At 60.7% G+C, this 115,343-nt stretch carries 93 protein-coding genes, 1 pseudogene and 1 riboswitch (1 of these 95 running past the window's edge); of the genes and pseudogenes, 36 read left to right on the forward strand and 58 right to left on the reverse strand.

All coding sequences use genetic code 11. The features are described 5' to 3' along the window. Together RHSP_RS06630 and RHSP_RS06635 are read left to right on the forward strand one after the other, a co-directional pair. On the forward strand, window positions 1-2,136 hold a 2,136-nt coding region (locus tag RHSP_RS06630; RefSeq protein ID WP_037150120.1), incomplete at its 5' end, for a marine proteobacterial sortase target protein. Beyond that, window positions 2,133-2,786 carry a class GN sortase gene (locus RHSP_RS06635; RefSeq protein ID WP_004111107.1) on the forward strand — a complete coding sequence of 218 codons (654 nt, stop codon included), beginning with the start codon at window positions 2,133-2,135 and terminating at the stop codon, window positions 2,784-2,786. The genes RHSP_RS06630 and RHSP_RS06635, both read left to right, overlap by 4 nt. Window positions 2,787-2,840: 54 nt before the next feature. On the opposite strand, the gene RHSP_RS06640 is transcribed toward RHSP_RS06635, so the two are convergent. Continuing rightward, on the reverse strand, window positions 2,841-11,012 hold the full coding sequence (locus tag RHSP_RS06640) for a beta strand repeat-containing protein (protein ID WP_004111114.1): 8,172 nt from the start codon (window positions 11,010-11,012) through the stop codon (window positions 2,841-2,843). 259 nt (window positions 11,013-11,271) lie between these two features. Between RHSP_RS06640 and RHSP_RS06645 the strand changes: the two genes are divergently transcribed. Further along, on the forward strand, window positions 11,272-12,930 hold the full coding sequence (locus RHSP_RS06645) for a winged helix-turn-helix domain-containing protein (RefSeq protein ID WP_004111115.1): 1,659 nt from the start codon (window positions 11,272-11,274) through the stop codon (window positions 12,928-12,930). Window positions 12,931-13,652: 722 nt separating this feature from the next. Here RHSP_RS06645 and RHSP_RS06655 read toward each other — a convergent pair. Both RHSP_RS06655 and RHSP_RS06660 read right to left on the reverse strand, forming a co-directional pair. Next, complete coding sequence (locus RHSP_RS06655) at window positions 13,653-13,961, reverse strand: I78 family peptidase inhibitor (RefSeq protein WP_004111116.1); 309 nt, start codon at window positions 13,959-13,961, stop codon at window positions 13,653-13,655. Window positions 13,962-14,073: 112 nt separating this feature from the next. Next, window positions 14,074-14,628 carry a TetR/AcrR family transcriptional regulator gene (locus RHSP_RS06660; protein WP_004111118.1) on the reverse strand — a complete coding sequence of 185 codons (555 nt, stop codon included), beginning with the start codon at window positions 14,626-14,628 and terminating at the stop codon, window positions 14,074-14,076. 47 nt (window positions 14,629-14,675) lie between these two features. On the opposite strand from RHSP_RS06660, the gene RHSP_RS06665 reads away from it, so the two are divergent. Further along, complete coding sequence (locus RHSP_RS06665) at window positions 14,676-15,257, forward strand: dihydrofolate reductase family protein (protein ID WP_004111120.1); 582 nt, start codon at window positions 14,676-14,678, stop codon at window positions 15,255-15,257. Window positions 15,258-15,335: 78 nt separating this feature from the next. On the opposite strand, the gene RHSP_RS06670 is transcribed toward RHSP_RS06665, so the two are convergent. After that, window positions 15,336-16,328 (reverse strand): GlxA family transcriptional regulator, encoded by a 993-nt coding sequence (locus RHSP_RS06670; RefSeq protein WP_037150125.1) that lies wholly within the window; start codon window positions 16,326-16,328, stop codon window positions 15,336-15,338. Between the two features lie 106 nt (window positions 16,329-16,434). Here RHSP_RS06670 and bcoG point away from each other — a divergent pair, with 106 nt between their 5' ends. The 10 genes from bcoG (at window position 16,435) to RHSP_RS06720 (ending at window position 30,199) form a co-directional block, all read left to right on the forward strand. Beyond that, a complete protein-coding gene (gene bcoG, locus RHSP_RS06675; RefSeq protein WP_037150128.1) occupies window positions 16,435-17,337 on the forward strand; it encodes a 3-dehydrocarnitine:acetyl-CoA trimethylamine transferase BcoG in 903 nt (300 codons plus the stop codon). 7 nt (window positions 17,338-17,344) lie between these two features. Beyond that, window positions 17,345-18,835: a carnitine 3-dehydrogenase gene (locus RHSP_RS06680; protein WP_004111124.1), complete on the forward strand. Its 1,491-nt coding sequence runs from the start codon at window positions 17,345-17,347 to the stop codon at window positions 18,833-18,835. Window positions 18,836-18,847: 12 nt separating this feature from the next. Next, complete coding sequence (locus RHSP_RS06685) at window positions 18,848-20,008, forward strand: acyl-CoA dehydrogenase family protein (protein ID WP_004111126.1); 1,161 nt, start codon at window positions 18,848-18,850, stop codon at window positions 20,006-20,008. 4 nt (window positions 20,009-20,012) lie between these two features. Next, a complete protein-coding gene (locus RHSP_RS06690; RefSeq protein WP_004111128.1) occupies window positions 20,013-22,070 on the forward strand; it encodes an acetate--CoA ligase family protein in 2,058 nt (685 codons plus the stop codon). A 6-nt stretch (window positions 22,071-22,076) separates the two neighbouring features. Beyond that, the gene (locus RHSP_RS06695) at window positions 22,077-22,859 is read left to right on the forward strand and encodes a carnitinyl-CoA dehydratase (protein WP_004111147.1); all 783 of its coding nucleotides are present in this window, start codon (window positions 22,077-22,079) and stop codon (window positions 22,857-22,859) included. 130 nt (window positions 22,860-22,989) lie between these two features. Continuing rightward, window positions 22,990-24,579 carry an ABC transporter substrate-binding protein gene (locus tag RHSP_RS06700; RefSeq protein ID WP_037150130.1) on the forward strand — a complete coding sequence of 530 codons (1,590 nt, stop codon included), beginning with the start codon at window positions 22,990-22,992 and terminating at the stop codon, window positions 24,577-24,579. A 96-nt stretch (window positions 24,580-24,675) separates the two neighbouring features. Further along, window positions 24,676-25,683, forward strand: a complete 1,008-nt coding sequence (locus RHSP_RS06705; protein WP_037150194.1) for an ABC transporter permease — start codon at window positions 24,676-24,678, stop codon at window positions 25,681-25,683. After that, window positions 25,680-26,507: an ABC transporter permease gene (locus RHSP_RS06710; RefSeq protein WP_004111153.1), complete on the forward strand. Its 828-nt coding sequence runs from the start codon at window positions 25,680-25,682 to the stop codon at window positions 26,505-26,507. Before RHSP_RS06705 ends, RHSP_RS06710 begins: the two co-directional genes overlap by 4 nt. Continuing rightward, window positions 26,500-28,131, forward strand: coding sequence for an ABC transporter ATP-binding protein (locus tag RHSP_RS06715; protein WP_004111155.1), 1,632 nt, complete (start codon window positions 26,500-26,502; stop codon window positions 28,129-28,131). Before RHSP_RS06710 ends, RHSP_RS06715 begins: the two co-directional genes overlap by 8 nt. A 64-nt stretch (window positions 28,132-28,195) precedes the next feature. Then, entirely contained in the window at window positions 28,196-30,199 is a 2,004-nt protein-coding gene (locus RHSP_RS06720) for a CocE/NonD family hydrolase (RefSeq protein WP_004111157.1), read from the forward strand. A gap of 1 nt (window position 30,200) precedes the next feature. On the opposite strand, the gene RHSP_RS06725 is transcribed toward RHSP_RS06720, so the two are convergent. Continuing rightward, window positions 30,201-31,121: an alpha/beta hydrolase gene (locus RHSP_RS06725; RefSeq protein WP_004111158.1), complete on the reverse strand. Its 921-nt coding sequence runs from the start codon at window positions 31,119-31,121 to the stop codon at window positions 30,201-30,203. Between the two features lie 305 nt (window positions 31,122-31,426). Next, window positions 31,427-32,323 carry a LysR family transcriptional regulator gene (locus tag RHSP_RS06730; protein ID WP_004111160.1) on the reverse strand — a complete coding sequence of 299 codons (897 nt, stop codon included), beginning with the start codon at window positions 32,321-32,323 and terminating at the stop codon, window positions 31,427-31,429. Window positions 32,324-32,480: 157 nt separating this feature from the next. Between RHSP_RS06730 and RHSP_RS06735 the strand changes: the two genes are divergently transcribed. Next, window positions 32,481-33,329 carry an alpha/beta fold hydrolase gene (locus RHSP_RS06735; RefSeq protein ID WP_004111162.1) on the forward strand — a complete coding sequence of 283 codons (849 nt, stop codon included), beginning with the start codon at window positions 32,481-32,483 and terminating at the stop codon, window positions 33,327-33,329. Between the two features lie 134 nt (window positions 33,330-33,463). Here RHSP_RS06735 and RHSP_RS06740 read toward each other — a convergent pair whose 3' ends face one another. The 3 genes from RHSP_RS06740 to RHSP_RS06750 form a co-directional block, all read right to left on the reverse strand. Further along, entirely contained in the window at window positions 33,464-34,048 is a 585-nt protein-coding gene (locus tag RHSP_RS06740; RefSeq protein ID WP_004111164.1) for a DUF4337 domain-containing protein, read from the reverse strand. A 279-nt stretch (window positions 34,049-34,327) separates the two neighbouring features. Then, window positions 34,328-34,636: a PepSY domain-containing protein gene (locus RHSP_RS06745; protein WP_004111168.1), complete on the reverse strand. Its 309-nt coding sequence runs from the start codon at window positions 34,634-34,636 to the stop codon at window positions 34,328-34,330. Window positions 34,637-34,763: 127 nt separating this feature from the next. Next, a complete protein-coding gene (locus RHSP_RS06750) occupies window positions 34,764-35,045 on the reverse strand; it encodes a hypothetical protein (RefSeq protein ID WP_004111171.1) in 282 nt (93 codons plus the stop codon). A gap of 712 nt (window positions 35,046-35,757) precedes the next feature. Here RHSP_RS06750 and RHSP_RS34510 point away from each other — a divergent pair. Both RHSP_RS34510 and RHSP_RS06755 read left to right on the forward strand, forming a co-directional pair. Then, window positions 35,758-35,907, forward strand: coding sequence for a hypothetical protein (locus tag RHSP_RS34510; RefSeq protein ID WP_157385308.1), 150 nt, complete (start codon window positions 35,758-35,760; stop codon window positions 35,905-35,907). Then, window positions 35,904-36,242 carry a hypothetical protein gene (locus RHSP_RS06755; protein WP_004111173.1) on the forward strand — a complete coding sequence of 113 codons (339 nt, stop codon included), beginning with the start codon at window positions 35,904-35,906 and terminating at the stop codon, window positions 36,240-36,242. The genes RHSP_RS34510 and RHSP_RS06755 overlap by 4 nt, the downstream gene beginning before the upstream one ends. A gap of 110 nt (window positions 36,243-36,352) precedes the next feature. Here RHSP_RS06755 and RHSP_RS06760 read toward each other — a convergent pair whose 3' ends face one another. The 3 genes from RHSP_RS06760 to RHSP_RS06770 form a co-directional block, all read right to left on the reverse strand. Further along, entirely contained in the window at window positions 36,353-36,769 is a 417-nt protein-coding gene (locus tag RHSP_RS06760) for a hypothetical protein (protein WP_004111176.1), read from the reverse strand. Window positions 36,770-37,031: 262 nt separating this feature from the next. After that, window positions 37,032-37,436, reverse strand: coding sequence for a curli-like amyloid fiber formation chaperone CsgH (gene csgH / locus RHSP_RS06765; RefSeq protein WP_004111186.1), 405 nt, complete (start codon window positions 37,434-37,436; stop codon window positions 37,032-37,034). A 68-nt stretch (window positions 37,437-37,504) separates the two neighbouring features. Continuing rightward, window positions 37,505-37,942, reverse strand: a complete 438-nt coding sequence (locus RHSP_RS06770) for a hypothetical protein (protein WP_004111189.1) — start codon at window positions 37,940-37,942, stop codon at window positions 37,505-37,507. Window positions 37,943-38,545: 603 nt separating this feature from the next. On the opposite strand from RHSP_RS06770, the gene RHSP_RS06775 reads away from it, so the two are divergent. Further along, complete coding sequence (locus RHSP_RS06775; protein WP_004111196.1) at window positions 38,546-40,591, forward strand: SPFH domain-containing protein; 2,046 nt, start codon at window positions 38,546-38,548, stop codon at window positions 40,589-40,591. Window positions 40,592-40,923: 332 nt separating this feature from the next. On the opposite strand, the gene RHSP_RS06780 is transcribed toward RHSP_RS06775, so the two are convergent. Then, complete coding sequence (locus RHSP_RS06780) at window positions 40,924-42,912, reverse strand: DUF4139 domain-containing protein (RefSeq protein ID WP_004111199.1); 1,989 nt, start codon at window positions 42,910-42,912, stop codon at window positions 40,924-40,926. Window positions 42,913-42,952: 40 nt separating this feature from the next. Between RHSP_RS06780 and RHSP_RS35945 the strand changes: the two genes are divergently transcribed. After that, on the forward strand, window positions 42,953-43,735 hold the full coding sequence (locus RHSP_RS35945; protein ID WP_157385309.1) for a hypothetical protein: 783 nt from the start codon (window positions 42,953-42,955) through the stop codon (window positions 43,733-43,735). Window positions 43,736-43,818: 83 nt separating this feature from the next. Here RHSP_RS35945 and RHSP_RS06790 read toward each other — a convergent pair whose 3' ends face one another. From RHSP_RS06790 to RHSP_RS06820, 7 genes are all read right to left on the reverse strand, one after another. Continuing rightward, window positions 43,819-44,178 (reverse strand): hypothetical protein, encoded by a 360-nt coding sequence (locus tag RHSP_RS06790; RefSeq protein WP_004111205.1) that lies wholly within the window; start codon window positions 44,176-44,178, stop codon window positions 43,819-43,821. Window positions 44,179-44,578: 400 nt separating this feature from the next. Next, the gene (locus RHSP_RS06795; protein ID WP_004111208.1) at window positions 44,579-46,033 is read right to left on the reverse strand and encodes an NCS1 family nucleobase:cation symporter-1; all 1,455 of its coding nucleotides are present in this window, start codon (window positions 46,031-46,033) and stop codon (window positions 44,579-44,581) included. A 451-nt stretch (window positions 46,034-46,484) separates the two neighbouring features. Then, the gene (locus RHSP_RS06800) at window positions 46,485-47,276 is read right to left on the reverse strand and encodes a sulfite exporter TauE/SafE family protein (RefSeq protein ID WP_004111211.1); all 792 of its coding nucleotides are present in this window, start codon (window positions 47,274-47,276) and stop codon (window positions 46,485-46,487) included. A 21-nt stretch (window positions 47,277-47,297) separates the two neighbouring features. Next, window positions 47,298-48,974, reverse strand: coding sequence for a bifunctional protein tyrosine phosphatase family protein/NAD(P)/FAD-dependent oxidoreductase (locus RHSP_RS06805; protein WP_004111214.1), 1,677 nt, complete (start codon window positions 48,972-48,974; stop codon window positions 47,298-47,300). Between the two features lie 14 nt (window positions 48,975-48,988). After that, window positions 48,989-49,429: a YeeE/YedE family protein gene (locus tag RHSP_RS06810; RefSeq protein ID WP_004111217.1), complete on the reverse strand. Its 441-nt coding sequence runs from the start codon at window positions 49,427-49,429 to the stop codon at window positions 48,989-48,991. After that, the gene (locus tag RHSP_RS06815; protein WP_004111225.1) at window positions 49,426-49,857 is read right to left on the reverse strand and encodes a YeeE/YedE family protein; all 432 of its coding nucleotides are present in this window, start codon (window positions 49,855-49,857) and stop codon (window positions 49,426-49,428) included. The genes RHSP_RS06810 and RHSP_RS06815 overlap by 4 nt, the downstream gene beginning before the upstream one ends. A gap of 5 nt (window positions 49,858-49,862) precedes the next feature. Next, entirely contained in the window at window positions 49,863-50,801 is a 939-nt protein-coding gene (locus RHSP_RS06820; protein ID WP_004111227.1) for an MBL fold metallo-hydrolase, read from the reverse strand. 126 nt (window positions 50,802-50,927) lie between these two features. Between RHSP_RS06820 and RHSP_RS06825 the strand changes: the two genes are divergently transcribed. Together RHSP_RS06825 and RHSP_RS06830 are read left to right on the forward strand one after the other, a co-directional pair. Continuing rightward, window positions 50,928-51,575, forward strand: a complete 648-nt coding sequence (locus tag RHSP_RS06825) for a peroxiredoxin (protein ID WP_004111229.1) — start codon at window positions 50,928-50,930, stop codon at window positions 51,573-51,575. After that, complete coding sequence (locus RHSP_RS06830) at window positions 51,572-52,003, forward strand: ArsR/SmtB family transcription factor (RefSeq protein WP_004111231.1); 432 nt, start codon at window positions 51,572-51,574, stop codon at window positions 52,001-52,003. Before RHSP_RS06825 ends, RHSP_RS06830 begins: the two co-directional genes overlap by 4 nt. A gap of 122 nt (window positions 52,004-52,125) precedes the next feature. On the opposite strand, the gene RHSP_RS06835 is transcribed toward RHSP_RS06830, so the two are convergent. Continuing rightward, window positions 52,126-53,022, reverse strand: a complete 897-nt coding sequence (locus RHSP_RS06835) for a sensor domain-containing diguanylate cyclase (protein ID WP_004111233.1) — start codon at window positions 53,020-53,022, stop codon at window positions 52,126-52,128. Between the two features lie 481 nt (window positions 53,023-53,503). On the opposite strand from RHSP_RS06835, the gene RHSP_RS06840 reads away from it, so the two are divergent. Then, window positions 53,504-54,490, forward strand: coding sequence for a GlxA family transcriptional regulator (locus RHSP_RS06840; protein WP_004111236.1), 987 nt, complete (start codon window positions 53,504-53,506; stop codon window positions 54,488-54,490). Window positions 54,491-54,897: 407 nt separating this feature from the next. Here the strand turns inward: RHSP_RS06840 and RHSP_RS06850 are convergent, their stop codons facing one another. Then, a complete protein-coding gene (locus RHSP_RS06850) occupies window positions 54,898-55,794 on the reverse strand; it encodes a fructose bisphosphate aldolase (RefSeq protein ID WP_004111239.1) in 897 nt (298 codons plus the stop codon). Between the two features lie 1,557 nt (window positions 55,795-57,351). On the opposite strand from RHSP_RS06850, the gene RHSP_RS06855 reads away from it, so the two are divergent. Continuing rightward, window positions 57,352-58,062 carry a gamma-glutamyl-gamma-aminobutyrate hydrolase family protein gene (locus RHSP_RS06855; protein ID WP_004111241.1) on the forward strand — a complete coding sequence of 237 codons (711 nt, stop codon included), beginning with the start codon at window positions 57,352-57,354 and terminating at the stop codon, window positions 58,060-58,062. 220 nt (window positions 58,063-58,282) lie between these two features. Here the strand turns inward: RHSP_RS06855 and RHSP_RS06860 are convergent, their stop codons facing one another. Next, window positions 58,283-59,539, reverse strand: a complete 1,257-nt coding sequence (locus RHSP_RS06860) for a dihydrolipoamide acetyltransferase family protein (protein WP_004111251.1) — start codon at window positions 59,537-59,539, stop codon at window positions 58,283-58,285. Between the two features lie 2 nt (window positions 59,540-59,541). Continuing rightward, window positions 59,542-61,620, reverse strand: coding sequence for a transketolase C-terminal domain-containing protein (locus tag RHSP_RS06865; protein ID WP_004111253.1), 2,079 nt, complete (start codon window positions 61,618-61,620; stop codon window positions 59,542-59,544). Window positions 61,621-61,706: 86 nt separating this feature from the next. Here RHSP_RS06865 and RHSP_RS06870 point away from each other — a divergent pair, with 86 nt between their 5' ends. Then, window positions 61,707-62,210 carry an Lrp/AsnC family transcriptional regulator gene (locus RHSP_RS06870; RefSeq protein ID WP_004111254.1) on the forward strand — a complete coding sequence of 168 codons (504 nt, stop codon included), beginning with the start codon at window positions 61,707-61,709 and terminating at the stop codon, window positions 62,208-62,210. A gap of 201 nt (window positions 62,211-62,411) precedes the next feature. Here the strand turns inward: RHSP_RS06870 and RHSP_RS06875 are convergent, their stop codons facing one another. The 5 genes from RHSP_RS06875 to paaN all read right to left on the reverse strand — a co-directional run bounded on the left by RHSP_RS06875 (window position 62,412) and on the right by paaN (window position 70,650). Further along, entirely contained in the window at window positions 62,412-64,394 is a 1,983-nt protein-coding gene (locus tag RHSP_RS06875; protein WP_004111255.1) for a copper amine oxidase, read from the reverse strand. A 30-nt stretch (window positions 64,395-64,424) separates the two neighbouring features. Next, on the reverse strand, window positions 64,425-65,834 hold the full coding sequence (locus tag RHSP_RS06880) for an aldehyde dehydrogenase family protein (RefSeq protein ID WP_004111256.1): 1,410 nt from the start codon (window positions 65,832-65,834) through the stop codon (window positions 64,425-64,427). Between the two features lie 114 nt (window positions 65,835-65,948). Next, entirely contained in the window at window positions 65,949-66,869 is a 921-nt protein-coding gene (locus RHSP_RS06885; protein WP_037150149.1) for a helix-turn-helix domain-containing protein, read from the reverse strand. Window positions 66,870-66,927: 58 nt separating this feature from the next. Further along, entirely contained in the window at window positions 66,928-68,982 is a 2,055-nt protein-coding gene (locus RHSP_RS06890) for a 3-hydroxyacyl-CoA dehydrogenase NAD-binding domain-containing protein (protein WP_004111259.1), read from the reverse strand. A gap of 3 nt (window positions 68,983-68,985) precedes the next feature. After that, a complete protein-coding gene (paaN, locus tag RHSP_RS06895) occupies window positions 68,986-70,650 on the reverse strand; it encodes a phenylacetic acid degradation protein PaaN (protein ID WP_037150153.1) in 1,665 nt (554 codons plus the stop codon). A 104-nt stretch (window positions 70,651-70,754) separates the two neighbouring features. Between paaN and paaG the strand changes: the two genes are divergently transcribed. From paaG to RHSP_RS06915, 4 genes are all read left to right on the forward strand, one after another. Further along, a complete protein-coding gene (paaG, locus tag RHSP_RS06900; RefSeq protein ID WP_004111264.1) occupies window positions 70,755-71,543 on the forward strand; it encodes a 2-(1,2-epoxy-1,2-dihydrophenyl)acetyl-CoA isomerase PaaG in 789 nt (262 codons plus the stop codon). After that, the gene (gene paaI, locus RHSP_RS06905; RefSeq protein ID WP_004111266.1) at window positions 71,540-71,989 is read left to right on the forward strand and encodes a hydroxyphenylacetyl-CoA thioesterase PaaI; all 450 of its coding nucleotides are present in this window, start codon (window positions 71,540-71,542) and stop codon (window positions 71,987-71,989) included. The genes paaG and paaI overlap by 4 nt, the downstream gene beginning before the upstream one ends. Window positions 71,990-72,056: 67 nt before the next feature. Further along, a complete protein-coding gene (gene paaK / locus RHSP_RS06910) occupies window positions 72,057-73,367 on the forward strand; it encodes a phenylacetate--CoA ligase PaaK (RefSeq protein ID WP_004111268.1) in 1,311 nt (436 codons plus the stop codon). A gap of 192 nt (window positions 73,368-73,559) precedes the next feature. Further along, window positions 73,560-74,156 (forward strand): TetR/AcrR family transcriptional regulator, encoded by a 597-nt coding sequence (locus RHSP_RS06915; RefSeq protein WP_004111270.1) that lies wholly within the window; start codon window positions 73,560-73,562, stop codon window positions 74,154-74,156. A gap of 52 nt (window positions 74,157-74,208) precedes the next feature. On the opposite strand, the gene RHSP_RS06920 is transcribed toward RHSP_RS06915, so the two are convergent. The 10 genes from RHSP_RS06920 to RHSP_RS06965 form a co-directional block, all read right to left on the reverse strand. Then, window positions 74,209-74,823 carry an acyltransferase gene (locus RHSP_RS06920; RefSeq protein WP_004111273.1) on the reverse strand — a complete coding sequence of 205 codons (615 nt, stop codon included), beginning with the start codon at window positions 74,821-74,823 and terminating at the stop codon, window positions 74,209-74,211. A gap of 60 nt (window positions 74,824-74,883) precedes the next feature. Further along, the gene (gene paaZ / locus RHSP_RS06925; RefSeq protein ID WP_004111274.1) at window positions 74,884-76,941 is read right to left on the reverse strand and encodes a phenylacetic acid degradation bifunctional protein PaaZ; all 2,058 of its coding nucleotides are present in this window, start codon (window positions 76,939-76,941) and stop codon (window positions 74,884-74,886) included. A gap of 18 nt (window positions 76,942-76,959) precedes the next feature. Continuing rightward, complete coding sequence (locus RHSP_RS06930) at window positions 76,960-77,718, reverse strand: Phenylacetic acid catabolic protein (RefSeq protein WP_037150158.1); 759 nt, start codon at window positions 77,716-77,718, stop codon at window positions 76,960-76,962. 55 nt (window positions 77,719-77,773) lie between these two features. Further along, a complete protein-coding gene (paaE, locus tag RHSP_RS06935; protein WP_004111279.1) occupies window positions 77,774-78,850 on the reverse strand; it encodes a 1,2-phenylacetyl-CoA epoxidase subunit PaaE in 1,077 nt (358 codons plus the stop codon). Between the two features lie 30 nt (window positions 78,851-78,880). Beyond that, window positions 78,881-79,396, reverse strand: a complete 516-nt coding sequence (gene paaD / locus RHSP_RS06940; RefSeq protein ID WP_004111281.1) for a 1,2-phenylacetyl-CoA epoxidase subunit PaaD — start codon at window positions 79,394-79,396, stop codon at window positions 78,881-78,883. A gap of 13 nt (window positions 79,397-79,409) precedes the next feature. Further along, on the reverse strand, window positions 79,410-80,189 hold the full coding sequence (gene paaC, locus RHSP_RS06945; RefSeq protein ID WP_004111282.1) for a 1,2-phenylacetyl-CoA epoxidase subunit PaaC: 780 nt from the start codon (window positions 80,187-80,189) through the stop codon (window positions 79,410-79,412). Next, window positions 80,189-80,473, reverse strand: coding sequence for a 1,2-phenylacetyl-CoA epoxidase subunit PaaB (paaB, locus tag RHSP_RS06950; RefSeq protein ID WP_004111284.1), 285 nt, complete (start codon window positions 80,471-80,473; stop codon window positions 80,189-80,191). Before paaB ends, paaC begins: the two co-directional genes overlap by 1 nt. 38 nt (window positions 80,474-80,511) lie before the next feature. After that, window positions 80,512-81,513 carry a 1,2-phenylacetyl-CoA epoxidase subunit PaaA gene (paaA, locus tag RHSP_RS06955; protein ID WP_004111286.1) on the reverse strand — a complete coding sequence of 334 codons (1,002 nt, stop codon included), beginning with the start codon at window positions 81,511-81,513 and terminating at the stop codon, window positions 80,512-80,514. A gap of 26 nt (window positions 81,514-81,539) precedes the next feature. Continuing rightward, a complete protein-coding gene (gene pcaF / locus RHSP_RS06960; protein WP_037150162.1) occupies window positions 81,540-82,745 on the reverse strand; it encodes a 3-oxoadipyl-CoA thiolase in 1,206 nt (401 codons plus the stop codon). A gap of 494 nt (window positions 82,746-83,239) precedes the next feature. Further along, entirely contained in the window at window positions 83,240-84,127 is an 888-nt protein-coding gene (locus RHSP_RS06965; RefSeq protein WP_004111290.1) for a PaaX family transcriptional regulator C-terminal domain-containing protein, read from the reverse strand. 614 nt (window positions 84,128-84,741) lie between these two features. Here RHSP_RS06965 and RHSP_RS06970 point away from each other — a divergent pair. Beyond that, window positions 84,742-85,629, forward strand: a complete 888-nt coding sequence (locus RHSP_RS06970) for a cation diffusion facilitator family transporter (protein ID WP_004111291.1) — start codon at window positions 84,742-84,744, stop codon at window positions 85,627-85,629. A gap of 310 nt (window positions 85,630-85,939) precedes the next feature. Here RHSP_RS06970 and RHSP_RS06975 read toward each other — a convergent pair whose 3' ends face one another. The 3 genes from RHSP_RS06975 to RHSP_RS06985 are packed head-to-tail and all read right to left on the reverse strand — an operon-like array spanning window position 85,940 to window position 88,860. Then, the gene (locus RHSP_RS06975) at window positions 85,940-86,692 is read right to left on the reverse strand and encodes an ABC transporter ATP-binding protein (RefSeq protein ID WP_004111296.1); all 753 of its coding nucleotides are present in this window, start codon (window positions 86,690-86,692) and stop codon (window positions 85,940-85,942) included. Further along, window positions 86,686-87,750, reverse strand: a complete 1,065-nt coding sequence (locus tag RHSP_RS06980) for a FecCD family ABC transporter permease (protein WP_004111303.1) — start codon at window positions 87,748-87,750, stop codon at window positions 86,686-86,688. The genes RHSP_RS06975 and RHSP_RS06980 overlap by 7 nt, the downstream gene beginning before the upstream one ends. Before the next feature lie 3 nt (window positions 87,751-87,753). Further along, entirely contained in the window at window positions 87,754-88,860 is a 1,107-nt protein-coding gene (locus RHSP_RS06985; protein ID WP_240535375.1) for an ABC transporter substrate-binding protein, read from the reverse strand. A 128-nt stretch (window positions 88,861-88,988) separates the two neighbouring features. On the opposite strand from RHSP_RS06985, the gene RHSP_RS06990 reads away from it, so the two are divergent. Both RHSP_RS06990 and RHSP_RS06995 read left to right on the forward strand, forming a co-directional pair. Continuing rightward, a complete protein-coding gene (locus RHSP_RS06990) occupies window positions 88,989-89,795 on the forward strand; it encodes a class I SAM-dependent methyltransferase (protein ID WP_004111308.1) in 807 nt (268 codons plus the stop codon). 170 nt (window positions 89,796-89,965) lie between these two features. Beyond that, a pseudogene (locus RHSP_RS06995) lies at window positions 89,966-90,364 on the forward strand (SDR family oxidoreductase); the annotation flags it as partial. A gap of 202 nt (window positions 90,365-90,566) precedes the next feature. Here RHSP_RS06995 and RHSP_RS07000 read toward each other — a convergent pair. Both RHSP_RS07000 and RHSP_RS07005 read right to left on the reverse strand, forming a co-directional pair. After that, complete coding sequence (locus RHSP_RS07000) at window positions 90,567-92,027, reverse strand: multicopper oxidase family protein (protein WP_240535373.1); 1,461 nt, start codon at window positions 92,025-92,027, stop codon at window positions 90,567-90,569. Between the two features lie 263 nt (window positions 92,028-92,290). Continuing rightward, the gene (locus tag RHSP_RS07005; RefSeq protein ID WP_004111314.1) at window positions 92,291-92,485 is read right to left on the reverse strand and encodes a heavy-metal-associated domain-containing protein; all 195 of its coding nucleotides are present in this window, start codon (window positions 92,483-92,485) and stop codon (window positions 92,291-92,293) included. A 161-nt stretch (window positions 92,486-92,646) separates the two neighbouring features. Between RHSP_RS07005 and RHSP_RS07010 the strand changes: the two genes are divergently transcribed. Beyond that, the gene (locus tag RHSP_RS07010; RefSeq protein ID WP_004111316.1) at window positions 92,647-95,148 is read left to right on the forward strand and encodes a heavy metal translocating P-type ATPase; all 2,502 of its coding nucleotides are present in this window, start codon (window positions 92,647-92,649) and stop codon (window positions 95,146-95,148) included. Window positions 95,149-95,549: 401 nt separating this feature from the next. Here the strand turns inward: RHSP_RS07010 and ribB are convergent, their stop codons facing one another. The 7 genes from ribB to RHSP_RS07045 all read right to left on the reverse strand — a co-directional run bounded on the left by ribB (window position 95,550) and on the right by RHSP_RS07045 (window position 102,485). Continuing rightward, window positions 95,550-96,176 (reverse strand): 3,4-dihydroxy-2-butanone-4-phosphate synthase, encoded by a 627-nt coding sequence (gene ribB, locus RHSP_RS07015; protein ID WP_004111318.1) that lies wholly within the window; start codon window positions 96,174-96,176, stop codon window positions 95,550-95,552. 112 nt (window positions 96,177-96,288) lie between these two features. Continuing rightward, a riboswitch (FMN riboswitch) is annotated at window positions 96,289-96,434 on the reverse strand. A gap of 106 nt (window positions 96,435-96,540) precedes the next feature. After that, window positions 96,541-97,323, reverse strand: a complete 783-nt coding sequence (locus tag RHSP_RS07020) for a glucose 1-dehydrogenase (RefSeq protein WP_004111321.1) — start codon at window positions 97,321-97,323, stop codon at window positions 96,541-96,543. A gap of 75 nt (window positions 97,324-97,398) precedes the next feature. Next, on the reverse strand, window positions 97,399-98,136 hold the full coding sequence (tpiA, locus tag RHSP_RS07025; RefSeq protein WP_004111324.1) for a triose-phosphate isomerase: 738 nt from the start codon (window positions 98,134-98,136) through the stop codon (window positions 97,399-97,401). 4 nt (window positions 98,137-98,140) lie between these two features. After that, on the reverse strand, window positions 98,141-98,929 hold the full coding sequence (locus RHSP_RS07030; RefSeq protein WP_004111327.1) for an SDR family oxidoreductase: 789 nt from the start codon (window positions 98,927-98,929) through the stop codon (window positions 98,141-98,143). Between the two features lie 20 nt (window positions 98,930-98,949). Then, entirely contained in the window at window positions 98,950-100,428 is a 1,479-nt protein-coding gene (locus tag RHSP_RS07035) for a sugar ABC transporter ATP-binding protein (protein WP_037150168.1), read from the reverse strand. Window positions 100,429-100,456: 28 nt separating this feature from the next. Next, the gene (locus RHSP_RS07040; RefSeq protein ID WP_004111332.1) at window positions 100,457-101,386 is read right to left on the reverse strand and encodes a sugar ABC transporter substrate-binding protein; all 930 of its coding nucleotides are present in this window, start codon (window positions 101,384-101,386) and stop codon (window positions 100,457-100,459) included. A 118-nt stretch (window positions 101,387-101,504) separates the two neighbouring features. Then, on the reverse strand, window positions 101,505-102,485 hold the full coding sequence (locus tag RHSP_RS07045) for an ABC transporter permease (protein ID WP_004111334.1): 981 nt from the start codon (window positions 102,483-102,485) through the stop codon (window positions 101,505-101,507). A 223-nt stretch (window positions 102,486-102,708) separates the two neighbouring features. Here RHSP_RS07045 and RHSP_RS07050 point away from each other — a divergent pair, with 223 nt between their 5' ends. The 4 genes from RHSP_RS07050 to RHSP_RS07065 all read left to right on the forward strand — a co-directional run bounded on the left by RHSP_RS07050 (window position 102,709) and on the right by RHSP_RS07065 (window position 106,980). Continuing rightward, the gene (locus tag RHSP_RS07050; protein ID WP_037150172.1) at window positions 102,709-103,518 is read left to right on the forward strand and encodes a transketolase; all 810 of its coding nucleotides are present in this window, start codon (window positions 102,709-102,711) and stop codon (window positions 103,516-103,518) included. Beyond that, the gene (locus tag RHSP_RS07055; RefSeq protein ID WP_037150175.1) at window positions 103,518-104,474 is read left to right on the forward strand and encodes a transketolase family protein; all 957 of its coding nucleotides are present in this window, start codon (window positions 103,518-103,520) and stop codon (window positions 104,472-104,474) included. The genes RHSP_RS07050 and RHSP_RS07055 overlap by 1 nt, the downstream gene beginning before the upstream one ends. A 64-nt stretch (window positions 104,475-104,538) precedes the next feature. Continuing rightward, entirely contained in the window at window positions 104,539-106,005 is a 1,467-nt protein-coding gene (locus RHSP_RS07060; protein WP_004111339.1) for an FGGY family carbohydrate kinase, read from the forward strand. A 21-nt stretch (window positions 106,006-106,026) separates the two neighbouring features. After that, window positions 106,027-106,980: a sugar-binding transcriptional regulator gene (locus tag RHSP_RS07065; protein ID WP_037150179.1), complete on the forward strand. Its 954-nt coding sequence runs from the start codon at window positions 106,027-106,029 to the stop codon at window positions 106,978-106,980. A gap of 285 nt (window positions 106,981-107,265) precedes the next feature. Here RHSP_RS07065 and RHSP_RS07070 read toward each other — a convergent pair whose 3' ends face one another. From RHSP_RS07070 to RHSP_RS07100, 7 genes are all read right to left on the reverse strand, one after another. After that, window positions 107,266-108,135: a shikimate dehydrogenase gene (locus RHSP_RS07070; protein ID WP_004111343.1), complete on the reverse strand. Its 870-nt coding sequence runs from the start codon at window positions 108,133-108,135 to the stop codon at window positions 107,266-107,268. Window positions 108,136-108,275: 140 nt separating this feature from the next. Then, window positions 108,276-108,947 carry a TetR/AcrR family transcriptional regulator gene (locus RHSP_RS07075; protein WP_004111345.1) on the reverse strand — a complete coding sequence of 224 codons (672 nt, stop codon included), beginning with the start codon at window positions 108,945-108,947 and terminating at the stop codon, window positions 108,276-108,278. A gap of 84 nt (window positions 108,948-109,031) precedes the next feature. Continuing rightward, on the reverse strand, window positions 109,032-110,918 hold the full coding sequence (locus RHSP_RS07080) for a bifunctional sugar phosphate isomerase/epimerase/4-hydroxyphenylpyruvate dioxygenase family protein (protein WP_004111346.1): 1,887 nt from the start codon (window positions 110,916-110,918) through the stop codon (window positions 109,032-109,034). Window positions 110,919-111,024: 106 nt separating this feature from the next. Continuing rightward, window positions 111,025-112,365, reverse strand: coding sequence for an MFS transporter (locus RHSP_RS07085; protein ID WP_037150182.1), 1,341 nt, complete (start codon window positions 112,363-112,365; stop codon window positions 111,025-111,027). A gap of 291 nt (window positions 112,366-112,656) precedes the next feature. After that, a complete protein-coding gene (locus RHSP_RS07090) occupies window positions 112,657-112,947 on the reverse strand; it encodes a hypothetical protein (RefSeq protein WP_004111349.1) in 291 nt (96 codons plus the stop codon). 84 nt (window positions 112,948-113,031) lie between these two features. Next, window positions 113,032-114,189: a UDP-galactopyranose mutase gene (gene glf, locus RHSP_RS07095; protein ID WP_004111350.1), complete on the reverse strand. Its 1,158-nt coding sequence runs from the start codon at window positions 114,187-114,189 to the stop codon at window positions 113,032-113,034. 53 nt (window positions 114,190-114,242) lie between these two features. Then, window positions 114,243-115,343, reverse strand: partial view of a DUF6250 domain-containing protein gene (locus RHSP_RS07100; protein WP_037150185.1) — the 3' portion only. 153 nt of this gene lie beyond the right edge of the window; only the last 1,101 of its 1,254 coding nucleotides appear in the window; its start codon lies off the right edge, out of view; the stop codon is at window positions 114,243-114,245.

The following is a 115,343-nucleotide window of genomic DNA, read 5'->3' on the forward strand; positions in this document are numbered from 1 at the left end:
CCCCTGGAATCTCATGCTCAGCCGGCGGCCTTCGTCACGCCGAACGAGATGGGTGTCGGCAGCCTTCTCCTGCAGACGACGCAGGACGGCAGATATATCGAGGCACCACGCCTTGCGACCGATGTCGACATCGACATCAACGGCCCGACGGCACGCGCGGTTCTCACTCAGGCCTTCGAGAACTCGACCGACAAATGGGTCGAAGCCCTCTATGTTTTCCCTCTGCCGGAAGACAGTGCCGTCTACTCCCTGAAGATGATCGTCGGCAATCGGGTCGTCATCGCCGACATCAAGGAGAAGCAGGCCGCACGCGCCATCTACGAGCAGGCTCGCAAACAAGGAAAGAAAGCCGCTCTCGTGGAACAGCAGCGGCCGAACGTCTTTACCAATGCCGTCGCCAATATCGGCCCGCACGAAAAGATCGTCGTCCAGATCGAATATCAGCAGGCGATACGCCTGGCGGATGGCCGCTTTTCCCTGCGAGTTCCATTGGTCGTCGCACCGCGCTACACCCCGCAGGATGCATCGCCGATCAGCCAGCAAGCCGAGCTGAAGGCCGGCTGGGGACGGACCCAGGACAGCAAGTATCGGAAAGCCGGCGACAAGCCCGTCTCCGTGCCCCTGATGGCGCCGGGCAGTGATCGCACCAACCCTGTTACGCTGAAAGTCAATCTCAATGCCGGCTTTCCGCTCGACGAGATCAAAAGCCTCTACCATACGGTCAAGATCGACCGGCTGAACGATAGCGCACGGCGGATCGTTCTGGACGGCGATGTGGCGGCCGACCGCGATTTCGTTCTCGAATGGAACGCAATCGCCAGCAATGTGCCAAGCGTCGGCCTGTTCCGCGAGCATGTCGGCAAGGATGATTACGTGCTTGCCTATGTGACGCCGCCGGCGGTAGCGACGCCGCAAAAGGCCGGCCGCGAAATTGTCTTCGTCATCGACAATTCCGGCTCCATGGGCGGCACGTCGATCCAACAGGCAAGGGCTAGCCTCGATTATGCTCTCTCCCGGCTCGAACCGAGCGATCGCTTCAACGTTATTCGCTTCGACAACACGATGACCAAATTCTTCCCGGATTCGGTCTTGGCGACTGCTGACAATATCACTTCGGCCCGCCGCTTCGTCATCGGTCTGGAGGCTGCCGGTGGAACGGAAATGCTGCCGCCGCTCAACGCCGCGCTCGACGACAGCCATCAGGCCAATGGATTGCGTCAGGTCGTTTTCCTCACCGACGGCGAAGTCAGCAATGAGCAGCAACTTCTCGATGCGATCGCAAAGTCACGCGGACGCTCGCGCATCTTCATGGTCGGCATCGGTTCCGCGCCGAACACCTATCTGATGACCCATGCCGCCGAACTCGGCCGCGGCAGCTTCACCCATATCGGTTCGGTTGCCGAGGTGAACGAGCGCATGCGCGCCCTCTTCGACAAGCTGGAAAACCCAGCCGTCACCGATGTCGCGGCGGTCTTTTCGGAAAAGAATGTCAGCCTGTCCCCCAACCTTCTGCCCGACATCTATCATGGCGAACCGCTGGTCCTGGCTGCCCGCATGGGCAAAGCCACCGGCACCCTGACCGTCAGCGGAATGGTCGGCGACCGGCCGTGGACGATCTCGCTGCCGCTCGATCAGGCAAGCAGCGCCAAGGGCATTTCCAAGATCTGGGCGCGCCGCCAGATCGACGATGCCGAGGTCAATCGCTCCCTGGGCAAGATCACGCAGGCGGAAGCGGACAAGCGCATTCTTCAGCTGGCGCTCGATCACCATCTGGTCACGCGCCTGACCAGCCTTGTCGCCGTCGATACCAAGCGCCTGCGCCCTCTGAACACGCCGCTGACCGAGGCCGATATCCCCCTGCAGCTGCCGGCCGGCTGGGACTACAGGACGCTCCTTGGCATCGGCACCGCCCGCGATGCAACGGCCGACAGTAAGCGTCATCAGACGGTCGACACGATACAAAATGTGGACGGCAACGCGGAGATGCAGGTCGAACCGATCTCCGCACCGCCTGCGGCGAACCTTCCCCTGCCGCAGACCGCAACGCCTGGGCAGCTCCTCATTCTGCAGGGATTGCTTGCTCTCTTGCTCGGGGCTTCGCTTCTGGCCTGCGCATCGCGGAGGAGCAAGGCATGATCGCCGCCGATCGCATCCAAAGCATGGGGAGCGCGCCAGCGCGCTCCCTTATTACAGTCACTGCCGGCATTTTGATTGCGATCGGCCTGTTCCTTGCCGCACAGGGAGGGTGGATTTATGCCAAGGCGGCCATTGCGCAGGTTCTGCTCGAGCGCGCCTTCGCGCAGAGCATGACCTCCGGCTTGCCGGTCAAGCCCTGGAGCTGGGCCGACACCTGGCCGGTGGCGCGCATCGAAGCGCCGCGTCTCGGCGCTTCCGCCATAGCGCTCAAGGGCGCAAGCGGCCAGGCTCTCGCCTTCGGTCCGGGACATCTCGACAATACGCCGCAGGCGGGCGAGGAAGGCATGGCGGTCTATGCCGCACACCGCGACACTCACTTCACTTTCCTCAAAGATATCAAAGAGAACGATCAGATCCGCATCACGCGCCGCGATGGCCAGGCCTTCACCTTCCGCGTGACACATATGGCCGTTGCCCGCTGGGACGAGGCCGAGATCGATCCGAACGCGCGGGGTGTTCATCTCGTTCTGGCGACATGCTTTCCCTTCGACGCCGTGACATCGGGTCCGCTTCGCTATCTGGTCTACGCCGATCTGGAAGAGAGCGCCGCGCCGCGACGAAGCAAGAACCCATTACCTGCACGCCGATGAGAACAGTTTGAAGGTGGTTCGAAATGTCCAGGCCCTCGTTGCGGCAATTCAGTCTCACGGCGCCGGCTGCACGACACAGCCTGCCCCATCACCAAGGCAGACGACAGTACCATCGAAACGCGGATCGACGATGTAAGGGCTGCCTGTCCCACCGCTGGCGAAGGTCGGGGGGCCGGATTGCCCCTCGACCGGCGGTAGCGACGGCGTGTCGGGGGCGAAGCTGCGCGGCGTGTTGACGCTGGCCAGCTCCATGGTCGGGTTCGCAGGCGCGGCGGTCACCGTCAGCACGCCGCCGACGAAGCTGAGATCGTAGTTGACCGAGGCGGCGAGCGTCCCTTGCGTGATGGCATAGCTACCAGGGGCGGAGCTCCGGTCCGCCGTTGTTGCCAAAACTCCCGACAGGCCGTCGCCATTGACGAGGCCGGCACCGCCGATCGTGTAGGTGAAGAGCGGATTGGCAACACCGCTGAACCGGCTGGCGTTGTTGGCGGTCACCGTGATGGCGCGCGGCATCACCGTCAGATTGGCGCCAGTATAGTTGATCGCGTAATTGCCATTGCCGAGCGTGCCGAGACCGATCGCGTAGGTGCCGATGCCGGAACCGGTCGCAGCCGAGCTCGCAAGACTGCCCGTCAGCGTGTCGCCGTTGATGAGGCCCGAGACGGTGTAGCCGAAGACCGGGTTGGCATCGCCATAGGTGCGGCTGGCACGGTTGGCGGCAACGGCAAGTGCGCGCGGCGTGACCAGGAGATTGCCGCCGATGAAGGTCAGGTCGTAATTGCCGAACGCGGCAAGCGTCCCTTGCGTGATCGCGTGATTGCCGACGCCCGAGGCAGTCGTCGCCAAGGTCGTCAGACCGCCGGTGAGGCTGTCATTGTTGACGAGGCCTGCGCCGCCGATCGTATAGGTGAGCGCCGGATTGGCATCGCCATAGACGCGGCTTTGATTGTTGGCGGCAACCGTGATCGCCCGCTTGTTGACCGTCAGGTCCGCAGCGGTGAAGCTCAGGTCGTAATTGCCGGAGGCGGCCAACGTCCCCTGCGTGATGCGATAGGTGTCGACATTCGAGATGCCGGTGGCCGAAGTCGCAAGCAGGCCTGACAGCGCATCGCCATTGACCAGGCCCGCTCCGCCGATCGCGTAGGTCAGCGTCGGGTTGGCATCGCCATAGGCACGGCTCTGATTGTTGGCAGCAACCGTGATCGCCCGCCTGCTGACCGTCAGGTCCGCACCGGTATAGCTGATGGCATAGTTGGGGTTGCCGAGTGTCCCCTGCGTAATGCCATAGGTGCCGACGGTCGAATGCTGATCGGCCAATGTAGTGAGTGCCCCTGAGAGCGTATCGCCATTGACGAGGCCACTCCCCGCGACGGAATAGGTGAAGACCGGATTGGCATCGCCATAGGCACGGCTGGCGGCATCGGCCGTAACGCTGATTGCGCGCTGGCCGATGTCCGCAAGTGTCGTCGCGGTGTCAGCTGTAAGCATATAATTGCCCGCATCCGCGCCGGCGAGCGAAAGTCCGGAGATGGTGACGGTCTTGCCGGTGCCGGCATTCTTGTCGGAGAAGGTGCCGCTGAAGCCGTTGCCCAGCGAAAGCGTATCGCCTGATACCATGCCGTTGAAGACCGCGCGGCCCGTGTTCAGCGTCGCATCGGTCATACCGTTATAGGTCTTGCCGTTGGCCGTGATACCGCCGATCGAGGAGATCACCGCCTTGGCGATATCGACCGTATCGGTGCCGCCGGCCAGCGTGTAGTTCGAGGCCAGCCCGCCATTCGTGCCATCGCCCAGAGCCAGCGAGGCAAACGTCACGCCCTTGCGCGACCCGGCATTCTTGTCGGCCATGGTGCCGGTGCCGGACAGCGCTAGCGTCTCACCGCCGACCAGGTTCGACAACGTGAAGATCGAGGCATCGAGATCCGTCGAGCCGTTATAGGTGCGGCTGCCCGAGAGGTTGATGACACGCTGGCCGATATCGGCGAGCGTCGTTGCCGTATTCGTATCCAGCCTGTAGTTCCGCGCGTCGCCGCCGCCCAGCGTCAGGCTGGAGATGTTGACTCTCTTGCCTGCTCCGACGTTTTGGTCGGAGAAGGCGCCGAGCGCGGTGCCGACCGTCAGGCTATCGCCTGCGATCAAGCCATTGAAGACGGCGCCGGACGTGTCCAGCCTCGTATCTGTGGTGCCGTCATAGGTCTTGTTTCCGGCCGTGATGCCGCCGATCGAGGTAATGATGGCCGGCGTTATGGTGCCGTAGCTGGTCGTGCTGGTGATGCCAAGTTGGTAATTGTTGGCATCCGCACCGGTTATGTAAAGACCATTGATGCTGACCGTCTTGGACATGCCGGCATTCTTGTCGGAGAAGTTGGCGCTCGTGTAGCCAACATGCATGTCATCGCCGCTAAATGGCATCGTGTAGATATTGACGGTGGCCGCGGTCGTACCGTCATAGACCTTGGTGTTGACGCTGGTGCCACCAAAGAACACATAGGCCTTGGCGATGTCGGCCGTGGTCGTCGCCGTATCGGAGGTAAGCGTATAGTTGTCGGCATCCGTGCCGCCGAGCGACAACCTGCTGATGCTGACCGTCTTGCCGGTGCCGGCATTCTTGTCGGAGAAGGTGCCGGTGGAGGTCGCAACCGTCAGCGCGTCACCCGCAATCATGCCGGTGAAACCCGCGCCCGACGTGTTCAGCACGGCAGTCGTGTTGCCATTATAGGTCTTGTTGTTCGCCGTGATGCCGGTGATGTCAGAGATCGTCGCCTTGGCGATATCGGCCGTGGTCGTCGCCGTATCGGAGGCAAGCGTATAGTTGCCGACATCCGCGCCGCCGAGCGTCAGGCCGGAGATATTGACCGTCTTGCCGGTGCCGGCATTCTTGTTGGCGAAGGCACCGCCGGAGGTTGCAACCGTCAGCGCGTCGCCGGCCGCCATGCCGGTGAAGCCCGCACCCGCGGTGTTCAGCGCCACATTGGTCGTGCCGTCATAAGTCTTGTTGCCGACGGTAATGCCGGTGATCGCAGAGATCGTCGCCTTGGTGATGTTGGCCGTCGCCGTCGCCGTATCGGAGGTAAGCGTATAGTTGCCGGCGTCTGTGCCGCCGAGCGAAAGCGAGGAGATGCTGACCGTCTTGCCGGTGCCGACATTCTTGTCGGCGAAGGCGCCGGTGCCGCCGCTGACCGTCAGAATATCTCCGGCGATCATACCGTTAAAGACGGCACCCGCCGTGTTCAACGCCGCATTGGTCGTGCCGTCATAGGTTCTATTGATTGCCGTGATGCCGGTGATGTCGGAGATCGTCGCTTTGGCGATGTCGACCGTGTCGGTGCCGCCGATCAGCGTATAGTTCGAGGCGAGGCCGCCATCACCATTGATGCTGTTGCCCAGAGCCAGCGTGCCAACCGACAGCACCTTGCCGGTGCCGGCATTCTTGTCGGCCATGGAGCCCACGCCGGTCAGCGTCAGCGTCTCGCCATTGGCGAGATTGCCGAGTGACAGGTTGCCGACGGCGACATTGGTTGTGCCGTCATAGGTTCGGCTGCCGGTCAGGCTCAGCACGCGCTGCGAAATCGTCAGCGCGCCGCTATAATCGATATAGGCCGTGCGAGGACCGTTCTCCGTCACCGAGACGATATCGGGGTCGGAATAATTATAGGTTCCGGCATTGGTCGTGCCCGTAATCGCGCTGCCCCAGGCAAGCGACACATTGCCTGTGCCGACGCCCGACAGCGTCGCGCCGGTAATCGCAGAATTGGCGTCGCCATAGCTCCGCGTGCCGTTACCGATCTTGACATAGTCGTCATAGAGCCCGCTGCTGAGCGAGCGCAGCATCATGTAGCCACCATTGGCGCCGCTTGTCGATTTGCCCCAGACATTGGCCAAATCCCAGCCGGCATCGATGAAGCTGAAGGGATCGGCCATCTGCGCTGTGGTGAGGCCGGTTGCGGAAAATGTCCCGAGATTGCGACCATTCCCGGACGGCTGTCCTGTGGTGTCGATGTCCCAGAAACTATTGGTGATATTGGAACCGCTTTCAGTGGCACCCACCAAACCTCCGATGTCGGAGCTGCCGCCAACTAATCCGGTCGCATAGGCGTTGGAAATCGTACCTCCCTGGTCATAGCCCACCAGACCACCAATAAGTTGGAAACCGCTGACGGCGCCGCTGGCATAGGAATTGCTGATCCTGCCGGAGTAGTTCTCGCCAACCAGCCCACCCACTTCTTGGCTGCCGCTGACGGCGCCGCTGGCATAGGAATTGCTGATCCTGCCGAAGTAGTTCCGGCCGACCAGCCCGCCGACTAAACCTCCACCAGAGACGGCAGCGGTGCTGTAGGAATTTCTGATCGAACCTATGTTGAAGCCAACCAACGCGCCGACATACAAGTTGACGCCCCTGACCGACCCTCCAACAAGCCCCACATTGCTGATCGATCCGCTCGACTCTCCGAACAGACCAACATCGTCATTGCCGGTCACGGTGAGGGCGCTGATAGTGTGGTTATTACCGTCGAGGATGCCTGCGAACCGAGTGTTGGAGTTCCCGAGCGGGACCCAGCCGTTCGTCGACCAGATGCCGGAGGCGTTGGTGCCCGACGTCTCGCTGGCGTCGATATTGTTGGCGAGCGTGTAGTTGCCGTTAAGGTTCGCGCCGATCAGCGCGAGTTGATGCAGATTGGTGATGACGCCGTTGGCGGCAGCCTCCGAGCGCAGGATCGGCCGCATATCCCCGGCCTGGTACCAAGTGTTGGCAAAATCCCAGCCCGCGTAACTGGATGAATCGCGCGCCTGCCCCGTGGTCAGGCCGGTCGCGGAGACGATACCCCCACAGGATCCGCAAGCCGAGGACTGACCGGTGGTGTCCATGTCCCAGAACGAGGTCGTGATGGTTCCGTAGTTGTCACCGGTCAACCCGCCAAGGCTGCCCGTGCCGCTGACCGAGCCGCTGGCATAGGAATTGGTGATACTGCCCTGGGAATGGTTAGAACCCACCAGTCCGCCGACGGAGGAGTTCACCCCGCTGACCGAGCCGGTGGCATAGGAATTGGTGATCGTACCTTCGTTGATACCGACGAGCCCGCCGGCTTTACCCGCGCCGGCCCTGACCGTAACGCCGATCGCATACGCATTGATTATCGTACTCACACTTACGCCCGCCAGCGCGCCGGCATAACCGCCGCTGATCGATCCGCCGACGAGCCCGACATTGCTAACCGATCCACCCAGGATGCCGCCGAACAAACCAGCTAAGGTCGGAGAACCCGGATAATGGGAATTGTCGGATTGGCTCTCGGCCAAGGAAACGGTGAGGCCGCTGATGGTGTGGCCATTGCCGTCGAACGTGCCGCGGAATTGGGTGTAGTCGTCGCCCACAGGCACCCAGCCGCTCGTCGACCAGACATCGGCGGCATTGGTGCCGGCAGTGGCGCTGGCGTCGATATTGCCGGTGAGCCTGTAGCTGCCTGCAAGATTCGCACCCATCAGCGCAAGCTGGTGCAGGTTGGAGATGGTGACGACGCCGTTTGCGTCGGCAGTAGCTGCTTCCGAGCGCAGGATCGGGCGCATGTCGCCGCTCTGATACCAGGTGTTGGCGAAGTCCCAGCCCGAATAGCTCGATGGATTGCGCGCCTGTGCAGTGGTCAGGCCGGTCACGGAAAGCGTGCCCAAATTGGTGCCCGCGCCGGATGATTGTCCCGTGGTTTCCGTATCCCAGAAGCTGTTGGTGATGATGCCGCTGCCAAAATTGTAGCCCACGAAACCGCCAACATTGCCCGCAGTACCACTGACAGCGCCACTGGCATAGGCATTGCTGATGGTTCCGTAAAAATTTTGACCCGCCAAGCCGCCGACGTAGACGATGCCGCTAACCGCACCGGTGGCATAGGCATTGGTGATGATCCCAGATGATCCCATCCCCACCAGGCCGCCAACGTAGAGGGAGCCGCTAACCGTACCGGTGGCATGAACGTTGCTCATGGTGCCACTATTGAAGCCAACCAGGCCGCCAGTAATGGAGGAGCCGCTAACCCTACCCGTGGCATAAGCGTTGGTAATGATGCCGCCAGAGTTGTTACCGACGACGCCGCCGGCCGAAAGGCTGCCGCTGACTGCACCCGTAGCGTAGACATTGCTGATACTGCCGTGGTCGTTGAACCCTACGAGGGCGCCGATATAGCTGTTGCCTGTGATCGAGCCGCCAACGAGACCGATATTTGCAATGCTTGCGCCTGAATTGGTATCGCCGAACAAGCCGACAAAGTTGGCCGATGGCCGGTTGATGACGAGCCCTGTAATGGTGTGACCGTTGCCGTCGAACGTGCCCTCGAAACCTGTGGCGCTGTTCCCGATCGGCACGAACCCCGCGCCATTATTCCAGATCGCGGCGCCGGAGGCATCGATGTCGTTAGCCAAGATCCAATTGGCGGCGAGATTGGCGCCGCGCGAGCCGATACCCTGCAAGCCGTAGACATCCGCGACCGTGTAGGGCGTTGCGCTCGTGCCATCGCCGCCCGTCACCCGCAGGAACGAGGCGCCGCCGGTGATGCGGAAGTCCTTGGCCGAGAAGGCGGGCAGTGTAGCGCTGTTCTGCACCCAGTTGCCCGCAGCCAGCACGAAGGCGCCGACATTGACCGCCGCCGGCGCAGAAATCGTACCGCCGGAAGAGACGATGAGGCCGCCATTTGCCGTGATCGTGTTGTTGATGTTGATGTCCGATGCCGCCGCGAGCGTCAGCGTGGTGAGCGCGCTCCAGTTGATCGGCGCCGCGACGGTGATGGTGCCGGCCTGCGGATTGGTGGCATCCGACGACGATCCGGTCGTGACCGTGACATTGGCGGTCGCAAGCGCATTGGTGAGCGTGTTGACGTTGATGATGCTGTCATTGCCTGACGCCGTGAAGCCGGAGGTGTTGCTGTCCGTCGCCGTCGATATCGTCACATTATAGGGGTCGAGCAGCAGATTGCCGAACGAACCATGCGCCGCCGTCAGGTCGGTGAGGCCGATGTAGGACAGTTTTGCCTTGCCCGAGACCTCCACCTCGCCGCCATTGCCGGAGACCGCGCCGCCCTTGGCGGTGATCGTCCCGGCGAAGCGCGTCAGATCGTCCGACCATAAGACGACATTGCCGCCATTGCCCGCGGTGATCGCATCGGCATGGATGACGGTGTTGGCATCGACATCAAGCGTCTGGGCATGCTGCAGCGGTCCCTTGCCCTGACGGTTGCCGCCGATCCTGACCGTGCCGCCGCCGGTCTTGCCCGAGGCATTGATCTTCGCATTGGCAAGCGTGATCTTGCGGCCCGTTACCTGCACCTTGCCGCCGGTGCCGCGCCTGCTGCTGGCATCGACGTTACCTGATATCGCGACCTCGCCATCGCCGCCCGACAGCACGATGTCGCCGCTCCGGCCCGAGACACCCTTGGCCTCGATCGTCCCCGACATGTTGACCGCCTGCCGCGCCATGTCCTTGGCCGCTGCCGCCGTCAGCTGCACCGTGCCGCCTCTGGCAGAAATCTTGCCGCCGTTACTGACGAGCGCTTGGCTGCCGCCCGCCTTGGTCGGCACCGCCACCTGCAGGAAGCCGTCGCCGGAGAGATCAAGCGTCGCCTGTTCGCCGGATCCGAGGGCCGCCTTGCCCATCGGCACGGTGATCACACCGGAATTGGCGACCGTGCCGCCGATCAGCGCCATGTAGCCGCCGCGGTTGATGGTGATCGCACCGGCATTCGTCACCGGCGCCGAGGCGCCATTGCCGCTAAAGCTCCGTTTGCCGCCCATGAAGTCGTCATCGGAGATGCCGAGCGTCGAGGCGACGAAGGCGCCGGCCTTGACCGTGCCGGTCTTGGTGATGGCAATGCCGTTCGGATTGATCAGATAGACTTGGCCATTGGCATTGATCTGACCTGATATGGTCGAGTTCGTCTGACCGGTCACACGATTGAGGATGGCCGCATTGGCATCGGGCTGGACGAAGGTGACGCGGTTGCCCTTGCCGACATCGAAACTCTGCCAGTTGACGACGGCGCTGCCGCTCGTCTGGGTGACGGTGAGCGCTCCTGCCGACGGCGTCCCGATCAAGGCACTGCCGGCGGCCACCTGCCCGCCCGTCGGCAGCGACTGGGCGAGCACCATCGTCGAATGCACCAGCGCCGTCGAGGCCAGCAGCCCGGCCTGAAACAAGCCGCTTCTGAAGCCGCGTGCGGATTTCGAGAACATTCGTGCAGACATAAATTCCCCCGGTCCGAAATCGCAGAGTGAGGCTTCATCGCGATCGGAAGCCGCTTGCCATTCTGGTGATTCCGTATTTGTTGTCGTCCAAGCGCTTTTTGTCAGGACAAGCCGGGAGACGTCCTGATTGGCCGTGGCGGAAGCTCTGAAATTTTGCTGAAATTCCGCTGAAACCCAGCAATATTCATGGTTTTTTGTCGCGTCGCATGATTAGTGGCCCTGTGCCGGAATGGGACTATCGCAGGAGAGAGGGGGATCGGTGCTCCAATTTGCCGGCTTTGAACTCGATGAGAAGCGCTCCGAATTGCGCAGGCTCGATGGTGAAACCATCAAGCTGCGGCCGAAGGCATTCGATTTGCTGCGCCTGTTTGCGACGAGACCCGGCAGGGTCCTCAGCAAGCACGAATTGATGGCAGCGATCTGGCCGGACGTTCACGTCGGCGAAGACAACCTGTTTCAGTGCATTCGGGAAATTCGAACGGCATTGGGCGACGAGAAGCGCGAATTGATACGCGCAATAGCAGGGCGCGGCTACCTCTTCGAACCCGAGGTGTCGGGTTCGACCGACGCTGCTCCACAGGAAGCGATCCCTCCGAAAACCAAATCTCAAACCGAAAGCGAGCCGACGGTAGGTTGGCGCAACGGCAAGATTCGACGCCGCGCCGCGCTGATCGCCATAGCAGCTGTCGGCGTGTCGGCTTTGGCAATTCCAGCCATGATGCTTCCCAATGTTTTCGTGGCTTCGCCACCGAGCGTGGCAATATTGCCCATGGCGACAGCGAGCGGCGACGCGGCGGTCGCTCGGATGGCAACCGGCGTCATCAGTGACCTGACGGACGGGTTGGCAAAAATCGAGACCATCCGCGTGGTGGTTCCGCCTGGCGCGGCCATAAAGGAGGCGGATCTAGTCTTAAACAGCGAATTGGATAAGACCGAAACGACATGGAGCCTGCGCGCCAACATGATCGAACCGGCAACCGGCGCGGTCAAATGGTCGACATCCCTATCGGTTAACCTGACGGATATCGATCCTCAGCTCCAGCGAACGCGCCTGACCGCCGCTATCGGCAATGCGCTCGCCCAGCGGATCAACGCGCTTCTGACGTCGGGCAATCGTTCAGTGGATGGCGGGCCGACAGGCACCGCCAAAGCCGCCATCGAACAGGCAACGGCGTCGATCAATCAAACAACGCTGGAGCGCTTTCGCACCGCCGAAGCGATGCTGGAAAAGGCTCTTGCGGACGACGCCGACAGTGTCGATTTGCGCGTCGCGCTTGCGGCCTTCAAATTGCGCGGGATTCAGTTGTCGTGGTTTCCAGAGACGGAACGCCAGACGGTCGTCAATGGTGTCGGCGCAATCATGGAGCGCGCATTGCACGCGCGTCCCGACTATATCCCGGTGCTCGAAACACATTGCCGGTATCTCTCAGCGACGAACCGGTTCGCCGAGAGCCTGGTGGCATGCGGAAAGGCGCTCGCTCTGGACCCCTGGGACGGTAGCGCGCTCTACCTCACCGGCCTCGCACAGATCTATTTGGGGCGCTTCGATGACGCGCTTGCAACGTTCAAGCAAGCGGACCGTTTCGATACGCCCCAAGTCTCGCGCTGGACATGGGGGATCGGAGCGGGCTGGGCTTGCATGCTTATGGGCCGCGCCGACGAAGCGCTGCCCTGGCTGCAACGATCGATCAAGATCACCCCGGCCAGCGGGCGTACCTATTTTCTGATGGCGGCGGCCTATCAGCAACTGGGCCGAGTAGCCGAGGCAAAGGCAGCCATTGCAAAGGGGATGGAGCTTAGGCCAGGTTCGACAGCGCTAAACGCGCCGCCGCCCAGCAGCAACACAAGCGGTGTCTTTCTCAAGGCCCAGGAGCGCATTATGAGGCTCATAGTTGAGGCCGGCTTGCCCGAGAAGTGATGATCCAGCCGCAAAATTGAAGCGTCCAGTTTTGGCAAGGATTGAGTATCGCGCCCACCGCCAGACGTGGTCGAGAAGGCGCGCGGCCAGGTGCGAAAAAATTGCTCGCGCAGAGGGAGCATGCCGGTTGGTTTAGAATGGACCGCACAATGTGTCTCGACGAGCCTCCACAGCGACACGGCTACTGTCGGCAGCGCCATGAACCGTGGCGAATGAAGCACACGATAAAATCGATCGTCATGCGTCGAACCAAGGCCGTGGAACCGGCCCGCTCAGCCGCTAGCGAATGAAGGGATGCTCCATCTGCAGTGGACAGGTAGCCCTGTCACCTGAGGCTACTCAGGTGACAGGGCGGGCCGCCGACACGAGCGATGCCAGTGCCAGCAACCGGGGGCAAAATGCCAATAACCCGAATCAACCGCATAGAACATCGGACCTTAGTCTGATCATACGCTTGATATGAAACTTCCTCGAAGAATAATCCAATTCATCAAGCGCAATGTCGGCGCGATTTGGTTCAACCGCGACGAAGACGGTCGTGTCGCTCCTCGGTTTTCCGCAGGACGGAAAATCCGGCTCGCCGGCCGCTACCATGATCATTTGGCGGGCCGCGCCGGTGTGGCTGCGGCTTGCAGTTCATCAATCTGCTTTGCGAAATTGGATGGATGCGGCAAACAAAATCCTCACACGCCATCAAGATAAGATCGCCGCTGAATCCAGCCTCACCCACACATGGCGCGCAGGATCCTGTTCGTCTTCGGATCCGTTTCGATCGTCACCCGCTCCTGCCGGTAGTCCATCGTCACGCCCTGCCCCCGCCTGATCTGCCGAACGATGGTTGCACCCGTAATCTGCATCGCCTTGGCATCCGTGACCCTTTTCTTGCCGGTCAAGGCCGCCGCCGCCTTGGGCCGGCAGAGGCCAGGACGGCCGGCGGCTTGCGCCTGTCGCATGTCGCTCTGGAAAGCCGAGATAATCAGGGCCGCCAGTATCACGGTGCTGAGGGAAAACAGTTTAGAACGGAGCTTCAAAGCAATCCCTTTCCTTGAGACAAGAATGGTCACGGCCGAAGTGCCTAAGTCCGCACAATATCATCCGGCTGCGGCAGAGCCGAACATACGCCATAAGCGGATGGACTAACGATTAAAGATCTTCCAGCCACTCATCAAGCATTCGTCTGATGGCAATGCCTGCCGGCTCATCGCGTGTAAAAGCCCATAGCGTATGGGCACCCTGCCAGACCGCAGCCATCTGCCATCCGAGCCGTCTTGCCTCCGCTGGGTGTTGAGACAGGCGACGGCCCAGAGCATCGGCAAGGCTGCGGACCCAAGCGGCCCCGCGGGCGCGAAGTTTAGGGTTCCGGATATCTTCTCTCAGCAGGAGCAACCCGTTCGTCGCATCCCGCTCGGCGGTTTCCGGAGACATCAAGCGCATCAGAAGGTTCACGGCGCCCTCCGGCGTCAGTGCTTCCTCGGCATCCGCAGCCGCCGTCTCGGCGTCAAGCTTCTCCCAGGCGTGCAACAGAACCGTTTCGACAAGCCTTTCCCGATCGCCATAGCGCTGCACCAGCGCCGCAGGAGAAAGGCCGCAGGCTTTTGCCGCCCTCGCGAAGGTAAGGCCATCAGGCCCTGTCTCCACGATGAGTTCGAGAAGGATGTCGAGCACATGCTCGTCGGAAATGGTCTTGCGTCTTGGCATGATCAATTATAAACGTACGTTTAGTTATAAATCAAGCGAGGCGAGCCGTGGCAAGGATCTTAGGGTACATCGCGACCAGCCTGGATGGGATGATCGTCTCTGAGCACGACGATCTCGAATGGCTGTACAAGTATGGCGACATGGATCTCGGGGAGCATGATTACGGCATTTTCCTGAAGGGCATCCGCACCGTCGTCATGGGGCGCGGCACCTATGATTTCATCGCGAAGGAGCCGTCGCCTTGGGCTTACGCAGAGCAACGCGTCATCGTAGTCACCTCCCGCCCGATCGATGATCCAAAGGGGCCTCTCATGGTTCGTGACGATGTCGATGCTCTCATCGCGGAGCTGCGCGCGTTCAATGACGGCGACGTCTGGATGCTGGGTGGTGGCCAGCTGCAGATGGCATTCATGGAGCGTGGCGCTCTGGACGAGATCGAAATCTATCTTATGCCGGAACTGCTTGGCGGTGGCCGACCGCTTTTCCCGCTCACCGGTTTTCGTGGAAGCCCGAAACTCGTAAGCGTCAAAGCAATCGACAAGGGCTGCGTCCGGCTCCATTACCGACTGGAGCCCAAGAATGCGGCTGAGGGCAGTTTTGTCGGTAGCGCAGAGCAGTCATACTCGTGATCCGCGGCACGACGGGAAGGCAAGCTGAGCTGCCAACCGACCCGTCCTCAAGCCCTTCGCTACTAAGCTTACAATAGCCTATGTCGGCTCAGCTGTAGCGGTAACACGTCCTCGCAATCTACGGCGCGTACCGGACGGGCTTTCGGAAAAGCTTGCTCTGTAGCTGCGGGAAAATGCCGAGGCGGAATTGAAGCCTGTCGCGGCGGCTATATCGGCAAAAGAATCTTTGGTTTCGATGACCTTGCGTCGTGCGGCATTCAGTCGAAGTGCCAGATAGTGCACATGCGGCGGCGCGCCGATGCTATCTTGAAAGAGCGCCTGCAGGTGGCGGGCGCTGACGCCGACGCGACGCGCCAGGCGCGCCAAAAGCAACGGCTGTTCGATATGGTCTTCCATCAAGCGGATGGCCTGAGCGACGCGCGGATCGCGCATGCGCAGACCGGCGGTCGACGGCGAAAGCTCTACTGCGCTCTGCGTGCTCGCCGGCTCGTAGATGAACAGGCGGCTGACCTCGAGCGCCAGCGAATAACCCTGCCGCTGCCGGATGATTTCCAACATAAGGTCGACCGTCGGCAGGGAACCGGCGGTGGTGATGCGCTTGCCATCGATCACGAAGCGATCCTTGACGGCGCGAACCTGCGGATAGGCAAGTGCGAAATCGTCGAAATCCTCCCAATGGACGGCAGCCGAAACATTGTCGAGCAGGCTCGTTTCGGCAAGCAGCCAGGTGCCGGACTCGATGCCGGCAACCATCGAACGGTGGCGTGCCGTTTGCGACAATTGCATTTTCAGCGCCTGCGTCGCGCTGCGCTGCCAATTGTAGCTGGCGAGCACGAAAAGCGGCGCCGTATCGGACGTCGACCGGAAACCGGACAACGCAGGCACGGGGATCTGGCTGGTCGTTTCCGCCGGCGAACCGTCCGGGGTGAAGAGCCGCCAGCGATAAAGCTCCGCCCCGGAAATACGATTGGCTCCGCGCAGCGGTTCGATCACCGAAGCGATCAAAATCAGGTTCGTCTCCGGAAGGATCAGGAGGTCGATGTCGAGCGTCTCATTGGCCGATGTCAGCATTCAGCATTCCTTCGATCGTTCCGAAACTGTATCGAATACTTCTGATAATGCAAAGCATGAAGGCGCCTCATGGCTCGTAATGTCCTCAATACGAGGGAGAACAAAAATGCCTCTTGAGATGAATCGAGATGTCTTCATCACCTGTGCCGTCACCGGCGCCGGCGATACGGTTTCCAAATCCAGCCATGTTCCGATCACTCCCAAGCAGATCGCAGAATCCGCGATCGACGCCGCCAAGGCTGGGGCAGCGGTGGTTCATTGCCATGTCCGCGATCCGGAGACGGGTGCTGCCAGCCGCCGCAACGAGCTCTATAGGGAAGTCACGGATCGCATCCGTTCGGCCGATGTGGATGTCGTGCTGAACTTGACCGCCGGCATGGGCGGAGACCTGATTTTCGGCGATGTCGAAAGCCCGCTGCCATTGAATGCCACGGGCACAGACATGGCAGGCGCTTCCGAGCGCATCAGCCATGTTGCCGAATGCCTGCCGGAAATCTGCACGCTCGATTGCGGTACGATGAATTTCAGTCTCGGCGACTATGTCATGACCAACACCCCCTCGATGCTGAGGGCTATGGCGAAGAAGATGACCGATCTCGGTGTCCGTCCGGAGATCGAGGCTTTCGACACCGGTCATCTCTGGTTTGCCAAACAGCTTGCCGAGGAGGGTCTCATTGAGGATCCGGTTCTCATCCAGCTCTGCATGGGTATCCCCTGGGGGGCACCCGATGACCTCAATACCTTCATGGCGATGGTCAATAACGTTCCCAAAAGCTGGACCTTCTCGGCCTTTTCCATCGGCCGCAACGCGATGGCCTATCCGGCGGCCGCGGTCCTTGCCGGCGGCAATGTCCGTGTCGGGCTGGAAGACAATCTCTACGCCGGAAAGGGCATGCTCGCGACCAACGCGCAGCTCGTCGAAAAGGCCGTACAGGTGGTCGAAGGCATGGGCGCGCGCATCATCGGCCCCGAAGATGTCCGCAAGAAACTGAAACTGACGAAGCGCTGAGGCCCCGATGACCAAGATCAACAAGGCGGCCTGCATCGGCGGCGGCGTCATCGGCGGCGGATGGATCGCACGCTTCCTGCTGGCGGGCATCGATGTCGATGTCTACGACCCGCATCCGGAGGCGAAGCGCATCGTCGGCGAAGTGCTTGCGAATGCGGGAAAAGCCTACGCGATGCTGACCGGCGCGCCTCTGCCGCCGCATGGCAAGCTGACATTCCGAGACACGCTGGAGGCGGCGGTCGAGGGCGCCGACTGGATCCAGGAAAGCGTGCCCGAGCGACTGGATCTCAAGCGCAACGTGCTGACGCAGATCGATGCAGCCGCAAAGCCCGATGCCTTGATCGGTTCATCCACCTCCGGCCTGCTACCGACCGACCTGCAGCGCGACATGCGCCATCCCGAGCGCCTCTTCGTCGCCCATCCCTATAATCCGGTCTATCTGCTGCCGCTCGTTGAAATCGTCGGTGGCGAAAAGACCAGTGCTGCGACGATCCAGGCGGCGATGGAGCGACTGCCGCCGATCGGCATGAAGGGTGTGCATATCGCCAAGGAGATCGAGGCTTTCGTCGGCGACCGCCTGCTGGAGGCGCTCTGGCGTGAGGCGCTGTGGCTGATCAAGGACGATATCTGCACCGTCGAGACGCTGGACGATGTCATCCGCTATTCCTTCGGCCTGCGCTGGGCGCAGATGGGCCTGTTCCAGACCTATCGCATCGCCGGCGGCGAAGCGGGCATGCGTCACTTCCTGGCGCAGTTCGGCCCCGCCCTGCAATGGAACTGGACCAAGCTGATGGACGTCGTCGATCTCGACGACGCTCTTGTCGAGAAGATCGGCCAGCAGTCGGACGAGCAGGCCGACGGTCTTTCGATCCGCGAACTCGAGCGCATCCGCGACGAAAACCTTGTCGGCATCCTTCAGAGCCTGAAGGGAAGCCATGGCGGCAAGGGCTGGGGCGCCGGCAAGCTGCTGAAGGATTTCGAGCAGCAGCTTTGGGCCGCAGGCGGCGGGGAGAAGCAGGGACTGGACGTCACAAAACCGCTGCGCCTGATCGACACCAAGGTCAGCCCAGCATGGGTCGATTATAACGGCCATATGACCGAGCATCGCTACCTGCAGGTCTTCGGCGACACGTCGGATGCGCTGCTGCGCCTGATCGGCGTCGATCTCGATTATGTCGAGCGCGGCCACAGCTACTACACGGTAGAGACCCATATCCGCCATCTTGGCGAAGCCAAACTTGGACAGGCCATCCATTCAACCTGCCAGATCATCGGGTCTGACGAAAAGCGGCTGCATGTGTTCCATGCGCTGCACGATAGCGCGAGCGGCGATGTAATCGCCACGGCGGAACAGATGCTGCTGCATGTCGACGCGAAAGCAGGCAGAGCCGTTGCCGCACCGGAGGAGGTGCTTGCGAAGCTTAGGCCGATTGCCGCCGCGCACGCAGCCTTGGCCATGCCGGACGGAGCCGGCCGTCATGTGGGACAAAAACGCTAGGAGGAAGCGATCGTGAATTTCGGACTCAGCGAAGAGCAGGAGATGATCGTCAAGACTGTCCGCGACTTCGTCGAGACGGAGATCTATCCGCACGAAAACGAGGTCGAGCGTACCGGCATCGTGCCGTCTGAAATCGGAGACGAGATCCGGCGCAAATGTATCGAACTGGGCTTCTACGCCTGCAACTTTCCCGAAGAGATCGGCGGCGCCGGGCTTGATCACCTGACCTTCACGCTCGTCGAACGCGAGCTCGGCCGCGGCTCGATGGGACTCACAGTCTTCTTCGGCCGCCCCTCCGGCATCCTGATGGCGTGCGAGGGTGAGCAGCGCGAGCGCTATCTCCTGCCGGCTGTGCGTGGGGAAAGGGTCGATGCGCTCGCGATCACCGAACCGGACGCCGGCTCCGACATGCGCGGCATGAAATGCGCAGCACGGCAGGATGGCGATGATTTCGTGCTCAACGGCACGAAGCATTTCATCTCGCACGCCGATGTCGCCGATTTCGTCATCGTCTTTGCCGCAACCGGCGAAGAAGAGACCCATCGGGGCGTCAAGAAGAAGATCACCGCCTTTCTGGTCGATCGCGGCACGCCGGGCTTCGAGATTCTCAAGGGCTACGATTCGGTTTCCCATCGCGGCTATCACAATTCCATTTTGAACTTCACCGACTGTCGTCTGCCGAAATCGCAGGTGCTTGGCGAGGTGCATCGCGGCTTCGACCTTGCCAATCAATGGCTCTATGGAACCCGCCTAACGGTTGCCGCGACCTGTGTCGGCCGGGCTCGGCGGGTCTTCGATCTCGCGCTACCCTACGCGGCCGAACGCAAGCAATTCGGCAAGCCGATCGGCGCCAATCAGGGCGTATCGTTCAAGCTTGCCGACATGATCACCGAGATCGACGCCGCCGACCTCCTGACGCTGTCCGCCGCCTGGAAGCTCGATGCCGGCATCCCGGCCAATCGAGAGATCGCCTCGGCGAAGCTTTATGCTTCGGAAATGCTCGCCCGTGTCACCGACGAGGCGATCCAGATCTTCGGCGGCATGGGACTGATGGACGACCTGCCACTTGCCCGCTTCTGGCGCGATGCCCGCGTCGAGCGCATCTGGGACGGGACCTCGGAAATCCAGCGGCACATCATCAGCCGCGACCTGCTCCGGCCGTTCGGAGCATGAGCCCATGACACAGCGCTCGCTCGACCGCCTGATCCGACCCAAAACGATCGCCGTCTTCGGTGGCAGAGAGGCGCGGCGTGTCATCGAGCAATGCGATCTTATGGGATTTGCCGGCGAGATCTGGCCGGTGCATCCGACACAGGAAAGCGTGCTCGGCCGCCGCTGCTATCGCTCGGTCGCCGAACTGCCTGATGCGCCGGATGCCGCCTTTGTCGGGGTCAACAGAACGCTCACCGTCGATATCGTGCGTGAACTTGCCGCAAGAGGCGCCGGCGGCGCCGTCTGTTACGCTTCTGGTTTCAGCGAGGCGGTTGCGGAACTGGCCGACGGGGCGGATTTGCAGCGGGCTCTCGTCGAAGCTGCCGGCGGCATGCCGATCGTCGGGCCGAATTGCTACGGCATGATCAATGGCCTCGACGGCGCCCTGCTTTGGCCGGATCAACACGGCATTGTCCGCAGCGAGCGCGGCGTAGCCATCCTCACTCAATCCTCCAACATCGCCATCAATCTCAGCATGCAGAGGCGCGGCCTGCCCATCAGCTATCTGATGACGGCAGGCAATCAGGCGCAGACCGGCCTGTCGGATCTTGCCCAGGCTGTCCTCGCGGATCCTCGCGTCACCGCGGTCGGTCTGCACATCGAAGGTTTCGGCGATATCAGGGCGCTGGAAGCTCTCGCAATGCGCGCCAGGGATCTGAAGAAGCCCGTCGTCGCGCTGAAAGTCGGCAAATCCGAACAGGCGCAGCGTGCAACAGTATCGCATACGGCCTCGCTCGCCGGCAGCGACGCGGTTGCCGACGCGGTGCTCGATCGCCTTGGCATCGGTCGCGTCACGACGCTGCCGGAGCTCGTCGAAACGCTGAAACTCCTGCATGCCGCCGGTCCGCTCGACAGCAATGCGATCTCCTCGATGAGCTGTTCGGGCGGCGAAGCTTCGCTGATGGCCGATGCCGCCGTGGGCCGGAATGTCGCGTTCCGCGCGCTGAAGGCGGAACAACTGCCCGCTTTGCGCGCCAGCCTCGGCACGATGGTGACGCTTTCCAATCCGCTCGACTACCACACCTTCGTCTGGGGCGACCTGGCGCGACAGACGGAGGCCTTCAGCGCCATGTTCGCCGGCGGCTATGCCCTCAATCTCATCGTGCTCGATTTCCCGCGCGAAGATCGCTGCGATGGCGCGGACTGGATGATCACCGTTTCGGCCGTTGCCGCCGCCGCGAAGCAGACAGGTGCGCGCGCCGGCATTCTGGCGACCTTGCCCGAAAACATGCCGGAAGCCATCGCCCAGCAATTGATCGAGGCCGGCATCGTGCCGTTCTGCGGCATCAGCGAGGCCTTGGCGGCAGCAGAGATTGCCAGCGGCATCGCCAATGCCTGGGAACGGCCGCGCCCCTTGCCGCTCCTCAGCGCGCGCGCGGAGGCCGGCGAAATCGAGACCCTGAGCGAGGCTGCAGCCAAGGCGGAACTTGCGGCAACAGGCCTTGCGGTTCCGCTCGGTAAGACCGCTGCCACCGCAAGCGAGGCAGCCGATTGTGCGCAGCAACTCGGCTTCCCGGTCGCGCTCAAGGCGCTCGGTGTCGAGCACAAATCCGATGTCGGCGCCGTCAAACTCAACCTATGGGATAGGAACGCCGTCCAGGATGCGGCGGAAAGCATGAGCCATGTCGCTCGCGGATTTCTCGTCGAACGCATGGTCGATCGCCCGCTTGCGGAATTGATCGTTGGAGCGGTGCGCGATCCTGTCGTTGGCCTGACCCTCACCGTCGGCGCAGGCGGAATCCTCGTGGAATTGCTTGAGGATTCTATCGTTTTGCCGCTCCCAGTCACGAAAGCCGAGATTTTGGATCGGATTTCGCGGCTCAAAGTCCGCAAGCTGATCGAAGGCTATCGCGGCAATGCAGGCACCAGCCTCGAAATCGTTGCCGACGCCGTCGTATCAGCGGCAGAATATGTCGTAAAGAATGCCTCACGGCTCGAGGAACTGGACATTAATCCATTGATGGTCCTACCAGATTCCCGCGGCGTCGTTGCTGCGGATGCTCTCATCCGGCGAAGGAGGTAGCAGAAGTTGCAAGACCCCATTCGAACCCGATGCGACAACGGCATCCTTGAAGTCGTCATCGACCGGCCGAAGGCGAATGCCATCGATCTTGCGACGAGCCGCAAGATGGGGCTGATCTTCCGCGACTTCCGCGACAACCCGGAACTACGGGTCGCCATCGTCACCGGGGCCGGCGAAAAGTTCTTTTCCGCCGGCTGGGATCTGAAGGCTGCAGCGGCCGGCGACGCGGTTGACGGCGACTATGGTGTTGGCGGCTTCGGCGGCCTGCAGGAGTTGCGCGATCTCAACAAGCCTGTCATCTGCGCCGTCAATGGTATCTGTTGCGGCGGCGGGCTGGAAATAGCGCTGTCGGCCGATATGATTATTGCCGTTTCGCATGCTACCTTCGCGCTACCTGAGATTCGCTCGGGCACCGTCGCCGATGCCGCATCGATCAAACTGCCGAAGCGCATTCCCTATCATATCGCGATGGACATGCTGCTGACCGGTCGTTGGCTCAACGTTGAGGAGGCGCATCGCTGGGGCTTCGTCAACGAGATCGTCGTGGCCGACAAGCTGATGGACAGGGCGTGGGAGCTGGCGCGCCTGCTCGCAAGCGGGCCGCCGCTCGTCTATGCTGCCATCAAGGAAATCGTGCGGGAAGCGGAGGGCTCGACGTTTCAGACTGCCATGAACAAGATCACCAAACGGCAGTTTGCGACCGTCGATGTCCTCTATTCCAGCGAGGATCAATTGGAAGGCGCACGGGCATTCGCCGAGAAGCGTGCCCCAATCTGGAAAGGAAAGTGAGAGGCGGCGGCAACCGCAGCTTTTTCCCGCATGGTCACGGGTGATCGGCTTCAGACGGAAGAGGAAACCGTTTCGTGAGGCGCACCGCCCGGGAAATCTGTCAACACGACAAAAAAGAAGGAACAGGGGAATGAACGACTACACGAAATATCTGGCAAGCCGTGTGACTTCGGGCGGGCTTAGCCGCCGCGAATTCATGGGACGCGCAATGGCAGCCGGCGTGACTTTGGCAGTCGCCGACAAACTCTTTACCGAAAGCGCAATGGCCGCCGAGCCGAAGCGTGGCGGGCATCTGAAGCTTGGCCTCGAAGGCGGTGCTGCGACCGACTCCAAGGACCCGGCGAAATTCCTGTCTCAGGTCATGTTCTGCATCGGCCGCTGCTGGGGCGACATGCTGGTGGAATCCCATCCGCTGACCGGTGCCGCCGTTCCTGCATTGGCCGAATCCTGGGAACCGTCGAAGGATGCCGCCACCTGGACCTTCAAGATCCGCAAGGGCGTGAAGTTCCACAATGGCAAGGAGCTGACGATCGACGACGTCGTCGCCACGCTCAAGCGCCATACGGATGCAAAATCGGAATCGGGCGCGCTCGGCGTCATGAAGTCGATCAAGGACATCAAGGCCGATGGCGGCAATCTCGTCCTGACGCTGACCGAAGGCAACGCCGACATGCCGTTGCTCCTGACCGACTATCACCTCGTCATCCAGCCGAATGGCGGTTATGATGACCCCTTGGCCTCGATCGGCACCGGCCCCTACAAGATGGTCAGCTTCGAGCCCGGCGTGCGCGCTACGCTCGAGCGCAACAAGGACGACTGGCGCACCGATCGCGGCTTTGTCGACAGCGTCGAAATCATCTGCATGAACGATGCGACGGCTCGTATCGCCGCGCTGTCGTCCGGTCAGGTTCACTACATCAACCGCGTCGATCCGAAGACCGTCGATCTTCTGAAACGCGCGCCAACCGTCGAGATTCTGGCCACCGCCGGCCGCGGCCATTATGTCTTCATCATGCATTGCGACAAGGCGCCTTTCGACAACAACGATCTGCGCCTGGCATTGAAATACGCCATGGACCGCGAGACCATGGTCAAGAAGATCCTCGGCGGCTACGGCAAGGTCGGCAACGATTTCCCGATCAACAGCACCTATGCCCTCTTCCCCGAAGGCATCGAGCAGCGCGCCTACGATCCGGATAAAGCAGCTTTCCACTACAAGAAGTCCGGTCATAGCGGCTCTGTGCTGCTGCGTACCTCCGAAGTCGCCTTCCCCGGCGCCGTCGACGCGGCCGTCCTGTACCAGGAAAGCTGCAAGAAGGCCGGGATCAACATCGAGGTCAAGCGCGAGCCGGGCGATGGCTACTGGACGAACGTCTGGAACGTCCAGCCCTTCTCCACCTCCTACTGGGGCGGACGGCCGACGCAGGACCAGATGTATTCCACCGCCTATCTCTCGACGGCGGACTGGAACGACACGCGCTTCAAGCGCCCGGACTTCGACAAGCTCCTGCTTCAGGCCCGTTCCGAACTGGACGAAGCCAAGCGCAAGGAACTCTACCGCGCCATGGCGATGATGGTGCGCGACGAAGGCGGTGTCATCCTGCCGATGTTCAACGATTTCGTGAACGCCTCCACCAAGCATGTGAAGGGCTACGTCCACGATATCGGCAACGACATGTCGAACGGCTACGTCGCCACCCGCGTCTGGCTGGACGCCTGATGCCCGAACCGGGCGAATAGGCCCTCATCTCAGAGGAAGCCGGGACCGCGGATGAATTTCGCGGTCCTCCCGACGTTTAAGCGCGAGGCATCGGCCATGTCCAATTCACCCCCCGGAACCGTTTTGCCCGGGCTGAGGTTCAAGCAGCGTTTTCCACTGCTGTCCCTCATTATCGAGCGTTGCCTTCTCAGCATCGTCCTGCTGTTTGCAGTCTCCATACTGATCTTCGGCGGGCTCGAAGCCCTGCCCGGCGATTTCGCTACTACCTATCTCGGCCAGTCGGCAACGCCGCAGGCGGTCGCCAACATCCGCGAGGAGCTCGGCCTCAACCAGCCGGTGGTCAGCCGCTATGTCCAATGGCTCAGCCATGCCGCGCAGGGCGATTTCGGCACCTCCTGGGCCAGCAAGAACTCCGTGAGCGAACAGATCGGCAAGCGGCTCGGCAATTCGCTGTTTCTGGCGGGCTTTGCCGCACTGATCTCGGTACCGCTGGCCGTCAGCCTCGGCATGCTGGCCGTTCATTTCAGAAACCGTATGCCGGACAAGATCATCAACGTCATTTCGCTCGCGGCAATCTCCCTGCCGGAATTCTTTATCGGTTATCTCCTCATCATGTTCTTTTCCGTCAAATTCGGGGTCGCCACCTTCCCGGCGACGGTCTTCGACGGCATGGGTTTCCTCGACCGGCTGAAAGCGATCGCCCTGCCGACGGCAACCCTGGTTCTGGTCGTGCTTGCACATATGATGCGCATGACGCGAGCCGCCATCCTTTCCGTGATGTCGTCCGCCTATATGGAAACGGCCGAGCTGAAGGGGCTGTCGGCCTTCCGCGCCATCGTCAAGCACGCCGCACCCAATGCTCTGGCGCCGATCATCAATGTCGTGGCTCTGAACCTTGCCTATCTGATCGTCGGTGTCGTCGTCGTCGAAGTCGTCTTCGTCTATCCCGGCATGGGCCAGTACATGGTCGACGCCGTGACGGTGCGCGACATGCCTGTCGTCCAGGCCTGCGGCCTGATCTTCGCCGCCGTCTACATCTTCCTCAACATGACGGCCGATATTCTCGCCATCGTCGCCAACCCGCGTCTGAGGCATCCACGATGAGATTGAGAGACATACCCGTCACCGCCTGGATCGGCGTCATCGGAATCCTGATCGCCTTCATCTGCGCGATCTTCGCCCCTTGGATAGCCCCCTATGGCGAAACCGAAGTCGTCGGCAACGTCTGGCAGCCGGCCGATGCGCAATATTTCTTCGGCCTCGACAATCTCGGCCGCGATATCCTGTCGCGTCTGATCTACGGCACCCGCACGACCCTCTTCGTCGCGCTGGCGGCAACGATCATTTCCTTCTCGCTCGGCATCATCCTGAGCTTCACCGCCGCTGTCTCGCACGGATTGATCGACACGGTCTTCTCGCGCTTCAACGACCTGATGATGTCCATCCCGACGCTGATCTTCGCGCTCGTCGTGCTCGCCGTCCTGCCACAGAACCTGATCGTGCTGATCCTCGTCATGGCCATTCTCGATTCCACCCGCGTCTATCGCCTTGGCCGCGCCGTGGCGCTCGATGTCGCAGTCATGGAGTTCGTCGAAGCGGCCAAGCTTCGCGGCGAAGGCAGGATCTGGATCATCTTCCGCGAGATTCTGCCGAACACGCTGTCGCCGTTGCTGGCGGAATTCGGCTTGCGCTTTGCCTTCTCGATCCTGTTTCTCTCCACCCTGTCTTTCCTCGGCCTCGGCATCCAGCCGCCGTCGGCCGATTGGGGCGGCATGGTCAAGGACAACAAGGACGGCATCATCTTCGGCATTTCAGCAGCCCTCGTGCCGGGCTCCGCCATCGCGGCGCTTGCGATCTGTGTCAATCTGGTGGTCGACTGGCTTTTGAAGCGCACCTCCAGCCTCAAGGGAGGGCGTGGCGATGCCTGAGCTTCTTTCCGTCCGCGATCTCAAGATCGAGGCTACCAGCTATCCGCCCGGCGAGCCGCCGAAACGCGTCACCATCGTCGATGGGGTCTCCTTCGACCTCCAAAAGGGCAAGGTGCTCGGGCTGATCGGCGAGTCAGGCGCCGGCAAGTCCACCATCGGCCTTTCCGCGCTCGCCTATGGCCGCGGCGGCGCGGAGATTACGGGCGGGCGGGTGCTGCTCGACGGCGTCGATATCCTGCCGCTCGGCAAATCCGGTATCCGCAGAATCCGTGGCGCGCGGGTCTGCTATGTCGCGCAATCGGCCGCCGCCGCCTTCAATCCGGCTCATAGGCTGGGCGATCAGGTGATCGAAGCCACGGTGAAGCACCGCCTCATGACGAAGGAGGAGGCCCGCAAACGAGCGCTCTATCTGTTCCGCGTGCTTGGCCTGCCCAATCCGGAAACATTCGGCGAGCGCTATCCGCATCAGGTCTCGGGCGGCCAGCTGCAGCGCGCCATGACAGCCATGGCGCTCTGTTCAAACCCGGAACTGATCGTCTTCGACGAACCGACGACCGCGCTAGACGTGACGACGCAGATCGATGTGCTGGCCGCCATCAAGCACGCCATCGAGGAAACACGTACGGCCGCGCTCTACATCACCCACGACCTCGCCGTCGTCGCCCAGATCTCCGACGACATCATGGTGCTGCGGCACGGAAAGATGGTCGAATATGGCAGCGTCCAGCAGATCATCGAGGAGCCGAAGCAGGACTATACCCGCGCCCTCGTCAACGTCCGACAGGAGGCAAGAGCCGAAGCCGCCGACCAGTCGAGCGCGCTTCTGAAAATCGAGAATATCAGCGCGCAATATTCGAACGGCTTCAAGGTGCTACACGATGTTTCCCTCCACGTTCCCAGGGGGCAGACATTGGCGGTAGTCGGTGAATCCGGCTCCGGCAAATCGACGCTTGCCCGCGTCATCACCGGCCTGCTGCCACCGAGCGACGGTCGGATTTCGTTCGATGGCAAGCCGCTCACACCGGCTTTGAAAAGCCGCTCGCGGGAGGAATTGCGGCGCATCCAGCTGATCTACCAGATGGCGGATACCGCCATGAATCCGCGCCAGACCGTGCGCGATATCATCGGCCGGCCGCTGACCTTCTACGACGGCCTGCATGGTGCTGCAAAGACGGCGCGCGTGAAGGAGCTGCTCGATCAGATCGAGATGGGCAACGGCTTCATCGACCGCTATCCGGCCGAGCTTTCCGGTGGCCAGAAGCAGCGCGTCGCCATCGCCCGTGCGCTCGCGGCCAAGCCGGAACTCATCCTTTGCGACGAGCCGACATCGGCGCTCGATCCACTCGTTGCCGAGGGCATTCTGAAATTGCTGCTCAAGCTGCAGGAGGAGGCTCATCTCTCCTACGTCTTCATCACCCACGATATCGCCATCGTGCGCGCCATCGCCGACAGCGTCGCGGTGATGCACAGCGGCAAACTCGTCCGCTTCGGCCCGAAATCCCAGGCGCTTTCGCCGCCTTTCGACGATTACACCGACCTGCTGCTGAAATCCGTGCCTGAAATGGAGATCGGCTGGCTCGAACGGGTCCTGACGACCAGGAGAATGGAGAGTGCCGGAAACTAAAGGCTCGACATCTCCAACTTTCAGCCCAAATTTGATCATGCCGACATTATCGGAATAGAATCTCATGGCCGACCGCAGCTTTACAACCATCGAAAACCACTGGATCACCCTCAAGGATGGCACGCGGCTGGCGGCGCGCATCTGGATGCCCGACGGCGCCGACCGCGATCCCGTGCCGGCGGTCTTCGAGTTCCTGCCCTATCGCAAGCGCGACGGAACAAGCCCCCGAGATGAGTCCACCTATCCCGTCTTCGCTGCAGCCGGCATCGCCGGCGTGCGCGTCGATATCCGTGGCTCCGGCGAATCCAGCGGTATCATCGATGGCGAATATACCGAGCTCGAGCTTGCCAATGCCTGCGAGCTGATCGCCTGGATTGCGGCACAGCCCTGGTCGAACGGCTCGGTCGGCATGATGGGTATCTCCTGGGGCGGCTTCAACTGCCTGCAGGTCGCTGCCCTGAAGCCGCCGGCGCTGAAAGCGGTGATTTCGATCGCCTCCACGGTCGACCGCTACAATGACGACATCCACTACAAGAACGGCTGCCACCTCTCCGCCCAGCTTTCCTGGGCGGCAACCATGCTCGGCTACCAATCGCGTTCACCCGATCCGGCCATTGTCGGCGGCGACTGGCGAGATATGTGGCTGCAGCGCCTCGAGCAGGAACCCTTCTTCATGGAGGAATGGCTGGAGCATCAGCGTCGCGACGATTTCTGGCGGCATGGGTCCATCTGCGAGGATTTCGCAGGCTTCGATATCCCCGCCCTCGTCGTCGCCGGCTGGGCGGACGGCTATCGCAACACGCCGCTGCTGGCCGTCGAGGGTCTCGGGGAGAAGGCAAAGGCGCTGATCGGTCCATGGGTCCACAAATATCCGCATTTCGCCTGGCCGAAGCCGCGCGCCGATTTCCACGGAGAAGCCATTGCCTGGTGGAACCGCTGGCTGCGCGGCGAGCGTAACGGTGCCGATAGCATGCCATCCGTGCGCGCCTACATTCTCGATTCCATAAAACCCGCCACGCGCCGCGATTTCGACCCTGGCTTCTGGATCGCCAAGCGTGAATGGCAGCAGCCGGACATGCAATGCTTCTATGTCGAGCAATTCGGCACCTTGATGGACGGCATGCCGATCCCGCATGCGCCGGAACATCCCGTCTATCTGCGTTCACCGCTGGACACGGGCACGGCCTCGGGCGAATGGTTCACCCTGAAGCCGGACGCGGAAATGGCAATCGATCAACGCGTCGACGATGCCGGGTCGCTGACCTTCCAGACCGCGCCGCTGACGGAGGATCATGATTATCTCGGCCGCCCGGTCGTCAAATTGACGCTGCGATGCGACGCCGAAACCGCCAATCTCTGCGCAAGGCTCGTCGACATCCATCCGGACGGTACGGCGACGCGCGTCTCCTTCGGCGTGCTCAATCTCGCTCATCGCAACGGCAATGCCGCGCCCGAGCCGCTGGCCAAGGGTGAGCGGACTACGATTACCGTGACGCTGGATGCCTGCGGCTACCGTTTCCGCAAGGGGCATCGCATTCGCCTGTCGCTGTCGACTGCCTATTGGCCGATGGTCCTGCCGCCGCCGGAAGATCCGGGGCTGACAATCGATCTAGCCTCCATCGGCCTTGCTTTGCCCCGGCTCGGTGCGCATGAGCTTATCGACGTCAAGCAGCCTGACAATCCCGATCCGCTGCCGAAATATGTCGAGCATGCGCCGGGCTCGACGAAGCGGCAGGTGGTGCGTGATCTCTCAGCCGGCCGGACCCGCTATGAAATCCATGAGGATACCGGTCTGTTCGAACATCCCGGCACCGGGCTTTCGACAAGGCAGCTGCGTAAAGAAGTCTGGTCGATCGCACCGGACGACCCGCTGTCGATGACGGGCATCTCGACCTGGACATGCGACATGCAGCGTCCCGGCTGGTTCGTTCGCACCGTCGCGGCGTCATCCATTTCCTGCACCGCAACGGACTGGATCGTCAGCGCCTCGGTCATCGCCTATGAAGGCGAAACCGAGATTTTCAGGAAGATATTCCAGGAAAAGCGCATCGCGCGCGATCTGATGTAGGTCAGCGCGAACCGACAAACCGGCTTGCCGCCGCGCATATGGCGGCAAAGCCGGCACGCGCGCCCTCGCTCATATGCCTTGCCCGCAACCAGGCATGCACCATTTGAGGTTCTTCGCGGAACCAGACTTCGACGCCCGCCTGAGCAAGACGCGCCGCATAATTGCGGCCGTCGTCGCGCAACGGATCGAAATGCGCCACGGTAATGAAAGCCGGCGGAAGACCGGCCACGGAAGATAAAGCAAGCGGACCGGCGACCGGATCGCCTTCTGGCGCCTGCAGGATACTGCGGTAATAGCTGACATCCGCCGTGGTCAGCCCCGGCGCCTCGGCCATCTCCTCATAGGAGCCGGAGACGAGATCGCCACCCAACGCGGGATAGATCAAAATCTGGCCGACAATTCCCGAAAGCCCCTCGGCTTTCGCCCGCACCGCCAATCCTGCCGCGAGATTGCCGCCGGCGCTGTCGCCGATCAGCACGATCGGCCTCTTCTCAGCGAGCAGCTGTTTAAGGACCGTGAAGCAGTCGTCGGTCTGTGCCGGCCAGCGATATTCCGGCGCCAGCCGATAATCGACGGAGATCAGCTCCGCTCCGGCATGATCGGCAATCTCGGCGCAGATGGCATGATGGCTCTCGAGCGAGCCGACGACGAAGCCGCCACCGTGAAGATAGAGCAAGGTCGTCTTAGTGCGGATATCGGCTGGAAGGTATCGCCTGATCGGTATGCTACCCGACACGATGTCGTCCCGTGTGAGCAAGCCTTTCGGCAAGGGGCGATCGAAACGGGCGCACAGGGCATCATACCATTGGCGCTGCTGCGCGATGGATGCCGACACCGCATCCGGAGGATAGAAGGAATCGCAAATCGCCATGAATTCCAGGATTGCCGCTTCACTCGGCATGGGACGCTGCGGAGAACTCATGACAAACCCTCAATATTGGCAGGAGGCCATTTTAATCACCTCTACCACCAAAACACCTACCTGCTTACGGCCAAGATCGTCACGGTGACGACATTGTGACCGGCGAAATCACCTCGCCCTCGATGTCCGTGGAGGGGCGCGTGGCCATGTCCGGATGGCGCATCGGAAACCGTTGAGCCCACGCTTTCGAGAGCGGCATTTACCCGCTCTTTCACGCGGGCAAATGGCACCCTGTTCAACCGACCTCCACAGGCCGTTAAGTTGACCACACCATTGGATTGGCCCGCTAGCAGAACCAGGCCGTCCTACCCGCAAATCGGGGCATGTGCGTTGATATAGTCCCAAAGTCGGTTGGCGACCGGCCCGTGCGGGCGGTCGCGACGGCGCGCCGCCACGAGGTCGATATCTGTGCCCGGGAAATGCTGCCCCGCGATAGAGAGCAGGCGCCCATCGCGCAACTCCTCCTCGATCATGAAGCGCGGCAGATGTCCCCAGGCCATGCCGCGAAGGACGATCTCCTTCTTCATCGCGTGATCGGCGACCGTGCATTGCGATGCGCCTTCGACCACGTAGAAATTGGTCTTCGGCGTGTTCCGGGCCGTGTCGCGAATGATGCATTGGGTCGATGCGCGCATCTGTTCGGGCGAAATCAGCTGCGAGGGGGCAAACGGCAGGAAGCCCGGGGCGACCACGGGTACGAAGGAGATCGTGCCAAGATCGATCCATTCGAGGTGCTGATCGGACTTGTCGATCCAATGGAGGATCAAATCGGCCTCGTCTTCGAAAAGCCGTTCGGACGGACCGCCGATCGTCTCGAAGTGCAGATCGAGCCGCGTGTTCGGGCAGTGTGAGAAAAAGCCGCCCAGCAATTGCAGTCCATTATGCAACGGGCAGGTATCGCCGAGGATCACGCGCAGATACGTCTCCTCTCCCATTGCCAGCTGGCGGGCATGCACACGCAGCGCCTCCATTTCGCCAAGCAGAGCCTGCGCCTTGCGATAAAAGGAGCGGCCAGCCTCGGTGAGGTCTACCCGGTAGCCGCTGCGGTCGAGCAGGGCGACGCCGAGATTCGCTTCAAGTTTGGCGATCGCCGCAAACACGGCCGTATGCGATCGGTTCAGCGCCGAAGCTGCGGCCTGGAAGCCGCCTTCGCGAACAACCGCGTCGAAGCACTGGATTTCCTGAAGTGTGAATGGCTGCATTGTAGGTTTTAGTTACAGTGATTTTCCAATCTTTTCAATTTTTATTGAAGCTACAGAGAAGTAGCGTCGAACCGTTCTCGACAATACGCACCGCTTCCTCGAGCCAAAGTCCCGGAGGCAAGGCGGCAGGCGCCAACAGCAAGAGAAGGACCATGTCATGACGATCAATTCCGCAGAGCTCGCCACGCTCAATCACGAGGAGCCGACAGCCTTGTCGTTCTTCACGACAGGCGATGGCGTCAGGATTGCCTACAGGATCGATGGACGGGATGACCGCCCGGCGCTCATCCTCGCCAATTCGATCGCGACCACACTGTATATGTGGGACCTCCAGATCCCGAAATTGGCCGAGCACTTTCGGGTCATCCGCTATGATTACCGCGGCCATGGCGGCTCGGACGTGCCGGCTGGCGCCTATTCGGACGGGCGGCTCGGCCGCGACGTCCTCGAATTGATGGATTGGCTCGGGATCGAGAGGGCGCATTTTCTCGGCCTGTCCCTGGGCGGCTGGGTCGGGCAGTGGCTTGCCATCCACGCACCGGAACGGATCGACCGCCTGATCCTGAGCAATACCTCTTCCTATCTCGGCCCCGCCGAAACATTCGACAAGTCGATAGCCGCAACGCTGGCAGCGCCGGACATGAAGGAAGCCGCCGAGACCTTTCTCGGCAACTGGTTCCCGAAGGCGATGATCGCGGCGAACGAACCAGTTATTGAGCAATTCCGGGACATGCTGCTGAACACATCGCGCCAGGGCCTTGCCGGCCTGTTTGCCGCGGTGCGCGACGCCGACATGCGCCGCACCAGCGCCCTTATCCAGAACCCGACGCTCGTGATCGCCGGCGAGTTCGACACCGTGACATCGCATGCCATGGGTGAAGCCATCGCGCGCACAATCCCCGGGGCGAGGCTAAAAACCTTTCCTGCCGTACATTTCTCCAATATCGAATTTGCGCGGGCGTTCAGCGAGGAAGTGCTGACGTTCCTCGATGGACAACCGGCCTGACAGCGGCTCTGCCGATCCATGATGCCTGACGTTGCTGCCGTGACCGACGCCTCACGGCCGTAACGTCGGGCGCCATTTGATATGCGGCGCCTGAAAGGCAGCGCACTGCCGTTCGTCCCAGTGGCTGCGCCCGCCTATCCTGCGGCCCAGGTCCCCAGACAAAGCAGAGCTCCCAGAAGACCCAAAGCCGAGGAGCTCCACCAGACAAGGCGCTTTCGGGTGAGCGCTGCCACCGCCCCCAAAGCGATCGAAATTTGCAGCATGGCGACGGAATAAGCGTAGAAGTGATGGCGATGAATAAGCTCGTTGGCTTCGTCATCCTTCTGGTCTCTTGCCTTCTCAAGCTCCTGCGCCTGAGCGCCTGCGGCCTTCTGCTCGTCCGCATATCTTTGGATCGTTTTGTCCAGATCGGGAGAGGCTGACTTGCCGTCAGAGGCCAGAAGCTGCTTCTGCGTTTCAAGGATCACTGCCTTGATGCCTTTTGCCTGATAATAGGCCCACTGGTCGGAGGCCTGAGCCTGCTTCTGCGTTGCCTCGGTCTTGAGCGCCAGCGCCTCGTTGATGGTCCCGCCCGCCAGAAGCGAGCCGAGAGCCGCAAGGGCGGCGAAGAACGCCGTCGTCAAAGCGATAAAGCGTAGCAGCGAGGCGGACTTTTTCTCGATCTCCTCGTCGATCGCTTCCCGCAATTTGTCGGTATCGACCTCAATCTCTTCAGGCATCGCGCAGCTCCGAAAATTAAACACAAGGCCGGCATTGCTGCACGGATCATCTAACGATCATGGCGTAGCCGAATTACGATCTCAATAGCCGGTCCGCCGTTCGAACGCCTTTCAAACACAATACTGTGCGCTGTCGCCCCATCAAAAAGATGAGTTCGTAGCTTAGAGACAAGGCGGACCGCGCAGCGGGTTTATCCCGACACGGGAACTGAAGCTGGAAGCGGGCGACGGAGCGTCGCCCGAGTGTCTGCGGCTCGTTGAGCGGCAGCGGCAAGTTACTTATTCGACCGAAAGAACTTCGCCCGTGCGCCGGTCGATCACAACCTTCAGATCGTCGCCATCGCGATCCGAACCTTGGACGATGAAGACATTTCGTCTGCGGGCAACGTCATCCACCTCCTGCATGCCTTCACCTCTTGCGATGCGAATGGCCTGACGTTCGCTGATACCCATGTCAACAGGCGGCGGCTCCATGCCGGGATTGACCCGCACTCCGCCCGGACCGATCTCAATGCTTTGTGAGAACGATGGTGTTGCTGACATGATGGTCACTACTGCAATCGCCGCTATGGCAAGACTCTTGAACATGGGGGGCATCCGGAAATTATGGGAATCGTGTCGTCACGATTTTCTCTCGCTGTTTCATGGAGAATAATCAAGAGCAGTATTTGCCTCCAGTGGTCTTCGACGCCTATTCAAAGAGAGATTTACCTGATCATCGCGCCAGAATGGCTGCTGTTCTGCCAATGTGAGAGTTTGGACGTCGGATGATCTTGGCGGAAGGCGTAGACTTGCATTCTGCCGCCTGTAGAAGATCATCGATCAGTTTCATGAGATCCGCGTCCCGCAAGCCCGGGAAAGCCAGAGCGGCCTCGCCCATAAGCGTCGTGAGAATGACCGTCGGCGGATAGCTTGCGGCGATCAGGGCCGCAAGATTTTCGGCCAGGTCATTCATTGCCTTGAGTGCGCCGCCAACCACATCATGTGTTTGTCGCATTTGGGATTTCTCGTTGTTGATCCAACGAAATCCCGCTAGCAGCCCGTGCCTTGCGCAATGGTATAAAGAGCCGGCTGCATTTTAACGATCTGTAGCCGGGTAGCGTGTCAGCGATCTACCCGGCCTATGATTTGATCCGGGAATTGCTGGCAAAATCAATGCCGGCTGATCAGATTTTTGATGCAGGCGGTCTGCCGTGACATCCCGTTTAAACATAACGATGCGCCGGCTGAGGAGGAGGTGATTTTTCGTCCCGAAGGTACGGACCCGAAGATCGGTCTGTGATGGTGAATCAGACTATGGTCTGAATGCCCAAGGCATAGGTCCAATGGCTGTGGAAAGGTGGGATTCTGGCGATATTGTAGTGCGCGATGATTTGCGGAGACGACCGCGGCCATGGGTGACGGACGTTTTGTGAAAGAGGTGCGCTGGATGTCCGCTCGATCATTGATGCAGCCAGGATCGGCCCTGCGTTAGCCATTGGTGATGCGCAACTCGGTCGATGACAACAATCGATCTGACCGCAATGTGAACCGTGATGACGCTGCTCGGTCAGAGCAAATAGTTGGAAAGAAGAAGCAACACGGAAACACGCGACGATCAGACTATCTTCCGGTTCGGAACAACCAATTGACGGGATAGAAAATTGAAACCAGCCATAAATACTCCCCCAGCAGGCGAGATACCGAAAACGAGATATGTGGAGGCATGCATGTTTGCGCTTGAGCCTTCCATTGAGAGCTTGGTTACCGCGGCGTTGAAAGCAGGTTGGGATCGGGAATCCGTTCTCCTGGCGATTATAAACAGCGCCATGAGCAACGCTGAAAAAATACAATCATCCTCTCCGATGATGCATTCATGAACGAAAGCTTGTTGGCCAAACCCATGTCAGACAGAAGTGTAGATCTAATCCAGACGATGCAGGTTTATTTCGCATTCAAGGGCGAAATGAAAAGACTGAAGGACGTGTTGGAGCACGAGCGGCAAGTGTGCGGCGAAACGATCGCAACCTTCTATGATGCACGCAGAAATGTATCATTTGCATTCGAAATCACCCGCTTCGCCGAATGCCGGAAGCAGATGGATCGCCTGCTCATAGAGGCCGAGGAAACAATCGAAGATCTGAATGCCGCTTCAGATATGGTCGCGAATACAAGCTCGGAGACCGGACGGCCCTCGTGGGCATCGTTGACTTAACCACCTCCGGAAATCGACTGGGCAGGATCTGGTCATCGGTCGAACCGAAGCCTGCCGGCAAATCGCGCTTCCTGCCGTTGCCTGCTTCGCAAGTCCTTCGGTGCGACCTTTTACCAGCCGAACAACAGGGCTGCGCCCGTCTGTCCGTCGCCGTTCTGCACGATCTGCGTGTCGGTGTTCCTTCCGAATTGGAAGATCCCATAGGAGTTGTCGTAGCCATTCTGCCGCAGCGTGGCGGAATGGCCGTTGCCCTTCTGGCGAACAATGCCGACATTGTCCCGTCCATTCTGTGCAACGCCGGCATAATTGCCTTGCCCGCGCTGACGGATATCGGCACCGCTCCGTACATGCTTATAGAAAGAATAGGCTCTCAGGCCGAGATCCATCATGTCGGCATCCTCTGCGCTCTGCGGCGAGAGATAAAACGCGATCGAACCACCCGCATTCGCAGGGCCGGCCAGCGCCGCGATGCCAAGGAATGCTGCAATCGTGGCAGTGCCCAGAGTAGTGGCAAACTTGCGGTTCATGGATGTCTCTCCTTGTTCGGCCATCACCAGCCAATGTCTCACTCTCGCAAAACCAAGCTGAACCGTGTCGGAAGACGCCATTCACCCAGCATTTATCTGGCTAGGCAAAGGAAGCTCGCAGACGGTTTAGGAGCTTCCACGCGACTGCCGTACCAAGCAGCGAAAGCCACTCAGCAGCTCCTTGAAGCGCCGAGTGGCTCTAAAGTTTGCGCGTATGCGATCGCGGACGGAAAAGCCGCCAGGCATTTTTCCGGTATGACATTCAGAACGTACCAGTCACCTGCTTGCTGCAGCTTACATTCGTTCCGTCCAGCTTCAACCTGAGCTTTACATCGTAAGAAGCGCGGGTTGCGCCGACGCTCATTCGGCCGAGCGATGCCGTGCGACCCGCCACTACCGAAAAATCGCCACTCTGCTGGATGTTCGAGGAGCCCCCCTCGCCGCCGCCCGAGACGCTGACACTGTAAGTGCCGCTCACGTCCTTGTCGGAATGCACGAGAGGCTCGAGAAATACCGTATCGCCGTCAGTTCTGTCGCGGATTTCGCAGCGAACCGGCCCGGCCTGCGACCGCTCGGCGTCGAGCACGGCAGCGCTCGCGCCGACGGCGACCAGTCCGGCAAGTGTAACCGCCACGACGACGGAAATGCGTCTGTCGGAGCTAACCATGGATCGTCTCCTTGTCATGGTTTGGGAGCGGCCGGAAATGATACATCCCGGCCCCCGCTGGGTTGAAGTTAAGGGCAGGTCTGAACAAATGCGGCGACATTGCCGCCACCGCCCTGGCTTACATTGGCGCTGCAACCGTGGCCGACCTGTACGCCAGCCGTGATGTTGTCGTTGCCGTCCTGCGTCAAAATCGCGGTGTGGTTCGAGCCGAACTGCCCGATGCCGGCCACGTTGCGGTTGCCGTATTGATAGGTCGCGCCGTAATTATCGCTGCCCTCTTGCCCAATGGCCGACAGATTGCGATGGCCGTATTGCTGCCCGATAGCATTGTTGTAGCGCCCCTCCTGGTAGAAACGGACGCGGTTGCTGTGGCCGTTCTGCGCGCCACCGGCAGAATTGTGCCAGCCGTATTGTTCGATGCGTACGTCGTTTGCCAAAGCCGGAGTGATTACAGTGCCACCGATGGCAGCGGCAACAAGGATGCTGATAATGGACGTGCGGATCATTTTGGCTCTCCTGGTGTGCGGATATGACCGCTGTTGAACGGCTCCTTGGTAAGCCTGTCATCCGGAATGAATGCTGAAGGTGACGTTCATCGAAAATTCATGACCATAGCCTCAAGGCGGCGACGATGCGCCTGTGTGGGGGGCAAAAGCTAAGCACCTCAGGCCGGGGAGGTCAGGCTCAGTCTTTGCGCCGGTTTGAATCGTCCCGATCGCACAGCTGTGCTGGCGCACTTTCTCAACGAGAGCCTTAGCCCCGCTCGTGAACGGGATAATTCAATAGAATTGAATATTCGAAATAGAAAAATCGCCGGAGATACTTATCCGATTTTCGCGTCTGGCATCTTTAAACCTATAGGCGCAATTCCTACCTGCTCTATCGTTATGTCTATCAAGGCAACACCGATGTGAGATCACTCACGACTACGCCGTTCCTCAGTGGGGATTGAGGGCGCGCGGTCACTTTCCCAGACAATGAGCAACCCAATCCTTCGGCACACCCTTGGTGCGTCGATCGCATAGGCGCGCAATCTCCCCGTCTTATCAACCAATACCAACCGGGCGGCTGTCGGGTGGACGAACCCGTGCGCCCATAGGAGAGAAAAGATGGAAGCCCCAGTATATCTGAGCCCGATGGAATGGATGGCGATCGAAATCGCTATCGCAGTCGTCGCGCTGACAATTATCTTCCGGTGGAGCGGCGTGATCCGCTATATCCCCAACGACAGGCTCGGCATCCTCGAAAAGCTGTGGAGCTTTCGCGGCTCCGTCAGACATGGCTTCATCGCGCTCAGCGGCGAGGCCGGCTTTCAGCCGGATGTCGTGCGCGGTGGCCTGCACTTCTTCATGCCGTTCCAGTATTCGATGCACCGCGCCAATCTCGTGACCATTCCTCAAGGCCAGATCGGCTACGTCTTCGCCCGCGACGGCAAGCCGCTGCCGCCAACCCAGACGCTTGCCTCGAACATCGAAGCCGACGATTTCCAGGACGTGCGCGGCTTTCTTGTCAAAGGCGGCCAGAAGGGTCCGCAGCGCAAGATCCTGCGCGAAGGCACCTATGCGATCAATCTCGCCCAGTTCATCGTGCTGACCGCGCAATCGATCTATGCCGTCAATCTGAGCTCATCGGAACAGAAGCTGTTTGCCGATATGTCGACGCTGATTACCGAGCGGAATGGCTTCGAACCCGTCGTCATTCATGATGCGGAAGACATGATCGGCATCGTTACCATCCATGACGGTCCGGCGCTGCCCGATGGCGAGATCATCGCGCCGACGGTCGCCAACGATCCGAAGGATCAAAACTTCCACAATAATTTCCAGGATCCGGAGAAGTTCCTCAACGCCGGCGGCTATCGCGGCCGTCAACTGCAGGTGCTTGCCGACGGCAGCTATTTCCTCAACCGCATCTTCGCGACCGTCGAACTGGTCGAAAAGACGATCATTGGCGTTGGCACGGTGGGTGTCGTCGTTTCCTATACCGGCCGGCGCGGCGCGGATATCTCAGGCCAGTCCTATCGTCACGGCGAATTGGTCGAAACTGGCGCGCGCGGTGTCTGGTCGACGCCACTCCTGCCAGGCAAATATGCCTTCAATACTTACGCCGGCAATCTCGTCATCGTGCCGACCACCAACTTCGTGCTCAAATGGACCAAGGAGCAGTTCGGCGAACACAGGCTGGACGAAAACCTGTCCGAAGTGTCTCTGATCACCAAGGATGCGTTCGAACCCGTGCTGCCGCTCTCGGTCGTCGTACATATCGACTATATGAAGGCGCCCCTTGTCGTGCAGCGTTTCGGCGATATCAAGCGGCTGGTCGAGCAGACGCTCGATCCGATGGTTTCGGCCTATTTCAAGAACATCGCCCAGACCAAGACGTTGATCGAACTCTTGCAGGAGCGCAGCGAGATCCAGCGCAAATCCGGCGAGGAAATGCGCGAGAAATTTGCCTCATACAGCCTCGAACTGCAGGAAGTGCTGATTGGCACGCCGCGCGCCAACAATGGCCAGAACAGCATAGAACAGATCCTGATCCAGCTGCGCGAACGCCAGATCGCGGTCGAAAAGGTCGAGACCTATAAGCTGCAGGAAGCGGCAGCAATCCAGGAACGCACGTTGCGCGAGAAGGAGGCGCTTGCCGAACAGCAGGCCAAGATCACGACATCCGCGCTCACCATCGAGATCAGCGAGAACGAGGGTAAGGCGCAACTCGCCCGCACCCGCCAACAGGCGGAAACGATCCAGGTCACCGCCAAGGCCGAGGCCGAGAAGGTACGACTTGCCGGCCTCGGTGAGGCCGACCGGATCAAGGCCATAGCACTTGCCGATGCTGAACGCATCAAGGCGACCGGCTTTGCCGATGCCGACAAGGTACGCGCCGTTGGTCTGGCGGAAGCCGACGCCACCGAGAAGAAGGTCGCAGCCTTCGGCGGGCCGGACTATCAGCTCAACTCGCAGGTCCTCATGCGCTTCGCCGAAGCGATCGAGAACGGCAGGCTGCCGCTCGTGCCGCAAATTCAGGTCGGTGGTTCCGGCGGTGAGAAGGGTGCCACCAATGGCCTTGTGGAAATGATGCTGTCGATGCTGGTCGCCGACCGGCTCGGCAGGCAGAGTCCGGCGGTTGCGGCGCCACTGTCGGCCGAGCAGAATTGATTATGGATGGGCCGGTCACGCCGGCCCATTTTTACACCCTGTCTATGAAAAGCAGTGCCGTAGCTGGCGGGTATGCGAACGAATATGAAACGATCGCTTTCGGCAGCGACGGAACATGCGACCGGGCGACAAGCCGAGTTCGCATAACTGCCTGCCATGGAATTCGACCGCTAAAGCGCGTCGCAATCGCCCAGATCCGCTTCTCGCGCTTTAGGTCTATGATTTCCCGCCTGTCGTTATCGCAAAACCGCTATCCATTTTTGCGCGGCTGCTTTGACTTCGGGCGTGATCGGAGGCGTGCGGTGGCTGTTTTTCAGGCACCGCACGCTATTTCAAAACGTCCTGATTATATTCTCAACCCTCGACGTGAATTTGGAGAGCGTTTCGCGCATCTCTGTCTGCGCAGCTTCGTTCTGGTCGATCCTCTTCTCGATTTCGGAGAGCTTTTCGACATAGTCCTTCTGCTGATCGCTGCCTGTCGGCATCACCTTGAGGTTTTCTCGGGTACGTTCCTGGCTCGCCTGCAGAGCGTCATGCTCTTCTGCCGCACGGTCCAGCTGGCGTTGCGTCTCGAACTCGTCCTTTTTGGCTTTCGAAAGCTCGCCGAGCTTGTCCTTGATCACAGGATCGATCGCGGTGGAAGACCATTGCACGAGGTCGGCGGCGTTCAGATCGGTGAGTTGGAACGATTCCCCGCCAGAGCGGGTGAGTACTGCTTTCACCTCGCGTGTCTCGCCCTTCCCGACTTTGACCTTGAGACGATAGTCGGTGGCGCTCTCGCTCTTGAGGTCGGGCGAGGCGAACTCCCATCCGTCGCGCTTGGGATGTTCGATCAGGATCGTACGTTCGGCATCGGCCGCGCCGCGGACCACATAGACCGTTTCCTCGCGCATGATGTTCTTCGTAACGAGAACTCCGTCCACGACCTTGATTTCAACGGTCTTGACGCCGCTGTCGGATCTGGTCTCCACGGAGACCTTCTTGTCCAGCGCAAAGCTCGACATTCTAGTGTCGCCGTTCGGCAGGCCAATCAGGCTCGAGTCTCCGATATAGCCGCCCTTGCTGTCGTATACGGTGAGGATGCCGCCGGGCAGGCTCACCCCCGTGGAATTATCGAGCGAAACTGCCGAGATGGGATGGCTGTCGCCACGGTCCGGGCGATAAAGCGAGACGAGTTCGGCCGACACTTCCTTGTCGACGATCGGAACCGAGACCGTGTCGCCGTTCCGGATGTCGTAGGTGTCGTCGAGCTTGAACGTGGCCGAGATGTCACCCTCGGAAGAGGTCGCAGATTGTGCATAAGACATGGCCGGGGATGGCGCGGCCGCAGCTGCGACCGGCATGTTCCTTCTTCTGACAGCACCACCACTCTTCATCGCTTCCATGGCAGCGCCTTCGGGTTCTTCCATTTTGGCGAAGGCGGCTCCGTTTCCGGAATCGGCTTTGGGAATTCCGACTTTGTCCACGCTGATCGGCAGCTCGTCGCGGTTTTTCCAGTAGCGATCATGCAGACGCTGAGTGAGCGTGACGGGGGAGCTTGAGGTGAGGACCAGGCTGATATCCTTCCAGTCTTCGCCGGTCGCATTCTCGAGCACCGCCCATGCCTGCAGCCTTGCCTTTCCCTCATTTCCGACAACGACCCGATAAGAGGTCTTCCAGACGGGAGCGGCGACGACATATGAAAAGTCGACAGCGCGTTTGCCTTTCCCATCGAGCTTGATCACGATGCTGCGCGTCGTATCCGTTACGTTGTTCCCGACAACACCTATGGCGGATGCAATCTTCGCCCGAACCGCCGGATCATCGAATTTCACCGATGAGGAGCCGTCGAGCTCATATCTGGAAATCTGGCCATCGTCCTTCATCAGGTTGAGGAACAAGGCCTCTTCCCCGTTGGCCCTCTTTTCGGTCTCGACACCGAGGATCGTGCCGGCCCCGGTGTTCTTTCCCCCGATCGCGACCTTCGATCCCTTGAGGGACATCAGGAGCTTGGGCAGGGAAGCAAGATCGTCGGGCGTAAACGGGAGGTTCTTGAAGGTTTCATCAAGAGGGTTCGGCCCGGCGAGAGACAGATCCTTGACGGTTCCCGTCGGATCGAACACCACGAGCGACTTCAGGATGTCGTTCACCTGATCGAGAGGCACCTCGATTCTAATCTCGCCATTGCCGTCAAGCGAAGCAGTCCGCCTGATTTCGGCCAGGCCGCCCGAGGATAGGGTGATCGACTTCACCGGGGAGTCTGTACCCTCCTCGGCCAGAGAGGATATTGGGGAGAGCATGGCAATCGCGGCAACGGTCGACAGCAGAAATCGTCTTGTCATGTGGTTCCTCTCATAAAGGAAGGGAGACGGGAGGCCTCCCTTGAATATCGCCCTGGGGTTGATTGTAAACCGGGTTCAGGATTCGGGTCCACTGCTACCCTCGGCCCTGCTGGGCTGCCGGATCCTCCCTCTTCCTCATGACGCAAGCCAGAGTGCAAACTGCCAAGAATTCGCAAAACAGCTGAAAAACGCCGCCAGCCCTTCCCGACAGGATCGCGCTGATTGCATTCGAGCTGCGAATTCAGCTAATTCGATTTGGAACGCAAAGTTCAAAACGGATCGAAAAGGCCATAATCCTACACGCCGACGGCAGGTGGCTGATATGAAAAGACGTTTGTCGTGGCTTCGGGCAGCGTCCCTAACCGCCTTGGGATTGCTTGGAACGAGCGTATGCGTTCGCGCCGGATCGGAACACGCATGGCTGGAAGATCCCGCGAGCCACTGCAGATTCGTTGCTCCTGCCTCCCTGACAGCCGGGCCAACGTTCTGGATAGGAGACTGCCCGGATGACAAAGCTTCCGGAACCGGCATGCTGCGCCGCCGGGACGGCGACCGCGTCGGTGCAGCCTTTTTCGGGAAAATGAAGAATGGAATCCCCGACATAGGTGTTGTCGACCTCGGTGACGGATACCGGGCCGGCAGTTTCGATCGCGGCGACATAGGCGCTCAGGCGGAATCGGACCCGCAAGTTCGGATCGACGCTTTTCGAGTGGCGGTCAAAGCCGCCCGGCTCGTCAGTCTCAAATACAAGGCAGAGCACAAGGACACATCCGCGCAGTTCTACGAAACCCTCGCCAGGACGTTTGAAGCCCAACTTGAGTGAGCGGCCACCATCCTGCTGAACGCGCATTGCGTCGAATCCGCGGTGGCGCCCGGTCGTCGCAACATGGCGGTGGACATGACGCTTCACCCCAACATCTGCATGGAGCCGAGGCCGAGAATGTCGTTCAGCAGGGCGATCCCTATCCCTACCGCCACAATGATGAGGCCGATCAGAAACAGCCGCCGCGAGCGGTCATATTTTGCGGCTATCAGCGAATCGCGCGCGAGCAGGTCGGCCATCACCTTCACCTGGATAGCGATCCCGACGGTCAATACGACCATCGGGATGATGTCGATGCGGCTCCAATCGTTGGGGTTGGAGAGCCAGCGACCGATGAAGTTCAGCGAGAAACCGAGAATGATCCCCGCGGCGGTCAGCGAGCCGTTACGGAACGTCGAATCGATCTTCTCCTCTGGGTCTGAGTCTGGCTCTGGCTCTGACATCGCATTTCTCCGGATGGCATTTCCTTAAAGAAAGGCAGAAGTGATCGAGACAGGCAAGGCCTCCGCGTTCCGGCGCGTTGCCGAGTACGATGAGACCGCCCAGATGCAGGCACAGAGAGCGACCTCGTCGGCCACAGCAAGCCGCATGCAATGCCCATAAGCGAACATTCGATTGGCCTCCTCACCGATCGACAAGTAGGCAGCCGAGACGCTACCGAGTTTCGCGATACAGCAAGGCGTTGAATTAATTCACAAATTAGAATTCTCTTCTGAAAAGACGATCGCCAACTCGCGAAGATCGCAAAAAAGAATGGCGCAGAGTGGGCACCATTCTTTCTCCTAGTTCGCTATGCCGGCCCCCAAACCAGCTGCAGTTCGGTGGCTGGCTCGCCAACCTTCGTCAGGTTGCAGCACCGACAGCAGAGCCGCGGGCGCTTGCGCGCAGCACATAGTAGACTATCCCGCCGATGCCGACGCCGAAGAACCAGCCATAGGTCGCCCACCATTCCGGCAGGATCGACGTGAAGGTCGGCAGGATCGAGGAGAACAGCGCGCCGACCACAAGGGCGATAAAGGCATTTCTATGCCAGCCATTCCGGAACCGAAACTCGCCGCTTTCCTGGTAAAGCGCTGCAACATTTAGCTCACCCTTCCGGATCAGATAATAATCCACCATCATGATCCCGAAGATCGGGCCCATGCTCGAGCCGATGAAGTTGACGAAATGCGCGGCACTCGTCTCCCACGGTGCGAAGGGGTAGAGGATCAGCGCAATCAGGGCTGCAATATAGCCGCCGCGCTTGAAACTGATCTGCCGGGGGAAGACATTCGAGAAGTCGAACGCGGGCGAGACGAAGTTTGCGACCACGTTGATGCCAAGCGTCGCGACCGCAAAGGTCAACGCGGCAAGCAGCGCCAGGAACCAGCTATCGAATTTCGCCGAGATCGCTTCGGGATGCAGCAGCACTTCGCCATAGACGGTAAAGGCAGCGGTCGTTGTCACACCGGCAACGAGACAGAAGGCGAGCAAGTTGATCGGCAGGCCCCAGAGGTTGCCCTTCCGCAACGTCTTGGTGTCCGTGGCATAACGTGAGAAGTCGCAGAAGTTCAGATAAAGCGCTGCAAAGTAGGTGATCCAGGTGGCAGCCACAGCTGCAAGCGCGGGAAAAGACCCCGGCTCACCGGGAACACCGGCATCCTTCGTCTTTTCCAGCAGCACGTCGCGCGGGATTTCACTGCCGAAGGAGAAAGTGCCTGCCTTGACGATCAAATAGACGGCAAGCACCAACATCATGATCCAGACCGCAGGGCCGGCCAGATCTTGAAACCTGCGCACCGTCTCCATGCCGCGCTGGATGATCAGAAGCTGCAGCGCCCATACGACGACGTAGCAGATGACCTCAAGTGTTGAGTGGCCGAGCATGTGGTTATTTTGATGGAACGCGAGAATGCTCTCGTTGCGGATGAGAAGAGCAACGATGGCACCCGAGGCAGCCGCAGTCTGAGCGCCATACCAGAAGCAGGCGACGACCGCCCGCACCAATGCCGGGACATTTGCGCCGAAGGTTCCAAATGAAGCGCGAGCGAGAACGGGGAACGGCACGCCCGTCTTGACACCCGCATTGCCGACCAGACTCATAAGGAAGAAGATGACCAGCGAGCCGATACCGATCGCGATGACGAAGTTGATGAAACTGCCGCATAGCAGGAAGAGACTCGCGGCAAGATAATATCCCCAAAGGCTGTGAACGTCCGACGTCCACACATTGAAGATACTGAATGCGCCCCACTTCCTCTCCTCAGCGGGCGCCAAGTCCTCGTTATACAGTAAAGGCGACGGATTTTGTATTGTCATTTCCCCTCTCCCCTATCTCTTCGAGCCCGTTGGACTCGACGAGCAGCATGCGCCCAAAATGCCTATGTGACAATTAGGATATGGTAAGTGTCAGGATACATGACATCGGTGACGGACGGCGCTGACCGTATGTCAGTCTAATCTATCGAAGCCGACCTTTCACCGGCCCAATCGCCGTCGACGAACTCCTCGAAACGCCGCAATGCACCGTTGATCTGGTTTGCAGGGTCAGGGTCGCTCGCCGGATCTGGGCTGAAGGGATCAGATCCGGCGAGGCGAGCTTTTCCCCGCATTCGAAACTGCACGCCTTGCTGCCATTTCAATGTCCTTCGCCGGCGCATGGGCCGCACCTAAAGAAGGGCATGCTTCAGGGGTAGATCAGTAATGGCGAATAGGATTCGCGCTGGGCAATGATGTCGAAATACTCAACACCAGGATTGCCCGACAATGCTCAACTGTGCGGGGCCGGACCGAGGCTTCGGTAGAGCATATAGGCGGCAACCGCAAAAATCAGGGTGGCGAAAAGGCTGTTGAGGGTGCCCTTGCGTGCGGAAAGATGTTTGGCGAGGTAGGCGCCGGTAACGCCGCCAATGACTCCTCCGCCGATGAAGATGGCGGCAAGCAGCCAGTCGACATATCCGGAGAATGCATAGTTCAGCGCGGTGGTCAGTCCGAAGGCCGTCACCGCGACCAGCGATGAACCGATAGCATAGAGGATCGGCATATTCGTCGCTGCGATCAGACCGGGGACGATCAGGAAGCCGCCGCCTATGCCAAAGAAGCCAGAAAAGATACCGGTAAGTCCGCCGAAACCGGCGACCTTGTGGATGTTTTCGCGTGAACACTGCGCGCCGGGATTTCCTTCGGCTCCGCGTTTGCGAAACATCAGCACGCCGACGATCAGCATCAGCAACGCGAACAGGATGAGCAGCTTCTGCCCGTCGACCATTTTGCCGATGCTCGATCCGGCGAGGGCGCCGGCAATTCCCGCAGCGCTGTAGACACCCGCGCAACGCCATTTCACATTGCCGAGCCTTGCATGCCCGATAAGGTTGGCGAACGCGTTCGAAGCCACGGCGAACGCACTGGTGCCGATCGCCAGATGCGCGTTCGGCACGCCGACAACATAGACCATCAGCGGTACGGCCAGGATCGAGCCGCCGCCGCCGAACAGGCCGAGCGTGAAGCCGACGAGCGCCCCTGAGAAGGCACCCAGGCCATATTGCATTGGGTCAAGGATCATCGTTGTTGCCTCGAGCCGCCCTCAGGCGACTTCCCTTTTGACATCGGGAGAGACAAGCCATTCGCGTCCCTTCAGCATCCCGTGCCAGTAGATTGGCGGCAGCGCTTCCGACTTAAGATACCAAGCGAGGCTAGAGGGTTTCGTGCCGTCAATAATCCAGGTCGGGAACGTCGGCAGAAGCTTGCCGCCATAGCCGAACTCGGCAAGCACGATCTTGCCGCGTTCGACGGTGAGTGGGCAGGAACCATATCCGTCGTAGGCCGCAGGCATCGCCCGGCCATCGAGAACGGCAATCAGGTTTTCGGCAACGATCGGCGCCTGCTTGCGCGCGGCGGCGGCTGTCTTCGCATTCGACGTGCCGGCGGCGTCTCCAAGCGAGAAGACGTTCGCAAAGCGCTTGTGCTGCAGGCTGGCCTCGTCGACCTCGATCCATCCTGCCTGATTGGCAAGCGGGCTGGCGGAAACGAAATCGGGAGCGACCTGCGGCGGACAGACGTGGATCATATCGAAGCCGCGCGTCTCCTCGACGACGGACCCGTCAGCGACGGCGCGTGCGAAGCGCGCCTCCTTCCTGCTCCCGTCGACCGCTATCAGCCTCGAGCCGAAGTTCAGGCCGACGTGGTATTTCCTGACATATTCCATCAGCGCCGGGACGTATTCCTTGACGCCGAACAGGACAGGCCCGGCATTGTGGAACTCGATCGAGATATCGCTGATCCGACCTTTCCGAAACCAATGGTCTCCGGAGAGATACAGGGCCTTTTGCGGCGCGCCGGCGCATTTGATCGGCATGGGCGGCTGGGTGAACAGGGCGCGGCCGCCTTTGAGGTTCTGGACCAGAGACCAAGTGTAAGGCGCGCTGTCGTACCGGTAGTTGGAGGTGACGCCGTTGCGACCGAGCGTTTCCTCCAACCCTTCGATTTCAGCCCAGTTCAGCTTGATGCCCGGAGCTGCGACAAGCATGCGATAGTTGATCCGTCGACCATCGGCCAAAACGACGCGGTCGTGATCCGGCTCGAACTCGGCGACTGCCGTCCTCTCCCACTTGACGCCGCGGGGGATGACATCGGCCATCGGGCGGACCGTGTCCTCGGGTTTGAAGATACCCCCGCCGACCATGGTCCAGCCGGGCTGATAGGCGTGACGTTCCGACGGATCGACAAGGATGATATTCAGGCACTTGCGACGCTTGAGCAGGCTGGCGGCGGCGGCAATGCCGGCGGCCCCTGCCCCCACCACCAGCACGTCGCAAGCCGACGAAACTTTTTGATCGTTAGCAGCGCCCGCCGATTGCAGGCGCGCACGAAACCGTTCGAGGTCATAGCCTGCGGATTTGGCCGCCGCCAGGACAATATCCGCGCCGCGGGTCGGCGCCTCGGAGAGCGCCCACAATGTTGCGGCGCGGGTGCCGGAGCGGCAGAAGGCCAGCACCGGCTTTGGCAGTTGTTTCATTGCCTCTGCGAACAAGGTAATATCGCGGTCGCCGATGCTGGAGGCGACAACGGGGATATGCCGAAATTCAAGGCCGGCGCCTTCCGCTGCCATACAGACGGCCTGAGCGGTGAGCTGACCTGCTTCTTCGCCATCAGGACGGTTGGAGATGATAGATTTGAAGCCGAGACGGATGAGTTCATGCGCATCTTGGGGCGTGATCTGCGGCGAGACGCTGATGCTATCGTTGATCCTGCGGATATCCATGAGGCCTTCCTCCTTCAGTGAGCCCGAAGCGGCGCGTTTTGCCGGGACGACATGATGCGATAGGAGAACATTCCCGCGAGCATGGCTGCGGCGAAGAGAACCGGTTGCCAGCGACCTGTGACGAGCGATGCAACCGCGGGACCGGGGCATAAGCCCACCAATCCCCATCCGAGGCCGAACAGCACCGCACCGGAGATAAGCGACCTGTCGATCCCGCGGCGCGTCGGCACATGATATTGGCTATCGAATGTCGGTCGAGTGCTGCGGCGCTTGATCGCGTAAGCGATGGCCGACGGAATGAGAGCGCCGCCCATGACGAAGACAAGCGACGGATCCCAGGCGCCGGCAACATCGAGGAAGGCCAGAACGCGCGCCGGATTGACCATGTCGGAGACGACAAGCCCGAGGCCGAACAAGATCCCGCAGACGATCGAGACAGGGAGGCGACCGCTCATGACAATCCCCCGATCAGATGCCGCGTGGCGTAGACCGTGGCCGCCGCGACGGCCATGAATGTCAATGTTGCGACGACAGAGCGCGGCGACAGCCGGGCCAGACCACAGACACCGTGACCACTGGTGCAACCGGAGCCGAGCCGCGTGCCGAAACCCACGAGCAGGCCGCCAACGATCAGGAGGACCGGCGAGGATGTGATCGTCAGATCGACATGCCTGACATAGGTGAACGCAATTGCGGCTCCTCCGAGTATCCCCAGGAGGAAGCCGAGGCCCAGCAGGCTGATGCCGGTGCCCGTCCATCCCAAAGCGGAGGCGGCCAAGCCGGATATGCCTGCGATGCGGCCGTTCAGCAGCAGATAGAGAGCAGCCGAAAGACCGATGAGAAGGCCACCGGAAAGCGGCCAGATGAAACTGAGTTCGGACATGGCGGTTACAAGACGTTGACTGGAATTTTCAGGTAGTGGACGCCGTTGTCTTCGGCCGGCGGCAGCTTGCCGCCGCGCATGTTGACCTGCACGGAGGGCAGGATGAGCTTCGGCATCGCCAGCGTCGCATCGCGATCATTGCGCATCTTGACGAACGCGTCCTCGGTTACACCGTCATGGACATGGATATTGCCGCTGCGCTGGGCAGCCACGGTCGTTTCCCAGGCATAATCATCCCGGCCCGGCGCCTTGTAGTCGTGACACATGAACATGCGCGCTGCGTCCGGAAGCCGGATCAGCCGCTTGATGGAGCGATAGAGGGCGCGCGCGTCACCGCCCGGAAAGTCGCAGCGCGCCGTGCCATAGTCCGGCATGAACATCGTGTCGCCGGGAAAGACGGCGTCGCCGACGATATAGGCCAGACAGGCCGGCGTATGACCAGGCACATGAAGGACAGCGGCATCCAGATTACCAATCTTGAACCGATCGCCGTCCTGAAAAAGCTGATCGAACTGACTGCCGTCCCGCTGGAATTCGGTTCCCGCGTTGAAGATCTTACCGAACACTTCCTGCACGCGAATAATATCCCGGCCGATCGCAAGCTGGCCGCCGAGTTCGGCTTGCAGGAGCGGCGCAGCGGACAGGTGATCCGCATGGGCATGCGTCTCCAGCAACCACTGCACTTCAAGACTTTCGGATTTTACGTAATTAACGAGCTCGCGAGCCGATGCGTTGATCGTTCGACCGGAGGCGGGATCATAGTCGAGCACGCTGTCGACGATGGCGCAGGCGTTCGAGGTGGGATCGCGCACCACATGGCTGACGGTAAAAGTCGTCGGGTCGAAAAACGACCGAACTATCGGGCATCGCGTCGGACTATCGAGCGCGCCGCGAACGATCTCGGAAGCCTGAGAGAGATGCGGGTCGGGAATGGAGTAGGCCATGGTTTCCTCCTGTCATGACTCCTAAGATACATATTTACATTAATTGAGCAACTATATATTTTCGATAGTCATGAAACTAAGCGTCCGCTATAACCATGCTGAGCTGTTCGACGGAAAGGGCGGGAAATGGATACAACGAATTCGAACCTGGCTGGAGCGCCGGCAGGGTTGCGACTGAACGACAAAGCTCCGGGCTTTACCGCGCGATCGACGGCCGGCGAACTTTCCCTGTCGAACTATCGGGGACGCTGGGTGCTGCTCTTCTCGCATCCGGCAGACTTCACCTCCGTCTGCACCAGCGAGTTCATCGCCTTCGCGCGAGCTCGGGATAAGTTTGCCAAGCTGAATTGCGATTTGCTGGGACTGTCGGTCGACAGTCTCTACTCCCATGTCGCGTGGCTGCGAGACATCGAGCGCAGCTTCGGCATCAAGGTGACGTTCCCACTGATTGAAGATTCGGCGATGGTGATAGCCAGGGCATACGGCATGCTGGACGGGTCTTCCGAAAACAGCGGCACCGTCCGCGCGACCTACGCGATTGATCCGGAAGGCATCATCCGCGCCATCGTCTGGTATCCGATGAATGTCGGCCGTTCGGTGGAGGAACTACTGCGGCTGGTGGAGGCGCTGCAGACGTCGGAGAGGGAATGTGCGTTGACGCCGGAAGGCTGGCACCCGGGAGATGCGCTGGTGGAACCAGCGGCGACCTCGCTGGATGAGACCGAGCAGTTGGCCGAGGGCCAGTCCTGGTATTATCGGGAGCGCCGCGCATGATTGACACATCCCCTTCCCTTGAAGCGATGCAGGAGAAGGCTGTGGAAGCTGCCGACTTCATGCGCCTGTTCAGTACGCCGAACCGCCTGATCCTGCTTTGCCATATCGCGCAAAAGGAGCGCTCCGTCGGCGAGATCCAGGACGATTTGGGGCTGAAGCAACCGGGGCTCTCGCAGCAACTGAGCGAGCTCCGTCAGGCGGGCGTTGTCCAGACCCGCCGCGAATCCCGGCAGATCTACTATTCGATCGCCGACGATCGCGTCGCTGTCATCATGCAAATGCTCATGCAGATGTTTTGCGGCGCGGTTCCGACGGTCGCCGCACAAGCGATTCCAACCGGGCCGATATCCGGGCCGTCGGGCCGCAACGCCGGCGCCGGTTTTCCGGGCGAGATGGCGCATTGGGCGCGACTGGAAAAGATCGACTGAACTGCGCACGCGGGATGCGGCCCATCGCAGGCCTCGCATGGCATCAAGGCCGCTCCTTTCAGGTCAGCGATGGGTATGATTCAGCCTTGGGGTGACCGAAGCGCACTTTTCCTGAAAGTGCGCTAATAGGCAGCTTCGAACACAAGCGACGCCTGCGGTGCGATCCGGAAGCCGTTCTTTCCTGCAGACTTCACTTCGTATAAGCCGCGATCCGCTTTCGCAAATATGTCCTTCGGCGAATGGCCAGGTACGATTATGGTTGCGCCGACTGAGGTTGCAATGCGCAGCGTCTTCGCGGGGGTGGAAACTGTCCAGTTCAATCCCCGAACGACCCGACCGGCAATTTTTGCAAGATGTTCGGTCGACGGGCAGTCATGAATGACCGCAAACTCATCGCCGCCAATGCGCGCTATCATGTTGGCTTTCGGCACGGCGCGCGAAAGCCGATAGCCTGCGTCTTTGAGACAGGCATCTCCCGCCTGGTGCCCAAGTGTGTCATTGACGGACTTGAAGCCATCGAGATCGACCAAGAGGAGAGCACTGGCCGTTCGACCTTCGGCTGCGCATATTTCGTTGAAAAACGCTTCGAATCCGGTGCGAGACGTCAGCCCGGTTAGAATGTCGCGCTCGGCCAATTGACGAAGCTGCTCGACCATCGCCTTTTCGGCGGTGATATCCTGTTTCATGCCGAATATTCGGGTCGCGGTCCCGTTCGCCATCTCCACGCAGGCGGTAATTCTTATCCATCGGCGGTTTCCGCTCGCGGTCATGATCTGAGCATCCAAGCTGAAACCCTCGCCCGTCTGGATTGCTCGCGAGCGAACCTCTTCAAGTCGTCGACGGGTTTCCTGGGTATAAAGTTTTAGGATTTCCTCCCGCGTCAGCGGTGTTTGCGGGGCAAGATCAAAAAGCTCGTAGACCGTATCCGTCCAACTCAACGTCTGGTCGGGCAGCCTGCACTCCCACACCCCTATGCGAGCGGCCTTGAATGAGCGCTCGAACAATTCCCGCAGATGCATGAATTCATGGGAGCCGGTTGCCCCTGGCTGGGGAATTCCATTTCTATCATAAGGCATCGGAAGCCATCACCAGCTGTTCGGAGACAGTCACCGGCCTTATTGCCGGCACCCTACTCCCGGAAGACGATTGCATATATTGTTTTCATTCTGGTTTCCAAAAGGCAACAGCACTTCAATTATCCACCAGGAAAGCATGCATTCTTGAGAATGAATGTTTCGAATAGGAAGATCACGCGCTGCGGGCAGGCTAATCAGACGGGTGCACGCCTGCCGACACCTGGAAGCCGAATTGTAAATCCACCTGGCCTCGCTCCAGCTTGGACTGACGTCGGCCCATGCAGCTTCATTGCGATCGTCGCAGTCAAGTGATGCAAGCCTTGGGGAGGGTCATCGGCCGCAACACGATCTTCGTCGACGATCGAGATCCTTTGGCCTATGATTTTGAGATCAAGCAGGAGCGCTTGATCAGACGAGGAATTTTATGAAATCCGTCAAAGATGAAACTAAACAAGGCCCCTTGAAGGTTGGATTTGTCCTCTCGCGATCATTTACGCTTTCCGCCTTCGCGCTGTTTGTCGATACGCTGAGATTGGCGAGCGACGAGGCCGACAAATCCGGCAGGGTGCTGGCCGACTGGCAGGTTTTGGGTAGCACGCGGCATCTCATTACATCGAGCTGTGGCGTCCAGGTCGCGCCGACATCGGACTTTATCGACCCGCGCGAATTCCACTACATTGTCGTGGTCGGCGGTCTTTTGAACGCCGATGTCACGATCGACAGTCAAACCTCGGATTATCTGAAGAGAGCCGCAGCTCAAAAAATCCCGCTGATCGGCGTTTGCACCGGCACGTTCATTTTGGCGCGTCTCGGCCTGATGAAGACGCACCAGACCTGCGTCAGCTGGCTTCACTATCAGGCCTATCGGGAGCAGTTCCCGGACAACCCCGTTCGTTCCGACCGATTGTTCAATCTGGATCGCAACCGCGGATCATGCGCCGGCGGCAGCAGTTCGGCCGATATGGCCGCCTTTCTCGTCAGACGGCATATCAGCAAGGACGCCGAACGAAACGCGCTGGAAGTGCTGCAGATCGAGCGGGCGCGATCCGGGCTCGACATACAGCCGCGCAAGCCGCTTGCCATCCAATGCCAGGATCCTCGTCTGAAGGCGGTCCTGATCGCCATGGAGAGCCATATCGAAGACGTCATACCGACCGAAGATCTTGCGGCCTCCGTCGGGCTGTCGCGGCGACAGCTCGAACGTTTGTTCACGGAGGAAATGAAAACGTCTCCCGGAGCTGTCTACACCCGCATCCGCATGGAACGCGCCAAGCAGTTGGTTCTCCAGACACAGGCGCCGCTCATCGAAATTGCACTCGAGGTCGGCTTCGACAGCGCTTCCCATTTTGCAAGGCTCTTTCGCAGGCTATATGGCCAATCTCCCACGGAACTACGTCGCGCGCACGCCTGATACGCTCGTAGAAGCTGGAGCGCTTCGGCTTTTCTTCGAACCGCGAAAAACTCTATCTTCCTGTTTCTTCACGCATTGCGAACGGAAAACCTCCGCGCACTTTTCCTGGAAAGGCTCTAACGCGGCAATATCGGCGGACCTACCGGTCAAATCGCAGCCAAACGAGCTTCCTTGACCGCCTGCCACATGAAGCGCTGCGGTGCGGCTCTCGCGGACCGGCATGGCGTCATCCTCGGCATGCGCCCGGGTATCCTGAAGTGGCTGGAGGACTTTACTCCTGAACCGAACGTGGTGAGTGTCGCGATTGCTGGCCAACTCCAAAGGAAGGGTGCCCTCCCAGCAAGGCGATTGATTGGCGCCGAGCTGCTTTGAACCCGGCGCCTCTGCCCGAACAGGGTTTTATCAAATCACGCCTTTACGACGCTCGCCGTATAGATCTCATCGATGGTTTTTGCGAGGCTGGCGTCGAACTCGGCGTCGCTCATCGCTACGCGCAGATCCTCTGTCAAAGCACGCGAAAAGCTGGCGATCATTCCATGGTTGCGGCTGAGCTTCTCGCAAGCGTCGGCGCGGCTGTAGCCGCCCGATAGCGCGACGACCCGGGCGGCGGCCTTGTGATCGACGAGTGGCTTGTAGAAATCGGCAACCGTCGGGATGGTAAGCTTCAGCATCACCTTCTCGCCGGCCGGCAAAGCGTCGAGTTCCTTTGCGATCTCATCGCGCAAGATAGCCTCGGCCTCTTGCTTGGTCGGGCTCTTGATCGAAACTTCCGGCTCAATGATGGGGACGAGACCATGGCCGAGAATCTGGCGCCCTACCTCGAATTGCTGCTTCACTACCGCGGCGATGCCGGCCCTGTCGGCATTGGCGATTACCGAGCGCATCTTGGTTCCGAAAATGCCCTTCTTTACCGCACGGGCGAGAAGAGCGTCGAGATCAGGCATCGGCTTCAATATCTGTACGCCATTCTCTTCGGCGGCCAGGCCCTTGTCGACTTTGAGGAAGGGCACGATCCCGCGGTCCTCCCAGAGATAGGAAGGAACCGGTTTGCCCTTGGCTTCGCCGTCCATGGTCTTCTCGAAAAGGATGGCGCCAATCACCTTGTCGCCAGAAAAGGCGGGAGCTGTCATGATGCGCACCCGCATTTCGTGCATCAGACGAAACATTTCTTCTTCGCCGTGATAGTCGGAATCGGCGATCCCATAGAGACGCAAGGCGCCTGGCGTCGAACCTCCGCTTTGATCAAGGGCGGCAATGAAGCCCTTCTTGCCGGACATTTGCGACATCATCTTTACGTCAGCCATACTATTCTCCCCATTGCGTAACGCCGAGCACTGCGCGCGAGCTTTCTCGGTCGGACGAGCGTGATTATATCACAGGCATGTTATACGCTTATTTGTCAGTCGTTCTAAACCACCATTCTCAACTCTTAGGTTTTCTTGGTTCCTCACTGGTTTTTTTCACGTCTAGATCAATGATCAGCGCACGCTTTGCCGCTCAAATCAATGCGTCCGAGCCATGAAGTGAGGCTCCTTGGATGTTTGCCACAGTGAAGATTTCAAACGGTGGGATAGGGAGAGCTATCCTCGGCATTTGGCGCCCGCTCAAAGCCTGCGCCACAACCTGAGAGGGAGCTCCCGCGGCCTGTGGGACCAAACGCGAGAATACAGCTTTATTGAAGCCGTCGGTCAGGCCTTTGCGTTTCGACTGTTCGATACGCCGCACGGCCGACCCCTTTATCCATCATCTAAGCCTATTCGTTCGGATTGCGTTCATGTGAACTGGATATAGTGGCGGGAAAATGACCGAGCGATCCTTGCGGACAGGCCCTGACTCCCAATCAAACGGCCTTTCATTCGTCAGACGTGGTTCTGACGAAGGAGATAATGATGGAACATGATGAAAACTCGAAACTTGAGCGGCGGCAGTATGTTCGAAAGGCAGTTCTGACCATTTTTGCCGGCGCAGCCCTCGCAGCCCTTGGGGCGTGGCTTGTCCAGCCTGAAGCGGCCTCGGCGAAGCTGCATCAGCCCTCCCCGGATTCAAAAGAATCGACGGTTTCGCTTTAGGGACCTTCTTACAAAGTCCTGATGGCTGGGTCTGCGGGTAACGGTCTCTCGCCGCGGTGCCAAACCGTCAATGTGTGCTGTGGTTCGAAGACGCCATCGGTACGTTCCGTTCGGCTGTCCATGTGTTGGGCAGATTTGTGGATATGATCCAGGTCAAAGCGATTACGGAAGCAAGGCCTAGCCATGTCTCCCATGATTGCTGACGAAACGGCAGCGGCCAGCGCGACCGGGAGAGCTTTGGATCAAATGGCATCCGTCAACCCCTTGCTTTCGTGAAAGCCATCAGCATTGAGACGATGGGCCTGGATCAATACCGTGATCGCCTCCTGTGTCTTCGCGTCCACTCCACTCACCTACCTTACGTCTGCCAAGTTCCAATTGTCTAGTACTCATATCGACAATATCTAGTAACGGACCCAGAGGCGACTAAGGGAGTTTTCAATTTCAGCTGATTGCGTAGCAAATATTTCTGCAAACGACTTTCATGGCAGAGACATGCGAATGCGCTTTATGAGATTTGCCTGCCTATGAGCTGCAAACGGCGAGATCGACGGTTCGCCAAGGAGCACAGGGCAGCCGACTGCTGAGCCCTTCGATCGGATCAAACACCTGCTGTGCATGACCTCTACCCCGCGAGTGCCTGACCCCACCTCACCGACTAGTCCCATCGCAATCCAGGTGGCCCTGCCCTGTGCTCCATCAGTCTGGCCATCAAGCGCCGACTATGGTTTCATGGTGCCAGCCTGTTGAAAATATTATGCTGCAACCGCCAAAGTCAGAAGGCCCTACCTTATGCGTCAGCCCCGCATAGCCGTCATTCTCGACGAAAATACCAGTACGGGCGGAACCCGCTACGAGGCGGGCAAAGGCTATTTTCGCGGCGTGCGAGATGCGGGAGGTCTTCCCTTTGGCATCCCATATGTGCCCGAGATCGTCGACATCGTTTTGAATGAGTTCGATGGTCTCGTGTCCGTGGGCGGCCGGTTTGCCTATCCCGACGACTGGTACATTGCGGGCGAAGTGTCGAAAGCGCCGCCTTCGGAACGTCTCGACGTCGAAAGGGCAATCGTTGCCGGTTTCCTTCAGCGGGATAAGCCTATTCTCGGCATATGCGCCGGCATGCAGATGCTGGCCTGCCTGAATGGTTGTCGCCTCACGCCGGATCTACGCGCAACCTTTCCGACCGCAGGTGAACATGACAAGCGAGACCATCTTCATCCTGTCGACATTCTTCCAGAATCCCGTTTGGCGGGAATCATCGGGAAAAACCGCATTGAGGTAAATACCTTCCACCGCGAAGCGATTGCGCAGTTGTCGCCCGCCGTGATTGCAAGCGCGAAAACAGAAGACGGCATCATCGAGGCGATTGAAGTCGTCTCCGCCTCCTTTGCAATCGGCCTTCAATGGCATCAGGAGCAATTTACGGAGACGGATCACCCTGGAAACGCTGTTTTTCAAAGCTTTGTGAAAGCGGCATCTGGCATCAAGCCGGTCGGTGGATGAGGTTTACAGCCTATTGCGAGCCGATTGCCAAACTCATTCCTGCATGTCTTTCGCCGCCGCTGCTTCCAGCATTGTGATTTCTGCGCCGACAGGCGAGAGAAGCCGCAAACGCGAAAATTACGAAAGACGCTGCACCGGCTGCCGTTTGTGTGATCGCGACCATCGCAGCCATGGATGCTTGGGTTACGCAGAACATCCGCCGATTGCGAGGGCGTGAAAATCAAACTTCGAGTTCACTCGGCCACGATTCCAAGGTTCGGACGAATTCAGTTAGCCACGCGTTCGTTTGATGACCGTCGAGAGAGCGGTGATCGATGGTGAGCGACACATAGGCCATCGGCCGAATTTGAATAGTGTCGGCTCCGTCGACCTCCCGCACGACGACGCGTTTCTCAAGCTTGCCGACGCCCAGGATGGCAGACTGCGGCTGATTGATGATGATCGGCGCCGCGAGTAGAGAGCCCGATACACCGTGATTGGAGATAGTGAAGGTGCCACCCTTCAACTCTTCCGGTTTGAGCGTGTTGCTGCGAGCGCGGCTCGTCAAATCCTGGAGCCTGGCGGCTATTTCCTGCAGCGAAAGGCGCTGCGCCTCACGGATCACGGGGACCACGAGACCCTTGCCTCCAAGAGCCGCTCCAACGCCGATGTTAATGTCGTCGAAGATTTCCAGGCTGTCGTCGTGCCATTGGCTATTCACTTCCGGAACGACCCTCATGGCAGCGACGCAGGCAGCCACGATATAGGCGGTATAGGAGAGGCTCATCCCTTCCGACTTCGTCGCACGCTTATAAGCCTCGCGGTGGCGCGTGACGGCGGTGAAATCAGCTTCGAAGACTGCCGTGACCTGTGGTGCGGTGGCCAGCGAGTGTGACATGTGCTTCGCAATCGCGAGCCGCATCGCAGAATGCGGAATTTTCCGCGACGCGTCGCTCGTCAAGGGTATCGGCGGCAGAGCAGACCGAGCAAGGGCGCTCTCGTTTGGCTTGACCGATGGCGTTGGTTCGGAAGACGGCGCGGCGATCGGTTCAGCTCCAGTGCGATCGCGCGCCCGATCCATATCGGCTCTTGTCACACGGCCGTCTTTGCCGGTCCCACCGACGGTCGCCGGGTCAATGCCATACTCTGCGACTGCGCGGCGCACAGCCGGCGAATAATGCCTGTTTACCTCATGCGCGCTGATTTTGCTTTCGGCTGCCGCAGCCGGCGCAGCCGTTTGACCCAACCGATCGATGTCGCCGACCGTCATGCGCCCGAGAACCGAGCCAGGCGTCGCGTCATCACCGTTATTCATGCTGATTTCGGTCAAAATACCATCGCAGGGAGCTGGAATCTCCTGGGTGACTTTGTCCGTTTCAAGCTCAACCAAAGCGTCGCCTTGCGCAACTCTGTCACCGATTTGCTTCAGCCAGTTTCTGACCACGGCCTTGGTGCCTTCCTGCTCGATCGGAGCGAGGATATCGATTGCATCGCTCATTCTCAAAACTCCAAAAGCTCAGCAATTCGCTTCGCGATGCGTTCGACGGACGGCACCGCCCAGTCCAGGAGGACAGGATTGTGCGGGCTGGGGATATCCGGCATGGTCAGACGAGAGACTGGCGCGTCGAGGTCCATAAAAGCCTTGTCGGCGACAACGGCTGAAATTTCGGCACCAAAACCCGCGGAGCCAAGATCTTCATGAATGATCAGGCAGCGACGCGTCTTCCTGACCGAGGATAGTACCGCATCCTGGTCCCACGGCATCAATGTTCGCAAATCGATGACGTCGGCAGAGATGCCTTCGGCTGCATCTTCGCAGCGTTGAACCATAGCGCCCCACGTCACGATGGTGATGTCGGAGCCCGTACGGGTGAACTTCGCCTTCCCGAAAGGAAGCGTGAAATTGTCGCCCGGATATGAGCGGCGGGCCCAGGCATGATCGAGCATCGCGCGGTGCTCGAAGAAGATGACCGGATCATTTCCACGAAGCGAGGTGCGGAGCAAGCCGACGGCGTCCTCCGCATTCGACGGGACGGCCACCTTCCATCCCGGCTGGTGAACGAAAGCGACTTCGTTCGTCTGGCTATGCCAAGGGTCGCCGCATTTGAAGAAGCCTCCCGGCATACGAACGACGATCGGCGCTGCAAACCGATTGTTCGTGCGCCAGCGGATCGTGCCGCAATCGTTGATTTGCTCGGTTGCGGGTTCGGCATATTTCCGGAACTGGATTTCAGGAACCGGCACCAGGCCGGCGAGCGCCATTCCAACCGCGCGGCCAATGATGCCCTCTTCCGACAGGGACGTGTCGAAGACGCGCTCGCTTCCGAATTTCTCCTGGAGGCCGAGAGTTACGGCATGAACGCCGCCCTTGGGGCCGATGTCCTCGCCGAAGATGACAACCCGGTCGTTGATCGACATTTCCAAGTCGAGCGTCTTGCGGATCGCCGTCACCATGTTGATCCGAGGTCCGGATGTCTCTGGAACCTCGGAACTTGCCGGAGGGGTGTAGCCCGCGCGATACTGTCCGCCCATCACCTGCATTTCACCGTTGAAGAAGACATGGTTCGTCACCGTGGCGGGATCGGCAACCGGACGGCTTTCGGCGGCCTCGCGCGCGGTTTCGGCGGCGGCGCGAGCCTTCATCTGTGTGGCTTCCCATTCTTCGACCGTCATCACTGCAGGCACGAGATACTCCTTCAGGCGGGGGAGCGGATCACGCTCCCATTCTTGACGAACGGTATCTTCGCTTTTGTAAGTTTGAGTGTCCTGGAAGCTATGACCCTCCAGGCGCGGAACGGTAAGGCGCAGCAAGGCGGGCTTGCGCTTCTCGCGAACGTAGGTGACGGCCTCCTGGGAGAGGCGTGCTGCTGCCGCAGGGTCGCAACCGTCGCCGTCGAAGATTTTGAGGTCGTTCCAGCTTGCCAGGTTTGCAGCGATGTTCCCGCCCGGCGTTTGCATCGTGGAAGGAACCGAGATGCCGAAACCATTGTCCTCGATATAGAATAGCATCGGCAGGGATTGGGTCGTTGCAGCCGTGATGGCCGCCCAGAAACCGTTGGACGCAACCGATCCGTCACCGCCCAACGCCACGCCGATGTCGCAGTCGTACTCCCTCCGGCCCAGCGTCGTCGAATAATATTTCATAGCCTGGGCCCAACCGGCCGTGGGCGTGTACTGAGCGCCGACGCCGCCGCACATTGGCAGTGCGGACGCACCGGAAAGATTCGGATAATTGAAGACGACGCCTATGTCGCGTCCGTCAGAATATCCGCCAGCGCGACCCATTGCGGAGCCGAGGGCATCTGCAGGGTTCACGCCAAGTGAGAGAAGAAGCGGACGGGACCGGTAATAACCACAGGTCGCATCGTGGGAACCCGTCAACTGCATGCCCAGAAGGATTTGCGCCATGTCGTGCCCACGGGCAGAAAACTGATAGAGCACCTTCTTTTCCGGCACAAGGCGGGTTTCCTCCATCTCATCCAGGGCCCGAGAAAGATGGAGAAGGTAGGCGACTTTCTGCCAGTCGATCCGATCGTCCGGCGAGTTCCGCTCGTGACTTTTGACGGCAATCTGATCCATGAAAGCCTCCCAGAGATTACATTCTGCTCAGCCTATTCGAATGTCGAGCTGATTTCCTTTCAATTTTGACGGGATTCACCTATGATATGAAACATTCATTTCATCACTTAGGATATTTACGAGTGGAACAAGTCACCCTTGATAATGTCGATAAAGCCATACTCCGCGTTTTGCAGGAGCATGGCGACATAAGCCAGGCGCTGTTGGCGGAGAAGGTCGGAGCCTCGCCGGCCTCTTGTTGGCGGAGAATAACGAAGCTGGAAGAAGCAGGGGTGTTGCGCAAAACCGTCCGGCTTGTCGACGCTGACACGATCGGCAAAGGGCTCAATGTATTTTGTCAGGTCAGAATGAAATCCCACGATCCAGGCGCCAGGCACGACTTCGAGTTGTTCATCAATAGCCATCGAGAGGTGCTCGAATGCTATTCGATGTCTGGCGAGTGGGATTACGTCATTCGTGCTGTGGTCGGTGATGTTCGCGAGTATGAAGCACTGCTCATGAGGGGAATTTTGACGCATGATGCGGTGCTGACGTCATCGTCTCACTTCGCTTTGAAAACGGTAAAATACACTACGTCCTTGCCCATTTGACCGGGTCACAGCCCTTCCAAAATAATCGCAGACAAGCCGTGTCCCGGAGATAAAGGCATGAGGCGACGACGAGATGCCGATCCTTTGCCAACCGGCGATTTTGTGCCGTTCATCGAGGTCGGTACGGGAGCAGGTGGTTTTGAGAAAAGACCCGCCGGCTTGAGGCGGGCGGGTCTTCCCAAGCAGCTTATCTGCCTGCCGTCACTGGGCGTCGCGGATGGTCAACGCCGGGTTATGGGCAAAGAAGTTATGCGGCTCGATGTGGATGGTCTTCCACTCGGTCGACATCACCGGCCAGTCCTCCATGCGGGGGATGTGGTGGAAGCCGGCGGTGAACCAGGTCACGATGTCCTTGCCCATCAGCGGCTTGTTGGCCTTGACCCATTCCGGCAGCGTGTCGGAGCCGTCGCTCTGCATGGCGAATTTACCACCGGCATACTGCTGGTCCGGGTCATACACCGTGTTCCAGACCGAATATTCGATATAGGCGTTGCGCTTCATCGGCGGGTCCTTGGCGAAGTCGAAGGGACCGTAGGCCACATCGCCATGATGGATCATCCAGCCCGGTTCCTGGCCAAGATAGCCCTTGCGGGACGGATCGGAGATCATGAAGTAGCGCGGCTTCATCGCCGAAAGCTGGTAGCGCGCTTCCATCTCGGTCTTCGGCATCGTGTGCTGTACTTCCCACATCGACCGGCGCGGGTTCTTCGGATCGACCTTGGAGGGCACGATATCCATGGTGCCGAAATGGTTCACCGGCTGGTCGACGTCGAAGTCGATGCGGAAGTTGAAGTAGTGGTCGTGGTTGGCGGCCACCAGGTTCGGGGCGATGAGCGTGCCGTGCGCGGTGTCTGCCGCCGCCGTCGCGTCGTCCATCGAGGTCGAGGCCACGCCCTTCACGGCATCGAGGCCGGTCGCGCCGATCATGATGCGGATCTGACCGTCCTGCTGCAGCCGATAGTCCATCAGATAGTCGTAGTTGCCGACTTCCGATGCCGTCCGCACGACCAGTTCCGTCGCCGGGCGGCCTTCGGCCGGAAGCGGCTTGTCGGGCGTCTGGGCGAAGACTTCGAAGTGACGCCAGGCCGGGTCGCCGATCGAGCGCTCGAAGACGCAGATCGCATTCGGGATCGTCAGCGGGTTGCCCTTGTCGTCTGCGATGGTCGCCGGCAGGAAGGTGGCGTAGCTCGGGCAGTCAACGCCGGCGCGCAGCGGGCTCAGGAACAGACCGAAGCCATACTCTCCGCTATCCATATAGGTGCGCCAGTACCAGCCCTCGGTCGGATCCATGTAAGGCACGAAGACTTCCGAAAGATGCGACTGGTAGATCACCGAACGCCACGTGTCGCCGTCCTTGACGTCGAGATTGGAAAGCACCAGGCCCGGGCGCTTGTCGACACGGAAGTTGAAGCGCCAGATGTCCCAGTCCAGGTGGGTGCCGTTGATCTTGTAGTTCGGGCCGCCCTCCTGGGAAAGCTTGGCCATGTTCATCTGCGGGCGCAACGGCTCACGCGCCCCGACTTCTTTCTCGGTATAACCCCAATTGTCCTTCGGGCCATCGATGGCGCCGGTGTCGATGACCTTCAGCACCTTCTTCTTGCCGATGTCGTAGACGGCGAAGAGGCCTTCGATCGGCTTGGCGTAGTAGTTGGAGCCTTCCGGAACGCGGTAGCAGGGCACTTTCATCAGCCGGGAATTCTTGTATTCCTCGGTGAAGAAGTTGCCTGCCGTCAGCGGCAGGCAGAAGGCCTGCTCCGGCGTCAAGCCGCGCTTCTTCAGGCCAGCCACCATCTCGGGGTTCTGCAGCGCGCCGGCCAGCGCGTCCATGAATTCGGTGAAGAGGACCATCGGCTGGCCCTTGATCGGCGTCGTGCTTTCGACCTTGCCGGTCGTGATGTTGACGACCGCTTCCTTGAACCCTTCAGGGCTCGTCAGCTGCACCTTCGCCTCGCGGTCGAGCGGCTTGTCGCCGTCTTTCCAGGAGAGCGCGGCGGCCTTGGCCGGCTCCTTGAGCTCGATCAGCGGATAGAGCGTGTTGTCGTCCACCACCTTCTCGTCACGCAGGATCCTGTTGATCTTCTGGTATTCCTCTGCCGTCAGCCCATCCAACGGATGGGCGAACGCGGCGGGCGCGCCAAGCGCCAGCACGAGGCCGGCCGAGGCGAGATATCGCGTTACTCTCATTGTCTCCTCCCTTGTGTTCTCATCGATGCATCAAGCAAACACCACCTGGATGTCCGTGTATTCCTGCAGGCCTTCCTCGGCGAATTCGACGCCGAAGCCCGAGCCCTTGACGCCTCCGAACGGCGCGTTCGGCTGAATGGCGCCGTGCTTGTTGATCCAGACCGAGCCGCATTCCATACGAGCCGCGACCTCCTTGGCAGCGGCGATGTCTGAGGACCAGACCGAACCGCCGAGGCCGTTCGGACTGTCGTTGGCCATGCGGATCGCGTCCTCGACGTTCGAGTACTTGATCACCGGCAGCGCCGGGCCGAACTGTTCCTCGTCAACCAGCGCGTCGCCGTTGGAAAGGCCCGCGACGATGGTCGGCGGGAAGAACAGGCCCTCGCCCGCAGCGCCGCCGAGCAGCGCCTTGCCGCGGCTCTTGGCGTCGGCCACCAGGCGGCTGACCTTGTCGAACTGCACGCGGTTCTGGATCGGCCCGAGAATGCTGCCCTCCTCCAGGCCGTTGCCGACCGGGATATTCTTCGCATAGGCGACGAGCGCCTCGCAGACGGCGTCGTGGATCGCTTCATGGATGTAGAGCCGCTTCATGGCAGCGCAGGTCTGGCCGTTGTTGATGAAGGCGCCCCAGAACAGGCCCTCGGCGATCGCTGCCGGATCGGCGTCGGGCAGCACGATGCCGGCGTCGTTGCCGCCGAGCTCCAGAGTGAGGCGCTTCATCGTCTCGGCAGCCGAGCGCATGACCTTCTGGCCGGTCGCGCAGGAGCCGGTGAAGACGATCTTGCGGATATCCGGATGGGCGGACATGGCGCCGCCGAGGTTGAACTCGCCGCTGTCGTCGCCGGTAACGACATTGAGCACGCCCGGCGGCAAGACTTCGTTCATGATCTCGACCAGCCGCAGCGTCGCAAGCGGCGTCAGCGGCGACGGTTTGATGACGACGGTATTGCCGCTGCGCAGCGCCGGCATGACGTGCCAGATCGCGATCATGACCGGGAAGTTCCACGGCGTGATCGAGCCGACGACACCGAGCGGCTTGCGGTGAAGTTCAATGCGGCCCTGCTCGTTGTCCTGGAGCACCTTGACGGGCAGCGAAAGCCCCGTCGTGTAGCCGGCCCAGGCGACCGTACCGCCAAGCTCCCAGCGCGAGCCGAGGCCGTTCAGCGGCTTGCCCTGCTCACGGGTCAAAAGCTCTGCAAGCTCGCCGGCATGCGCCTCGATGCGGGAGGTGACGGCCGCACAGGCCGCCTGCCGTTCCGCGTCGCTCTTTGCCGACCAGGCCGGAAACGCCGCTTTGGCGGCAGCGACCGCGGCGTTGAGTTCGGCCGCGCCCATGTTCGGCGCACGCCCCACTTCCTCGCCGGTCGCCGGGTTCAACACACTGAAACTTTTCTCGCCATTGACCGGCCGGCCATTGATCGTCGCGCTATGGAGCGTCATCCTCGCCTCCTCCGTTGCGGGTCCCGGCCACATGCGGAACCGATGACGAAAGAGCCTAGGCGAAGTGCCGGGCTTCGGCTTGGACGGAAGCGTCCGTCGCGTTGGACAAATCCGTCAATGGCAGTGGGCTACGGCGCCGGGCGTGATGCCGTATTTCTTGCGGAACTCGCGGTAGAAATAGGAAAGATCATTGAAGCCTGCGTCGAAGGCGATGCCGGCGATACCCTGCCCGCTCGGCGCATGAGAGCCGAGGTGGGCATGCGCGAGTTCCAGGCGGCGGCTGAGCAGCCGGTGGCCGGGTGTCTCGCCGAGTGCCTGGAAATGCCGTTGCAGCATGCGCTCGGAAACATTGAGGCGGCGGGCAAGCTCGCTCGGGCCGAAAGCGGGATCGGCGCAGTTGCGATCGATGATGACTAGCGCCCGCGACAGCAGCGTCTCTGCCGATCGCGCCTTCTCCTGCGTCCTGATTCCTTGCAGATAGGCCCCCATCAGGCAGAAGAAGGCTTCACCGAGCTGCGTCGTCGCGCCGGGCTCTGCCAGCATCTTGGTCAGCACCGCCCGCATGGCGATCCACAGTGGGTCTTCACGGCTGATCGCCACGCCGCCGGTGCATTCCGCGCCAAAACGATGCAGCATCTCTTCGCGCGGCATGTGCAGCGACATCTGGCTGGAGCGCACGCCGTCATAGACGAAGGCGGACGGCAGGGTGGAATCGACGAGGAACATGTCGCCAGCGGCAAGCGTCGCCATTTTATCGCCCTGCTCGATGCGGCAGTGGCCCTCGTCCTGGATCAAGAGAAAGAGGTGTTCGCCCGGATCCTGACGGATCGAACGGACGCTGCGGCTGACGTGGCGGGCATCGAGCCCAACCACCGCCGTTTCGAAAAAGCCGATGCGACGCGTCGCGACGTCGCCGGCAACCGTTCCGTCGCGGCCCATCGGCTCCAGGTCGAAGGCGCCGCAGACTTTGCGCAGGTCCGCCTGCAGGATTTCCACGGGCAACGGTCTATGGACCGGTGTTATCAACGACTGCATCATCCCCTCCCTGGCCTTTGCAGCTTTACGCGGATCGTATCACTTTATTGACACTTGCCTATGGCCACGGCCATTTGCCGCCACCAGCCGCCTGCTTCAGCAACGCACATGGCGGCTCGGCGAGTCCTGTCTCCGCAAGACGGGTCAGCGCATCCGAGACCTCCGCAAGTCCCCGCGCCTCGGCATAGGCCATCGGCCCGCCGCGCCAGCGCGGGAAACCATAGCCATGGATTTTTACGAGATCGATATCGGCTGCACGCAGCGCCACGCCCTCGGTCAGGATGCGCGCCGCCTCGTTGACCATCGGCAGGACGATGCAGTCGGCGATCTCGGACGGCGTCCAGTCGCGCCGCGGCGTGTGCACGGCCTCTTCGGCGATGATCGCCGCCACTGTCTCGGAAGCATGCGGCTTGCGCTCGCCAGGCTGGTAGTCGTACCAGCCACCGCCGGTCTTCTGGCCGTAGCGCTCCACAGCGCAAAGCCGGTCGGCAATTGGAGCAAAAGGCGTTTCGCCGCGCGCCCTTGCAGCACGGCGCTGGAAGGCCGCGATGTCCAGTCCGCCCAGATCCTGAGCCTCGAAAGGCCCCATCGGCAGACCGAAGGCGCGCATGGCGGCGTCGACCGCCGCCGGTGTCGCGCCCGAAAGCAACAGCCGTTCGGCCTGGGCGCGCGTTACCTTGAGGATGCGGTTGCCGATAAAGCCATCGCAGATGCCGGCACGGACCGGGATCTTGTTGAGGAGCCGTGCCAGCGCGAAGCCGGCCGCCGTCACCTCCGTCGCAGTTTCAGCCGCCGGTACGATCTCCATCAGCTTCATGATATTGGCCGGACTGAAGAAGTGCAGGCCGAGGAAGCGCTCCGGGTGGACAATGCCCGACGCGATCGCATTCGGATCGAGGTAGGAGGTGTTCGTGGCGAGCACCGCGTCGGGCCGGCAGACCTCGCCGAGCTTTGCGAAGACCGCGCGCTTGACCTCAAGGTCTTCGAAAACCGCCTCGACCGCCAGATCGACATCGGCTGCGGCAGCATAGTTGGCCGAACCCGTCACGCCGGCGATGCGTTCGGCGGCAATCTCGGCGCTAATACGGCCGCGCTTCGCCGAGCCCTCGAAGATCGCCGCGACATTGGCAAGGCCGCGCTCCACTGCCGCCTGATCGCGCTCGACGAGGATGACGGGCAAGCCGGCATCCCGAAGGGCGGCGGCGATGCCCGCACCCATGGTGCCGCCGCCGATGACGGCAGCCGAGCGGATCGGGCGCGGCTCTACGCCCGCAAGTTCCGGTGGCCGGGTTGCGGCGCGTTCGGCGAAAAAGACGTGCAGCAGGGCCGCAGCCTGGGTGGAACCGCGCAGCGAGAGAAAGGTTTCTCGTTCGAAGGCCATCGCCGTTTCGAAATCGCTCTCTGCAGCCTTGCGCAGACAGGCAAGCGCGCGAAATGGTGCTTCCTCTCCCTTGGCCCGGGCAGCGACGGATGTCTCCGCCATTTCCCAGAAACCGGCGTCCGGCGAAGCGACGCCGCGCTCGCTGAGCGGGGCGGGCAGCGGCGCATTGGAAATGCCGCGCCCGAAGGCGATCGCGCCTTCTGTCAGATCGCCCTCGACAATCGTGTCAATCAATCCGGCAGAGAGTGCGTTAACGGCCTTGACCGGCTGGCCGGTCGTGACCATCGCCACGGCAGTCTCGACACCGGCAAGACGTGGCAGACGCACGGTGCCACCTGCTCCCGGCACGAGGCCGAGGCGAACTTCCGGCAGGCCCATGCTTGCATCAGGTGCAGCAACGCGGAAGCGGCACGCCAGCGCCACTTCGAAACCGCCACCGAGCGCAGCGCCATGAATCACCGCGACCCAAGGTTTTGCAGCGCTTTCGATCCGCGCCACGACGTCAGGCAAATGCGGAGGCTGCGGCGGCTTGCCGAATTCGCCGACGTCTGCTCCGGCGATGAAGGTGCGCCCGGCGCAGGTAAGGACGACCGCCTTAACCGAAGGGTCGGCGTCGAGGGTTTCAGCCGCTTCAAGAAGCCCTTGGCGCAGCGCCTGCGATAATGCGTTGACGGGCGGATTGTCGACGGTGACGACGGCAATCCCGCCTTTCAATTCGATGGTGACGGTCATCGTTCACTTCCCCGTCTTCGGCCGTCGCCACATGGCAAGCCGAAACCGGTTTGCGACGAAAGCAGTGTCAGTAAGGCTGGCATTGCCGGCAGGATTGCCGCCGGTGACATGGAAGTCGCTGAATGCGGCACTCTGGTTGACGAAGATGTTGCCGGTTAGATTGACCGAAAGGTTGACGCCGGCGGACGCAAAAGCGTCGACCGCCTCCTCGATCACGGTCTCGTCGGTCGCATAGAGCGCTGCCGTGATCGCACCCTTTTGGCGGGCGAGCGCGGAAGCCTTGGCAATCCCTTCCCCGCCGCTTTCAACAGCAATGACAAAGGAGATTGGCCCGAAACGTTCTTCATTCTGGCCCTCGCCGGAGGCTCCGTCGACGGCGATAATCAGCGGGGTTGCGCTGCGCGCGCCGTCCAGTCCGGCAAGGGGTTGCGAGTCGCGCATGATCCGCCCGAGGCCGCGGGCCGCCTCGACGCGGGCAAGCGTTGTGGGGTTCGCGATCGCGCCGCAGACGCCGGCTGCGCGTGCTGGATCGCCGAGCAATCCGTCGACGGCGGCAGCAATGCCACCTGCAACCTCCTCGAAGCTCTTATGCCCTTCGTTCGTGTCGATGCCGCCGCGCGGCACATAGATGTTCTGCGGCGAGGTGCACATCTGACCGCTATAGAGCGACAGCGAAAAGGCGATATTGGCGCACATGCCGTTGAAATCGTCGGTCGCAGCGATCACGATCGAGTTGACGCCTGCCTCTTCGGTATAAACCTCTGCGTCGCCGGCATTCGCGCGCACCCATGCGCCAAAGGCGTTCGAGCCAGTGTAGTCGACGATGCGCACAGCCGGATGCATGACCAGTGCGGCGGTGATCGGTGCTTCGGCCCGGTCTGCGGCGAGCAGCACGACGTCGGCGGGGTAGCCTTGCTCTTCCAATACGGCGCGAGCAACCGCAACTGTCAGCGCCAGCGGCAGGATCGCGCCTGGATGCGGCTTGACGATCACGGTATTGCCGGTGGCAAGGCTCGCGAACTGGCCGGGATAGCTGTTCCAGGTCGGAAACGTGTGGCAGCCGATTATCAGCGACACGCCGCGCGGTACGACGCGCCAGTGCTTTTCGAGGACAATCGGCTCGCCCTTACCCTGCGGCTTCGACCAGACAGCGCTTTTCGGCGCGCGCGTCATTTCGGCATAGGCGTAGGCGGCGGCTTCGAGGCCACGGTCCTGCGCATGCGGACCGCCCGCCTGGAAGGCCATGGCGAAGGCCTGACCCGTGGTGTGCATCACCGCATTGGCCATTTCGAAGCTCATCCGGTTGAGGCGGGAAAGGATTTCGATGCAGATGCCGGCACGTGCCTCCGGCGTGGCAGCGGCCCAGGCCGGAGCGGCTTCCCGAGAGGCGGCAACCAGCGTTTCAGCGTCGGCGGCCGGATAGGAAATCCCGAGCGTCGCACCATAGGGGGAAACTTCCGCCCCGACCGTACCGGTTGCGGGATGACCGGGAAGAGCGAAGGACCGGTTCAGTCGCGCTTCATAAGCCCGAAGCCCTTCATCCTTGGCCGTTTCACCATAAATCTTGCCACTCGGAACTTCGGGATAGGCCGACCAAAAACCACGCTCGCGCGCCGCGGCCAAAGCCGCTTCCAGCGTCGCCCGATGTCGGTCGAACAAGGTCACCATGCTGATTTCCTCCCTGTCTATAATCTGTATAATTGACTGACCGGTCGGTTTATGCAAGTATTTTTTCGGAACCCGCCGGGACTGGCCGGCGGCAGGAGGAAACCATGCCAGCTACCGATACCGTTCTTTCCGTGCTTGCCGACGGCGTTCTGACGCTGACGCTCAACCGCCCGGACAAGCTCAACTCCTTCAATGAAGAGATGCATTTGGCGCTGCGCGCCGGCTTTGAGCAAGCGCATGCCGACGATGCCGTCCGCGCTGTGCTTCTGACCGGCGCCGGGCGCGGCTTTTCCGCCGGCCAGGATCTCAGCGACCGTGATCCGCGTAAGGGCGTCCCCGATCTCGGCCATACTATCGAAACATTCTATAATCCCCTGCTCCGGCTGATCCGCAGCCTCGACAAGCCAGTCGTCTGTGCCGTCAACGGCGTGGCCGCGGGCGCGGGCGCCAACATCGCCTTTGCTTGCGACATCGTACTTGCGGCGCGCTCCGCCCGCTTCATCCAGGCTTTCGCCAAGATCGGTCTGGTGCCGGATTCCGGAGGCACCTGGAGCCTGCCGCGCCTGATCGGCGAGGCCCGCGCCAAGGCCCTGGCGCTGACCGCGGAGCCGCTCCCGGCGGAAACCGCGGCCGACTGGGGCTTGATTTGGCGCGCCGTCGACGACGAGACGCTGCTGGCGGAGGCCATGGACCTTGCCAAGAAGCTCGCCGCCGGCCCCACCAGAGGCCTCGGCATGACCAAACGGGCAATCCAGGCCGCCGCCACCAATTCGCTCGACGAGCAGCTAGACCTCGAGCGCGACCTGCAGCGCGAGGCCGGCCGCAGCGCCGATTACGCCGAGGGCGTCGCCGCCTTCCTGGAGAAGCGTAAGCCGGAGTTTACGGGACGATGAGCGCGGCAGAGACCATGAGCCCGGATCAGCTCGCCCGCGCCTGCGCCGACGCCATGTGGACAGACGACCGTGCGACGCAGCGGCTCGGCATGCAGATCGACAATGTCGCGGCGGGAACCGCCACGCTGTCGATGACGATCACCGCCGAGATGGCAAACGGCCACGGGATGTGCCACGGCGGCTATATTTTCACGCTCGCCGACAGCGCCTTTGCCTTTGCCTGCAACACCTACAATCAGCGCACGGTGGCGCAGCACTGCACCGTCACCTTCATCGCATCCGCCTTCGAGGGCGACCGCCTGACAGCAATGGCGCGCGAAGTCTCGCGGCGCGGCCGAGGCGGCATCTACGACATAACGGTCATGAACCAAAAGGGTGAGACGCTCGCGGAATTCCGCGGCCACTCGCGCACCATCAAGGGCACGCATCTGCCCGAGCAGAGCTGAACATCGAGCGCCCGCATCTTGATGTGGTCCAGCGCTCTTGTTCATTTGGATTTCGGAGGAGACATACATGGAAAACCTAGCCCCCCGCCCCGGCGATCTCGAGCCGATCGAAACCGCCTCGCGCGACGAACTCGCCGGCCTGCAGCTGGAGCGGATGAAATGGTCGCTCAACCACGCTTACGAGAATTCACCCTTCTATCGCACCCGGTTTGACGAAGCAGGCGTGCATCCCTCCGACCTGAAGACGCTGGGCGATCTTGCCAAGTTTCCCTTCACGACCAAGCAGGACCTGCGCAACACCTATCCGTTCGGCATGTTCGCCGTGCCTCGCGAGAAGCTCTGCCGCATACACGGTTCATCGGGAACCACGGGCAAGCCGACCGTCGTCGGCTATACGCTGAAGGATATCGACACCTGGGCGACGGTGGTCGCGCGTTCGATCCGCGCCGGCGGCGGCAGGCCGGGCGATATGGTGCATGTGGCCTACGGCTACGGCCTCTTCACCGGCGGCCTCGGCGCACATTACGGCGCCGAAAAGCTCGGCTGCACGGTGGTGCCGATCTCGGGCGGCATGACCGAGCGTCAGGTCACGCTGATGCAGGACTTCAAGCCGCGCATCATCATGGTCACGCCTTCCTACATGCTGTCGATCCTCGACGAGTTCCACCGGCAAGGCATCGACCCGCGTTCAAGCTCGCTCGCGATCGGCATCTTCGGCGCAGAGCCCTGGACAAATGCGATGCGCGAGGAGATCGAACAGGCCTTCGACATGCACGCCGTTGACATTTACGGGCTTTCCGAGGTGATAGGCCCCGGCGTCGCCAGCGAGTGCGTGGAGACGAAGGACGGGCTGCACATTTGGGAGGACCATTTCTATCCCGAGATCATCGATCCGGTGACGGGCGAAGTTCTACCCGACGGCGAGCTGGGCGAGCTGGTCTTCACCACACTGACCAAGGAAGGCCTGCCCATGATTCGCTACCGCACCCGCGACTTGACCCGGTTGCTGCCGGGAAGCGCCCGCAGCATGCGACGAATGGAAAAGGTCACCGGCCGCTCCGACGACATGATGATTCTCCGCGGCGTCAACGTTTTCCCGACGCAGATTGAAGAACAGATCCTGAAATGTCGCGGACTTGCACCCCATTTCCAGATCGAGCTCTCCCGCTCCGGCCGCATGGATACCATGACGGTGCATGTGGAATGCACGCCGGCAGCAGCCGATGACGCGGCGCGCGCCGGCTCCGCCAAGGAGCTCGCGCATCACATCAAGAGCGTCGTCGGTGTCAGCACCAGGATCGAGGTGCAGACACCAGGCACAGTCGCGCGATCCGAAGGCAAGGCAAAGCGGGTGGTCGACAACCGCCCGAAGGAATGAGGCGATCTCGCTGGTCCCTCACGACGGACGACTTGGCAAAAGCCGTCCCATTGCATCATAGGGTGCGCAGGTTCATGGCTTGCGCACGCGCTCTGGCTGACGAATGATTCGGAACCGAGCGATTCCCCCGGCGACCGACACCGGCTTTTTGCCCTCACGGGCAGGGAGAAACGAAAAGACGATAGGACGAGCATGGCACGCACACGCGCAATCGACTTCGAGGAAAAACAGCGGGGCATCCTGTCGAGCGCCGCCGCGGTCTTCGCCGAGATAGGTATGGAAAAGGCCTCGATGGCGATGATCGCCTCGCGCAGCAACGTCTCGAAGGCTCTGCTCTATCACTACTATCCGAGCAAGGACGCGCTGATTTTCGATATTATCCGCACCCATCTGGTCGAGCTCGATTCCGCCATTGAAGCCGCCGACCAGCCGGATGCGGAGCCGGAAAAGCGGCTGAGGCTCCTGGTGCGGCAGATGCTCGAAAGCTACCGCGACGCAGACGACCACCACAAGGTTCAGCTTAACGCCAGCGGCACCCTTTCGGCCGAACAGGTTACCGAGATCCAGTCGATCGAACGGCGGATCGTCAAACGCTTTTCAAACATCATCCGCGACATCAATCCCGACCTAAGTCGGGAGCGGCCGCTTCTCATGCCTGTCACCATGTCTCTCTTCGGCATGATGAACTGGGTTTACATGTGGTTCCGGCCGGACGGTCCGATCAGCCGCGACGAATATGCCGACATCGCAACGACGTTGGTGCTCGAAGGGGTGAAGGCGGTCAAGTAAATCCACTTTTTCCGGCAGTCTCCCAAGACGAACCTTGCCTATTGCCGCCCGCTCAATCCCCAAGCTTCAGCCGCGCCAGGATCAGCGGATCATATTTCGGCGCGCGAATGCGCTGGCGGTTGGGCTCGGGCGCCGTGAGCGGTTCTGCCGGCCGCAGCTTATCTTTGGCCTCAAGCGCCAGGCGCTGGTAGATGGCGGTGCCCTGGCGCTTCCAGGCGATTTCCTCTTCGCTGAGTTCGCGCAGGACGCGCGCCGGGGACCCTACCGCGAGGCTGTTTGGGGGAATTTCCGCACCGGCCTTGACGAACGCCATCGCGGCGACGATCGAGTTTTCGCCGATCACCGCCTCGTCCATGACCACGGCATTCATGCCAACCATGGCGTTGCGGCCGATCCTGCAGCCGTGCAGCACGGCTCCGTGTCCGATATGGCCCTCTTCGCCGATGATCACCTCGAGGTCCGGAAAGCTGTGCACCACACAGGTCTCCTGCACGTTCGAGCCGGCTCCCATGACAATGCGGCCGAAATCGCCGCGCAGGACAGCCGCCGGGCCGACATAGCAGCCGGCACCGACGATGACGTCGCCGATCACCACCGCGGCCGGGTGCACGAAGGCTTCCGGATCGATCACCGGCACGATGCCGTCATAGGCGTAGATCTGGGCCATATCTCTCCTCCGATCGACTCTCGCCGCCGCCGTGGCGCGGCCGGCGAGCCGTTGATGTTTTCACGTTCGGGTCTTCGCCACCATGGTCAGCACATCGTACTGCGCCACAGTCTCGTCCTTCTGGTTGCTGACGCGGCAATCCCAGCGCACCTCGCCGTGGTCGGCATTTTCGCGCGGGTTGATCTCTTTTGCCGTGAGCCGCACCTTCAGCGTATCGCCCGGATAGACCGGAGTGAGGAAACGCAGACTGTCGACGCCATAATTGGCGAGTACGGGGCCTGGCGCCGGATCGACGAAGAGGCCGGCGGCGAAAGAGGCGATGAGGTAGCCGTGCGCCACACGTCCGTCGAAGAAGGGATTGGCGCGGGCCGCCGCCTCGTCCATATGGGCGTAGAAGGTGTCGCCGGTGAAATGGGCGAAATGCTCGATATCTTCGAGCGTCACCGTGCGCCCGGCCGTCTCCAACTGGTCGCCGATCTTGAGTTCGGCGAGTGATTTGCGGAAGGGGTGCTCGCCGTGGGTGTTGGCCGGCGCGCCAGCCATCCAGCGGCCGGTTACGGCGGAAAGCAGAGCGGGCGCGCCCTGGACGGCCGTGCGCTGCATGTAGTGCTTGACGCTGCGCATGCCGCCGAGTTCCTCGCCACCACCGGCGCGGCCCGGACCGCCATGGACGAGACCCGGCAGCGGCGAGCCGTGACCGGTCGAAGTTTTGGCGCTGACGCGGTTGCCGATCAGCACGCGACCATGGAACGGCGACATGCCGATGACGACGTCCTCGGCAAAACGCGGATCGTTGGTGAAGACCGAGGCAACGAGGCTTCCCTTGCCGCGCTTGGCAAGTTCGACGGCCTCTTCCACCGTGTCGTACGGCATGACGGTGCTGACCGGGCCGAAAGCCTCGACATCGTGGACGGCGCGCGCCGAGGCGGGCTTGTCGCAATAGAGCAGCACTGGATTGAGGAAGGCGCCGGCTTCCGCATCGCCGGAGACGACACGCGGATTGCCGGGATCGCCTGCGACGATCTCGGCGTCGGCGGACAGGTCGCGAATGCGGGCGCGCACTTCCTCGCGCTGGTCGAGACTGGCGAGCGGGCCCATGCGCACACCTTCTTCGGCAGGGTTGCCGAGCGCAGTCTTGGCAAGCCGCTCGCCAAGTGCTGCGACCAGCGCGTCGGTATAGCGGCGCGGCGCGATCACTCGCCGGATGGCGGTGCACTTCTGCCCGGCCTTCGCAGTCATTTCGCGGGCGACCTCCTTGACGAAGAGGTCGAACTCCTCCGTGCCGGGCGCTGCGTCGAGACCGAGTACGGCAGCGTTGAGACTGTCGGCTTCCATGGTAAAGCGGACGGAATTTGCGACGATCGCCGGATGGGTCTTCAGCCGCCGGCCGGTCGCAGCCGAGCCGGTGAAGGTGACGACGTCCTGATCGCCGACATGGTCGAGCAGATCGCCGACAGAGCCGCAGATGAGCTGTACAGCGCCTTCCGGCAAGATGCCTGTCCCGACCATCCGCCTGACCATCAATTCCGTGAGGTAAGCGGTCTGGCTGGCGGGTTTGACGATCGCCGGCAGGCCGGCGATCAGCGTCGGTGCGATCTTTTCGAGCATACCCCAGCAGGGGAAGTTGAAGGCGTTGATGTGGACGGCGACGCCTTCGAGCGGCGTGAGGATGTGCTGGGCGGAAAAGCTGTTGTCCTTGGACAGCAGCTCCACCTCGCCGTCTGTCAGCACGCGAGTGTTCGGCAGCTCGCGCCGGGCCTTGGAGGCATAGGAAAGCAGCGTGCCGATGCCACCCTCGATGTCGATCCAGCTGTCGGCGCGGGTGGCGCCTGTCGCATAGGACAGCGTGTAGAATTCCTCCTTTTGCTCCATGAGCGCCAGGCCGAGGGCCTTCAGCATGGCAGCGCGCTCGTGGAAGGACATGCGGCGGAGCGCGGCTCCCGCCTTGTCGCGGCCGTAGGCGAGCGCCGCCTTGAAGTCGAGGCCGGTGGAATCGATCAGCGCGACCGGGGCGCCGGTCGCCGCGTCGAGCAGCGGCACGCCTTCCTTCGCGCCGGCCGCCCAGCTACCGCAGACATAGCTTTCGAGCCGACGTGGCGCCTGTACGTTGATGGTCATCTCGTGGTCCTTCCTATGTCAGTTCAGCGGCAGGCCGGAAAGCGCGCTTTCGACCGCGCCTTCCCACTGCGCAAGCAATGTCTCGTTGGGCGTATGACGCAGGCCGAAACGGGAGAGGGTCTCGTAGCGGACCGAGCCGGCCAGACCGAAGCTTGCCGCGACACGCGGGCGCCAGTAGGCGAGCGAAGCAGCGATTTCGGCGCGGCCTTCAGGAGTTTCCGCAATGCGCTCCAGGCCGGCGAGCGCCAGTTCCGTATGGCGCGCCTCGCGCGGCAGGATGATGCGGAAGACGTCGGCGAGCGGCTGATAGGAGACGCGCGACAACTCGTTGAGCTGGATGACGGAGGCCTTGCCCATCAACAGGTTCATGACCACGGCGTCCACCCAGCCGGCGAGCGGATAGTGGAAGACGGAAAGCCGCATGTCGCCTTCGCGCCGCGCCGCGCCGATGTCGGCGTCGCGGGCGATGCGCGCTGCCCATGGATGATGGTTGGCGTAGCGGCGCGTATCGACGCCGAAGGAACCCATCACCTCCAGCACCCGGCCGGCATGATCGGTCTTTTCCAGCACGATGCGGGCGGCCGAAATGCGCTCCTTGATGCCCGGCGCAGCATTGATGATGTCGGCAAAGCCGGCGGCACCCGCAAGCTCGCTGTCGACGAAGCTCGCCATCAGCCTCAAGAGCTCGCCGCGATAGCGCGGCGGCACGTTATCGGGCGAAGTCAGCATGCCTCCTTGCGCCAGATAGTCTTCGATCGGCATGACATCATCGGACATTGCATCTCTCCCAATTCTCTCTTCCCTTCCTCGCAGCCGGAAGAAGAGGACGTACTTACTGGTCGTAGCTCACCGCGACGCGATCGGTCAGCGGGTAGCACTGGCAGGTGAGCACATAGCCCTGGCGGACCTCGTAATCCTCGAGCGCATGGTTGACCTCCATTTCCACCTCGCCTTCCAGCACCTTGGCGCGACAGGTGGAGCAGACGCCAGCCTTGCAGGCGTAGGGCGCGTCCATCGAGTTTTCGAGCGCGGCGTCCAGCAGGCTTTGACCGTGCTTCGGAAAGGTAAAGCTGCGGGTCGCGCCGTCGAGGGTAACGGTCGCCTGGCATGTTGCATCGCGGTCGGCGCCGGCGGCGCTTTCGGCCTTGCGCCGCGCCCTGCCGGGTTGAGAAGACGCGAACAGCTCGAACTTGATCTGCCCGTCGGAAAGGCCGTGGTCGCGGAGCGCCGCCGCAATCGCCAGCATCATCGGCTCGGGGCCGCAGATGAAGGCGGTATCGACGGCCTTCAGGTCAATCCAGTGCGAGAAGAGGCCTTCGCATTTTTCGGCATCGATACGGCCCGTGAAGAGGTCGATATCCTGCGCTTCGCTTTCAAGCACATGGATGATTGAGAAGCGTCCGAGATAAATGTTCTTCAGATCATCCAACTCTTCGCGGAACATGATCGAGCTGATCTGGCGGTTGGCATAGACGAGGGTGAAGCGCGAGCGCGGTTCGCGGGCGAGCACGGTCTTGATAATCGAGAGCACCGGCGTAATGCCGCTGCCGCCGGCAAAGCCGAGATAGTGCTTTGCCTTCTCCGGCTCCAGCGCGGTGAAGAAGGCGCCCATTGGTGGCATCGCCTCCAGCGTGTCGCCGGTCTTCAGCTCTTCGTTCGCCCAGGTGGAGAAGCAGCCGCCGTCGACGCGCTTGATGCCGACGCGCAGGAAGCCTTCGTCGCGACCGGCGCAGATCGAATAGGAGCGGCGCAGCTCCTCGCCGTCGAAGGCGCGGCGAAAGGTGAGGTACTGGCCTTGCGTGAAGTCGAAGAGGGCGCGGTCCTCCTCGCTCGGAACAAGGGTCACCACCACGGCGTCACGGGTCTCACGGCGGACATCGGCGACTTGAAGAGAATGGAAACGTGCCACGATTTGGGGCCTCACTTATTGCGGCATCGCTCAGATGCACTTGAAATAGTCAAAGGGTTCCAGACACTCCGCGCAGCGATAGCTCGCTTTGCACGGCGTCGATCCGAACTGGCTGATTTTCTCCGTCCGCGTCGAACCGCAGCGCGGACATTCGATCGTCAGGTTCGAGCGGCCGGTGAGCCGGTCGACACGCTTCATCAGGGTCCCGTCGGCGGCGGTGCCGTCGACCGGCGGGGCAATCCCGTAGACCTTGAGCTTGTCGCGGCCCTCTGCGCTGATCCAGTCGGTGGTCCAGGCGGGCGACAATTGCCGTTCGAGCCGGACCTTGGCCACGCCGCGCGCGGCAAGCGCTGCCTCGATGTCGAGGTTGATGATGGCGGTCGCCGGACAGCCCGAATAGGTCGGCGTCACCGTCACCACAAGCGTCCCGTCATCCCACCGCACGTTGCGGATGATACCGAGATCGGTGAGCGAAATGACCGGGATCTCCGGGTCGGGGACCTCGGCCAGCCATTGCCATACGGTTTCAGTCGAAGGCTGCGCCATGATCCTCCCTCCCTTACCAGGTCGCGCCGGGATAGGCGCGTTGCAGGAACTGCATCTCGGTGAGGATGAAACCCAGATGCTCGGAGTGGACGCCGCGCTTGCCGCCCTTGTGCATGTAGCCGTCGGCCGGCTTCTTCAGCGTGGCTTCCGCAAGCGCCTCGGCAACGATTTCGTCCCAGCCGGCCTTCAGGCTTTCCGGATGCGGCGCAACACCCGCCGCCGCAAGGGCGGCATCGCCCGCGTCGCCGACGAACATTTCGCCCGTGTAAGCCCACAGCCCGTCGAGGGCTGCCTGCATGCGGTGGTGGCTTTCGTCGGTGCCGTCGCCGAGGCGGATCACCAGGTCACGGCTGCGCTCCAGATGGTAGGCCACCTCTTTCGAGGCCTTTTCGGCGATCTCCGCGATGCGCCGGTCGGTCGAGCCCTTGAGGGCATTCAACATCTGCAGGTGCCAGGCGTCGAACAGGAACTGACGCATCAGCGTCTGGCCGATGTCACCGTTCGGGCGCTCGACGAGCAGCAGATTGCGGAAGTCGAAGCCGTCGCGCAGGAAGGCGAGATCGTCGGCGCTCCGGCCCTTGCCTTCAATTTCTGCAGCAAGGCCGAGCCAAAGCTGCGTCTGGCCGATCAGGTCAAGCGCTACGTTGGCGAGCGCGATATCCTCCTCCAGCGCCGGCCCGTGCCCGCACCATTCGGAGACGCGGTGACCGAGGATGAGGGCGTTGTCTCCCACTCTCGTCAGGAACTCGGTGAGTACCGCCTTGTCGACGGTCGTGTCGGTCGCGGTCGCCATCACATGTGCCCCACTTCGTCTGGAATGTCGAAGAAGGTCGGATGACGGTAGACCTTGGAGTTCGACGGCTCGAACAGCGGGCCCTTGTCCGACGGCGCGCTGGCGGCGATATCCGAAGAGCGCACGACCCAGATGCTGACGCCCTCATTGCGGCGGACATAAACGTCGCGGGCATTGTTGATGGCCATTTCGGCATCCGGCGCGTGCAGGCTGCCGACGTGGCGGTGGTTGAGGCCGTGCTGGCCGCGGATGAAAACTTCCCAGAGGGGCCATTCGCTCGACATGAATAAATCTCTCCCTTGAAACTGTGACTGCCTGCCGCTTATTCCGCCGGCATCCGGGCGGCACGCCGCGCGTCCGCCTTCTCGGCGTGGGCGACCAGCGCGTCGCGAAACCAGGCGCCCTCGTCCCAGGCGGACTTGCGGGCGTTCAACCGCTCGGCATTGCATGGGCCGTTGCCGGCGATGACGTCGAAGAATTCGCTCCAGTCCGGCTCGCCGAAGTCATAGCCGCCCTTATTCTCATTCCATTTGAGCTCTGGATCGGGAACGGAGAGACCGAGATATTCCGCCTGCGGCACGGTCTGGTCGACGAACTTCTGGCGCAGCTCGTCATTGGAGTTCTGCTTGATCTTCCAGGCCATCGACTGGGCTGAATGGACCGAAGCGCCGTCGGAAGGACCGAACATCATCAGCGACGGCCACCACCAGCGGTTCAGCGCATCCTGGACCATCGCCTTCTGCTGCGGCGTGCCCTTCACCATCTTCATCAGAATGTCGAAACCCTGGCGCTGGTGAAAACTTTCCTCCTTGCAGATGCGCACCATGGCCCGCGCGTAGGGGCCATAGGAGCAGCGCTGCAACGGCACCTGGTTCATGATCGCCGCCCCGTCGACCAGCCAGCCGATCGCGCCGATATCCGCCCAGGTGAGCGTCGGATAATTGAAGATCGAGGAGTATTTCGCCTTGCCGGAATGGAGCTGGCCATACATCTCGTCGCGGCTGACGCCGAGCGTTTCGGCGGCGCAGTAGAGATAGAGGCCGTGGCCCGCCTCATCCTGTACCTTGGCGAGCAGAATCGCCTTTCTTTCCAGTGTCGGAGCACGCGTGATCCAATTGCCTTCGGGCAGCTGTCCGACAATTTCGGAATGAGCGTGCTGGCTGATCTGGCGCACCAGCGTCTTGCGGTAGCCTTCCGGCATCCATTCCTTCGGCTCGATCTTCTGGCCGGCGTCGATGCGCTCCTGGAAGGCGCGCTCAACGGGGTCCATCTCGTCGAGGCTGCGGACGCGGGCGGTGTCGGTCTTCACCATCTGTGCGTACATGGTTCTGTCCTTCTGCTTTCGCGCGATCAGACGCGCTCGAGAATGATGGCGATGCCCTGACCGACGCCGATGCACATGGTGCATAGCGCATAGCGTCCGCCCTGGCGGTGAAGCTGATAGGTGGCAGCGGTGACGAGGCGCGCGCCGCTCATGCCGAGCGGGTGCCCCATGGCGATGGCGCCGCCGTTCGGGTTCACATGCGCCGCGTCGTCCGGCAGGCCGAGGTCGCGCAACGTGGCGAGCGCCTGCGAAGCGAAGGCTTCGTTCAACTCGATGAGATCCATCTGGCCGATCGTAAGCCCTGCGCGCTCCAGCACGCGGCGGGCGGCAGGCGCCGGGCCTATGCCCATAATGCGCGGCTCGACGCCGGCGGCAGCCATCGCGACCACGCGTGCCTTCGGCGTCAGACCATGCTTACCGGCTGCATCCGCATTTGCAAGCAGGAGAGCGGCCGAACCATCATTGACGCCCGAAGCATTGCCGGCGGTGACCGAAAGATCGGGATCGTTGACGCCCCTGAGTTTCGAAAGCTGCTCGACCGTGGTACCGGGACGCGGATGTTCGTCGCGGGAGACAAGGATCGCCTCGCCCTTCGTCTGCGGCACGCTGACCGGCACGATCTCGTCGTTAAACAGCCCGGCGGCATCGGCGGCAGCCCAGCGCGCCTGGCTGCGAGCGGCAAAGGCGTCCTGGTCGGCGCGCGAAACACGGAAGTCAGCAGCGACATTGTCGGCGGTTTCCGGCATGGAATCGACACCGAATTCGCGCTTCATCTTCGGATTAACGAAGCGCCAGCCGATGGTAGTGTCGTAGACGGCACTACTGCGCGAGAAGGCACTCTCGGCCTTCGGCATGACAAAAGGAGCGCGGCTCATGCTTTCGACGCCACCCGCAATCATCAGGTCGCAGTCGCCGGCGCGAATGGCACGCGCCGCCGTGCCGACAGCATCCATACCGGAGCCGCAGAGGCGATTGACGGTGGTGCCCGGGATCGAGACCGGCATGCCGGACAGCAGAACCGCCATGCGTGCGACATTGCGATTGTCCTCGCCGGCCTGGTTGGCGCAGCCGTAGACGACATCCTCGACCTTCGCCCAGTCGACGTCCGAATTGCGCTTGACGAGATGAGCGAGCGGGACGGCGGCCAGATCGTCGGCGCGCACCGAAGAGAGCGCTCCGCCATAACGGCCGATCGGCGTTCTCACCGCATCGCAGATGAAAGCTTCGGACATGCATTTCCTCCCACTGCATCGCCGCATCCGGTCGAAAATAAATTAACCGACCGATCGGTCATATATTTACCACCAGAAACATCACAGTGCAACGCTATTTTTTGAATTTCATGTAATGTTTTGCAGGGTGGCTATATTTCAATTCTAGCACAGAGGCTCTCTGCGAGCGATCTTCAGTCGAAAATGACCAAACGGATGCGAGACGATCTGCCAGCATACGACTCGCTTTTTTGGAGATTTTCCGAAAGCAAATAATGTAGCCCAAGAACAGGTAAGCGGAGCCTGCCTTGCAACGGTGATTGATAATTGGCCACGTGCTCACGCTGCTCTTAAGGCCGCTGAGCCGCGCTTCGAACTAGCCCCTTCCGGCCCGTGAGCAAGACAATCGGCGACCTAGAGTTTCCGCTTTTCTTTGAATCGCGGAAACGCTCTATCCTCTTGTTTTCTTGCGCATTCCGGACGGAAAACCGCTGCGCACTTTTCCTGGAAATGCTCTAGATTGAGGCTCGTAACCCAAGCATCTCGGCCCTGCGCCGCGTCTCATCGCTTTCTTCGGCGAGCGGTCCGGAGGCGGTGACGAATTGGCGGGCAACATGCCGGCCGGCAGCAGGAGATAGCGCGAGATAAAGTTCGGCAAAGAGGCGTCGCGCTGCATTGCCCGGCCAATCCGCGGGCAGCGCAGCGGCCGGAAGCCGGGGATCGCGGAGCGCGATGGCACGGAACTGGTGCACGAGCAAGAGCCGCGCTGAAAGGGCGGTCTCGGCGTCGGCGGGCGGGCCGACGGCTAAAGTTTCGGCGAAAGGCGTGAAACGCGAAAGGAAAGCGCGATAGGCCTCCGCATGCGGGGCGAGATCCCATTGATCCGCGACGAACGCGGCAAGCTCCCCCTCCGCCACATCAGCACGAAAGACGAGCGCCGGGACGGCACCCGGCAGCGGCCGCCTCGGCCCGACCGCAAGCCTTGGCCCGAGGCGTGCCATTCCCGCGCGCTCCAGCGCCTGCATTTCTTCTTCGACGTTGACGCCCGCCAGGCGCACAAACTGCCAATCTTCGGCCTGCTCGTGCCTGAAGAGCACTTCGGCGGCGGCGCTGAATTCCGTACGGGCGGCAGGCGAAAGACGATAATAGCTCCGCCGCCCTTCGCGCTCGCCGAGCAGCTGGCCGGACGAGACAAGGCGCGACACGGCAGTACGCACCAGCGTCTCGCTAATGCCGACACCGGCACACGTCTCGATGAGGTTGCCGATCCAGACCACGCCGCCGCGCGGCTCGACGATGTCGCCGTAGATGGTGACGATGAAGCTCGCTGCCGTCGGCGGCCGCTCGACGACAATCCGCTTTACGAGTTCGCGGATGCCTTCCTTCGCCGCCTCGACCGTCATCGTGCTCGTCCTTTCGTCCTGCCCTCCGCCTTCCGCATAGCACACTTCTCCCGGTCGTCCAGCGCCGTCGTGAGCCAGGGACCGCAGCGCGCGCTCCTCTCACCATTCCACTCTCGGCTACATCGAAGTGGTTACCGACAATGATCACCTTCCGAACCAACCCGCGTCGTGGTCGCCGGCGCCGACCGGAGGGAAAAGGAGAGGAATGAAAAGTCTCGGAAATCGTGCCGGAAGGAGGTGGTGAACAGGCAGTTTTTGCGACTGATTTGCATGTGCATTTGCAATTGCAAAAATTCCGACAAATTATTGTTATATAACGGTAATTTTGCAGCGTCTTTTCACCGCACAGGTTGACTCCGTCGAGACGATGCACTACCTGCTGCCACCATCGGGAAACGCTTCGGCAACAGCGCCGAGGCGGTTGCGGGCGTCATGCATGTTCGCTCCATCCTTTATGAAGCATCTGGCTGATACTCGAGCAATTCAACAGAGCACGCGTCGTTTTGCGATTGTCAAAATTGCAGCACTTGCCGCTCTGCCAATTTCGATTTCAGGGGGCGAGGATGGCCTCGCGGAAGACTGGATCACCGACGGATAACGGGAACAAGGCCGACATGGAACGTTCTTTTAAAATTGCCTTGGGGAGTTTCGTCGTCAGCCTTGCGGTTCTGGCGATCAAATACGCAGCCTATTGGGTAACAGGAAGTATCGCCCTGCTATCGGATGCCCTCGAGAGCATCATCAACGTCGTGTCGGCGGTCGCGGTGATCGTATCCGTGAAGATTGCGTCTCAGCCGCCAGACGAAGAGCATCCCTACGGCCATCACAAGGCCGAATATCTCTCGGCAGTGCTTGTGGGCTCTCTGATTGTCGCCGCAGCTCTTGCGATCATGAACGAGGCCTATGCGGGCTTCCTGCACCCGAAACCAATCGACGCCGGCTGGACCGGTCTCGCCGTCAATTCGGTTGCGACGATCATCAATGTAGCATGGGCAGGTTTCCTGATCAGGCAGGGGCGCATCCACCGTTCCGCTTCACTCGTCGCCGACGGCAAGCACCTTATGGCGGACGTCGTCACGTCTGTCGGCGTTGTGATCGGTGTCGTTCTGGTCCTCCTGACGGGCATAACGCAACTTGACTCGGCAATTGCAGCACTCGTGGCGGTCCATGTCCTTTGGAGCGGCTGGGGTGTTCTCAAGGAGAGCGCCAGCAGCCTGTTGGACCAGGCGGCTCCCGCCGAGGAGCTGGCTCAAATCAGGGAAATCATCTCGCTGAATGCAGAGGATGCCATCGAGGCGCATGCCCTGAGGACGCGGCACGCAGGAAAAGTGACCTTCATCGACTTTCATCTCGTCGTCTCCGCCGAAATGACTGTCGGACGTTCTCACGACATCTGCGACAAGGTCGAGGAAGCGCTGCGCAACGCGATCTCCGGGGCGATAATCACCATCCATGTCGAGCCCGAATACAAGGCCAAGCACAAGGGAATCATTGTGGTCTGAAGCAGGCTCCTCTTCAAGGAATGCTTGCTGCGAGCGGGCTCATCCCGCCGTCCAATTCGATATCAAATCCGATTGACGGCCGTTCGCCAGCGTCCTGTTTCGTGACAGGGTGGATCGGCAGGTTGCGCTTGGCTGCGCCGAAGACCGGTCGTCACCGAGCGTCCTTCAACACCAGCCGGGCTCGAGCATTTCCGTTTTAAACGGAGTCGCGGAAATGCCGTATCTCTTTGTTTTCACGCAATTCCTAACGCAAGACCGCTTCGCGCTTCTGCCGGAATTGCTCTAAATCGCCGGGGCTGAAGCCACCCGTTCAAAGCGCGCCGTCTACGATTACCATCGGCCGGCCGCGCGAGCAGGCTTCGATGCGGGCGTCGATGTGATAGATGTCGCGCAGCATCGACGGCGTGATGACCTCGGTCGTCGGCCCGCTCGATGCCATTTCGCCATTGGCGATGACGATGGTATTGGCGCAGTAGCGCAGCGCGTGATTGAGATCATGCAGGGCGATTAGCACGATCATGCCGCTGCGGCTGGCCAAATCCGCGACGAACTCCAGCACGTCGATCTGCCGGTGCAGGTCGAGCGCCGAGGTCGGTTCGTCCATCAGCAGCACTTCCGGCCGGCGCACCAGCGCCTGGCCGAGCGATACGAGCTGCCGCTGGCCACCGGAGAGTGCATCGAGCCCGCGAAAGGCCAGGTTTTCGATCCGCAGCGCCTTCAGGATGGAGTCGATCTCGAAAAGCTCCTCGTCCTTTACCCGCCATCCGCCGCCCTGTTTTGCCGACAGAAGCAGGGATTCGTAGACAGTGAGCACGGCATTGGCGCCGGTATCCTGCGGCATGTAGCAGATCGACCGCTCGCCGCGCGTGGCATCGGAAAGCACCACCGTGCCGGGGCCGGAGATCAGGCCGGCTATTCGCTTGAAGAGCGTGGATTTACCAGCCGCATTCGGGCCGATGATGGCCGTGGTGGTGCCGGGCGCAAGCAGCTCGACAGCGACTTTGGAAAGGACCGTGGTGCGGCCGTAACTGGCACCGAGGCCCCTCAGTTTCAGGCTCACCATGCCCGCCTCCTGTTGGAAAAGATCAGGACGAAGAAGAACGGAACGCCGACAAGCGCAGTGATCACGCCGATCGGCAAGATGGCGCCGGGGATCAGCACCTTGCTGACCACAGAGGTTGCCGACAGGAGTAAAGCACCGCAGAGCACCGCGCCGGGCAGGAAGAAGCGCTGGTCCTCTCCCACCACCATGCGCGCGACATGCGGACCGACCAATCCGACGAAGCCGATCGTGCCGACGAAAGAGACGGGAATGGCTGCAAGCAGGCTGACGAGGAGCATCGTGTGCAGGCGAAGGCGCCGTACATCGACGCCCATGCTCGCCGCCTTGTCGTCACCGAGCCTGAGGGCGGTAAGCGCCCAGGCATTTCGCATGAAGAGCGGCAGAGTGACGATCAAGATGGTGGCGGTGACGAGGACCTTATTCCAGGTCGCCTTGGTCAGGCTCCCCATGGTCCAGAAAACGACGGCGGCAAGCGCCTGTTCGGAAGCGAGGTATTCGAGCAGCGACAGGGCCGCATTGAAAGTGAAAACCAGCGCAATGCCAAGCAGCACGATGGTTTCCACCGTCACACCACGCAGCGCCGACGCAAAATGGATGAACAGGGCGGCCACCATCGCCATCAAGAAGGCATTGACCGGCACCATATATTGCACCGCGCCCGGAAAGAGCGCGACGCCGCCGACGAGCCCCAACGCCGCACCGAAACTTGCTGCGGCCGATATGCCGAGCGTGAAGGGGCTGGCGAGCGGGTTCGACAGGATCGTCTGCATCTGCGCGCCGGCAACCGAAAGCGATGCTCCGACCGTCACCGCCATCAGCGCGATCGGCATACGGATCTCCCAGATGACGACGCGAAGCTGGTCGCCCGCCGCCTCTGGCGAAAACAGCGTGGAGAGCACTTCGGAAAGGCGATAATTCGCCGGTCCCAGCGCCATGTCTGCCGCAACGCTGCCGGCTAGCGCCACCGCCAGCGCTGAAAGGATAAGGATGCGCCGGAAGGCAAGGGCGCGATATTGCTCGCGCCCCGTAGCCCCGGTTTCGATCAGCGAAGCGGCCATAGCCTATTCACCCTTCAGCGAGACGAAATATCCCGGCTTGTAATCGAGCGGCAGGAAGCGGGCGTAGAGCGCCCTGAAGGTGGCATCCGGATCGAGATCGGCGAACAGATCCGGATGTAGCCACTTGGCGATCTGCTGGATGGCAACGAATTGGTACGGGCTGTTGTAAAACTGGTGCCAGATGCCGTGCACATCGCCGTTTCTGACCGCCTTGACGCCCGTGAAGGCGGGCCGCTTCGTCAGCTTGTCGAGCTTGCGGTGGGCTTCCGCAAGATCGGCGCCATAACCGACGCCGACCCAGTCGCCGCCAGGCACATAGGCTTCCCACATGCCGCCGGTGACGATGACCTGGTCGGGATTGGACGCGATGATCTGCTCCGGATTCACCGTGCCGAAGGTGCCGGGGATGATCTTCCTGGCCATGTTGATGCCGCCGGCAAGCTCGACCATCTTCCCGAAATTCTCGTTTCCGAAGGACATGCAGCAATCGTCCGAATAGCCCCCTGCGCGCTCGACGAAGACGACAGGCTTTTTCGGATTCGCCTTTTCGAGAACGTCGGTTACCTGCTTGATGGCGTCGGAGCGGAACGTGATGAAATCTTCCGCCACCTGTTCCTTGCCCATCAGCTTGCCCATGAGGCGCATGCTCGGCTCGGTGTTCTCCATGGGCCTTTCGCGGAAATCGACATAGACCAGCGGGATGCCGGCCTTGGCGAGCTTTTCGATATAGCCGGCCTCTTCCGTCGCCGTCTTGGCGTCGATGTTCATCAAGATGACGTCCGGCTTCAGCGAAACCGCCTGCTCGATATCGAACGTACCGTCCTTCATCCCGCCGAAGGTCGGCAGTTTCGCGATACCAGGATATTTCGCGAGATAGGCGGCGTAAGATTCCGGGTCGGCCTTCGCCAGGTCGTCGCGCCAGCCGACGACGTGTTGGAACGGGTTTTCCTTGTCGAGTGCGGCGAGGAAGTAGATCTGACGCCCTTCGCCGAGGATGACGTGCTTGACCGGCACGTTCACTTCGACGTCACGGCCAGTCACGTCCTTCACGGTGACGGGATCGGCCATTGCCGGAAGCACGGTGGATGCGAGAACGCCAAAGGCGAACATCGCCGATCGGCCGGGAAAGCGCATGGATGAATCTCCAGTGGAAACTCCCTGCGACTTATTATTTCATGACTTCCATCGTCAAGTTTTATCTTTTAGAAGCGTTCGAAGCTGAAAATGAGGAACGGGACATGCAGACCGCCGGCGCCAATTTCAACCTGCGCGAGGAAATCAAGGCCTATTGGTCCGCCCGCGCCGAAACGTTCGACCTGTCGCCGGGCCACGAAATCTTCTCCGAGGACGAACGAGCCGCCTGGCACGACCTGATCAGGAAACACCTCGGACCTGGCAACGGCCGCAAGGCGCTCGACCTCGCAAGCGGAACAGGCGTGATTTCGCACCTGATGGACGACCTCGGTTACCACGTGACGGGTATCGACTGGTCGGAAGCCATGCTGGAACGGGCACGCGCCAAGGCAGCTTCCCGCGGACGCATCATGCGCTTTCATCTCGGCGATGCGGAAAACATGCTCGAGGCGGATAGCGCCTACGATGTGGTCGTGACGCGGCACCTTGTCTGGACGCTGGTCGATCCGCAAGCATGCTTTCGCGAATGGCTGCGCGTCCTGAAGCCGGGTGGCAAACTGCTGATCATCGATGGCGATTTCGTCAACGCGAGTTTCGCCGAACGCTTGGTGAAACGGGCGGCCACGTTTCTCGAAAGATATAATCTCGTCAAAGCAGGGGCACCTCATGCGCCCTCGGCGATGGCCGGCATACATGAGAGCATCCTCTCGCGCGTTTATTTCTCGCGGGGCGCCCGGGCCGATGCCATTGCACGCCTGCTTGAGCGGACCGGCTTTTCCCCAGTGACGATCGACACCGACCTGCGACGCATCCATAAGGCGCAAGCGGCAAATTTTGGCTTCCTCAAAGCCGTCGCGCGCGGCCTCCAGCACCGCTACGCCATCGTCGCTGAAAAGCGGCGTGATCCATAGAAATTCCCTTGATCACCCCGGCGGTCGCGTCATCTATCACCTCATCGACCCCAGATAGCAGCGTACGTCGAGCGGGATCACTCCCTGCAAACACCGAGGCTGAGCGGCGCTCACACCAGAATGTCCACGAGCCTGCGCGCTCCGAGTGCGAGCGTCTAACCTCAAGGCGCTGGAATTGCTGCCGATCAGTTCTCCCTGACATGATTGCCCAGGGTGGCGGAGTTATCCTCAGCATCGCCTCGACGCATGCCTTCGCCTATCCGCTCGCCAAGAACGCCCTCCTTGGCATGACCAAGTCACTGGGGATCGAACATGCGGCAAAGAATGTGCGCGTGAACGCTCTGGCGCCCGGCTATCGGGAGAGCCAGAAGGTCGTCTACTATTGGAACGGCTTTCCCGATCCGGAGAAAACAAAGACGGAGACCATGAAGCTGCATCCGGGCGGGCGCATTGCCGCGCCACGGGAGACTGCACTTGCCGCAGTCTTCATGATCTCGGATGAGTGCCTCTTCATGAATGCCACCTGCCTGACGGTCGATGGGAGCCTGAGCGTGCTGCAGCATCAGTGACTTTTTGAACGAGGGCGGCGCGCTTCGCTGCGTCGCCGAGGACGCGACGCTTAGGACAACGAATATGGCGGCAGCGAAGCGGCACGTCAAAACGTCGTGAGACTTTCAAGCCTGCAAACGTTGCCGTGAGGCACCATCGCGAGCAGATAGAGAGCCCTCATCATGCGATGGTGCCATCGCCCTTTGTCACACGGTATCGAGGCTAGGCTCGAACGTCGAGCACGCCCATCATGCCGAGCTCCTCGTGCTCAAGGATGTGGCAATGATACATACGGAGGCCGGGCAGATCCTGGCGCAGCAGGAATCGGACTGTTTCGCCGGCTGTAACGTTCACGGTGTCCTTCCAGGCCCGGTAGGCGGGTTTGGTAACCATGCCATCTTTCTCATGCTCGACAACCTGAAACTGCGTGCCGTGCACATGGAATGGATGGTCCATGTCGGCCTGGTTGGCGATTTCCCACAGTTCGACCTGCCCCACTTTCGAGACTTCGTCCACGCGTTCCATGTCGAAGCTGGCGCCGTTGATCAGGAATTTCATCCCCATATCGGAAGACATTGACATGCCGTTATGGGCCATATTGCCATGATTCATACCGCCCATGCTTTCCGTCAGCACGAAGCGACGTGTGATCGTTGGCTCGCCAAGTGGCGCAATAGAGCGCAGCTTTGCGGGCAACGGCGAAACGCGGGGCGCTGTCTCCGTTGAAACATTGGCGGTTAGAAGCGTCATGGCGGCTTCGTCCGGCTTGCCAGGTCCCATCCATCCACGCTCATAGTCGAGCGTTATCAGCTTCGCCGCCCCCGGCTGATCGAAGGAGACGATGAGTTCGACGCGCTCGGCGGGCGTCAGCAACAGCTCCTCGGCGGCAACCGGAACCTCGATCAGCCCGCCGTCCGTGCCGATCACGGTCATGCTTGCATTCTCGAACTTGAGGCGCAGAAAGCGTGCGTTCGTCGCATTGAAGAGCCGCAGACGGCGCTTCTCGCCGCGCGCCATGGTCATGACAGGATTCTTTTGGCCATTGACGAGCACATAGTCGCCAACCCGTCCATTCATCAGATCCATCATCGAACTGTCCGGCATTGTTCCGTCCGCAGCAAGCCTCAAGTCCGTGAACATCAGGACCGTGTCGCCATATTCCGCCGGGATCGGATCTTCCTTTGGCTTAACCAGGAAGATGCCGGCCAAGCCGCGATAGACCTGCTTGGCGGTCAAGCCATGCGGATGGGGGTGGAACCAGTAGGAGGCGCTGCTGCCTTCCGGCAGATCGAATGCGTATACCCGCTCACGATCAGAGGCCACCGGGTCGGCCGGATTGCCATCCTGGTCGGCCGGAACCGGCATGCCATGCCAATGGACCGTTGTCGGCTCGTTCGGAATCTCGTTCCTGAACGCAATCTCGATCCTGTCGCCCTCGCGTGCTTCGATCACCGGATTGGCGCCGTTATAGGCAAGCACCGGCGTATCGAGCCCGTCTGCGAACCGTACCGTACTTTGTCCGGCGGTCAGCTTTGCCTTGAACGTCCCCGCGACATCGGACTGATTCTCCAGGCGCGGCAGATCCCGTAGCGGCAGTCCCTCAGGTAGAATGGGCTTGCCCCCGGCCTGCGGCATGTTGCGATTGCCATGGCCGCTCATCGCGCCCATGTCGTGGCCGCTCATGTCATGTTTCATTTTGGCCGCAGTGGGCCCGGCAATTGCCAGGCCTGCAAGGCTTGCTAGAAAAGTCCGCCGGTGCATCGATAGTTTCCTCTTGCTGACGACGAGATTGCTCGAGTCCGTCTTGAATTTCGCGCTCCCGCAGACGCGGCCCCGATGAGCCGGCCTCCGGATCTCACTTGCCGTGCCCGGCAAGCCATTTCTTCATCGTGCCGATCACGCGGCAATGAAGATCGGCGTGAGCTTGTTCATAAGCTCGCTCCCGATCAGCTCGTCGTCGCTGGGTAGCCGGCTTGTTCGAGAACCCGCAAGAGAGTGTCCTCTCCCACAGACGTCACGACCTTGACCGCACGCGCGTCGGGATTGGCCTCGACCTTGGCGTTGGGATCGACTGACTGGATCGCCTTGGTGACGGACCTGGCGCAGCCGCCGCAGGTCATGCCTTCGATTTTGAGTTCCATGAAAAATCTCCTTGTGTTTGATCTCACGCCGCTCAAGGTGGGGCTTCCAGCGATGGGAAGGTCAAGTGACATCAAATAAAAAAATCGCTATTGACCTTCCCATCGCTGGAAGCCTGATCCTCCGCTCGAACTTGAATTTTGGAACGAAAAAGGAGGCGGCTATGAATGCCCCCATTCGAGCGATGGACACATCCGCTACCATATCACTGCCGATCGAGGGCATGACCTGCGCATCCTGCGTGGGCCGTGTCGAAAAGGCCCTGAAGACCGTTCCCGGTGTCGAGACCGTATCGGTCAACCTTGCCACCGAACGGGCCAGCATCACGACCAACACCACCGTCGACCGCGCCACCCTCGTCGCGACCGTCGAGAATGTGGGTTATTCCGTGCCCGCAAGGCTGGCTGCGGCCACCGGCCCGATTGAACTCTCGGTAGAGGGGATGACATGCGCGTCCTGCGTTGGCCGCGTCGAACGTGCCCTGAAGGCCGTTCCCGGTGTTACGCAGGCGGTGGTCAACCTGGCGACCGAACGCGCGACGGTTAAGGGATCCATCGATGTGGCAACCCTGATCACGGCGATCGAAGAGGTCGGCTATGAGGCAAACGTCATCACCGCTGCCGCGGGCGGGACCGAAAGCGAAGATGCCGAGCGCGCCGAGAAGAAGGAAGCCGAACGCCGCGAACTCACCCGAGATTTCATCGTCGCCGCGGTGCTGACCGCGCCGGTGTTCCTCATGGAGATGGGAGCTCACCTTATTCCGGGAGTGCATGGCCTCATCGAAGCTTCGATCGGCATGCAGTGGAGCTGGTATATCCAGTTCGCGCTGACGACGCTTGTCCTCTTCGTTCCCGGCATCCGCTTCTACGACAAGGGGCTCCCGGCGCTCTGGCGCCTTGCCCCCGATATGAACTCGCTGGTCGCGGTCGGTTCGCTTGCGGCTTACGGCTATTCGCTGATTGCGACCTTCGCGCCAGGCTTCCTGCCGCCCGGCACGATCAATGTCTATTATGAAGCCGCAGCTGTTATCGTGACGCTCATCCTGCTCGGCCGTTTGCTCGAGGCTCGCGCCAAGGGGCGGACATCCGAGGCGATCAAGCGCCTGGCCGGCCTTCAGGCCAAGACGGCGCGCGTTCGCAGGGATGGCAAGACGGTCGATCTGCCGATCGGCTTGGTCGTTGCCGGCGACATCGTCGAGGTCCGCCCCGGCGAGCGGGTTCCGGTCGACGGCGAACTGGTCGAAGGCGAGAGTTATGTCGATGAATCGATGATCACCGGCGAACCTGTTCCGGTGTCCAAGACGGTCGGCAGCGGGCTGGTCGGCGGCACTGTCAACCAGAACGGCGCCTTTGCGTTCCGCGCGACCGCGGTCGGCGGCAATACCGTGCTGGCACAGATTATCCGCATGGTCGAAGAGGCACAGGGCTCGAAGCTGCCGATCCAGGCCATGGTCGACAAGGTGACGATGTGGTTCGTGCCGGCGGTCTTCGCCGTGGCGGCACTGACTTTTGCGGCCTGGCTCTACTTCGGTCCGTCGCCTGCCCTCACCTTCGCGCTGGTCAACGCCGTCGCGGTCCTGATCATCGCCTGCCCATGCGCCATGGGTCTTGCGACCCCGACCTCGATCATGGTGGGCACCGGCCGCGGTGCGGAACTGGGCGTGCTGTTCAGCAAGGGGGAAGCCCTGCAGCTGCTCAAGGATGCCAGGGTCGTGGCTTTGGACAAGACGGGCACTCTGACAGAAGGTAAGCCAACGCTGACTGATCTGGAACTGGCCGCCGGTTTCGACCGGACAGATGTGCTGGGCCTGGTTGCGGCCGTCGAAGCCAAGTCGGAGCATCCGGTCGCCCGCGCCATCGCGGCGGCCGCCGCCTTGGAAGGTGTGGCGCTGCCGATGGTGTCCGACTTCGAGTCGGTGACGGGCTTCGGCGTGAAGGCAAAGGCGGGCGGCAAGCGTGTCGAAATCGGTGCGGACCGCTATATGGCCGAGCTTGGGTATGACGTGGGCGGATTCCGCGCTGTCGCCGAGCGGCTAGGCAACGAAGGCAAGTCGCCGCTTTACGCGGCAATCGACGGTACGCTCGCGGCGATCATCGCGGTAGCGGATCCGATCAAGGAGACGACGCCTGCGGCGATCAAGGCGATGCACGATCTCGGCCTGAAGGTGGCGATGATCACCGGCGACAACGCCCGTACCGCCAAGGCTATCGCAATGCGGCTGGGCATCGACGAGATCGTGGCCGAGGTGCTGCCGGACGGAAAGGTCGATGCGGTTCGCCGCCTCAAGGGCCAGTATGGCAAGATCGCCTTCGTCGGCGACGGCATCAACGACGCACCGGCGCTTGCCGAGGCTGATGTAGGCCTCGCCATCGGCACGGGTACGGATATCGCCATCGAGGCGGCCGATGTGGTCCTGATGTCGGGGAGCCTGCGGGGCGTGCCGAACGCCATCGCACTGTCCAAGGCGACGATCGGCAATATCCGGCAGAACCTGTTCTGGGCCTTCGCCTACAACACCGCTCTGGTCCCTGTTGCTGCCGGCGCGCTTTACCCGACCTTCGACATCCTGCTCTCGCCAGTCTTTGCCGCCGGCGCCATGGCGCTATCGAGCGTCTTCGTGCTGGGCAATGCCCTTCGGCTCCGCCGCTTCAAGCTCGCCGACTGACAATCGGATACGGCCGGCCTCATTCCTGCGGCCGGCCGTAACAATTCGGGTTGTCGCGACTATTCCGGCACGGATGCTCACGTGCCGCGCTTCATCCGCCGGGCGCGCGATCTCGAATTTCGGTCGCCGAGGTCAAGCGCCTGGACAATGGACCCGTCAATCTTCAGAGCCAACTCGCGCCGTCACGCTCAGGGACTACACACATAGAGCGTTTCAGCTTTTCTTTGAATCGTAGAAACGCTCTATCTTATTGTTTTCTTACGCATTCCGGACGGAAAACCGCTGCGCACTTTTCCTGGAAATGCTCTAGAGGCAGCGACGTCACTCATTGCTTTATCGACAGCGGTTTGCCGTTCGATACACAATTACGCTGCTGACTTGGTTCGACATTGTCCGAACGATCACGCAGCCTTGAAAGGGGCAATCGCAGCCCTGTAGTCTATGAGATCCTCGATCGTGACAAGATGAAGGCCATGCCGCTCGGCGAAGGCCTCAAGCTCGGGAAGACGGGCCATGGTGCCGTCGTCGTTCGCCACTTCGCAGATCACACCAGCAGGCGCCAAGCCGGCAAGCCTGGCGAGATCCACGGCCGCTTCCGTATGCCCGGGGCGAGACAAAACGCCATTGGGATGGGCGCGAAGCGGAAAGATATGACCGGGCCGGGCAAATTCCTCCGGGCGCGATCCATCCCTGACGAGAGCCTGAACCGTTGCAGCCCTGTCGGCGGCGGATATACCGGTCGTGGTTCCCGGGATGTAGTCGACTGAAACAGTGAAGGCGGTCTTGAGGACTTCCGTGTTGCGCGGCACCATCAGCGGGATGTCGAGCTCGTCGAGCCTTTCGCCTTCCATCGGAACGCAAATGAGACCGCGTGCATGGTTCATCATGAACGCGATCGCCTGCGGCGTGACCGCTTCGGCAGCAATCACGAGGTCGCCCTCGTTTTCACGGTCGTGATCATCGACAACGACGACGATCTCGCCCCGCGCAATTGCCGCGATCGCATCTTCAATTTTCGAAATTGCCATTTTCCTGCCTTTCAAGGGTTGCCGTTCAAAACGGCGTGCATGGCCCGTCAAAGCCACCATTTTCCCTTGGGCGAACAAGCATGTGAACGCCACCGCAAAGCGGCGCCTCCTGCATTGCTCTCTTCCATCCGGACTGTGACCGTCGGCTCCGGCATCTCACCGGATCTGCTGACCCTTCGCAGATTGCGAAGGCGCTCGCGGGCTCCGAGTTGCCTCGATACCGCCGGTGGGGAGTTACGCCCCGCCCTGAGAACATCTCTAAGATAGATGATGATCGTCTCGTTCCGCAAGAGGTTGACGGAATTTCACCTTTCGAGAATTTGGCGCACGGGGTGAAAGCACTGTTCCTCTTTGTTGAACGAAGCTAGGACATGATCAGACCGCCATCGACATTGATCGTCTGTCCGGTGATGTAGGCCGCATCGTCGCTGGCAAGAAAAGTGACGAGACCTGCAACGTCCTCTCCAGATCCGGCACGCTTCATCGGTATGCCTTCTACCCATTCCTTCATGAGTTCGCCGGGGCCGTAATTGCCTAGAAGTTTGCCCCACGCCTGGTCGTTGTAGGCCCACATGTCGGTTTCGATGATGCCAGGGCAAAAGGCGTTCACGGTAATGCCCTCGGTCGCGACTTCCTTTGCAAGGCTCTGGGTAATGCCGACGACGCCCATCTTCGATGCCGCATAATGCGGCGTGTAGATGAAGCCGTCGCGCGCCTGGCCGGAGGCGGTATTGATGATGCGGCCGCCGCGGCCATGCTTGCGCATGCGGGCGATCGCCTCCTGGGTGCAGAGGAAGACGCCCTTGGTGTTGACGGCCATGACCTTGTCCCATTCTGCCTCGGTCATATCCTCGACGCGGGCGATGGTGATGACGCCGGCATTCTGGATGGAGACATCGATGGCGCCGAAGGCCGTCTCGGCAGCGTCGTAGAGTCCCTTCACGCTGGCTTTGTCGGTCACGTCACCGACGAAGGAAATCGCTTTTCCGCCGTTAGCCTTGATCTCATCGGCGACCGCATGGACGGAATCCTCGTTGGCGGAGACCACAAGATTGGCACCCTCGCGCGCAAACCGTTTGGCGATCGCAGCGCCGATGCCGCGGCTCGCGCCGGTGATGACGACGGTCTTGTTTTCGAAGCGTTGCATTCCCTGTTCCTTTTGAGGCTACGGCCAGGCGCGGCGCGGTTCAAGGGCCGATCATCCTGCCTGCTATTTGCGACTTCAAACGGCGGCCAAGATGATCCCGGCGAACTCAGATGCCTTCAGGGACGCCCCTCCGACCAGAGCGCCATCGACGTTGGAAACGCCGAAGATCGCCTTTGCGTTCTGCGCCTTGACCGAGCCCCCATAGAGGATCCTGACACGGCGCCCATCGTCTCCCAGCCGCTCTTCGAGCATGTGCCGGATGGACGAATGCACCTCCCCGATCTGCTCGAGGGTCGGAACCAGCCCGGTTCCGATCGCCCATACGGGTTCGTAGGCGATCGTCATGTTCGAACTGGTCGCGGTATCGGGAATTGATCCCTCAAGCTGGGCGCGAACGACATCGATCGCTCTTCCCTCATCACGTTCTGCACGCGTTTCGCCAACACAGATGATGCTCGTCAGCCCTGCCTCGTGGACCGCAGCGGCCTTGCCCGCGACGGCGGCATCCATTTCCTTGTAGGCCAAGCGACGTTCGGAATGTCCGAGGATGACGAAGCGCGCGCCGATTTCGGCGAGCATCCCGGCGGAAACGTCTCCGGTATAGGCGCCTGCGGCCTGCGCGTGGCAATCCTGTGCGCCGACGGCAATCGCCGCGCCTTTGGTACACTCGACGGCCTTCTCGACCAGCGTGAAGGGCGGGCAGACGACGATGTCGCACGCCGCCTCGCCCGTCAGTCCCTTCAGCGCCTCGATCTCAGCCAGGGAGGAAGCGAGACCGTTCATTTTCCAGTTGCCTGCAATCAGCTTGCGCATGGCGTCACCAGCAGCAGAAGCCGCCGTCGACGAGCAGATCGACGCCCGTCACGAAGCTTGCGGCATTGGACAGCAGGAAGACGGCGGGGCCGACCATCTCGTCGACGCCAGCCATACGCTGCATCGGCGTCTGTTCCTCGAAGAGCTTGGTCTGATGGACCATCTCCGGACGCGTGTTCATCGGCGTCGCGGTATATCCCGGCGAGATGGTGTTGACGCGGATGCCGCGGCCAACCCACTCCATCGCCAGCGACTTCGACATATGGATCACGCCTGCCTTGGAAGCGTTGTAATGGGCCTGGCTCAGGCCGCGATTGACGATCACGCCGGACATGGATGCGATGTTGACGATCGACCCGCGCCCATTTTTCAGCATGGCGCGTGCCTCTGCCTGGCACGCCAGGAAAACGCCTTTCAGGTTGATGTCCATCAGCGTCTGGTACTGATCTTCCTCCATCTCCTCCGCGGGGTTAGCGTTGGCGATACCAGCGGCGTTGACGGCAAGCGTCAGGGCTCCAAGCTCCGCCTCGGTACGGGCAACCGCCTCCCCGAGAGAGGATTTGCTGGTGACGTCAGCCGCAATCTGGATGGAACGGTGACCGGCCGCCTTGATGTGTGAAGCCGTGTTCGCCAGGCCATCGTCGGAGCGACGATCAAGAAGTGCGACATCGGCGCCGCACTGCGCGAGACCGATTGCGATACGCTGCCCGATCCCGCTTCCGGCTCCGGTCACGAAGGCGACCTGTCCGCTGAGATCGAAAAGCTTCGGGGCATTCAGAGTGATGTCGGACACCGCTCTTCCTTTCTGTTTGTCTAGATTGTCGCGAGTTCCATGACCGAAACGTCGTTGGCCTCGTCCCGGTTCAAAATACCTGCCTGCTTGCCCTGGGCGAGCACAAGAATGCGGTTCGACACGCCGAGAACTTCCTCGAGATCGGAGCTGACGACAATGACCGCAACCCCCTGTTTCGCGAGGTTGACGATGATGTCGTAGATGCTTGCGCGGGCGCCGACGTCGATGCCTCGGGTCGGTTCGTCGAGGACGACAACCTTGGGATCACGCATCAGCCACTTTGCGATGACGACCTTTTGCTGGTTGCCGCCCGACAGGTCCGAGGCAAATTGCTCGGCACGGCCCTTGACGCCGAATTTCGCGACGGCCTTCTCGGCGAAGGCGCGCTTGACTCGCGATGTGATCCAGCGCCCGCCGAGCTTGTCGAGATTGGCGTAGATGATGTTCTCGCTGATGCGATGACCGACGACGAGGCCCTGTTCCTTTCGATCCTCGGGCACCATCACGATGCCCCTTGCGATCGCATCCGCCGGATCGCGGAGCTTGAGCTCCTCGCCCTCGAGCCTGATCGAACCGTCGCTGATCGGATCGGCGCCCGCAATGGCGCGAACAAGTTCCGTGCGGCCGGCACCGACCAGTCCGGCAATGCCGAGGATCTCACCGGCGCGAACATCGAACGTCACATCCCGGAAGGACCCGTCGGGAGAGGTCAATCCGGCAACCTGCAGCACCGCACGATCCGCCGGCTCGGGAAGAGCTGGGAACATCCGGTCCAGCGAGCGGCCGACCATGCTTTCGACGATCGTGCGAACTGGCGTTGCACTGTCGGCAAATTCCTGGACACGCTCGCCGTCGCGCAGAACGACAATGCGATCGGTGATCTGCTTGATCTCCTCCATGCGGTGGGAGATGTAGATGACGCCGACCCCCTCCGACCGCAGCTTTCTCACCTGCTCGAACAAGGCTTCCGTCTCTGCCCCGCCGAGCGCGGCGGTCGGTTCGTCGAGGATCAACAGCTTGGCATTGAGCGCCAGCGCCTTGGCGATTTCGATCAGCTGCTGATTGGCTGTCGACAGGCCAGCAACCTTTCGCGTCGCCGGAATATGCAGGTTCAGACGAGCGAGCTGTTCCTGCGCGCGCCGGACCATCTGCGGGCGATCAACGGCGCCATTCTTCATCGGCCACCGCCCGATGAAGACATTCTCGGCGATCGACAGATGCGGCAGGAGCTGCAATTCCTGATGGATCAGGACGACACCCTTATCGATCGCCTCCCGTGGGGTGGCTGGGGCATAGGGCTGCCCCAGCCATGTCATTGTTCCCTCAGAGGGCGTTCGCGACCCGGCAATGATGCCCGACAATGTGGACTTGCCGGCACCGTTTTCGCCAAGAAGCGCAACCACTTCACCCGCATAGACGTCCAGGCTGACATTCTTCAGCACCTGAAGCGGTCCATAGCGCTTGGATATGCCCCTCAGGGAAAGAACGGGCTCAGTCACGGCACACCTCCTCAGGACTTCGGCACGATTACGGATGGTTGGCGATGAAGCCTGCCACGTTTTCCTTGGTCGTCAGCGTGGCGTCCATGAGCTGCACCGCAGGCACCTTCTCACCGGCGACGAGCTTGACGGCATTGGCGACCGCATCGCGGCCCATCTTTTGCGTCTGCTGTGTCGCGGTGACGTCGAAGACGCCCTTGCTGAGCGCTTCCAGAGCCGCCGTATCGCCATCGAAGCCGCCGACTACGATCTTCTGGGATGGGTTTGCAACCTTGATCGCCTGGGCAGTGCCGAGAGCAAGCGCATCCGCCTGAGCAAACACGATCGATACATCAGGATTTGCCTGCAGCATGTTCTGCATGATCTGGAAGCCCTCATCCTGGCCCCACATGTTGGAATACTGCTCGGCAACGACCTTCACGCCGGGGCTTGCCTTCAGCGATTCCGAGCAACCCTTGCTGCGATCGACTTCGGGCGTCGTGCCCTTCTGACCGTGAATGATCACCATCTTGCCCTTGCCGCCGGCCTGCTTGAGAATGTAGTCGCAAACAGATTTGGCGGACGAGACGGAATCCGTGGCAAGGAAGGTGTCGCCCGGCGCGCCCTCGGCGTTACGGTCGACGTTGACGACTGGAATACCGGCATTCTTGGCGAGCTTTACGGGAACGCTAGCGGCCGCCGCGCCGGCTGGAATATAGATCAAGGCATCAATGTTCTGAGTCAGCAGGTCCTGAATCTGATTGACCTGGGTGGGGCCATCGCCCTTGGCATCCACGGTGACGACCTGAATGCCACGCTTCTTGGCTTCATCCTCGACGGACTGCTTGATCTGATTGAAGAAGTTTGCCTGCAGGTTTGCGACGGCCAGGCCGATCTTCTTGGTGTCTTTTGCCTGAACGGGACCCAGCGATATCGCCAGCACGGCGGCCGAGGTCAGAAGAATGTGCGCAAGTTTCATTTCATTTCCTCCTTTTTTGCAATGAACCCTTGGGTAGTCCTCCCCCTCGGGCAAATGATCCGCTCCAAACCTTATCGGAGAGGAAATCGTTAGGGTCCGCCGGACGCGGACCCGAATGTCAGGCCCGCCGCCTGCGGATCGTCTCGGCACCGACCGCAAGCACGATGACGATGCCGATGATGACCTGCTGCAGGAATGGCGAGACGTTGAGCAGATTGAGGCCGTTGCGCAGGACCCCGATGATCAAGACGCCGATGAGCGTGCCGCCGATACCGCCAGACCCACCGGAAAGAGAGGTTCCACCGATAACGACAGCCGCAATCGTGTCGAGTTCATATCCAAAGCCGCTCGATGGCTGAACCGAGTCGAGGCGCGCCGCCAGCACGATACCGGCAAGACCGGCAAGCACTGCGCTTGCGACATAGACGGCGATCGTCACGAGCTGGACATTGATACCGGCAAGACGGGCAACTTCCGGATTGCCGCCCACGGCATAGAGCATGCGCCCCTCGGAGCGGAAATGCAGGAACACCCAGGCTGCCGCGACAACGGCCAGCATTAGAAAGACCGTCGCGGTCAGCACGCCGAAATGGCGATCGATCGCGAGCATCATGAACCAGTCGGGAAATCCGACGATCTGCTGTCCATCCGTGATCATGTTTGCAACGCCGCGCGCAGCCGACATCATCGCCAGCGTCGCAATGAAAGCCGGAACTCTGAACAGGGTCACGAGAAGTCCGACAATCAGCCCGCTGAGCGCGGAGGCGACAAGCGCGACTGCAACCCCCGCGACAAGCGGCAAGCCGGCAATATTCGCAGTCCAGCCCATGACCATCATGGCGAGCGCAAGGACCGAACCGACCGAAAGGTCGATGCCGCCGATCAGAATGACGAACGTCATGCCCACGGCCATGATCCCAAGCACGGTAATCTGGTCGAGAATGTTAAGGCCGTTGCGGAGCGAGAGAAACGCATCTGTGCTGAGGCTCAGGAAAACGCAAAGAGCGAGCAATCCGACGAGCGGTCCGGTAGCGCCGCTGAGCTTGCTCAGCCATGTCACCGACGGACGGCTCCGTTCATTGACGTTGATCGCCACCATCATTCCTCCCTGGAGCTTAAGGCTGGCCACCAGTATCCGGCCATTAATTTTCAAGCTAGAATATTTATTCACATATGCTGGAAAATTCATTACCAACTCGTTTTAATGCTGTCAACCGGGTCTCTGCAATCATATTCGGCAATTAGTCACTTCCAGGGGCTTGACTAACGGCCTTTTAATGCAAAAATATAAATAGATGAATAATTATTCACACGAGGAAACGATGGAGCATTCCGAACTTGAACGTGTTGCGCGTCAGATACGTCTGCGAGATCTTCAGGCAGTCTATGAGGCAGGCGCCGGGCATATTGGCGGCGAAATGTCCGTGATCGATCTCCTGACCGCGTTGTACTTCCGCGTGCTGCGCGTCTGGCCGGACCAGCCGAAACATCCTGATCGGGACAGGTTTGTGCTTTCGAAGGGGCATACCGCATGCGCGCTCTATGTCACCCTGGCGAAACGCGGCTTCATTCCGGAAGAGGAAATCTCGACATTTCTGAAGCCGCATTCGCGGCTTAACGGTCATCCCAATTGCAACAAGGTGCCGGGAGTCGAAACCAATACAGGCCCGTTGGGGCACGGCCTACCGGTCGCGGTCGGCATGGCCAAGGCCGCCAAACTGTCCGGCGCCAGCTACCATACCTACGTGATCACCGGCGACGGTGAGATGCAGGAGGGCTCCAATTGGGAGGCGATCATGGCCGCGGCGCAGTTCCGCTTGGACAATCTCACCCTGATTGTCGATCACAACCGGTTCCAGCAGGGCGCAGCACTTTCGGATACGAACGACATCGCTCCGCTTCGTCCGAAACTCGAGGCCTTCGGCTGGGACGTCAGCGAAATCGACGGTAACAACATGCGCGAAGTCGTCCCCGCACTGGAGCATCGTAGTGATCGGCCCCATTGCATCGTGGCCCACACCAACAAGGGACACGGAATTTCTTTCATGCAGGACCGTGTCGACTGGCACCACAAGGTTCCGAACAAGGAACAATACGAAGTCGCATTGGCAGAATTGTCGGAGGCACTCTAATGAACGCGCCCGTGAATGCACCCAAGCTCCATGACTGCCGAGACGCCTTCGCATCGACGCTCGAACGCCTTGCCGCCGAGAACGAAACGATTGTGGCGGTCTGCAACGATTCAGTCGGATCCTCGAAGCTTGGTGGCTTCAAGTCGAAGTTTCCCGAACGTCTGGTCAATGTCGGCATCGCCGAGCAGAACATGGTCGGCGTCGGGGCGGGTCTGGCCAATGGCGGACGCCTTCCCTATGTCTGCGGCGCCTCGCCGTTCCTCACAGGCAGATCGCTGGAGCAGATCAAGGCCGACATCTCCTACTCGAATGCCAACGTCAAGCTCGTCGGCATCTCGTCCGGAATGGCCTATGGCGAGCTCGGCCCGACCCATCACTCGATCGAGGATTTCGCCTGGACGCGCGTTCTGCCCAACCTTCCGGTGATCGCACCCTGCGACCGCATCGAGACGGCAGCCGCGGTGGAATGGGCGGCAAGCTACAATGGCCCCTGCTTCCTCCGTCTTTCGCGCGTCGGCGTACCGGACCTGCTGCCGGAAAACCACAAGTTCGAACTTGGAAAGGCCAATCTTCTGCGTGAAGGTTCCGATGTCACGTTCATCGCAAACGGGACGCTGACCCATCGCATGATGAAAGCAGCCGATATTCTCGCGGAGCATGGCATAAGGGCCAGGGTGCTCAATCTCGCCACGGTCCGCCCGATCGACGAGGACGCCATCATCGCGGCGGCCAAGGAGACCGGCGCGATCGTGACCGCGGAAGAGCATTCGATCTTTGGTGGGCTGGGATCGGCCGTGGCCGAGGTTGTCGTCGACAATGCCCCGGTCCCGATGACGCGCCTCGGTGTTCCCGGCATCTACGCGCCGACCGGCTCGGCGGAGTTCCTGCTCGACGAATTCGGCATGGCTCCATTGGCTATTGCAGACGCCGCCCGAGCGCTTATCAAGCGCAAGTAGGCGAACAGCGCGCATTCGAGCCGGGAGGATTACTGCCCCGGCCCTATCATCAGTGGAGGATATAATGCGGGCCATTCTGGCAATCGACCAGGGGACCACCAATTCCAAGGCTGTCCTGGTTTCGGAGAGCGGAGACATTATCGCCAGAGGCTCTGCTCCGGTGGGCATCTCCTATCCCGAACCCGGCTGGGTCGAACAGGATCCGAACCGGATTTATGCTTCGGTCTGCGAAGCGATCGACCTGTGCCTGCAAGCCGCGCCCGGTTCGACAATCGAAGCGATAGCGATCTCCAACCAGCGGGAATCCGTCACAATTTGGGATGGCGAAACGGGCAAGGCGCTTGGACCGGTGCTCAGCTGGCAGTGCAGACGCACGGCACCCGATTGCCAACGCCTGATCGCCGATGGCCATTCGGAGCACGTCGAGGCTCTGACAGGCTTGCCGCTCGATCCGATGTTTCCAGGCCCGAAGTTCCGATGGCTTCTCGATCGCGTCGGGCAGGGGCGGAAGATCCGCATCGGTACGATCGATAGCTGGCTCGTTCATTGCCTTACCGGCGGCCGCAGGCATGCATGCGATGCCTCGAATGCAGCGCGAAGCCAGTTGTTCGGCCTTGAAGCCCAAGCCTGGAGCGAGGAGCTGGGTGCAATTTTCGGGGTCGATATCCGGCTCCTTCCGGAGGTGCTCGATAGTTCCGCGGACTTCGGCACCACGCATGGTCTTGCCGGCGTGCCGGACGGCACGCCGATCAGATCGGCCATTGGAGACAGCCATGCTGCTTTGTTCGGCCACGGCGCCTTCAATCCCGGCGACGGCAAGGCGACCTTCGGAACCGGGTCATCGGTCATGACCACCCTTCCGCGCTTCATTGCGCCGCGCAACGGCATCACCACCACGGTGGCCTGGCGCATCGCCGGGCAGCCGACTTTCGCGTTCGAAGGCAACATCCTTGTCTGCGCCGCGAGCCTGCCATGGATGGCCGGCATTCTGGGCCTTCCGGATGTTGCGTCCCTTGTCGACCTTGCGGCGACCGCAGAGCCGGGCGGCCCGGGATTCGTCCCCGCCTTCGTCGGGCTGGGTGCGCCCTACTGGAACTCCGACGCGCGTGCTCTCTTCTCGCAGATCAATTTCAACACCACCCGCGCGCAAATGGCGCGCTCGGTCACCGACTCGATCGCTTTCCAGGTTCACGACGTGATTACGGCGATGCGGGCACAAAGCGGCGGCGAACTCGGCACGCTTTATGTGGACGGCGGGCCGAGCCAGAATCGTTTTCTCATGCAGTGCGTGTCGAACCTGGTAAAACACGCCATCATCCAGTGTGAGGCACCGGAGGCGTCAGCGCTTGGAGCAGCCTATCTGGCGGGTCTGTCGATCGGCCTGTGGCCGGATCTCGATGCTATCGCGGCACTTCCGAGAAACACCGAAGTCATCAAGCCCGAAAACATCGACAGTGCACTCCTCCTGAACAAGTGGAATGATGCACTGACCCGCTCGACGTTGCCGCTAACTCCGGTTAAAGGTGAATAAAAATTCACCCCGGGATCAACGATGGCTCGCCTTAACGAACTCCGCCTCATCTCAAGAGTTGCCCAGATGTACCACATAGAGGGGAAACGGCAGGCGGAGATCGCGCAGCACCTCCGTCTATCGCAGGCAACCGTATCGCGAATGCTGAAGCGGGCCGAAGCGGAAGACATCGTGCGCACAAGCGTCATCCCGCCCGTGGGCACCTACAGCGAACTCGAAGGAGCGCTTCGCGAGAAATACGGCCTCCCCGAAGCCATCGTCGTCGAATGCACCGAAGACAGAGACGGCGCCATCATGGCCCGGATCGGCGAAGCTGCCGCTCATCTTCTGGAGGTCACGCTGGCGCCCGGCGAAATCATCGGCGTCTCAAGCTGGAGCCAGACGATCTTCAGGATGGTGGAAAACATCCATCCCCAGAAGAGCGCCCAGGCCAAATATGTCGTTCAGACGCTTGGAGGCATGGGCGACCCATCGGTCCAGACGCATGCCACTCAGCTGACCACCCGCCTTGCACGGCTGACCGGCGCGGAGCCGAAACTTCTTCCGGTACAGGGCGTCACGACCTCGCGCGAGGCCAAATTTTTGATGCAGGCGGATCCATTCGTGCGGGAGACGATGGATCTCTTCGGCAGCATCACGCTCGCCATCGTCGGCATCGGAGCCGTCGAACCGTCGGAGCTGCTTGCGAGGTCCGGCAACATATTCTCATCGCGGGAGCTTGCCGACCTCGCCGAGGCCGGCGCGGTCGGCGATATATCGCTGCGGTTTTTCAACAAGGACGGCAAGCCCGTAAAGACACCGCTTGACGAGCGCGTCATCGGCCTTCCGCTCGAGGATCTCGAACGGGTTGATCGGGTCATCGCGCTTGCTGGCGGCGCAAAGAAGACAGCTGCGATCGCCGGTGCCCTGAGGATCGGAGTTATCGACATGCTGATAACGGACAAGTTCAGCGCCGAGCGCTTGATCGAGTCGTAAGGTCGGCTGTCAAGCTGGGTTTGCTCAGGCGATTGAGACCGCCGGCATTGCTTGGCCAACCGAGCTATGCCAGTCGGCAGGTCAACCCAATGAGCCCGGCCCAGAGGCGGGAACAACATCTCTCCCCGGTTCCGATGGCGGGATAACCGAGACGGAATTGGGTATTGAAGGCCGAAGCTCCGACCAGAGCATTTCCAGGAAAGTGCGCAGCGGTTTTCCGTCCGGAATGCGTAAGAAAACAAGAAGATAGAGCGTTTCTGCGATTCAAAGAAATGCGGAAACGCTCTAAGAGCGCAGCGAATTGAAATGCTGCATCATACGCTCCGCCACCGGACGGATGCCGGTGAACAGTTCGAAAGCTTTCACCGCCTGGAACACCGCCATGCCGCCGCCGTCGAGAACGCGGCATCCTCTTGCATTTGCAAGCTTCACCAATTCGGTTTCGATTGGGAAATAGACGATTTCCGCGACCCAAAGGCGATCGGATAGAAGTTGCGCGTCGAGCGGTAACCCTGGATGCGCAGCCATGCCTGTTGGCGTTGCGTGAACCAGACCATCAGCAACATCCAGGGCCGCGGCAAGATCACGACCAACCGAGAAACGGCATGCATCGTGTGCCGGCTGCAGCTGATCCACGAGCGCCTTTGCCCGTGCGGCGTCCGGATCGAATATCTCGATGGAATTCGCGCCCATCTCTGCCACGGCATGTGCGACGGCAACGCCGGCACCACCCGCTCCCAATTGCACGACGCGCTCGAGCGAAACGCCGCTCAGTCCGCGCCTGAAACTTTCGGCGAACCCCCACCAATCGGTATTGTGGCCGACCCTGCGCCCACCCTGAAACACGATTGTGTTGATGGATCGCAGCGTCTGGGCATCGGGCGACAGTTCGTCCACCAGCGCGGCAGCCGCCTGTTTGCAGGGATGAGTAATGTTGAGGCCGGCAAAGCCCTGCGCTTCAGCCTCGGCGACAAGGGCCGGCAGGTCCGATACGGAGAGGCCACGGACTTCCAAGTCGATGAGATCGTAACGATAGGATAGGCCGCAATGCTCGCCTTCGCGCATATGCATGGCCGGTGTCAGCGAACGGCCTATGCCTGCGCCGATCAAACCAACATGAAGCTGGCGCGGAACAACGACGGCTTGATTATTCAATGTTTCCTCCCGAGCGGCAAATTGAAGCCTGCCAGATGCTTGGCTCCAAAATGTACGAACTAGTCCGTAAAGTCAAGATTAGCTATGCTTTCCTACCGCGATAGAAATCGCCTGAGCAATTCAAACGGCTCTGCTCACCGTCAGCTCATGTCGGAGGGCGGACTTTTCAGAAATGCAAGAATGGCATCAATTATCAAAGACTTATGTCTTGTCTTCAACGCCTCGGAGGAAAGGTCCCGCTCGAAGATCGCCCCGAAGGTGTAACGATTGGAAACGCGAAAGAAGCATTGGGCGCTGATCATCATGTGCAAATCGACGGGATCCACCGGACGCAGGAAGCTGCCATCGGCATAGCCCCGTTCGAGGATCCGCGTGATGATATCGATGACTGCGATGTTCATCTGCGACAGGACGGCCGAACGCTTCATATGTTCAGCGCGATGGATATTCTCGATGCTGACCAGGCGGACAAAATCCGGATTTTGATCATCGTGATCGAAGGTACTTGCGATCAGCTGAGCCATTGCCTGAATGGGCGGCATATTTTCGAGATCAAGCTCGCTCTCAAGGGTGCGGATCTTCGTATAGGCTTGCTCAAGAACGGCGAGATAAAGCCCTTCCTTGCTGCCGAAATAATAATAGATCATACGCTTGGACGTCTTGGTGCGCTCGGCGATCTCGTCGACGCGCGCACCGGAAAAGCCAGCTGCGACGAATTCTTCGGTGGCGATCTTGAGTATATTTTCCTTGGTCGCGTCTGGATCGTTCTTTCGCGTAAGGCGCTCGATCTTGGCCACTTGCACTTTCGTCATGCCTTGCTCGTCTTCCCGGGTCTGTCCCCTGCCCTTCATTGAAGATCAAAGCTTTAACACAGGCCCCATGCGAATGGGGAGAGCCTAAAGTTTCGGCAGACCAATCGGCCGCAGATGCCGCCTTAGCGCGGCTATGCGAAATATGGCATTTGCCGCGCCATACCCACGATAGCCGCTACGCTGGACGATTTCGAAGAAGAAGCCTTCGCCATAGGTCGGGCTATAGAGTTGGAAATATTCCCCGTGGTCGTCGCGATCATAAAGGATATTGTGGGCCTTCAGGCGATCCGTGAAAGCCGGATCCAGGCCGAACCTTGCCTCCAGATCGTCGTAGTAGTTGGGTGAGATCGCCAGCGTGTCAAAACCATTGGCCGACAAGGCAGCAGCCGTTGCGAAGATATCATCGGTCGCGAAGGCAAGATGCTGAATACCCGAGCCGAAAGTCTCGGCGATGAAATGGCCAGCCAGGGTATTGCGATTTTCCGCACCATTCAGTGTGATGCGCAACGTGCCCGAGGCATTTTCGACGACCTGACTGCGAACGACGCCGGCCGGATCGATAATGTCGACCATCGGCGTCTTATGCGCCTCAAGGATCGCAGTATAGAACAGCAGCCAGGTCAGCAGTTCCTCGTATTTCATGGTCTGTGCAACGTGATCGATCCTCGTCAGTCCGACCGGGCGAAGATCGGCATCGTCGTCGACTGGGTCGAATTCAATCTCCCATATGCGTGCGAGCCTGCTCCTGCGGTCAAGGAAATATAATATGCCGCCGCCAACGCCCCGTACGGCCGGCATTTCGATCTCGCCCGGATTCAACGGCTGCTCAAAGGGTTCGGCGCCAAGGGCCACGGCCCGGGCAATCGCCGCCTCGGCATCGTCCACCCACAACCCCATCGCATAGGCCGACTGCCCGTGCAAAGCATAGGAGGCGCCGGCAAACCCATCGGGATCGGTATTGACGACAAGATTGATATCGCCTTGCCGGAAGACGTCGACGCGCTTGGTCTTGTGGCGCCCAACATGGCGAAAACCCAACGCCCGCAGTCGATCGGAGAGAATAGGTGCCTCGGCTTCATCGACGGTAAATTCGACAAAGGCAATGCCGTCCGCGACGGCGCGCGCCGGCATTGGCGGCAAGGTAAGGCTGCTATTCCCCGCGCGGCGAACCTGGTCGCCGAGATAGATGAGTGAACGCCGGCCATCGACGGCGATGGCGGCTGGCGAGCCACCGCGAAACTGATCGTTAAAAATCTCCAGCGAGAGATAGCCATCATAGCCGGTCGCCGCCACCGCGTTCATGAAATCGAGCACAGGAAGGTCGCCCTCCCCCGGCATATTGCGGAAATGGCGGCTCCAATAGAGCAGATCCATATCGATCAACGGCGCATCGGCAAGTTGAATGATAAAGATCTTCTCCTTCGGAATCGACCGGATCGAATTGACATCGATCTTTCGCGACAGCGTGTGAAAACTGTCGAGAATGAGGCCGATATTCGGATGATCGGCCCGCCGCACGATCTCCCAGGCATCGCGGTGATCGTGAATGTGCCGCCCCCAGGCAAGCGCCTCGTACCCGACATGCAGGCCGCGCTTGGCCGCCCTTTCGCCGAGTTCGAAGAAATCGGCCGCTGCGCGATCGACGCCACCCAGCGCAGCCGAAGACACATTCGAGCATACCAGCACGAGATCGGTGCCCATCTCCTGCATCAGATCGAACTTGCGTTCGGCGCGGTCGAAGGTTCGCGTGCGCAGGGGTTCAGGCATGCCCTCGAAGTCCCGGAACGGCTGAAAGAGCGTAATTTCCAGCCCATGATCCCTGACCATCTGGCCGACCTGGCGGGGCGATTCATCGAAGGCGAGGAAATCATTCTCGAAGATTTCCACGCCATCGAAGCCGGCGCTGGCGATGGCCTCGAGCTTCTGCTTGAGGTCACCACTGATCGAAACGGTCGCGATTGAGGTTTTCATCGTATCAACTCATCCTTTCGGCGACTTCCAACAATTTCGTCCGCGATCGCGCAACGCGTGCCTTTTCAAAAGGGTGCCGGCACAATGCGCCGGCACTCAAATATGCTCAGATCGCGCGATCGACGTGTCGCTGACCGGCCGCAAGGCGACGGCCATCCCGGCCAAGCTGATCGATCGGAGTTTTGTAGGTCTCGGCCGCCGTGGCGGCGGAGACGGCAGCGATTACGGCCGTGATCGAGGTGAACGCCGCAACCGGCACCCATCCCATCGGCCCGGCCCCCATCAAGGCGGCGCTGATCGTCGGTGCGAAGCCGCCCAGCGCAAAGCCGATCTGGGTGCCGACCGCCATGCCGGACAAGCGTACGCGAGTGCTGAACATTTCTGCATAAAGCGCCGGCCAGACACCGTTGGAAGCGCTGTAGACCACGCCCGACAGCAGGATGCCAAGGACAAAGACGAGCACGAGATTGTTCTGGCTGATTGCCCAGATATACGGCCAGATCAGAATAGCACAACCAATGGCACCGAACATGAAAACCGGCTTGCGGCCGATCCGGTCGGCCAGGATCGCCCATGCCGGGATGGCGCCAAGCGCCGCGATATTGGCAAGCACCAGCACGGTTAGCATCGTGGAGCGGTCGATATGTATGGTATTCACCGCATAGGACAGGGTGAAGACGCTGAAGATCGTGCTGACGACCGAAATCAAGGCGGCAAAGATGATGCGCAGGACATCGGCCCAATAATTCGTGATCAGGGAGACCAGCGGTAGTTTGGCAACTTCGCCCTTCTTTGTTTCCTCGATGAAAGCGGGCGTTTCGGCCAATGTGCGGCGAACCCAGAATCCGACGATGACCACCACGAAGCTCAAAAAGAAGGGAATACGCCAGCCCCAAGACATCAGAGCGGCTTCGTCAAGCTTGCCTAATGGTATGAAGACCAGGGTTGCAAGGATCAGCCCTGCCTGCGTCCCGCTCAGCGTGAAGCTGGTGAAAAAGGCGCGCCGGTTTTCAGGCGCATGCTCAAGCGTCATCGAACTGGCACCGGCCTGCTCGCCCGCGGCGGAGATACCCTGAAGCAATCGCGCCAGGACCAGAAGTATCGGGGCGAGGATGCCGGCCTGGCCGTAGGTCGGCAAGCAGCCGATGATGAAGGTCGAAAATCCCATAAGGAGCAGCGTGAAGGTCAGTACCTTCTTACGACCGAACTTGTCGCCGACATGTCCAAGGATCACTGCGCCTAACGGGCGCATGATATAGGCGACGCCAAATGTGGCGAACGAGGCTATCGCCGCCGTCTGCGGGTCTTCTGCCGAAAAGAATATCTTCGGGAAGATCAGCGCCGCCGCCGTTCCGTAGACAAAGAAATCATAATATTCGACTGCGCTTCCAAGCCAGCTCGCCAGAGCGGCGCGCTTGGGCGTTTTGTGTTCCACCAGTGTTTTCATAAACGCTCCTCCCAAGAGCATTTCGGTTTCGAAGAAATGCCTCAACCGAGAGCACGCCAGCTTCCGCCCGCGCCCTCCCAGATGACATCCAAGATTGTCTTGGCGGCCATCGGCGCTGCCTGTTGCAGCGCTCGTCACTCCTCGACTAGATAATGTACGAACTAGTTCGTTTTGTAAAGCGCCCCTGTTTCGAGGCGACTGGAAACGTGATTGCAGGCGCGATAAACCTCCCAAGGCCGTCGCGATACAACCATGACTTCCCGACAAGAACAGTGATTCTAGGGACATTGCTCAGCGGATGGTCGCACTCTCATTCGGGCAGGTGGCTGCCGACGCCACCATCTCGCCTTGAGCGAACGGAGCTTCAATCCTGGTTATCCGATTGCGTCGGCGGGCTTTCGACAGAAAGTCCCAATGCGCCACGCGGCCACCATCGTCATCGAATAGATGAACTTTTGCTCGGTCTATGTTGAATTTGACCGTCTGGCCCGATCGCAGCTCGGCGCGGTCGCGAAGTGCGATCATTGCGGTCTGATCGCCTAGTCTGGCGGCAGCCTGCGCCTCCGCGCCGCTTGGCTCCACGACCAGAACTCCAGCAGCAGCGCCAAACGCTCCGCCGAAAGAATTTCCAGCACCTTCGGCGTCACGAGGAGATCATGAAGCCGTTCAGATCGGCGAATGCAGATAGGCCGGCATCGATAGGCCCTGCGCTATTCGGGCAAGATAAGACCGCGCCGTATCAAGCGCCTCCCGAATGGTCAGATCCATGTCAAGGTAGCGATAGGTTCCGAGACGCCCAACGAAGGTGATCGATGTTTCCAAGTTCGCACGCTCAACATATTGCGTGAGCTGTTCCTTGTCCTTGACGAGGCGAATTGGATAATAGGGGGTGTCGTCAGCGCCGCATTCCCGCGAGAACTCCCGATAGCAGACTGACCGCTCGTGCTCCTCCCAGGGTGAGAAGTGCTTATGTTCGGTAATCCGTGTAAAGGGCACGCTCACATCACCATAATTCATCACCGCGCAGCCTTGATAGTCCCCGTCATACTCGAATCGCTCGAAGTCGAGCGTTCGATATCCCAACGGGCCGAATTCATGATCGAAATAGCCATCAAGCGAGCCAGAATAGAACACATGCGAGAAGTCTTGCTTTTGCGTTCGATGAAAACGCGTCTTGAGACTGACGCTGATGTTCGGATGGTCCAGAATACAGTCGACCAGGGCGGTGTAGCCGTTTTCCGGCATTCCCTGATATTTGTGGGCAAAGTAATTGTCATCGTAGTTGAAGCGCACCGGTAGCCGCTTCAGGATGGATGCGGGCAAGTCCGTCGGCGAACAGCCCCACTGCTTTTGCGTGTATCCTTTCAGGAAAGCCTCATAGAGGTCCTTACCCACAAAGCGAAGCGCTTGCTCTTCGAATGTTTTCGGGTCGCTGATGGACTCGTCTGCCTGCGTTTGGATGAATGCGCGAGCCTCATCCGGCCTGAAGGTCTTCCCGAAGAACTGATTGATCGTGTGCAGGTTGACCGGCAGGGAATAGACCTGGCTCTGCGACGTCGTTTTGACGCGGTTCTTGTACGGCATGAAGGTCTGGAAGCTATTCACATAGTCCCAGACCTCCGTGTCGTCGGTATGGAAGATGTGTGGACCATAGACATGGACCATGACCCCGGTGTCCTTGTCGCGCTCCGTATGGCAGTTTCCAGCGATATGGTCGCGTGCATCGAAGATCTCGACCTGATGACCTGCCAGTGCAAGTTCCCGTCCGATCACCGCACCGGACAGTCCCGCGCCTACAATACCGATTCTTCCACTCGCACGCATTCCAGGATGCTCCAGTCTCTTATTCAGAAAATTAACGCAGATAGCAGAGGTCGTTATGCTGCGATCGAGCTGCGCATCAGTTCGTCATAGGCGTTGATCAAACGATCCAGTGCCAAGCCATTCTCCTGCGGTCCGAAGCTCAGATGGCTGACGGTAAAATCCGAGAAGATCGCCGTTGGTCTGTCGAGAAGCTCCGGCAGGTCGACCGTCAACGCACGCTCGTCGTCACCTTTCGGCAAGGCCATGTGCACGAGGTCCTTGCCGAGCCATGCGATGAAATTAATGGATTGACGTTCTTTCCACTCGATCACTTTGCTCGGCAAAGGAAGATGCTTGCTGTCGGTCTGCAAGAAGAAATCGTGCAGGTCGTTGGCGCGTTCCGCGCTTTGCCACAGGCTCCCGCCAAATCCGCCCGCCGGCCGCTCGAATTCGCCGACTTGCTCGGGAATAGAGCCGGCCAGCTGTTGCCAGTGGGCGCAGACCCCGTTGTTGACGACATTGGCGGAGACCAGCACATATTTCGGATTGGTGCGCCGGAATTCGATGAAATCGCTGAGTTTGTCGAGATCCATGTAGACGATGTCATCATCGCACTTCAGGAAGATCGAGTCGGAATATGTCCCTAGCCGCTTTGCGTAGAAATCATAGGCTTGCCAATAGGGCATGTGCTCATTCGGATTGCCGACGAAGCGCTGTATCCGCGATCGCACATTACCCAATTCCAGATCCGCTCCCCAGCCGCCGCGAACCATGATCGATGCGCCGGCCGACAAGTTAAGATCAGCCCACTGACCGATCACCACGTTGTTGACATGGAGTGAGGGAATACCGGCCGCATCGATGTTGAGTACGATCTGATTTGCGGCGCCCGGAGACAGGACGCCTGGCGTTGGCCGGCTCCAGACGGTCGCCGCATCGTCACGATCGAAATTCTTGAGTGCGCTGCGCGGCAGCTTGCGCAAGACGGAGTGCGAATTGCTCCAGCCGCCGACGACCAGTTCGAAATATTCGTTGCCGTCGTCACTCGGCACGATGGCAATGTGGAAATCGTTGGTGATCGTGGCGCTCAGCCGAAGCGGCTGGTTGGGCGCTGCCGATCCGGCGGACTGGTATAGTGCGGCGGAGCCCATATAGCGGACCGGACCGAATTGGCG

Origin of the sequence: Rhizobium freirei PRF 81, from assembly GCF_000359745.1 — a bacterium.
Taxonomy (GTDB): domain Bacteria; phylum Pseudomonadota; class Alphaproteobacteria; order Rhizobiales; family Rhizobiaceae; genus Rhizobium; species Rhizobium freirei.

Excerpts from the sequence above, each read along its gene's own strand:
- RHSP_RS06690 (WP_004111128.1), top strand. The coding sequence starts at position 20,013 with ATGACACAGCGCTCGCTCGACCGCCTGATCCGACCCAAAACGATCGCC.
- paaA (WP_004111286.1), bottom strand. The coding sequence starts at position 81,513 with ATGTACGCACAGATGGTGAAGACCGACACCGCCCGCGTCCGCAGCCTC.
- RHSP_RS06810 (WP_004111217.1), bottom strand. The coding sequence starts at position 49,429 with ATGAGCGGTCGCCTCCCTGTCTCGATCGTCTGCGGGATCTTGTTCGGC.
- paaG (WP_004111264.1), top strand. The coding sequence starts at position 70,755 with ATGCCAGCTACCGATACCGTTCTTTCCGTGCTTGCCGACGGCGTTCTG.
- RHSP_RS07010 (WP_004111316.1), top strand. The coding sequence starts at position 92,647 with ATGAATGCCCCCATTCGAGCGATGGACACATCCGCTACCATATCACTG.
- RHSP_RS06745 (WP_004111168.1), bottom strand. The coding sequence starts at position 34,636 with ATGTTCAAGAGTCTTGCCATAGCGGCGATTGCAGTAGTGACCATCATG.
- RHSP_RS06770 (WP_004111189.1), bottom strand. The coding sequence starts at position 37,942 with ATGATCCGCACGTCCATTATCAGCATCCTTGTTGCCGCTGCCATCGGT.
- RHSP_RS06855 (WP_004111241.1), top strand. The coding sequence starts at position 57,352 with ATGCGTCAGCCCCGCATAGCCGTCATTCTCGACGAAAATACCAGTACG.
- RHSP_RS06725 (WP_004111158.1), bottom strand. The coding sequence starts at position 31,121 with ATGAGTTCTCCGCAGCGTCCCATGCCGAGTGAAGCGGCAATCCTGGAA.
- paaN (WP_037150153.1), bottom strand. The coding sequence starts at position 70,650 with ATGGTGACCTTGTTCGACCGACATCGGGCGACGCTGGAAGCGGCTTTG.
- RHSP_RS07000 (WP_240535373.1), bottom strand. The coding sequence starts at position 92,027 with ATGAGCGGCCACGACATGGGCGCGATGAGCGGCCATGGCAATCGCAAC.
- RHSP_RS07005 (WP_004111314.1), bottom strand. The coding sequence starts at position 92,485 with ATGGAACTCAAAATCGAAGGCATGACCTGCGGCGGCTGCGCCAGGTCC.
- RHSP_RS06870 (WP_004111254.1), top strand. The coding sequence starts at position 61,707 with ATGAAACATTCATTTCATCACTTAGGATATTTACGAGTGGAACAAGTC.
- RHSP_RS06985 (WP_240535375.1), bottom strand. The coding sequence starts at position 88,860 with ATGTTCGCCTTTGGCGTTCTCGCATCCACCGTGCTTCCGGCAATGGCC.
- RHSP_RS07065 (WP_037150179.1), top strand. The coding sequence starts at position 106,027 with ATGGCTCGCCTTAACGAACTCCGCCTCATCTCAAGAGTTGCCCAGATG.
- RHSP_RS06735 (WP_004111162.1), top strand. The coding sequence starts at position 32,481 with ATGACGATCAATTCCGCAGAGCTCGCCACGCTCAATCACGAGGAGCCG.
- paaI (WP_004111266.1), top strand. The coding sequence starts at position 71,540 with ATGAGCGCGGCAGAGACCATGAGCCCGGATCAGCTCGCCCGCGCCTGC.
- RHSP_RS06720 (WP_004111157.1), top strand. The coding sequence starts at position 28,196 with ATGGCCGACCGCAGCTTTACAACCATCGAAAACCACTGGATCACCCTC.
- RHSP_RS06740 (WP_004111164.1), bottom strand. The coding sequence starts at position 34,048 with ATGCCTGAAGAGATTGAGGTCGATACCGACAAATTGCGGGAAGCGATC.
- RHSP_RS06860 (WP_004111251.1), bottom strand. The coding sequence starts at position 59,539 with ATGAGCGATGCAATCGATATCCTCGCTCCGATCGAGCAGGAAGGCACC.
- RHSP_RS34510 (WP_157385308.1), top strand. The coding sequence starts at position 35,758 with ATGTTTGCGCTTGAGCCTTCCATTGAGAGCTTGGTTACCGCGGCGTTG.
- RHSP_RS06880 (WP_004111256.1), bottom strand. The coding sequence starts at position 65,834 with ATGACGCTCCATAGCGCGACGATCAATGGCCGGCCGGTCAATGGCGAG.
- paaZ (WP_004111274.1), bottom strand. The coding sequence starts at position 76,941 with ATGACCATCAACGTACAGGCGCCACGTCGGCTCGAAAGCTATGTCTGC.
- RHSP_RS06990 (WP_004111308.1), top strand. The coding sequence starts at position 88,989 with ATGCAGACCGCCGGCGCCAATTTCAACCTGCGCGAGGAAATCAAGGCC.
- paaD (WP_004111281.1), bottom strand. The coding sequence starts at position 79,396 with ATGGCGCAGCCTTCGACTGAAACCGTATGGCAATGGCTGGCCGAGGTC.
- paaB (WP_004111284.1), bottom strand. The coding sequence starts at position 80,473 with ATGTCGAGCGAATGGCCCCTCTGGGAAGTTTTCATCCGCGGCCAGCAC.
- RHSP_RS06660 (WP_004111118.1), bottom strand. The coding sequence starts at position 14,628 with ATGCCAAGACGCAAGACCATTTCCGACGAGCATGTGCTCGACATCCTT.
- RHSP_RS06670 (WP_037150125.1), bottom strand. The coding sequence starts at position 16,328 with ATGCTGACATCGGCCAATGAGACGCTCGACATCGACCTCCTGATCCTT.
- RHSP_RS06825 (WP_004111229.1), top strand. The coding sequence starts at position 50,928 with ATGGATACAACGAATTCGAACCTGGCTGGAGCGCCGGCAGGGTTGCGA.
- ribB (WP_004111318.1), bottom strand. The coding sequence starts at position 96,176 with ATGGCAATTTCGAAAATTGAAGATGCGATCGCGGCAATTGCGCGGGGC.
- RHSP_RS06775 (WP_004111196.1), top strand. The coding sequence starts at position 38,546 with ATGGAAGCCCCAGTATATCTGAGCCCGATGGAATGGATGGCGATCGAA.
- RHSP_RS07060 (WP_004111339.1), top strand. The coding sequence starts at position 104,539 with ATGCGGGCCATTCTGGCAATCGACCAGGGGACCACCAATTCCAAGGCT.
- RHSP_RS06750 (WP_004111171.1), bottom strand. The coding sequence starts at position 35,045 with ATGCGACAAACACATGATGTGGTTGGCGGCGCACTCAAGGCAATGAAT.
- RHSP_RS07040 (WP_004111332.1), bottom strand. The coding sequence starts at position 101,386 with ATGAAACTTGCGCACATTCTTCTGACCTCGGCCGCCGTGCTGGCGATA.
- RHSP_RS06865 (WP_004111253.1), bottom strand. The coding sequence starts at position 61,620 with ATGGATCAGATTGCCGTCAAAAGTCACGAGCGGAACTCGCCGGACGAT.
- tpiA (WP_004111324.1), bottom strand. The coding sequence starts at position 98,136 with ATGCGCAAGCTGATTGCAGGCAACTGGAAAATGAACGGTCTCGCTTCC.
- bcoG (WP_037150128.1), top strand. The coding sequence starts at position 16,435 with ATGCCTCTTGAGATGAATCGAGATGTCTTCATCACCTGTGCCGTCACC.
- RHSP_RS06980 (WP_004111303.1), bottom strand. The coding sequence starts at position 87,750 with ATGGCCGCTTCGCTGATCGAAACCGGGGCTACGGGGCGCGAGCAATAT.
- RHSP_RS06710 (WP_004111153.1), top strand. The coding sequence starts at position 25,680 with ATGAGATTGAGAGACATACCCGTCACCGCCTGGATCGGCGTCATCGGA.
- RHSP_RS07055 (WP_037150175.1), top strand. The coding sequence starts at position 103,518 with ATGAACGCGCCCGTGAATGCACCCAAGCTCCATGACTGCCGAGACGCC.
- RHSP_RS06830 (WP_004111231.1), top strand. The coding sequence starts at position 51,572 with ATGATTGACACATCCCCTTCCCTTGAAGCGATGCAGGAGAAGGCTGTG.
- RHSP_RS06890 (WP_004111259.1), bottom strand. The coding sequence starts at position 68,982 with ATGACCGTCACCATCGAATTGAAAGGCGGGATTGCCGTCGTCACCGTC.
- paaC (WP_004111282.1), bottom strand. The coding sequence starts at position 80,189 with ATGGCGACCGCGACCGACACGACCGTCGACAAGGCGGTACTCACCGAG.
- RHSP_RS06970 (WP_004111291.1), top strand. The coding sequence starts at position 84,742 with ATGGAACGTTCTTTTAAAATTGCCTTGGGGAGTTTCGTCGTCAGCCTT.
- RHSP_RS06875 (WP_004111255.1), bottom strand. The coding sequence starts at position 64,394 with ATGAGAGTAACGCGATATCTCGCCTCGGCCGGCCTCGTGCTGGCGCTT.
- RHSP_RS06885 (WP_037150149.1), bottom strand. The coding sequence starts at position 66,869 with ATGCAGTCGTTGATAACACCGGTCCATAGACCGTTGCCCGTGGAAATC.
- RHSP_RS06715 (WP_004111155.1), top strand. The coding sequence starts at position 26,500 with ATGCCTGAGCTTCTTTCCGTCCGCGATCTCAAGATCGAGGCTACCAGC.
- RHSP_RS07075 (WP_004111345.1), bottom strand. The coding sequence starts at position 108,947 with ATGACGAAAGTGCAAGTGGCCAAGATCGAGCGCCTTACGCGAAAGAAC.
- RHSP_RS07080 (WP_004111346.1), bottom strand. The coding sequence starts at position 110,918 with ATGAAAACCTCAATCGCGACCGTTTCGATCAGTGGTGACCTCAAGCAG.
- paaK (WP_004111268.1), top strand. The coding sequence starts at position 72,057 with ATGGAAAACCTAGCCCCCCGCCCCGGCGATCTCGAGCCGATCGAAACC.
- RHSP_RS06815 (WP_004111225.1), bottom strand. The coding sequence starts at position 49,857 with ATGTCCGAACTCAGTTTCATCTGGCCGCTTTCCGGTGGCCTTCTCATC.
- RHSP_RS07045 (WP_004111334.1), bottom strand. The coding sequence starts at position 102,485 with ATGGTGGCGATCAACGTCAATGAACGGAGCCGTCCGTCGGTGACATGG.
- RHSP_RS06640 (WP_004111114.1), bottom strand. The coding sequence starts at position 11,012 with ATGTCTGCACGAATGTTCTCGAAATCCGCACGCGGCTTCAGAAGCGGC.
- RHSP_RS06965 (WP_004111290.1), bottom strand. The coding sequence starts at position 84,127 with ATGACGGTCGAGGCGGCGAAGGAAGGCATCCGCGAACTCGTAAAGCGG.
- RHSP_RS06755 (WP_004111173.1), top strand. The coding sequence starts at position 35,904 with ATGAACGAAAGCTTGTTGGCCAAACCCATGTCAGACAGAAGTGTAGAT.
- RHSP_RS06835 (WP_004111233.1), bottom strand. The coding sequence starts at position 53,022 with ATGCATCTGCGGGAATTGTTCGAGCGCTCATTCAAGGCCGCTCGCATA.
- RHSP_RS06780 (WP_004111199.1), bottom strand. The coding sequence starts at position 42,912 with ATGACAAGACGATTTCTGCTGTCGACCGTTGCCGCGATTGCCATGCTC.
- RHSP_RS06805 (WP_004111214.1), bottom strand. The coding sequence starts at position 48,974 with ATGGATATCCGCAGGATCAACGATAGCATCAGCGTCTCGCCGCAGATC.
- RHSP_RS06915 (WP_004111270.1), top strand. The coding sequence starts at position 73,560 with ATGGCACGCACACGCGCAATCGACTTCGAGGAAAAACAGCGGGGCATC.
- RHSP_RS06790 (WP_004111205.1), bottom strand. The coding sequence starts at position 44,178 with ATGTCAGAGCCAGAGCCAGACTCAGACCCAGAGGAGAAGATCGATTCG.
- RHSP_RS06975 (WP_004111296.1), bottom strand. The coding sequence starts at position 86,692 with ATGGTGAGCCTGAAACTGAGGGGCCTCGGTGCCAGTTACGGCCGCACC.
- RHSP_RS07050 (WP_037150172.1), top strand. The coding sequence starts at position 102,709 with ATGGAGCATTCCGAACTTGAACGTGTTGCGCGTCAGATACGTCTGCGA.
- pcaF (WP_037150162.1), bottom strand. The coding sequence starts at position 82,745 with ATGTCCGAAGCTTTCATCTGCGATGCGGTGAGAACGCCGATCGGCCGT.
- RHSP_RS06635 (WP_004111107.1), top strand. The coding sequence starts at position 2,133 with ATGATCGCCGCCGATCGCATCCAAAGCATGGGGAGCGCGCCAGCGCGC.
- RHSP_RS06930 (WP_037150158.1), bottom strand. The coding sequence starts at position 77,718 with ATGTCCGATGATGTCATGCCGATCGAAGACTATCTGGCGCAAGGAGGC.
- RHSP_RS07085 (WP_037150182.1), bottom strand. The coding sequence starts at position 112,365 with ATGAAAACACTGGTGGAACACAAAACGCCCAAGCGCGCCGCTCTGGCG.
- RHSP_RS06760 (WP_004111176.1), bottom strand. The coding sequence starts at position 36,769 with ATGAACCGCAAGTTTGCCACTACTCTGGGCACTGCCACGATTGCAGCA.
- RHSP_RS06795 (WP_004111208.1), bottom strand. The coding sequence starts at position 46,033 with ATGACAATACAAAATCCGTCGCCTTTACTGTATAACGAGGACTTGGCG.
- csgH (WP_004111186.1), bottom strand. The coding sequence starts at position 37,436 with ATGGTTAGCTCCGACAGACGCATTTCCGTCGTCGTGGCGGTTACACTT.
- RHSP_RS06700 (WP_037150130.1), top strand. The coding sequence starts at position 22,990 with ATGAACGACTACACGAAATATCTGGCAAGCCGTGTGACTTCGGGCGGG.
- RHSP_RS06800 (WP_004111211.1), bottom strand. The coding sequence starts at position 47,276 with ATGATCCTTGACCCAATGCAATATGGCCTGGGTGCCTTCTCAGGGGCG.
- RHSP_RS06840 (WP_004111236.1), top strand. The coding sequence starts at position 53,504 with ATGAAATCCGTCAAAGATGAAACTAAACAAGGCCCCTTGAAGGTTGGA.
- RHSP_RS06850 (WP_004111239.1), bottom strand. The coding sequence starts at position 55,794 with ATGGCTGACGTAAAGATGATGTCGCAAATGTCCGGCAAGAAGGGCTTC.
- RHSP_RS06820 (WP_004111227.1), bottom strand. The coding sequence starts at position 50,801 with ATGGCCTACTCCATTCCCGACCCGCATCTCTCTCAGGCTTCCGAGATC.
- RHSP_RS06705 (WP_037150194.1), top strand. The coding sequence starts at position 24,676 with ATGTCCAATTCACCCCCCGGAACCGTTTTGCCCGGGCTGAGGTTCAAG.
- RHSP_RS07020 (WP_004111321.1), bottom strand. The coding sequence starts at position 97,323 with ATGCAACGCTTCGAAAACAAGACCGTCGTCATCACCGGCGCGAGCCGC.
- RHSP_RS06920 (WP_004111273.1), bottom strand. The coding sequence starts at position 74,823 with ATGGCCCAGATCTACGCCTATGACGGCATCGTGCCGGTGATCGATCCG.
- RHSP_RS06730 (WP_004111160.1), bottom strand. The coding sequence starts at position 32,323 with ATGCAGCCATTCACACTTCAGGAAATCCAGTGCTTCGACGCGGTTGTT.
- RHSP_RS06680 (WP_004111124.1), top strand. The coding sequence starts at position 17,345 with ATGACCAAGATCAACAAGGCGGCCTGCATCGGCGGCGGCGTCATCGGC.
- glf (WP_004111350.1), bottom strand. The coding sequence starts at position 114,189 with ATGCGTGCGAGTGGAAGAATCGGTATTGTAGGCGCGGGACTGTCCGGT.